The sequence below is a fragment of the Gilliamella sp. B3367 genome, assembly GCF_026536825.1.
Taxonomy (GTDB): domain Bacteria; phylum Pseudomonadota; class Gammaproteobacteria; order Enterobacterales; family Orbaceae; genus Gilliamella; species Gilliamella apicola_E.
Genome location: NZ_JAFNNJ010000004.1, coordinates 57,672 through 173,014, shown reverse-complemented (window position 1 = coordinate 173,014; position 115,343 = coordinate 57,672). Strand labels below are relative to the sequence as shown.

98 protein-coding genes, 1 pseudogene, 1 CRISPR repeat array and 1 riboswitch (2 of these 101 cut by a window edge) are annotated in these 115,343 nt (G+C 35.0%); of the genes and pseudogenes, 56 read left to right on the top strand and 43 right to left on the bottom strand.

Annotation, left to right across the window (positions count from 1 at the left end; genetic code table 11):
• A protein-coding gene (zipA, locus tag J3U23_RS08110) for a cell division protein ZipA (RefSeq protein ID WP_267338978.1) crosses the window boundary here: on the bottom strand, positions 1 to 2 show a 2-nt sliver of it. It extends 907 nt beyond the left edge of the window; only 2 of the gene's 909 nt are visible here; its start codon straddles the left edge of the window (only 2 of its three bases are visible, at positions 1 to 2); its stop codon lies beyond the left edge, outside the window.
• A 379-nt stretch (positions 3 to 381) separates the two neighbouring features.
• Here zipA and J3U23_RS08105 point away from each other — a divergent pair, with 379 nt between their 5' ends.
• Both J3U23_RS08105 and J3U23_RS08100 read left to right on the top strand, forming a co-directional pair.
• A complete protein-coding gene (locus J3U23_RS08105) occupies positions 382 to 1,572 on the top strand; it encodes an efflux RND transporter periplasmic adaptor subunit (protein WP_220225790.1) in 1,191 nt (396 codons plus the stop codon).
• A 13-nt stretch (positions 1,573 to 1,585) separates the two neighbouring features.
• Positions 1,586 to 4,798 (top strand): efflux RND transporter permease subunit, encoded by a 3,213-nt coding sequence (locus J3U23_RS08100; protein ID WP_267330666.1) that lies wholly within the window; start codon positions 1,586 to 1,588, stop codon positions 4,796 to 4,798.
• Between the two features lie 175 nt (positions 4,799 to 4,973).
• Here the strand turns inward: J3U23_RS08100 and ruvC are convergent, their stop codons facing one another.
• On the bottom strand, positions 4,974 to 5,462 hold the full coding sequence (gene ruvC / locus J3U23_RS08095; protein ID WP_065563411.1) for a crossover junction endodeoxyribonuclease RuvC: 489 nt from the start codon (positions 5,460 to 5,462) through the stop codon (positions 4,974 to 4,976).
• Positions 5,462 to 6,205, bottom strand: a complete 744-nt coding sequence (locus J3U23_RS08090; protein ID WP_267338977.1) for a YebC/PmpR family DNA-binding transcriptional regulator — start codon at positions 6,203 to 6,205, stop codon at positions 5,462 to 5,464. Before J3U23_RS08090 ends, ruvC begins: the two co-directional genes overlap by 1 nt.
• Positions 6,206 to 6,545: 340 nt before the next feature.
• On the opposite strand from J3U23_RS08090, the gene rbsD reads away from it, so the two are divergent.
• The 6 genes from rbsD to rbsR are packed head-to-tail and all read left to right on the top strand — an operon-like array spanning position 6,546 to position 12,364.
• Positions 6,546 to 6,965 carry a D-ribose pyranase gene (rbsD, locus tag J3U23_RS08085; RefSeq protein ID WP_267338976.1) on the top strand — a complete coding sequence of 140 codons (420 nt, stop codon included), beginning with the start codon at positions 6,546 to 6,548 and terminating at the stop codon, positions 6,963 to 6,965.
• Positions 6,966 to 6,996: 31 nt separating this feature from the next.
• Positions 6,997 to 8,511 carry a ribose ABC transporter ATP-binding protein RbsA gene (gene rbsA, locus J3U23_RS08080; protein ID WP_267338975.1) on the top strand — a complete coding sequence of 505 codons (1,515 nt, stop codon included), beginning with the start codon at positions 6,997 to 6,999 and terminating at the stop codon, positions 8,509 to 8,511.
• A complete protein-coding gene (gene rbsC / locus J3U23_RS08075; protein ID WP_267338973.1) occupies positions 8,498 to 9,448 on the top strand; it encodes a ribose ABC transporter permease in 951 nt (316 codons plus the stop codon). Before rbsA ends, rbsC begins: the two co-directional genes overlap by 14 nt.
• A 36-nt stretch (positions 9,449 to 9,484) precedes the next feature.
• The gene (gene rbsB, locus J3U23_RS08070; protein ID WP_267338971.1) at positions 9,485 to 10,372 is read left to right on the top strand and encodes a ribose ABC transporter substrate-binding protein RbsB; all 888 of its coding nucleotides are present in this window, start codon (positions 9,485 to 9,487) and stop codon (positions 10,370 to 10,372) included.
• A 54-nt stretch (positions 10,373 to 10,426) separates the two neighbouring features.
• The gene (gene rbsK, locus J3U23_RS08065) at positions 10,427 to 11,368 is read left to right on the top strand and encodes a ribokinase (RefSeq protein ID WP_267338970.1); all 942 of its coding nucleotides are present in this window, start codon (positions 10,427 to 10,429) and stop codon (positions 11,366 to 11,368) included.
• A 3-nt stretch (positions 11,369 to 11,371) separates the two neighbouring features.
• A complete protein-coding gene (gene rbsR / locus J3U23_RS08060; RefSeq protein ID WP_416380514.1) occupies positions 11,372 to 12,364 on the top strand; it encodes a ribose operon transcriptional repressor RbsR in 993 nt (330 codons plus the stop codon).
• Between the two features lie 124 nt (positions 12,365 to 12,488).
• Here rbsR and fis read toward each other — a convergent pair whose 3' ends face one another.
• From fis to J3U23_RS08035, 5 genes are read right to left on the bottom strand one after another with little or no spacing between them, the layout of a single operon-like run.
• A complete protein-coding gene (gene fis / locus J3U23_RS08055; protein WP_034883623.1) occupies positions 12,489 to 12,785 on the bottom strand; it encodes a DNA-binding transcriptional regulator Fis in 297 nt (98 codons plus the stop codon).
• Positions 12,786 to 12,801: 16 nt separating this feature from the next.
• A complete protein-coding gene (gene dusB, locus J3U23_RS08050) occupies positions 12,802 to 13,800 on the bottom strand; it encodes a tRNA dihydrouridine synthase DusB (RefSeq protein ID WP_065563413.1) in 999 nt (332 codons plus the stop codon).
• Between the two features lie 36 nt (positions 13,801 to 13,836).
• Complete coding sequence (gene prmA / locus J3U23_RS08045) at positions 13,837 to 14,703, bottom strand: 50S ribosomal protein L11 methyltransferase (RefSeq protein ID WP_267338968.1); 867 nt, start codon at positions 14,701 to 14,703, stop codon at positions 13,837 to 13,839.
• Complete coding sequence (gene panF, locus J3U23_RS08040; protein ID WP_065563415.1) at positions 14,678 to 16,129, bottom strand: sodium/pantothenate symporter; 1,452 nt, start codon at positions 16,127 to 16,129, stop codon at positions 14,678 to 14,680. The genes prmA and panF overlap by 26 nt, the downstream gene beginning before the upstream one ends.
• A gap of 10 nt (positions 16,130 to 16,139) precedes the next feature.
• Positions 16,140 to 16,367 (bottom strand): YhdT family protein, encoded by a 228-nt coding sequence (locus J3U23_RS08035; protein WP_065563416.1) that lies wholly within the window; start codon positions 16,365 to 16,367, stop codon positions 16,140 to 16,142.
• A gap of 171 nt (positions 16,368 to 16,538) precedes the next feature.
• Between J3U23_RS08035 and ilvC the strand changes: the two genes are divergently transcribed.
• Both ilvC and J3U23_RS08025 read left to right on the top strand, forming a co-directional pair.
• The gene (gene ilvC, locus J3U23_RS08030; RefSeq protein ID WP_267338967.1) at positions 16,539 to 18,017 is read left to right on the top strand and encodes a ketol-acid reductoisomerase; all 1,479 of its coding nucleotides are present in this window, start codon (positions 16,539 to 16,541) and stop codon (positions 18,015 to 18,017) included.
• Between the two features lie 295 nt (positions 18,018 to 18,312).
• Positions 18,313 to 18,894: a cell division protein ZapC gene (locus tag J3U23_RS08025; protein WP_141677448.1), complete on the top strand. Its 582-nt coding sequence runs from the start codon at positions 18,313 to 18,315 to the stop codon at positions 18,892 to 18,894.
• A 56-nt stretch (positions 18,895 to 18,950) separates the two neighbouring features.
• Here the strand turns inward: J3U23_RS08025 and J3U23_RS08020 are convergent, their stop codons facing one another.
• The 5 genes from J3U23_RS08020 to J3U23_RS08000 form a co-directional block, all read right to left on the bottom strand.
• The gene (locus J3U23_RS08020) at positions 18,951 to 19,352 is read right to left on the bottom strand and encodes a tetratricopeptide repeat protein (RefSeq protein ID WP_267338990.1); all 402 of its coding nucleotides are present in this window, start codon (positions 19,350 to 19,352) and stop codon (positions 18,951 to 18,953) included.
• A 33-nt stretch (positions 19,353 to 19,385) separates the two neighbouring features.
• Positions 19,386 to 20,084, bottom strand: a complete 699-nt coding sequence (locus J3U23_RS08015) for a hypothetical protein (RefSeq protein ID WP_267338966.1) — start codon at positions 20,082 to 20,084, stop codon at positions 19,386 to 19,388.
• Positions 20,038 to 20,637 carry a hypothetical protein gene (locus tag J3U23_RS08010; RefSeq protein ID WP_267338965.1) on the bottom strand — a complete coding sequence of 200 codons (600 nt, stop codon included), beginning with the start codon at positions 20,635 to 20,637 and terminating at the stop codon, positions 20,038 to 20,040. Before J3U23_RS08010 ends, J3U23_RS08015 begins: the two co-directional genes overlap by 47 nt.
• A 75-nt stretch (positions 20,638 to 20,712) precedes the next feature.
• Positions 20,713 to 21,804, bottom strand: a complete 1,092-nt coding sequence (locus tag J3U23_RS08005; RefSeq protein ID WP_267338964.1) for a YcbX family protein — start codon at positions 21,802 to 21,804, stop codon at positions 20,713 to 20,715.
• A gap of 92 nt (positions 21,805 to 21,896) precedes the next feature.
• The gene (locus tag J3U23_RS08000; RefSeq protein ID WP_065733796.1) at positions 21,897 to 22,637 is read right to left on the bottom strand and encodes a GntR family transcriptional regulator; all 741 of its coding nucleotides are present in this window, start codon (positions 22,635 to 22,637) and stop codon (positions 21,897 to 21,899) included.
• A 345-nt stretch (positions 22,638 to 22,982) separates the two neighbouring features.
• Here J3U23_RS08000 and J3U23_RS07995 point away from each other — a divergent pair, with 345 nt between their 5' ends.
• From J3U23_RS07995 to J3U23_RS07975, 5 genes are all read left to right on the top strand, one after another.
• Entirely contained in the window at positions 22,983 to 24,440 is a 1,458-nt protein-coding gene (locus tag J3U23_RS07995; RefSeq protein WP_267338963.1) for a PTS mannitol transporter subunit IICB, read from the top strand.
• Between the two features lie 56 nt (positions 24,441 to 24,496).
• Positions 24,497 to 25,522: a zinc-dependent alcohol dehydrogenase gene (locus J3U23_RS07990; RefSeq protein ID WP_267330660.1), complete on the top strand. Its 1,026-nt coding sequence runs from the start codon at positions 24,497 to 24,499 to the stop codon at positions 25,520 to 25,522.
• 33 nt (positions 25,523 to 25,555) lie between these two features.
• Positions 25,556 to 26,353, top strand: a complete 798-nt coding sequence (locus J3U23_RS07985) for a transketolase (RefSeq protein WP_065733799.1) — start codon at positions 25,556 to 25,558, stop codon at positions 26,351 to 26,353.
• Between the two features lie 5 nt (positions 26,354 to 26,358).
• Positions 26,359 to 27,282 carry a transketolase family protein gene (locus J3U23_RS07980; protein WP_416380516.1) on the top strand — a complete coding sequence of 308 codons (924 nt, stop codon included), beginning with the start codon at positions 26,359 to 26,361 and terminating at the stop codon, positions 27,280 to 27,282.
• 88 nt (positions 27,283 to 27,370) lie between these two features.
• Positions 27,371 to 27,811, top strand: a complete 441-nt coding sequence (locus J3U23_RS07975) for a PTS sugar transporter subunit IIA (protein ID WP_065733800.1) — start codon at positions 27,371 to 27,373, stop codon at positions 27,809 to 27,811.
• A 15-nt stretch (positions 27,812 to 27,826) separates the two neighbouring features.
• Here the strand turns inward: J3U23_RS07975 and greB are convergent, their stop codons facing one another.
• The gene (gene greB, locus J3U23_RS07970) at positions 27,827 to 28,309 is read right to left on the bottom strand and encodes a transcription elongation factor GreB (protein ID WP_065733801.1); all 483 of its coding nucleotides are present in this window, start codon (positions 28,307 to 28,309) and stop codon (positions 27,827 to 27,829) included.
• 44 nt (positions 28,310 to 28,353) lie between these two features.
• Between greB and J3U23_RS07965 the strand changes: the two are divergent.
• Positions 28,354 to 30,522: pseudogene (locus J3U23_RS07965) on the top strand (Tex family protein); the annotation flags it as partial.
• 756 nt (positions 30,523 to 31,278) lie between these two features.
• Positions 31,279 to 32,730 (top strand): hypothetical protein, encoded by a 1,452-nt coding sequence (locus J3U23_RS07960; RefSeq protein ID WP_267338959.1) that lies wholly within the window; start codon positions 31,279 to 31,281, stop codon positions 32,728 to 32,730.
• 217 nt (positions 32,731 to 32,947) lie between these two features.
• Here J3U23_RS07960 and J3U23_RS07955 read toward each other — a convergent pair whose 3' ends face one another.
• From J3U23_RS07955 to J3U23_RS07910, 10 genes are all read right to left on the bottom strand, one after another.
• The gene (locus tag J3U23_RS07955; RefSeq protein WP_267330656.1) at positions 32,948 to 33,817 is read right to left on the bottom strand and encodes a YjjW family glycine radical enzyme activase; all 870 of its coding nucleotides are present in this window, start codon (positions 33,815 to 33,817) and stop codon (positions 32,948 to 32,950) included.
• Positions 33,792 to 35,339 (bottom strand): YjjI family glycine radical enzyme, encoded by a 1,548-nt coding sequence (locus tag J3U23_RS07950; RefSeq protein ID WP_416380513.1) that lies wholly within the window; start codon positions 35,337 to 35,339, stop codon positions 33,792 to 33,794. Before J3U23_RS07950 ends, J3U23_RS07955 begins: the two co-directional genes overlap by 26 nt.
• A 112-nt stretch (positions 35,340 to 35,451) precedes the next feature.
• Positions 35,452 to 37,125, bottom strand: a complete 1,674-nt coding sequence (gene ushA, locus J3U23_RS07945) for a bifunctional UDP-sugar hydrolase/5'-nucleotidase UshA (RefSeq protein WP_267337442.1) — start codon at positions 37,123 to 37,125, stop codon at positions 35,452 to 35,454.
• 25 nt (positions 37,126 to 37,150) lie between these two features.
• Positions 37,151 to 38,452 carry a pyrimidine-nucleoside phosphorylase gene (locus tag J3U23_RS07940; RefSeq protein ID WP_220225801.1) on the bottom strand — a complete coding sequence of 434 codons (1,302 nt, stop codon included), beginning with the start codon at positions 38,450 to 38,452 and terminating at the stop codon, positions 37,151 to 37,153.
• Between the two features lie 155 nt (positions 38,453 to 38,607).
• Positions 38,608 to 39,009 carry a cytidine deaminase gene (locus J3U23_RS07935; RefSeq protein ID WP_176713943.1) on the bottom strand — a complete coding sequence of 134 codons (402 nt, stop codon included), beginning with the start codon at positions 39,007 to 39,009 and terminating at the stop codon, positions 38,608 to 38,610.
• A 25-nt stretch (positions 39,010 to 39,034) separates the two neighbouring features.
• Positions 39,035 to 40,996: a bifunctional 2',3'-cyclic-nucleotide 2'-phosphodiesterase/3'-nucleotidase gene (locus J3U23_RS07930; protein WP_267338957.1), complete on the bottom strand. Its 1,962-nt coding sequence runs from the start codon at positions 40,994 to 40,996 to the stop codon at positions 39,035 to 39,037.
• 26 nt (positions 40,997 to 41,022) lie between these two features.
• A complete protein-coding gene (gene add, locus J3U23_RS07925; RefSeq protein WP_267330652.1) occupies positions 41,023 to 42,186 on the bottom strand; it encodes an adenosine deaminase in 1,164 nt (387 codons plus the stop codon).
• A 259-nt stretch (positions 42,187 to 42,445) separates the two neighbouring features.
• A complete protein-coding gene (locus tag J3U23_RS07920) occupies positions 42,446 to 43,684 on the bottom strand; it encodes a nucleoside permease (protein ID WP_267330651.1) in 1,239 nt (412 codons plus the stop codon).
• A gap of 189 nt (positions 43,685 to 43,873) precedes the next feature.
• A complete protein-coding gene (gene deoD / locus J3U23_RS07915; protein ID WP_220225805.1) occupies positions 43,874 to 44,590 on the bottom strand; it encodes a purine-nucleoside phosphorylase in 717 nt (238 codons plus the stop codon).
• Positions 44,591 to 44,633: 43 nt separating this feature from the next.
• On the bottom strand, positions 44,634 to 45,863 hold the full coding sequence (locus J3U23_RS07910; RefSeq protein WP_065563162.1) for a phosphopentomutase: 1,230 nt from the start codon (positions 45,861 to 45,863) through the stop codon (positions 44,634 to 44,636).
• Between the two features lie 482 nt (positions 45,864 to 46,345).
• Between J3U23_RS07910 and murB the strand changes: the two genes are divergently transcribed.
• The 3 genes from murB to birA are packed head-to-tail and all read left to right on the top strand — an operon-like array spanning position 46,346 to position 49,479.
• Positions 46,346 to 47,356: a UDP-N-acetylmuramate dehydrogenase gene (gene murB / locus J3U23_RS07905; RefSeq protein WP_220225806.1), complete on the top strand. Its 1,011-nt coding sequence runs from the start codon at positions 46,346 to 46,348 to the stop codon at positions 47,354 to 47,356.
• 49 nt (positions 47,357 to 47,405) lie between these two features.
• Positions 47,406 to 48,518, top strand: coding sequence for an MFS transporter (locus tag J3U23_RS07900; RefSeq protein ID WP_065563160.1), 1,113 nt, complete (start codon positions 47,406 to 47,408; stop codon positions 48,516 to 48,518).
• 7 nt (positions 48,519 to 48,525) lie between these two features.
• Positions 48,526 to 49,479 carry a bifunctional biotin--[acetyl-CoA-carboxylase] ligase/biotin operon repressor BirA gene (birA, locus tag J3U23_RS07895; protein WP_267338956.1) on the top strand — a complete coding sequence of 318 codons (954 nt, stop codon included), beginning with the start codon at positions 48,526 to 48,528 and terminating at the stop codon, positions 49,477 to 49,479.
• A gap of 252 nt (positions 49,480 to 49,731) precedes the next feature.
• Positions 49,732 to 50,065: a CRISPR direct-repeat array (repeat unit 29 nt; unit sequence GTGTTCCCTATATGTATAGGGATAAACCG).
• A gap of 363 nt (positions 50,066 to 50,428) precedes the next feature.
• On the opposite strand, the gene J3U23_RS07890 is transcribed toward birA, so the two are convergent.
• Entirely contained in the window at positions 50,429 to 50,644 is a 216-nt protein-coding gene (locus tag J3U23_RS07890; RefSeq protein WP_065733814.1) for an EexN family lipoprotein, read from the bottom strand.
• 610 nt (positions 50,645 to 51,254) lie between these two features.
• Between J3U23_RS07890 and J3U23_RS07885 the strand changes: the two genes are divergently transcribed.
• The 4 genes from J3U23_RS07885 (at position 51,255) to J3U23_RS07870 (ending at position 53,019) form a co-directional block, all read left to right on the top strand.
• A complete protein-coding gene (locus J3U23_RS07885) occupies positions 51,255 to 51,680 on the top strand; it encodes a hypothetical protein (protein ID WP_267337437.1) in 426 nt (141 codons plus the stop codon).
• Positions 51,681 to 51,741: 61 nt separating this feature from the next.
• A complete protein-coding gene (locus J3U23_RS07880; RefSeq protein WP_267338955.1) occupies positions 51,742 to 51,924 on the top strand; it encodes a hypothetical protein in 183 nt (60 codons plus the stop codon).
• Positions 51,925 to 52,024: 100 nt separating this feature from the next.
• A complete protein-coding gene (locus tag J3U23_RS07875; RefSeq protein ID WP_267337435.1) occupies positions 52,025 to 52,435 on the top strand; it encodes a J517_1871 family lipoprotein in 411 nt (136 codons plus the stop codon).
• Between the two features lie 113 nt (positions 52,436 to 52,548).
• Positions 52,549 to 53,019 (top strand): hypothetical protein, encoded by a 471-nt coding sequence (locus J3U23_RS07870; protein WP_267338953.1) that lies wholly within the window; start codon positions 52,549 to 52,551, stop codon positions 53,017 to 53,019.
• Between the two features lie 105 nt (positions 53,020 to 53,124).
• On the opposite strand, the gene J3U23_RS07865 is transcribed toward J3U23_RS07870, so the two are convergent.
• Positions 53,125 to 53,457 carry a helix-turn-helix domain-containing protein gene (locus J3U23_RS07865; protein ID WP_267338951.1) on the bottom strand — a complete coding sequence of 111 codons (333 nt, stop codon included), beginning with the start codon at positions 53,455 to 53,457 and terminating at the stop codon, positions 53,125 to 53,127.
• Between the two features lie 757 nt (positions 53,458 to 54,214).
• Complete coding sequence (locus tag J3U23_RS07860; RefSeq protein WP_267338950.1) at positions 54,215 to 56,521, bottom strand: zinc/cadmium/mercury/lead-transporting ATPase; 2,307 nt, start codon at positions 56,519 to 56,521, stop codon at positions 54,215 to 54,217.
• Between the two features lie 873 nt (positions 56,522 to 57,394).
• On the opposite strand from J3U23_RS07860, the gene J3U23_RS07855 reads away from it, so the two are divergent.
• The 4 genes from J3U23_RS07855 to J3U23_RS07840 all read left to right on the top strand — a co-directional run bounded on the left by J3U23_RS07855 (position 57,395) and on the right by J3U23_RS07840 (position 64,262).
• Positions 57,395 to 58,705, top strand: a complete 1,311-nt coding sequence (locus J3U23_RS07855; protein WP_267338948.1) for a hypothetical protein — start codon at positions 57,395 to 57,397, stop codon at positions 58,703 to 58,705.
• A 175-nt stretch (positions 58,706 to 58,880) separates the two neighbouring features.
• Positions 58,881 to 60,596, top strand: a complete 1,716-nt coding sequence (locus J3U23_RS07850) for a hypothetical protein (RefSeq protein WP_267338947.1) — start codon at positions 58,881 to 58,883, stop codon at positions 60,594 to 60,596.
• Positions 60,597 to 61,381: 785 nt separating this feature from the next.
• Positions 61,382 to 62,737 (top strand): hypothetical protein, encoded by a 1,356-nt coding sequence (locus J3U23_RS07845; protein WP_267338946.1) that lies wholly within the window; start codon positions 61,382 to 61,384, stop codon positions 62,735 to 62,737.
• Between the two features lie 343 nt (positions 62,738 to 63,080).
• Entirely contained in the window at positions 63,081 to 64,262 is a 1,182-nt protein-coding gene (locus J3U23_RS07840) for an MFS transporter (protein WP_267337430.1), read from the top strand.
• Between the two features lie 54 nt (positions 64,263 to 64,316).
• On the opposite strand, the gene surE is transcribed toward J3U23_RS07840, so the two are convergent.
• A complete protein-coding gene (gene surE, locus J3U23_RS07835) occupies positions 64,317 to 65,093 on the bottom strand; it encodes a 5'/3'-nucleotidase SurE (RefSeq protein ID WP_267338945.1) in 777 nt (258 codons plus the stop codon).
• A 23-nt stretch (positions 65,094 to 65,116) separates the two neighbouring features.
• Positions 65,117 to 65,968 (bottom strand): neutral zinc metallopeptidase, encoded by an 852-nt coding sequence (locus J3U23_RS07830; protein WP_267338944.1) that lies wholly within the window; start codon positions 65,966 to 65,968, stop codon positions 65,117 to 65,119.
• 272 nt (positions 65,969 to 66,240) lie between these two features.
• Here J3U23_RS07830 and proP point away from each other — a divergent pair, with 272 nt between their 5' ends.
• Together proP and dld are read left to right on the top strand one after the other, a co-directional pair.
• Entirely contained in the window at positions 66,241 to 67,719 is a 1,479-nt protein-coding gene (gene proP / locus J3U23_RS07825; protein ID WP_267330641.1) for a glycine betaine/L-proline transporter ProP, read from the top strand.
• Positions 67,720 to 68,509: 790 nt separating this feature from the next.
• Entirely contained in the window at positions 68,510 to 70,216 is a 1,707-nt protein-coding gene (dld, locus tag J3U23_RS07820; RefSeq protein WP_267330640.1) for a D-lactate dehydrogenase, read from the top strand.
• A gap of 59 nt (positions 70,217 to 70,275) precedes the next feature.
• Here the strand turns inward: dld and mutS are convergent, their stop codons facing one another.
• Positions 70,276 to 72,828 (bottom strand): DNA mismatch repair protein MutS, encoded by a 2,553-nt coding sequence (mutS, locus tag J3U23_RS07815; RefSeq protein ID WP_267338942.1) that lies wholly within the window; start codon positions 72,826 to 72,828, stop codon positions 70,276 to 70,278.
• 567 nt (positions 72,829 to 73,395) lie between these two features.
• On the opposite strand from mutS, the gene gapA reads away from it, so the two are divergent.
• On the top strand, positions 73,396 to 74,394 hold the full coding sequence (gene gapA, locus J3U23_RS07810) for a glyceraldehyde-3-phosphate dehydrogenase (protein ID WP_065563148.1): 999 nt from the start codon (positions 73,396 to 73,398) through the stop codon (positions 74,392 to 74,394).
• A gap of 135 nt (positions 74,395 to 74,529) precedes the next feature.
• Here gapA and J3U23_RS07805 read toward each other — a convergent pair whose 3' ends face one another.
• From J3U23_RS07805 to yjgA, 3 genes are all read right to left on the bottom strand, one after another.
• The gene (locus tag J3U23_RS07805; RefSeq protein WP_025315032.1) at positions 74,530 to 74,739 is read right to left on the bottom strand and encodes a cold shock domain-containing protein; all 210 of its coding nucleotides are present in this window, start codon (positions 74,737 to 74,739) and stop codon (positions 74,530 to 74,532) included.
• Positions 74,740 to 75,130: 391 nt separating this feature from the next.
• Positions 75,131 to 75,655, bottom strand: coding sequence for an inorganic diphosphatase (gene ppa, locus J3U23_RS07800; RefSeq protein WP_065563147.1), 525 nt, complete (start codon positions 75,653 to 75,655; stop codon positions 75,131 to 75,133).
• Positions 75,656 to 75,724: 69 nt separating this feature from the next.
• Positions 75,725 to 76,261, bottom strand: coding sequence for a ribosome biogenesis factor YjgA (gene yjgA / locus J3U23_RS07795; RefSeq protein ID WP_065563146.1), 537 nt, complete (start codon positions 76,259 to 76,261; stop codon positions 75,725 to 75,727).
• A gap of 77 nt (positions 76,262 to 76,338) precedes the next feature.
• Between yjgA and pmbA the strand changes: the two genes are divergently transcribed.
• The 6 genes from pmbA to recG all read left to right on the top strand — a co-directional run bounded on the left by pmbA (position 76,339) and on the right by recG (position 85,375).
• Positions 76,339 to 77,691 (top strand): metalloprotease PmbA, encoded by a 1,353-nt coding sequence (pmbA, locus tag J3U23_RS07790; protein ID WP_267338941.1) that lies wholly within the window; start codon positions 76,339 to 76,341, stop codon positions 77,689 to 77,691.
• A gap of 6 nt (positions 77,692 to 77,697) precedes the next feature.
• Positions 77,698 to 79,434, top strand: a complete 1,737-nt coding sequence (locus tag J3U23_RS07785; RefSeq protein WP_267330638.1) for a SulP family inorganic anion transporter — start codon at positions 77,698 to 77,700, stop codon at positions 79,432 to 79,434.
• A 35-nt stretch (positions 79,435 to 79,469) separates the two neighbouring features.
• A complete protein-coding gene (locus J3U23_RS07780; RefSeq protein WP_267337422.1) occupies positions 79,470 to 80,684 on the top strand; it encodes a CinA family nicotinamide mononucleotide deamidase-related protein in 1,215 nt (404 codons plus the stop codon).
• Positions 80,685 to 80,857: 173 nt separating this feature from the next.
• Entirely contained in the window at positions 80,858 to 81,148 is a 291-nt protein-coding gene (gene rpoZ / locus J3U23_RS07775) for a DNA-directed RNA polymerase subunit omega (protein ID WP_065563143.1), read from the top strand.
• Between the two features lie 19 nt (positions 81,149 to 81,167).
• Positions 81,168 to 83,276 carry a bifunctional GTP diphosphokinase/guanosine-3',5'-bis pyrophosphate 3'-pyrophosphohydrolase gene (spoT, locus tag J3U23_RS07770; RefSeq protein ID WP_220225826.1) on the top strand — a complete coding sequence of 703 codons (2,109 nt, stop codon included), beginning with the start codon at positions 81,168 to 81,170 and terminating at the stop codon, positions 83,274 to 83,276.
• A 5-nt stretch (positions 83,277 to 83,281) separates the two neighbouring features.
• Positions 83,282 to 85,375 (top strand): ATP-dependent DNA helicase RecG, encoded by a 2,094-nt coding sequence (gene recG, locus J3U23_RS07765; RefSeq protein WP_267338940.1) that lies wholly within the window; start codon positions 83,282 to 83,284, stop codon positions 85,373 to 85,375.
• A gap of 127 nt (positions 85,376 to 85,502) precedes the next feature.
• Here the strand turns inward: recG and ulaG are convergent, their stop codons facing one another.
• Together ulaG and ulaR are read right to left on the bottom strand one after the other, a co-directional pair.
• Entirely contained in the window at positions 85,503 to 86,570 is a 1,068-nt protein-coding gene (gene ulaG, locus J3U23_RS07760; protein WP_065733831.1) for an L-ascorbate 6-phosphate lactonase, read from the bottom strand.
• Positions 86,571 to 86,597: 27 nt separating this feature from the next.
• Positions 86,598 to 87,359, bottom strand: coding sequence for an HTH-type transcriptional regulator UlaR (gene ulaR, locus J3U23_RS07755; protein ID WP_065563139.1), 762 nt, complete (start codon positions 87,357 to 87,359; stop codon positions 86,598 to 86,600).
• A gap of 440 nt (positions 87,360 to 87,799) precedes the next feature.
• Here ulaR and J3U23_RS07750 point away from each other — a divergent pair, with 440 nt between their 5' ends.
• From J3U23_RS07750 to uvrD, 12 genes are all read left to right on the top strand, one after another.
• Positions 87,800 to 89,566 carry a PTS ascorbate-specific subunit IIBC gene (locus J3U23_RS07750; protein WP_065733832.1) on the top strand — a complete coding sequence of 589 codons (1,767 nt, stop codon included), beginning with the start codon at positions 87,800 to 87,802 and terminating at the stop codon, positions 89,564 to 89,566.
• A gap of 35 nt (positions 89,567 to 89,601) precedes the next feature.
• Complete coding sequence (locus J3U23_RS07745) at positions 89,602 to 90,075, top strand: PTS sugar transporter subunit IIA (RefSeq protein ID WP_065563137.1); 474 nt, start codon at positions 89,602 to 89,604, stop codon at positions 90,073 to 90,075.
• Positions 90,076 to 90,078: 3 nt separating this feature from the next.
• Positions 90,079 to 90,771 (top strand): L-ribulose-5-phosphate 4-epimerase, encoded by a 693-nt coding sequence (locus J3U23_RS07740; protein ID WP_267338939.1) that lies wholly within the window; start codon positions 90,079 to 90,081, stop codon positions 90,769 to 90,771.
• A 20-nt stretch (positions 90,772 to 90,791) separates the two neighbouring features.
• On the top strand, positions 90,792 to 91,436 hold the full coding sequence (locus J3U23_RS07735) for a 3-keto-L-gulonate-6-phosphate decarboxylase UlaD (protein WP_065563135.1): 645 nt from the start codon (positions 90,792 to 90,794) through the stop codon (positions 91,434 to 91,436).
• Positions 91,437 to 91,501: 65 nt separating this feature from the next.
• Positions 91,502 to 92,392 carry an L-ribulose-5-phosphate 3-epimerase gene (locus tag J3U23_RS07730; protein ID WP_267338937.1) on the top strand — a complete coding sequence of 297 codons (891 nt, stop codon included), beginning with the start codon at positions 91,502 to 91,504 and terminating at the stop codon, positions 92,390 to 92,392.
• Between the two features lie 250 nt (positions 92,393 to 92,642).
• Positions 92,643 to 92,783 (top strand): LPS translocon maturation chaperone LptM, encoded by a 141-nt coding sequence (gene lptM / locus J3U23_RS12090; RefSeq protein WP_267330634.1) that lies wholly within the window; start codon positions 92,643 to 92,645, stop codon positions 92,781 to 92,783.
• A 12-nt stretch (positions 92,784 to 92,795) separates the two neighbouring features.
• The gene (gene lysA / locus J3U23_RS07725) at positions 92,796 to 94,049 is read left to right on the top strand and encodes a diaminopimelate decarboxylase (protein WP_065733836.1); all 1,254 of its coding nucleotides are present in this window, start codon (positions 92,796 to 92,798) and stop codon (positions 94,047 to 94,049) included.
• 106 nt (positions 94,050 to 94,155) lie between these two features.
• On the top strand, positions 94,156 to 94,980 hold the full coding sequence (gene dapF / locus J3U23_RS07720; protein ID WP_065563132.1) for a diaminopimelate epimerase: 825 nt from the start codon (positions 94,156 to 94,158) through the stop codon (positions 94,978 to 94,980).
• A 48-nt stretch (positions 94,981 to 95,028) separates the two neighbouring features.
• Positions 95,029 to 95,763: a DUF484 family protein gene (locus tag J3U23_RS07715; RefSeq protein WP_065733837.1), complete on the top strand. Its 735-nt coding sequence runs from the start codon at positions 95,029 to 95,031 to the stop codon at positions 95,761 to 95,763.
• 9 nt (positions 95,764 to 95,772) lie between these two features.
• Positions 95,773 to 96,696 carry a tyrosine recombinase XerC gene (gene xerC, locus J3U23_RS07710; RefSeq protein ID WP_267338936.1) on the top strand — a complete coding sequence of 308 codons (924 nt, stop codon included), beginning with the start codon at positions 95,773 to 95,775 and terminating at the stop codon, positions 96,694 to 96,696.
• On the top strand, positions 96,696 to 97,409 hold the full coding sequence (gene yigB, locus J3U23_RS07705) for a 5-amino-6-(5-phospho-D-ribitylamino)uracil phosphatase YigB (RefSeq protein WP_267330632.1): 714 nt from the start codon (positions 96,696 to 96,698) through the stop codon (positions 97,407 to 97,409). Before xerC ends, yigB begins: the two co-directional genes overlap by 1 nt.
• A 182-nt stretch (positions 97,410 to 97,591) precedes the next feature.
• Positions 97,592 to 99,820, top strand: a complete 2,229-nt coding sequence (gene uvrD, locus J3U23_RS07700) for a DNA helicase II (protein ID WP_065733840.1) — start codon at positions 97,592 to 97,594, stop codon at positions 99,818 to 99,820.
• Positions 99,821 to 99,883: 63 nt separating this feature from the next.
• Here the strand turns inward: uvrD and cyaY are convergent, their stop codons facing one another.
• The 6 genes from cyaY to J3U23_RS07670 form a co-directional block, all read right to left on the bottom strand.
• A complete protein-coding gene (gene cyaY / locus J3U23_RS07695; protein ID WP_065733841.1) occupies positions 99,884 to 100,192 on the bottom strand; it encodes an iron donor protein CyaY in 309 nt (102 codons plus the stop codon).
• A 91-nt stretch (positions 100,193 to 100,283) separates the two neighbouring features.
• On the bottom strand, positions 100,284 to 100,802 hold the full coding sequence (locus tag J3U23_RS07690; protein ID WP_065733842.1) for a surface-adhesin E family protein: 519 nt from the start codon (positions 100,800 to 100,802) through the stop codon (positions 100,284 to 100,286).
• Entirely contained in the window at positions 100,803 to 101,573 is a 771-nt protein-coding gene (locus tag J3U23_RS07685) for a hypothetical protein (RefSeq protein WP_267337416.1), read from the bottom strand. It lies immediately after the preceding gene.
• Positions 101,574 to 101,652: 79 nt separating this feature from the next.
• Entirely contained in the window at positions 101,653 to 102,267 is a 615-nt protein-coding gene (locus tag J3U23_RS07680) for a thiamine diphosphokinase (protein WP_267338935.1), read from the bottom strand.
• A 21-nt stretch (positions 102,268 to 102,288) separates the two neighbouring features.
• Entirely contained in the window at positions 102,289 to 102,744 is a 456-nt protein-coding gene (gene rimI / locus J3U23_RS07675; protein WP_065733845.1) for a ribosomal protein S18-alanine N-acetyltransferase, read from the bottom strand.
• On the bottom strand, positions 102,719 to 103,120 hold the full coding sequence (locus J3U23_RS07670) for a DNA polymerase III subunit psi (RefSeq protein ID WP_267338934.1): 402 nt from the start codon (positions 103,118 to 103,120) through the stop codon (positions 102,719 to 102,721). Before J3U23_RS07670 ends, rimI begins: the two co-directional genes overlap by 26 nt.
• A 93-nt stretch (positions 103,121 to 103,213) precedes the next feature.
• Here J3U23_RS07670 and rsmC point away from each other — a divergent pair, with 93 nt between their 5' ends.
• A complete protein-coding gene (gene rsmC / locus J3U23_RS07665; RefSeq protein WP_416379886.1) occupies positions 103,214 to 104,248 on the top strand; it encodes a 16S rRNA (guanine(1207)-N(2))-methyltransferase RsmC in 1,035 nt (344 codons plus the stop codon).
• 41 nt (positions 104,249 to 104,289) lie between these two features.
• Here the strand turns inward: rsmC and hemN are convergent, their stop codons facing one another.
• Both hemN and yihI read right to left on the bottom strand, forming a co-directional pair.
• Positions 104,290 to 105,660 carry an oxygen-independent coproporphyrinogen III oxidase gene (hemN, locus tag J3U23_RS07660; protein ID WP_370632605.1) on the bottom strand — a complete coding sequence of 457 codons (1,371 nt, stop codon included), beginning with the start codon at positions 105,658 to 105,660 and terminating at the stop codon, positions 104,290 to 104,292.
• 240 nt (positions 105,661 to 105,900) lie between these two features.
• Positions 105,901 to 106,365: a Der GTPase-activating protein YihI gene (yihI, locus tag J3U23_RS07655; protein ID WP_065733847.1), complete on the bottom strand. Its 465-nt coding sequence runs from the start codon at positions 106,363 to 106,365 to the stop codon at positions 105,901 to 105,903.
• Positions 106,366 to 106,527: 162 nt separating this feature from the next.
• Between yihI and coaA the strand changes: the two genes are divergently transcribed.
• From coaA to J3U23_RS07625, 6 genes are all read left to right on the top strand, one after another.
• A complete protein-coding gene (gene coaA, locus J3U23_RS07650; RefSeq protein WP_267330625.1) occupies positions 106,528 to 107,463 on the top strand; it encodes a type I pantothenate kinase in 936 nt (311 codons plus the stop codon).
• Positions 107,464 to 107,479: 16 nt separating this feature from the next.
• Complete coding sequence (locus J3U23_RS07645) at positions 107,480 to 107,935, top strand: DUF1090 domain-containing protein (protein WP_267338933.1); 456 nt, start codon at positions 107,480 to 107,482, stop codon at positions 107,933 to 107,935.
• Positions 107,936 to 108,081: 146 nt separating this feature from the next.
• Positions 108,082 to 108,126: riboswitch (PreQ1 riboswitch) on the top strand.
• Between the two features lie 4 nt (positions 108,127 to 108,130).
• Entirely contained in the window at positions 108,131 to 108,604 is a 474-nt protein-coding gene (queF, locus tag J3U23_RS07640) for a preQ(1) synthase (protein ID WP_065563118.1), read from the top strand.
• Positions 108,605 to 108,620: 16 nt separating this feature from the next.
• The gene (gene queC, locus J3U23_RS07635; RefSeq protein WP_255305740.1) at positions 108,621 to 109,298 is read left to right on the top strand and encodes a 7-cyano-7-deazaguanine synthase QueC; all 678 of its coding nucleotides are present in this window, start codon (positions 108,621 to 108,623) and stop codon (positions 109,296 to 109,298) included.
• Positions 109,299 to 109,336: 38 nt separating this feature from the next.
• On the top strand, positions 109,337 to 110,008 hold the full coding sequence (locus J3U23_RS07630; protein ID WP_267338932.1) for a 7-cyano-7-deazaguanine/7-aminomethyl-7-deazaguanine transporter: 672 nt from the start codon (positions 109,337 to 109,339) through the stop codon (positions 110,006 to 110,008).
• Positions 110,009 to 110,269: 261 nt separating this feature from the next.
• Positions 110,270 to 115,343 carry the 5' portion of an alpha-2-macroglobulin family protein gene (locus J3U23_RS07625; protein ID WP_267338930.1) on the top strand. It continues 32 nt past the right edge of the window, so only the first 5,074 of its 5,106 coding nucleotides appear in the window; the start codon lies at positions 110,270 to 110,272; the stop codon falls past the right edge of the window.

The following is a 115,343-nucleotide window of genomic DNA, read 5'->3' as shown; positions in this document are numbered from 1 at the left end:
ATAATACCCATCTCAGAATTAAATTAAATATAGATTTAAATTATTCAATAATATAATTGAAAAAAAAGGATTAAAAAATACCACAATTAAATTTTTTTACTTTTTATTCGTAAGCTAAATCCATACTCACTTATTACAGCACTAAAAATCAATTCGCATATATTACTTTATTTCTCCAAATAATCATAATATCAATCATAATTTTTTTATTATTATTGTTTCGTTATGGTTAAATTTAGTAAATTTTTAGAACTCTGTGCTATTAAGGTGTTAAGATACTTACAATCAATGCATATTTTTTGTAAAATCATCGATCACTTTTGAATGATTTCATTGTTTTTTATTAAAAAATAATTATTAAGTTACCGAGGTCTTTTTTATATGAGATTTAATAAGCTATTACTTACGCTGGCATTATCTGGTCTATTGTTATTAACTGGTTGTGATAATAATCAATCCCAATCAGCTAATGGCCAATTACCCAAGGTAACTGTTTTTAAAGTCCAACCTTTAGATTATACCCTTAAAATTAGTTTACCTGGACGAGTTGTTGCATCGCAAATAGCTGAAATTCGCCCACAAGTTAGTGGAATTGTGTTAAATCGTGAATTTGAAGAAAGTTCGAATGTTAAAGCTGGGCAATCACTTTATCAAATCGATCCCGCTATTTATCAAGCTAATTATGATAGTGCGGTGGCAAGTGTAGAAAGTGCAAAAGCTAATGCTAATATTGCGCAACTTACTTTAAAACGTTATGCAGGGCTATTAAATACTAAATCCATCAGCCAACAAGAATATGATAAAGCTGCTGCTGATGCTAAACAAGCTGAAGCAAGTGTTTTAGTTGCTCAAGCAGCAGAACACGCTGCTAAAGTTAATTTAGATTATACTAAAGTTTATTCGCCAATTGATGGTTATATTGGTAAATCAAGTGTGACTGAAGGTGCGCTAGTTTCTGCTGGACAAGCTGCTCCACTTGCACTAGTTCAACAACTTGATCCAATTTATGTTGATATGACTGAAGCGGCGACTCGCTATAATAAATATCTTCAAGATGAAAATATTGTTTATGAACCCGCTAAAGGCAATAACGTTGATCTGTTCTTTAATGATGGTTCTAAATACGCATTATCAGGTAGCATTAAATTTTCAGATATGACAGTTAATGAGACTACAGGTACTGTTACGTTGCGTTCACAATTTTCAAATAGTGAAGGTAAAATTTTACCAGGTATGTTTGTTAAACCACAAATGACATTAGGTACTATTAAAAATGCAGTGTTAGTGCCTCAACAAGGTATTACTAGTAACCAAAAAGGCCAATATACAGCTAAGATTTTAAAATCAGATGGTGCAGTTGAATATCGCCAAGATATTAAAATTTATACCGGTATAGGTGGTTATTGGGTGGTAACTAGTGGAATTAATATCGGTGAAGAAGTTATTACAACAGGCCTACTTAATTTAACTGGGGTTGAAACAGGAACAGCTATGAAAGCGGTTGCAGTTGGTAAGCCTGCTGAACTGACTCAAGAGCAGTTAGATAGTCTCATCAAAAACAGCGTGAAATAAGGTAGATTTAATTATGGCTAAGTTTTTTATTGATAGACCTGTTTTTGCATGGGTAATTGCTATCATGATGATGCTGGGCGGTGCTTTGTGTATTAAGTTACTTGCTGTTGAACAGTATCCTGATATTGCACCACCTGCTGTTACGGTTTCAGCGGTTTATCCAGGTGCTGATGCACAAACAATTGAAAATACAGTTACGCAGTTAATTGAGCAAAACTTAACTGGTTTGGATAATTTGATTTATATGAAATCAACCAGTAGTGCTCAAGGTGTGGTACAAACTACGTTAACTTTTGCACCAGGTACTAGCCCTGATTTTGCTCAGGTACAGGTATTAAACAAAGTAGAAAGTATTAAATCTCGTCTACCAGAAAGTGTTCAAAAAAATGGGGTTTCGGTTGCTAAAAATAACACCAACTTCTTAAAAGTTATCGGCTTCTACTCAACCAATCCTCAAAAAACACAGGCAGATATAGCTGACTTTATTTATTCAACTGTACAAGATCAGATTCGTCGTGTACAAGGGGTAGGTGATACGCAGTTATTTGGTTCTGAATATGCAATGCGTATTTGGTTAGATCCAAATAAACTTAATTATTTTAATCTGTCGATTGAAGAAATTATTAGTGCTATCCAAGCGCAAAATGCACAGGTTACTGCAGGGCAATTAGGTGCTTTACCAGCCACTGAAGGGCAAGAACTTAATGCCACCATTACTGCTCAATCACGTTTAAAAACACCAGAGCAATTTCAAAATATTTTACTTCGTGTTAATACAGATGGTTCAAATGTTTTATTAAAAGATGTAGCTAAAGTTGAAATTGGTGCAGCTGATTATAATTTCCTTTCTCGTTATGATGGTAAACCATCAGCCGGTTTAGGTATTTATTTAGCAACAGGTGCTAACCAACTTGATACATCTGAGAAAGTTGACAAAAAAATTGAAGAGTTGTCTCATATTTTTCCTGAGGATATTAAATTTGCGTATCCTTATGATACAACACCATTTGTTAAATTATCGATCAACAACGTAGTACATACCTTAATCGAAGCAATCATTTTGGTTGTTATCGTTATGTATGTGTTTTTACAAAATCTGCGTTCTACACTTATTCCAACCATCACTGTACCGGTAGTATTGTTAGGTACGTTTGCGGTTCTATATATCTGTGGATTTACCATTAATACGTTATCCATGTTTGCTATGGTACTGGCCATCGGTCTTCTGGTCGATGATGCCATTGTGGTTATTGAGAACGTTGAACGTATTATGCATGATGAAGGGCTTTCGCCTTATGATGCAACCGTTAAATCGATGGAACAAATTACTTCTGCTTTAGTTGGTATTGCTGTGGTACTTTCAGCAGTATTCGTACCAATGGCATTTTATGGTGGTGCAGCAGGGGGGATTTATCGTCAATTTTCAATCACTATTGTAACGTCAATGTCATTATCAGTGGTGATGGCAATTGTGTTAACACCAGCACTTTGTGCTCAAATTTTAAAAGCGCCGTCAAAAAGCAAAATTAAGAAAGCTACGATTGGTGAAAAATTAGGAAGTATGCCTCCATTTAGCTGGTTTTCTATTGGTACTAAATGGTTCTTCAATAAATTTAATAATGTATATAACAAAAGTTTACATGCCTATGAAAAAGGTGTAATTAAATTTATTCGATATCCTCTCGTTTCATTTATTTGCTATGCGTTAATTGTTGTTGCTTTAATATTTGGCTTTAATCGCTTACCAACTGGCTTCTTACCAAATGAAGATCAGGGTGTATTAATTGTCATGGTCGAATTACCACCCGGTTCTACATTAGAACAAACCATGGGTGTGTTGAATAAAACCTCTAATTTCTATATGGAGAAAAAGGCTGACTCAGTGAAGGAAATCTTTACTGTTGCTGGTTTTAGTATGGTTGGTCGTGGTCAAAATATGGGGCTTGGCTTTATTCGATTAAAAGATTGGGATGAGCGTACTCGCCCAGACCAAAAAGTTGATGCCTTAGTTGGTAGTGGTTGGGGGTTTGCTTCAACAATAACTGAAGGTCGTGTCATTATTACCAATGTACCAGCAGTGCCGTCACTTGGTATGGCTAATGGTTTCTCATATATGTTAAAAGATACCTCTGGCCTTGGACATGATGCATTGATGGGGGCATTTTTCCAATTATTGAGACAAGCTTCTCAAAATCCTAAGTTACAACAAGTTCGTCCTGGTAGTATGTTAGATGTTCCACAATATAAAATTAATGTGGATTTCGAAACGGCTCAAGCGCTTGGTGTTGCGGTAAGTAGTGTTAATACCGTGCTTTCAACTGCATTAGGTTCAGCTTATATTGATGACTTTGTTTATAATAACCGTGTTAAAAAGGTTTATTTACAATCTGATGCGGCTTATCGAATGCTTCCTGATGATTTTAGTTTCTGGCATGTGAAAAATCAAAAAGGTGAAATGGTACCTTATGATGCTTTTGCAACCACAACAAAAAGTTATGGTTCACCATCACTTGTTCGTTATGATGGTGTAGCGGCAATGGGTATTAGTGGTTCGGCTGCACCTGGGTTGAGTTCTGGTCAGGCTATGGCGACTATGGAAGAATTATCTAAAAACTTACCTAAAGGCTTCTCGTTTGACTGGACAGATATTTCTTATCAAGAACGTCAAACAGGCTCTCAAACTACAACACTTTATTATATTTCAATCATTGTGGTGTTCTTGTCGTTAGCAGCTTTATATGAAAGCTGGACAGTACCTATTTCGATCCTATTTGTGATCCCACTAGGTATTATCGGTACCGTATATGCGACGATGTTTAGAGGTCTTGATAACGATATTTACTTTATTGTTGGTCTTTTAACTACGATGGGCTTATCGGCTAAGAATGCTATTTTGATTGTGGAATTTGCTAAAGATGCACTTGAAAAAGAAGGTAAATCATTAATCGATGCAACGTTAGAAGCTTGTCGTCTACGTTTACGTCCAATCTTAATGACTTCGTTTGCTTTCATTCTTGGTGTGTATCCATTAGCAACAAGTAGTGGTGCTGGTTCTGTAAGCCAGAATGCGGTAGGTACAGGGGTAATCGGTGGTATGTTGACAGCAACATTCTTGGCGATATTCTATGTTCCGCTATTCTTCTTATTTGTAACTAAAGTATTTACTAAACATAAGAATAAAGTCGTATTGCCAACTAACTTTACAGGCAACACTGAAAATAAATAACCAATAGGTTAGATTTAAAAAGCACCAATAATCTTGGTGCTTTTTTTATGTGCTTTTTGGAATTAATCGTTTTAAACGATAATTGAGTTTGTATTCAGTTAAATTTTGCGTTGAGGAACGGGGTTTTTGAGTAATATAAACCAGATATTGAGGTGATTTTTTTAAAGATTAGACTTTATCGATGTGATTTAACTAAGTGTTGGGTCATATGCGCATGGGTAATCGCGATTGCGAGCGCATCAGCGGCATCTGCTTGAGGGCTTGCAGGTAGTTTAAGTAATAACTTAACCATGTGCTGTACTTGCTTTTTATCCGCTGCTCCTGTTCCAACTACGCTTTGCTTAACTAATCGCGCGGCATATTCAAAAACGGGTAAATCATTATTAACCGCTGCAACAATGGCAGAACCTCGTGCTTGACCTAATTTTAGTGCGGAATCGGCATTATGAGCCATAAACACTTGTTCAATAGCAAACATGTCTGGTTGAAATTGGAGGATGATTTCGCTTACTCCGGCGTAGACACGTTTTAAACGCGTTGGTAAGTCATCAACTGCAGTACGGATACAACCACTGCCAAGATAGGTTAGTTGTCGTCCCGTTTGGCGAATTACACCGTAACCCGTCAAACGAGAACCTGGGTCAATCCCCAGAATGATAGTCATTAGAGCGCTGCTGCAACTTCGTCTGACACTTCTCCGTTATGATAAACTTCTTGAACATCATCACAATCTTCAAGCATGTCAATAAGACGTAGTAGTTTTGGTGCAGACTCTATATCCAAATCAACTTTAGTGGCTGGAATCATTGAAACTTCAGCTGATTCAGCGACTAAGCCTGCTGCATCTAGTGCATCTTTAATTTCACCGAATGATTCAGGTGTAGTAAATACATCAATAGCACCATCGTCATACGTCACAACATCATCAGCACCAGCTTCAAGCGCAGCATCCATGACTTGATCTTCGTCAGTTCCAGTTGGATATGAGATAACGCCTTTTTTGGTGAATAAGTAAGATACAGAACCATCAGTACCTAGGTTTCCACCCGTTTTAGTAAAAGCATGACGAACTTCTGATACCGTGCGGTTACGATTATCACTTAAGCATTCTACCATTACAGCTGTACCTGCTGGTCCATAACCTTCATAGATGATAGTTTCCATATTAGTATCATCTTCACCACCAACACCACGAGCAATTGCTCTGTTCATGGTATCTCGAGTCATGTTGTTAGATAATGCTTTGTCCATAGCAGCTCGTAGACGAGGGTTAGACGCTGGATCGCCACCACCAAGTTTTGCTGCTGTTACAAGTTCGCGAATAATTTTGGTAAAGATTTTACCGCGCTTAGCATCTTGAGCTGCTTTGCGATGTTTGGTATTGGCCCATTTACTATGACCTGCCATAAAATTCTCCAGATTAAATAATTTAAAAATCGAGCTATTTTAACAAACTTTTATTAAAAATTCATTACCTATATATTGATGAGTTTTTTCTCGTGTGTTGAATTTATTATTGCTAAAGTGAAAAAGTCATTCTATGAAGCGCAAAACCACTTATCGTAGAAGTGATCATATTACTCAATTTATAAATATTTAAAAACTAAATTTCAAGCTGAATCATTTCATATTGATCAAGATCACAACTTTGAATTTTATCTATTGCCAGCCTCATTTATTAAGTAGATGATTTGTTATCGAAACGTTTCGATCGTTGTCGTAATTAAACTAATATAAGGATTTTAATATGCATAAGGGGCAATTGTTTAATTCTGAAATTATTAAAATTTTATCTAGAATGGGGCATACCGATCAAATTGCAATTGGTGATGCGGGCTTGCCAATTGCTAACGATATATCGCGCATTGATTTAGCATTAACTTATGGCGTGCCATCGTTTATGCAAGTTTTTCAAACAGTTTCACATGATATGCAAATCGAAAAGGTGATATTAGCTGAGGAAATCATTGCTCATAATCCTCAAATTCATGAACAAATACTAGAACAAATAAAAAAAATAGAGCAAGTTCAACATAACTGTATTGATATTTTATATTTGAGTCATGAACAGTTAAAACAGCAAACTCATCATTGTAAAGCCGTTATTCGAACAGGTGAATGTACACCTTTTGCCAATATCATTTTACAGTCAGGTGTGATTTTTTAACTTAGTTGTAAAACAAAGAAAAGAGTAATTTATGAATGAAAATCTTTTACAGCTTACCAACATCCATAAATCCTTTCCTGGCGTTAAAGCACTTGCTGGCGTTAATTTAAATGTGCGTGCAGGGCAAGTGATGGCATTGATAGGAGAAAACGGTGCAGGTAAATCTACTTTAATGAAGGTGTTAACGGGTATCTATCAAAAAGATGAAGGCGAAATTATTTATTTAGGTAAAAAAGTAAATTTTCATGGACCAAAATCCTCACAAGAAGCGGGTATAGGTATTGTCCACCAAGAATTAAATTTAATTCCACAACTCAGTATTGCTGAAAATATATTTTTAGGTCGTGAATTTACCAATAAATTGGGTTGCATAGATTGGCATAAAACTTATAACGAAGCTGATAAATTATTAGCTGAGCTTCATCTTGGTTATGATAGTCGACGGTTAATAAGTGATCTATCAATTGGTGAACAGCAAATGGTAGAGATTGCTAAAGTACTGAGTTTTAATTCTAAAGTCATCATTATGGATGAACCGACCGATGCCTTGACCGATACTGAAACGACTTCACTTTTTACCGTAATCAGAAAACTTAAACAGCAAAATTGCGGTATTGTTTATATTTCACATCGATTAAAAGAGATTTTTGAAATTTGTGATGAAGTGACCGTTTTACGTGATGGTCAATTTGTTGGCGAAAAAAAAATAGATCAATTAAATGAAGATACACTCATTGAGATGATGGTCGGACGTAAACTTGAAGAGCAATATCCAAGAATTAATGTTGCTAAAGGTAATGTTACGTTGGAAGTGAAAAATTTAACTGGTCCAGGGGTTAATGATGTCAGCTTTTCTCTTCACGAAGGTGAAATACTGGGAATTTCAGGTTTAATGGGAGCTGGGCGAACAGAATTGATGAAAATGATTTATGGAGCAAATCCAGCCAAATCTGGACAGATAATATTGCAAGGAAAATCGGTAAAAATTGCTTCTCCCCGTGAGGGTTTGAATCATGGAATTGTTTATATTTCTGAAGATCGCAAAAAAGATGGTCTAATTTTAGGCATGTCAGTTAAAGATAATATGTCACTTAACGCACTAAGTTATTTTACCAATCAATTTAAAAAATTACGATTAACCGAAGAGCAGCAAGCCGTTGAAGATTTTGTCGGCTTATTTAATATAAAAACCCCTTCCATCAATCAAATCATTGTTTTTTTATCAGGTGGTAATCAACAGAAAGTTGCCATAGCTAAAGGATTAATGACTAGACCAATGATATTAATTTTAGATGAACCAACTCGTGGTGTTGATGTTGGCGCTAAAAAAGAGATTTATCAACTTATCAATCAGTTTAAACAACAGGGTTTAAGTGTAATTTTAGTCTCTTCGGATATGCCAGAAGTACTCGGCATGAGTGATCGTATTTTAGTTATCTATGAAGGGAAAGTGACTGGGGATTTTTCAATTAACCAGGCAACACAAGAAAAACTTATGGCAGCAGCCGTTGGCAAAGCAGAGGAGAGTGCTGATGTTGCAAAATAAAAAACTTAAAAATTTATTAATTGAACAAAAATCCTTAATTACTTTATTAGTTTTAATCATTATTGTTTCTTGTTTAAGCGAAAATTTTTTTACATTAAACAACTTTTTTAACATCCTACAACAAACTTCAATTAATGCAATTATTGCTGTGGGCATGACCTTAGTTATTTTAACTTCAGGTATTGATCTAAGTGTCGGCTCGATCTTTGCTTTAACTGGGGCAATTATTGCGTCTATGATTGGGGCTGATATATCGCCATTTATAGCGATTTTTGCTTCCTTAATTTTGGGAGGGATATTAGGAACTTTTTCAGGTTTTATTATCGCCAAAGGCAAATTACAAGCATTTATTGCAACGTTGGTCATGATGCTTATTTTACGCGGGGTAACGCAAGTTTATACTAAAGGTAGCCCAATTTCGACAGGTACTAATGATAATTCCGAACTATTCGAATGGTTTGCATTTGGTCGAGTACTGGGGATTCCTGTACCTATATTTATTATGGCAGTTGTTTTTGTCTTAGCTTGGTACTTACTAAAATATACGCGCTTGGGGCGTTACATTTATGCATTAGGTGGTAATGAAGCTGCAACTCGGCTATCAGGCATTAACGTTGATCGCGTTAAAATCCTTGTTTATGCCATTAGCGGTTTGCTTTGTGCATTAGCTAGCACAATTGAAGTTGCTCGGTTGTCCTCAGCACAACCTACAGCAGGGACAGGTTATGAAATGGATGCAATCGCGGCTGTGGTACTTGGTGGTACAAGTATGTCAGGTGGTCGAGGCAAAATTTTAGGTACTTTGGTTGGTGCATTAATTTTAGGCTTTTTAAATAATGGATTAAATATGCTAGGCGTCGATGCCTACTATCAAATGATCGTAAAAGGAGTGGTTATTTTATTAGCCGTATTAGTTGATAAAAAAACCAATAAATAAGGGTATTAAATCGGGATTTTATTTTGGGAGAAAGTTATGAAATTTAAAAAAATGATGGCAGCTGTGATTGCTTCTGCACTAAGTGTTTGTTTTGTTTTTCAAGCCTCAGCGAAAGAGCGCATCGCTTTAGTTGTTTCAACGTTGAATAATCCTTTTTTTGTTACCTTAAAAGAAGGGGCAGTAACTAAAGCAAGTGAATTAGGTTATGATTTAGTAGTATTGGATTCACAAAATAATCCAGCTAAAGAACTAGCCAATGTTGAAGACACTATCGTTAAAGGAGCTAAAGTCATATTGATCAATCCAACTGATTCCGAAGCGGTTGGCAATGCAGTACTTGCTGCTAACAAAGCTGGTATTTCGGTTATTACACTTGATCGTGCTTCGATTAAGGGTGATGTGGTCAGTCATGTTGCCTCTGATAATATAGCAGGTGGTAAAATGGCTGGTGACTTCATTGTTGAAAAATTGGGTGCGAATGCAAAAGTGATACAATTGCAAGGTATTGTTGGAACATCAGCTTCTCGTGAACGTGGTGATGGTTTTATAAAATCTATGCAAACAAACCAATTTACTATTTTAACAGCACAGCCAGCAGATTTTGATCGAGCTAAAGGAATGAATGTGATGCAAAATCTTTTAACAGCTTATCCTGCTGTTCAAGCAGTATTTGCGGAAAATGATGAAATGGCATTAGGAGCAGTGCGCGCTATACAAACTGCTGGGCGTAATGACATTATAGTGGTTGGTTTTGACGGTACCGATGATGGTGTTAAATCAGTACAACGAGGAAAAATGGCAGCAACAGTCGCTCAACAACCAGATAAAATCGGTTCAATAGGTATTGAAATTGCTGATAAAGTGATAAAAGGCGAAAAGGTTGAAACAAGAATTCCTGTAGAATTGAAATTGATAACTCAATAAAATTATCAAGGACGCATGGCTGCGTCCACTTATTAGTTGATTAGGAACCAATATATGAACAGTAAAAAATTAATTGTGCTTGGTAGTGTAAATATCGATCATATCTTAAGTGTAGATGAATTTCCAAAACCAGGTGAAACATTAACAGGTACAAATTATAGGATTTCGTATGGTGGCAAAGGTGCAAATCAAGCCGTGGCAGCTGGACGCCTTGGTGCTAACGTGCAATTTATCGCGGCTGTTGGTAACGATGATTTAGGTAAAAAATTTAAACAACAACTACAAAACGATCATATTGATACCCGTTCTGTTTCTATAATCGACCAAGAAAATACTGGTGTTGCTTTTATTTTGGTGAATCAACAAGGTGAAAACCAAATTGCAATTTATGCTGGAGCTAATGCAGCTGTAATACCTAAATATTTAGATCAATTTACCGACGATATCACAAAAGCTGATGCAATCTTAATGCAACTTGAAACACCCTTAGCAACTGTTGAACAAGCAGCCAAGTTAGCTAAACAAAATAATACACAAGTCATTTTAAATCCTGCTCCAGCACAAAAATTATCCGATGAATTACTTGCCCATGTTGATATCATTACTCCAAATGAAACAGAAGCAGAATATTTAACAGGTATCAAAATTATTACCGAACAAGATGCACAGCAATCAGCACAATTATTGCATGATAAAGGGATCCATACAGTGATTATCACTTTAGGAAGTAGAGGAGCTTGGGTTAGTCATGCACAAAACGGAGTAATAGTACCAGGATTTTCTGTCAAAGCTGTTGATACTATTGGTGCCGGTGATACCTTTAATGGAATGTTGGTTACCGCTTTGCTAGAAGGCAAAGATCTTAAAGAAGCGGTTTATTATGCTCATGCAGCAGGGGCATTATCTGTGACTAAATCGGGAGCACAATCATCAGTGCCATCACGTAAAGAAGTAGATGATTTTATTCAATCACAAAATTTATCAAAGAGAAATTAACACTTGGCTACTATGAAAGATATCGCAAATTATGCGAAAGTATCTACTTCAACCGTTTCTCATGTTATTAATAACGATCGCTATGTTAGTCCGGCCATTCGCAGTAAGGTCGAGGCCGCAATAAAACAACTAAACTATACGCCATCGGCTATTGCACGTAGTTTAAAAAGTAACAAAACCTTTACTATTGGTATGTTAGTTACAACAAGTAATAACCCTTTTTACTCAGAAGTAGTACAAGGAGTGGAACGTAGTTGTTATGAACTTGGTTATAATTTAATTTTATGTAATACCGAGGGCGATCATCAACGTATGATTAACAATATTGAACATTTGTTACAAAAACGTGTTGACGGTCTATTAGCCATGTGTACCGAAACATATTCCTTTCCTGAACAGATTTTCGACCGTTATCCTAAATTACCTATGGTAATGATGGATTGGACGCCTTTCAAGGGTGTTTGTGATACGATTCAAGATAATTCATTTTATGGCTCTATGTTAGCTACCCAATTTTTGATTAAGCAGAACTATAAACGTATTGCTTGCATTACCGGACCATTAAATAATACTCAGGCGCAATCTCGACTTCAAGGGTATCGTCAAGCTATGCAGGAAGGGCAATTAACAATTCTAGAAGGTTACGAAGCTCAAGGTGATTTCCGATTTGCTTCGGGTATTGTTGCGATGCAGCATTTATTAGAATTGCTAATACCTCCCCAAGCAGTTTTTTGCTTTAATGATGCCATGGCTATTGGTGCTTATCAGGCTTTATATCGTAATGGATTAGAAGCTGGAAAAGATATCGCTATTATGGGGTATGATGATATTGAAATTGCTCAATATATGTCTCCGCCTTTGACTACAATTCATCAACCAAAAGTAGAATTAGGACAATTAGCTGTCGAAACATTGTTAAATCGGTTACATCATCCTTATGATAAACTGCATACATTAACTTTAACACCGACGTTAGTTAAGCGTTTATCTGCTTAGTTTTAATTTGAATAAATTGTACTAAATAACCTTAAGTCTAATTGAATAATGACTTATAAATAAATGTAAAAAGCGCCTAATTAGGCGCTTTTGGTTTATAAAACGAGATATCAATAAAAGCTGATTAACTCATTCCATATTGTTTTAATTTTTTGCGTAAAGTACCACGGTTGATACCAAGCATATTTGCTGCTCGAGTTTGATTGCCACGAGTATATTGCATAACCATATCAAGGAATGGGTGTTCAACTTCAGCTAACACTAATTCGTATAGATCAGTAGGATCTTCACCATTTAATTGTGATAAATAGTTTTTTAAAGCTTGTTTTACCGAATCTCGTAAAGGCTTTTGTGTTATTTGGTCTTGAGAGTTTACAGTTGTAAATTTAAGTGCTGCAGCTGTAACGCGTTGTTCTGACATAGTATTTTTAACTCTTTTATTTGTTTCTAATTTGACTAAAAAATGCTTTTAGTGTTTTTACTTGCTCACTTGTATTGCTAAGTACACTAAATAAGCGCCTGAATTGATCACTATCAGCATAACTCTTGGTATACCAATTTACATGCTTTCTGGCAATCCTTAATCCTTTGTATTCTCCATAAAATTGATAAAGATCTTCAAGGTGTGTTAACACAATTTGTTCGACTTCATCAATTGTTTTATTTTTTTTTAACTGTCCGTGTGCTAAATAGAATGCAATTTCTTCAAATATCCAAGGTCGCCCCTGTGCCGCTCGGCCGATCATTATACCATCAGCTTGCGTATATTTGAAAACATCTTTTGCTTGTTCTGGTGTACAAATATCACCATTTGCAATTACCGGAATCGTTACCTTTTCTTTCACTGCTTTTATGGAGTCATATTCGACTTCTCCATTGAATAAGCATGCACGACTTCGCCCATGAATAGTAATAGCCTTTATGCCACAATCCTGCGCAATTTGTGCGATTTCAATGCAATTTCTATTATTTTTATCCCATCCAGTCCGAGTTTTTAGTGTTACTGGCACATCAACTGAGCCAACAACTTTTTGCAAAATATTTTTTATTAAATCTGGATGCTGCATTAATGCAGAACCAGCCAATTTTTTATTTACTTTTTTAGCAGGGCATCCCATATTAATATCAATTAATTGAGCACCATGTTTGACATTAAATTCAGCAGCTCTAGCCATTTCATCTGGATCTGAGCCAACAATTTGGACTGCACGTATACCAACATCATCAGTTGAAATCATTCTTAATGCTGACTTGTCAGTATGCCATACATCTGAATTAGCTAAAAACATTTCAGAAATAGTCATTCCTGCACCAAAGCGATGACATAAATTTCTAAATGGTTTATCGCTTATTCCTGCCATAGGGGCCGCAATTAAATTGTTTTTTAATGTGACCTTGCCAATGCTAAGCAAATTAAGGTCGGCTATATTACGCATTTTTCCTCTAAGTTAAAAGGGGGTAATGTCACATTTTTACTTTTTTTTACCAGTAATTCGGCACCACTCTTCTTGTTCAATAATAGGATCAAGTTCAAAATGAGTCTGATATGCTTCATATACACTTTGAGATTGAGTGGCTAAAATACCTGATAATCCTAGTTTTCCATTAGTTTTTACAAGGTTATTGATCTGTGGTTCAAGTTCTTTTAAAGGGCCAGCTAATATGTTTGCGACAACAACATCTGCTTGTAAATTATTTGGAAGATCTTTTGCTAAATATAGTTCAATTTTTTCACTAACATTATTTCGCTCAGCATTGTCACGACTTGCTTGGATCGCTTGAGGATCAATATCTACTCCAATGACTCGCTTAGCGCCTAATTTTAATGCAGCAATGGCTAAAATGCCTGAACCGCAACCATAATCAATCACAATCTTGTTGTTTAGATCTAGACTATCTAACCAAGTTAAACATAATGCTGTTGTCGGGTGGGTCCCCGTTCCAAATGCTAGACCAGGATCTAACATTACGTTGACTGCATTAGGATCAGGAATGTCTCGCCAGCTAGGGCATATCCATAATCTTTTACCAAACTGCATTGGATGAAAGTTGTCCATCCACTCTCTTTCCCAATCTTTATCTTCTAGATGTTCTATTTTATAGGAATATTGGTCTAGATTTAGTATCGCTTTTAATTCATCAATATCTATTTGAGCATCATAAAGTCCAACTACGTCGGTGTTTCCCCAAAGTTTCGTTTCACCAGGTAACGGTTCAAAAACAGGGTTATCATAAGTGTCTTGAAAAGTGACTGATACAGCACCCGATTCTTCTAGTTGCTCGCTGATTTGTTCAGCTAATTCATTAGTAGTGTTAATTCTGAGTTGAATCCAAGGCATAGTTTTTTCCTGTTTGGCCAAATAGGTTGGCAATAATAAATACAACTAATCCGATCAGTAACGATGGTATGATTGGATGGAAAGCATAAATCTTAATGTTATAAACAGCGAGAAGAGTATAGCTTATTGCACCAGCTAACATTGAGCAAAGTGCCCCTGTTGCATTCGCTTTTTTCCAGTATAATCCGAGTACTAATGGCCATAAAAATACTGCTTCAAGCCCACCAAATGCTAGTAAATTAAGCCAGATGATCATTTCGGGTGGTTTCCATGCGGCTAATATCAATAATCCACCAAAGAAATAGGTAATGGTAACTGATAATCGAGTTAGCATTTTATCACTAAATTTGGTATTTGGTCTTATCGTTAGGAATAGATCTTTAATAATAACCGATGATACTTGTAGTAGTTGGGCATTAATTGTGGACATTATAGCTGAAAGTGGTGCAGCCAAAAAGATTCCTGCAGCCAAAGGAGGCATAACTTTTATAATTAATGTGGGTACAATTTGATCCGGAATCGTTAAATCACTCACTATCGCACGACCGAGTGCTCCAGATAAATGCATAGTTAACATGATGATTGTTACAACTATAGTACCAATAATAATACCTTGGTGTACCGCTTTACTATCTTTATAGGCCATGCAACGAACAGCAGTATGTGGTAAACCAACAACACCAAAGCAGACTAAAACCCAAAAAGAAGCCATAAAAGGGAAGTCCATAAAATTATTTGGTCCTTGTGGTGTTAATAAAGCCGGATCGATTGTATATAAACGGTCAATAATATTTGTAATCCCACCACCAGCGTAAATAATTGCGACTAAAAGTAAAATGGCACCGATTATCATAACTAAGCCTTGGAAAGCATCATTTAAAATGCTGGCTCTAAAACCACCAAAAGCCGTATATATTACTGTGCCGAATCCAAAAATAATTAATCCATTGTCATAAGGAATACCGACAGATGATTCTAATAAACGTGCTCCTCCTACAAATTGTACTGTCATCGCACCAACAAAAGCAGTAATTAAAGCGATACTTGCAAACCATACAATCATTTTACTTTTATAATGAGAATAGAGCATATCACTAAGCGTTATTGCATTGTATTTACGGGCTAAAATAGCAAACTTTTTACCTAAAATGCCCAGTGAAAGTAATACAGTAGGGACTTGGATCATTGATAAAAGCACCCAGCCAAGTCCATATTTATAAGCAGCCCCTGGCCCACCGATGAATGAACTAGCACTAATATAAGTTGCAGCCAAGGTCATCGCCAGTAAAAAACCGCCCATGGTGCGATTACCAATAAAATAGTCAGTAAATTGGTTTACTTTCTTTCTTTTTATATAAGCGTAAATTGATAACGCAAATACAAATATAAGGTAAATAATAAGAGGAAGAATAATATCTAATTGCACGCTTAATGGCCTATTCTAATGGAATATTTTTGAATTGTTTTTTTACCACAATATAACATAACAAGATAAAACCGAATGGTACCATTATACATGACAGCTCAAACCATAATGGTAAACCTATGAAACCTTTTTGATCTTTTAAACTATAAGCGCTAATTACCCATGCAGCGAAATAGATAAGAGTAAGTAACAATGAAAGCTTTGCTTCTTTATTAGCCTGCTTGTAACGAGTATCCATATTAAATAAATGGTTAATTAATTTGGGGGGACTTAGAGTAAAAGAAAGTGTTTAACTTGGCAAGTTTATTGCAATTTATGCAATATAATGTTCTAAATATATCAATTTTCGCAATTATGATTTTACGCTATAGTGCTCTGATTAAAAATAATTCAACTCATGGAGAGAATAATGTCTAACTATTTTAATACATTAAATTTACGCGAAAAATTAGAACAACTAGGTCAGTGCCGTTTTATGGCTCGTGATGAATTTGCATCAGAAGCTAATTTTTTAAAAGGCAAAAAGATTGTGATCGTTGGTTGTGGTGCTCAAGGTCTTAACCAAGGGCTAAATATGCGCGATTCTGGTTTAGATATTTCTTACGCTTTACGTAAAGAAGCTATTACAGAAAAAAGAGCATCATGGAAAAAAGCAACAGAAAATGGCTTTAAAGTTGGAACTTATGAGGAATTAATTCCTACCGCTGATTTAGTTATCAACTTAACTCCAGATAAGCAACATTCAGCTGTAGTACAAGCTGTTCAACCATTGATGAAAAAGGGTGCAGCATTAGGTTATTCACACGGTTTTAACATCGTTGAAGTTGGCGAAAAAATTCGTCCAGATATCACAGTAGTGATGGTTGCGCCAAAATGTCCAGGAACAGAAGTTCGTGAAGAGTATAAACGTGGATTTGGTGTACCAACTCTGATCGCTGTCCATCCTGAAAATGATCCTAAAGGCGAAGGTTTAGCAATTGCTAAAGCATGGGCTGCTGCAACAGGTGGTCATAGAGCGGGTGTTTTACAGTCTTCTTTTGTTGCTGAAGTTAAATCTGATCTTATGGGTGAACAAACGATCTTATGTGGTATGTTGCAAACTGGATCATTACTTTGCTTTGACAAACTTGTCGCAGATGGCGTTGATCCTGCATATGCTTGTAAATTATTACAATTTGGTTGGGAAACGATCACTGAAGCATTAAAACAAGGTGGTATTACGTTAATGATGGATCGTTTATCTAATCCTGCTAAATTACGTGCGAATGCATTAGCTAAAGAATTAAAAGTGATCATGACTGATCTTTACCGTAAACATATGGATGATATTATTTCAGGCGAATTCTCATCAACGATGATGAAAGATTGGGCTAACGATGATGTTAACTTATTGAAATGGCGTAAAGAAACGGGTGAAACTGCATTCGAAAAAGCTGCCGAATATCAAGGTAAGATTGACGAACAAGCTTATTTTGATCAAGGTGTTGTTATGGTAGCAATGGTTAAAGCAGGGGTTGAACTTGCATTTGAAACTATGCTTGAATCTGGTATTTTACCTGAATCAGCTTATTATGAATCACTACATGAGTTACCACTTATTGCAAATACAATTGCTCGTAAACGTTTGTATGAAATGAATGTCGTTATTTCTGATACCGCTGAATATGGTAACTATCTATTTGCTAATGCAGCTGTTCCATTATTAAAAGAGAAATTCATGCCAATGTTACAAGCAGGTGACTTAGGTAAAGCTATACCTGAAGGCAGTGTTGATAATGCACAATTACGTGATGTTAATGAAGCTATTCGTCACCATCCAATTGAGATCGTTGGGCGTAAACTTCGTAGCTATATGACAGATATGAAAAGGATCAATGTAGCAAGTTAATTGATCTTAATCAGTTATGAAAAAGGTGCTAATAAGCACCTTTTTTTATGTCTAAAGTATCTTAACATCAAGCTTTAACTGCATTTAATATTTTGTAAAATTACGATTTGATCACAAAGGATCAAGGATCAAAAAAAGGATCCAACTTAGATCATTCGGATCCTTCTAAAATTTTCATAAAACTTTTAAAAATTAAATAATTAAAAATTTTTTATTTTAACTTTTTATTTATTTTTTATATTAGTTATGGTATATTTTGTTCAAATTTAGTTCAATTTGTAAGGATAAAATATCAATGAAAATGGCTTTTCGACCAACTGATAGCTGGCGTTGGTATTTTGATAATGAATACGACAGCTTAATGCTTGAAATTTCATCAGAAATGTTATTTCGTTGTAATTATGCAAGTAAAACACTAATACCTGATGTATTTAGTGAGTTTTCGTTTTCTGTCGATGACGCAACAGCTTATTATCTATTTTATGATAGTTGTCAATCTTTGATTTTGAGTGACGCTCAAAAAATTGAATTATCAATTAATGCAATTGTTGCTTCAAATTTTTTGAAACCACAAATGCCTAAGAGCTGGTATTTTTCTCAGCAACCTATGCTTTATAATCCCAAAGTTGCTGATATTGTGGAAGTAAACCTACAAGAATCCGGTCAAAGGGTATGTTTATTGGTCGTTGAAGCTGGTGAAAACGCATCGCTTTGCATTGTTGCTCAACCGACGTTTGTGGCTATGAACAAAACCTTCTGTTTTTCAGAAGCGATTAAAGTGATGAATGATAGACTAGCATTAGCTAATCAGTTTGTAAAAACTGAAAGCTCTATGACGTTGGTTAATGAGCAGTTGGAATTAAAAGCTATTTCCTAATTATCTTAATTAAAAATGAGTAGTATGATACTACTCATTGATTCTTTTAAAACTTATCAACCCGGCATGTAATATATTATAAAGTAATCCATTTTAGTACGATTACCATGATCCAATAACTTCTCTTTTGCGAATTCATGCCCTTGTTCAGCTGCTTTTTTTATATAATCCAGTCCAGCTTCCCACAATGGTTCTTCATCAAAAAACATTAAACCTACTTTGTATTGAGCATCCATATCATTATTTTTTAACGCAAGTTGTAATTCAGGATCTTTACGTAATTCATATAAAGGTCTACAACCTGGAGTACTATAGCCACCTTGAAAGCAATATTTTTTGAACCAGTAAATTGCTTTAGGAAAATCTTGAGGAACATAGTAACCTTCCATATATAGCTTAGATAAAGAACTGTTAGCTTTCCAATCCCCTGCCTTAGCTGCTTCTTTTAACCAATAAATTTTTTTATCTATCTCTGTAATAAAACTGAACCTCTAAGCAATGTATCCTAAAATGTGAGGATTTTTAACATAATTGGAATATTTAATATAATTTTCCATAATTTTTTTATCTTGGTCATCTTCATGAAGACTAGTTTTAGAATATAAGTCAATTATGTGAAGAAACAACTTAGGATCATTATCCGCAGCATAAGAGTAAAAATAAATAGCGGGTAAATATTTGTAATTTTTTTCACACCATTTAGCTATTTTTATGGCGATTTTAGGATCAGGTTTATCCTTGTCGAATTTTTCCAATAACGGATAGAGTTCTTTATGGTATGAATATTTGAGATTATTCTTATACATTTCACATGCTGGAGAAGAAGACAATGCGCAAGCCTTTTTAAAATACATTAAAGCTTTGTTCATTTTAACTTCATTTAAATAGTAGCCACTCAAATAAAGTAAGGAAGGAATATCCCCTCGAAATGCGTTATCTTGCATACCATCCAAGATACTTTTATCAACCTCTGTGTTTTCATCTTTATAAATTTTTTCATCAAACAGATATTTAGAATTCAATAAAGTATCAATTTGAGCTTCAATTTTAGCAAAAGCAATAAAGTAGGGTAAAGATGGTTCACCAATATCTCTAGCTTCAGAAAATCTCCAAAGTGCTCTACCAGGAGCTCTATCAATAGATTTACCAGTAAGATATGCTTGACCAATTAAAAAAAGATACATAACCATTTACTTTTTGATTATTTTCTTTTTTCATATATTCAATAAAATCATGAAAATAATAGTAATTAGGATTTTTTCTACTATCTTCTAAAGTCATTACTAATTTAATGGTGTTTAAATCACCATTCATTATTGCAATTCGAATTAATGATAATCCTTTATCTATTAATTTAGGTTTTATGAAAACGTTTATTATGTCAATTTCTAGGTTTTTACATCTATAAGACAAGTAATTATTACGATCATCCTCTTCACCATACACACCATAATAGATATCATTAGTCAAAATAAATTGGTTTTTCCAAGTTGATACTAAATCATGAATGTTATGAATGTTATTGCAACTTTTGTTGTGAAGTGTATTAGCCAATTCAATATAACTCATCCCTAGCTGAGTAAGATAAGTTAGATTTGTTGTATTGCCTTCTTCTAATTCTTTAAGGACTTTCTCTTCTTTTTTTTCCTTTATATTGTCGAAAACCATTTTATAATGATCTAAAGAAAATACAGATGTAGAAAGGGAACCGAGAAGCGTAAATAAAAATAATTTTTTTAACATCCACTGTAGCCTAATATTTATTCCATTATTTTAATAAATTAAATTCTTTGTCTTATAATAAAAATTATTATTTTTCTATTCTATAGTGATATCACCTTTTGGAACACAACTACAGGCTAGAATATGTTTATTTTGTTTAATCGCTGATTGAGTTAAAGGTTTTACATCCCCTTTTGTTAATAATACTGAGCAACGACCACATACACCAGCCCGACAAGAGTTAGGAATTGAAATATGATGTTGTTCAAGTTGTTCTATAATTGTTTGCTGATTATTACCTTTAATTTTTTTATCTTGGAAAGTAATTGTACAAGGTTGATAGTCTTTTATTGATTCTGTAGGAAAGTTTTTAATATAGCTTTTAGCTGGTTGGCGTTCAAGTACCTCAATTTTATCACCAATCGATACAGTACCATGATTTCGAGCAATCATATTCATACCAAAATCAATTTTACCATCCAAATTAGTTCTAAAATAACTTAAAGTTTTTAAAGGTTCATTATTAGGTAAAGCTTTGGCTGAATTGACATTGAACGTGGTTAATACACAACGAGTACAAGGTTTGATGATATCAAATATTAACTCACCAATTTTAATGGTTTTCCATCCATCCTCTGCAAAAGGGAGTGCGCCATTAATAATAATATTGCCACGAAATTGGCGAATATCTAATTTTTCAGGGCACTGTTGTTCAAGATAGTTAAATGATGCAAGATTTAACAACAAATAAGGATAACCATCAGCAAAACTAACTGGCACATCTGGATAACGTTTAGTTCTTCGACTCAATTTTTTGCCGATCCAACGCAATTGCACATCTTTTTGAAGAAATTGGCTAAAAAATTGATTAACTTTAATTGGCGCAATATGTGATGTAAAGTGATTTCCCCAAACTTCGGTTGCTTCATTACTTAGTGAAAACTCATCGAAATTAATCACGATTGATTCGTTAGTTGGTAATGACACCTGCACTTGGTTGTCAATTATTACCGTTTTAAGTTTTAACAGCTCTGGATATTGTCTGGCAGTTATAAATGTTCCATCTGGTTCACTTATCATTAAGATACGGTCATATTCAAAGCCACCATCAATACTCTTTGCACGCGTCAATGCAATACCTTGCATTGATTTAATCGGATAGATAAAGAGTTGTTTAACGGCAATCATATCGGCAAATATTTAATTAGTTTGATCAAATTATATATTTAATTATTAGGGATTTATATATTTAAGTGCCATAAATTCATTCCTAAGCTACCTTACAATCGTCGTTCAATGATATTTTGTATAGGATGATATTCTGCTTTTATAAAAGAGGTATTATGTTCGCATGGGGTATCATCTTCAAGATATGTGACTTCCTCAAGTTTTAGTAGGGCGGTATTTTTAGCTATATTTAATGAATTCTCAATTTTTTCATCATCGACATTTACAGCCATAATGTTTTGAATTCGTTTTTTTACTTTTTTTCCTGTGATCTCTTCAATATAACCAAATTTTGATATCTCTAATTGACTAAATTCGAACTGATGAAATAAATTTGCAGGTATTAACGTAAACTCTATTGATACAGGAATATTATCAAAAAACATTAATCTAACAATTTTATAAACAAAGTCATTTCGCTTTAATTTAAGTAAATTGGCCAATTCTTCACTTGGAACAGGAATTATACTTGCAGAAAGAACTTTTCTAGCTCCCCTATAACCTTGTTTTTTAGCCTGATAATCGAAATGAGAGATTACATTAAATTTACCAGTTAGATTAATATTTCGCTCAAATGAACCTACATGTAATCCTGACTTTCTGACACGGTAAATTAGTCCTTCTTCTAATAAATGTCTGGTGGCTTCTCTAACAGTGGTACGAGTTACATCCAAAATCTTTGCAATATTAACTTCAGTATCAATTTTCTCACCAGTAGATAAGTTTTTTTCTTCTATTAGATTAGTAATGTAATTGATAACTTTTAATTGTTTTGTTGTTATGTTACCACTCATTTTGATTCCTCAATTTTTCTATTAGTTATCATTTTCATTCAAATAACCTCAGATAGCAATATTTTGACTATATATTAAATAGGTTCAACGCCATTCAACCTTATTCCTTCTTAAGTTTATTCATACTCAATTTTATTTATATCAGCCTTAAATAAACCTAAATCATAGTAAACAAATTAAAATATGTATATTCATAATAACTTAAAAATTAAAATGTGATTAACTTAACATTTTGAATAAAATTATATATACATTATTTTTCTATAAAATATTATTTGCTTGCTATTTATAATGACTAGTCATATTAAATATGCGTATGTATTTTAAATTTTAAGGAATTTTACTATGGATAAAAAAATATCAATTAGAGCTAAAATTCAAAGTTTTGGTGGATTCCTCACAGCAATGGTCATACCAAATATTGGTGCTTTTATGGCTTGGGGATTTATTACCGCTCTTTTTATTCCAGCAGGATGGTTGCCGAATGAACAACTAGGCAGCCTAGTTAGCCCTATGATTACTTATATGTTACCAATGCTTGTTGGATATACCGGCGGTGACATGATTGGAGGTAAACGCGGAGCAATAATTGGCACAGTCGGTACAATGGGGATTGTAGTTGGTTCAGACATACCTATGTTATTAGGTGCAATGGCTATGGGCCCATTGGGTGGTTATTGTAGTAAACAGCTTGATAAATTATTAGAAAATCGTTTACCTAATGGTTTTGAAAATATTATTCAAAATTTTGCATTAGGTTTCTTAGGAATGGGATTAGCAATTTTAGGCTATTATTTTATTGGCCCATTTATGCTATCCATCACTAATATTATCGCTGCAGCAATAGATGGATTATTACAAACGGGTTATCTAGCTTCTCTCGCCTTATTAATTGAGCCTACTAGGGTACTTTTCCTCAATAATGCTATTGATCAGGCAATATTTTATCAGTTAGGAATGAAAGATGCTTTAGTTAATGGATCATCGGTTTACTTCATGGTATTTGCCAGTCCTGGTCCAGGATTAGGTCTACTATTAGCATTCTGTTTCTTCGGTAAAGGTATGAGTAAAAAATCTGCACCGGCAGCAACTATTATTCATTTCTTTGGCGGTATTCATGAAATGTATTTTCCATATGTTTATATGCGACCACTAATGATTTTTCCTCTCATGTTAGGCTCGGCAGCTGGGATTATTGTCTTTTCACTAATGAATGCCGGATTGGTTGCAGGTGCTACTCCAGGATCAATTTTTGCCTTTTTAGCTCTTACACCTCCTGGAAAACATCTTGCAACAATATGTGGTATAGGCGCCGCTGCGATAGTTTCATTTATTGGTTGTAGTTTTTTACTTAAAATCAGTCCAATTACTGAAAAAGATGAAGATTTCTCTAATTCAAAACAAGAAGTGCTTGATACAAAATTAGAAGGAAGCAATAAAGCTTATTTGAAAGCCAAAGCTGACATTCAGTTATCAAATCAATCTCAACAAAATGAACAAGAAGTTGATCTAAAAAATATTCAATTCATTGCTTTTGCTTGTGACGCTGGAGCTGGTTCAAGTGCACTAGGTGCATCAAGATTCAAAAAACAACTAAAGGAAAACGGTGTTGATAAAGACATTATTGTAAAACATTTTTCCATCGAAAATGTACCGCAAGAAGCTGATCTTGTTGTTATTCAAGAACGATTAGTTGAAAGAGCTAGCCATAAGGTAAAACAGCCAATAGTAAGTATTAAAAACTATATTGGTGATCCTAAATTAGATGAATTAATCAACAAGATAAAAGAAGCCTTATCTTAATATTGTACGGTCTTATTGAAGTAAGAATTTTATAATTTTTTTAACAGAGACAAAATATGAAAGCAGTGAAAATAACTGATATAAAAAAAACAGACATTGTTGAACTTCCTGAACCGTTACTCAAAGAAGGAAATGCTGTTGTTAAAATTGAATATGGTGGTATCTGTGGTTCAGATACCCATTTTTACCTGGGAATGCACCCTTCATTGAAGCCACCAACAAACTTTATTCAAGGCCATGAAGCGGTTGGGGTGATCACTAAAGTAAACTCTAATAATAAAGGATTTTCAATCGGTGATCATGTTGCAATAAATCCACTTGTTGGGTGTGGAGAATGTGTTAATTGTATTAATGGCTATCCCAATATCTGTCGAGTAAATCGTCGTGTAATGGGATTTAGATTAGATGGAACTTTAGCTCAATACATAACTGTAGATCTCGATCATTTGGTTAAGTTAGATAACAACATTGATCTTAAAATAGCTGCCACATTTGAGCCTTTAGCGGTTGGTTATCATGCTGTTAAACTTCTAGAGAATATAAATATAAATAATTATCCGATCATTATTACTGGTGGTGGCACTATAGGCGTTGTGACTGGATTGGTTTTAAAGCATCTTTATAACTTAAAGCCAATTATTATTGAAACAAATCAAACTAGAGTTAAATTACTTAATGAACTTGGATTTACAGTAAATAATAGTATCTGTGAAGTTCATATTTTAGATTCAAAAATCAGACCGATTATTTTTGAATGCTCAGGAGTGCGAAATGTACTTGATGAAATTATTGACTCACAAAGAAAGCCAGAATATTTAGTGCTTATTGCGCAATATGCTAAAGGAAATAGCGTTAATCTTCATGAATTACAATCATCGGAAATAACTGTTATTTCTAGCCATATGTATACACCAGAAGATCTTATTAATACGGCAAAATTGTTAAGTCGAAAGGAAGTTCAAACTGACTTATCAAAAATAATCTATGAAAAAGTCTTTCCATTAGAAGATGCAGATAAAGCCTTTCAACAAGCTATATCAGGAAACCTCGATGGCAAACTCAAAGTGCTTATTAAATGTTGAGTTTAATAAAGGATTAGAATAAGTGAGGAAATAATGAATATTGAACAGTTAAAAAAATCAGCTAAACAAGCAAGACGTGATATTGTCTCAATGATATATCGTTCTGGAGCTGGTCACCCAGGTGGGGCATTATCAATAGCTGATATCATGACCTATATTTATCAAAACGAAATTAATTTTAATCAAAGTCCTAGAGCTCGTCTTGTCATGAGTAAAGGGCATGCGGTTGCAATTCAGTACGCACTACTTAATCAATTAGGTTTTATTAAAGATGAAGAAATGATTACTTTTCGTAATTTAAATTCTCGTTTACAGGGACATCCTAATATTAAAACAGTTCCACAACTTGATGCTAATACAGGGTTATTAGGACAAGGTTTATCAATTGCATTAGGAATGGCCGCGGCCAAAAAACTCAATAATGATCCAAATAAAGTCTATGCAATTATTGGTGATGGTGAAATGCATGAAGGACAAATTTGGGAAGCACTTCAGCAAGCCGCTCATATGAAAATGGATAATTTAGTTGCGGTTATAGATTATAACAAATTGTCTTCTCATGATGAGGTTAATTCAGTATGTAGATTAGAACCATTGGCTGACAAATTACGAGTTTTTGGATGGAACGTAATTGAATTAACCGATGGTAATGATATGGAACAAATAGTGGATGGCTTTGCATTAGCTCGCCATTATAAAGGTAAACCAATTGCTATCTTAGCTCATACCATCAAAGGAAAAGGGGTTAGTTTTATGGAAAATAATGGTGATTGGCATTCTAAAACACCAACTGATGCCGAGTACAAACAAGCTATGGAGGATTTACAATGATAGAAATGAAAGCACCTCGGGATGCAATTGGTAAAGCATTAATTCAATTAGCAGAAAATAACTTCCCGATCACTGTTATTGATTGTGATTTAGCTAGTTCAACTCGTGCTGATCAGTTCGCACAAGCTTACCCACAACGTTTTTTTGAGATGGGCATAGCTGAAGCATCAGCATTAAGCTTTGCAGCTGGACAATCATTTGAAGGATTAATTCCATTTTTTATCGATTTTGCTATTTTTGCAACAGGAACGGTATGGACGCAGCTCAGACAATCTTGTTATGCAAATGCAAACATTAAAATAGTTGGTACTCATCCAGGTGTGGATGGTGGATTTGATGGTGCCTCTCATCATGCGTTAGAAGATATTGCATTAACGAGAGTCTTGCCAAATTTAACCGTTTTATCACCAGCTGATGCAGATGAAGTTTACGAAGCATTTGAACAAGCAGCCAAAATTAAAGGCCCTGTTTATATTAGAGTGGCTCGTGAGCCAATGCCAATCCGTGATAAAACCAAGGTTCCTCGAGTTAATGACATTGATGCTGTGATCAATGAAGGAAATGATTTTGCTATTATTTTCGAAGGAGCAAGTTATGAACAAGCTAATGACGGTTATCAAAAATTAACCTCACTTGGTCATAAAGGAAAGCTTATACATTTAGCTTGTATCAAACCATTCAATCAAGAAAAATTTAAATCTTTATGCCAACATGTCAATGTTCTTATAACCGTTGAAAATCACAGTATCAATGGTGGTATTGGTGGATTAATTGCTGAACAAAGTATGCAAAATGGTATTTTAAAACCACTGATAAGGATAGGTATATCTGATACATTTACTGAATCAGGAAAAAGTGGTCAACTAAAAGATAAATACGGAATTAGTGGTCAAAATATTTGTGACCAATTTTTGAAAGTTGTATCTTAAAATAGATGATGGTTGCAAGTGGTAGCTTGTAACCATATTAATCATCGATATAAAAAAATTAATAATGAGTAATAAAAGAGTAATAAATATGTCCATACATCCTATTTTTGAAAGATATTGGCAGTTTAATGAAGAAAATTTGGATTGGAAAAGTGCGATTCAATTAGTTGGAAATTCATTAATCGAAAATAATATTATCGAACAAAGATATATAACATCTATAATTGATAATGTTAATCAAATTGGTGCGTACTTTATTATAGCAGATGGTTTTGCCTTACCGCATTCTCGCTCAGAAAATGGTGTAATATGTGAAGAAACAAAATTTTCTTTACTGAAATGCACTCATCCTGTTATTTTTCCTGACGGTGAAAAAATATCTTTGCTTATTATGTTAGCTGCGTCAGACAATAATAAGCATATTGATGCGATGTCAGAACTCATAGAATGGTTAGAAGAAGACAATCGGCTCGATAATTTAATCAATGTTGATAATAAAATTGAATTTGAGAACCTATTATTTAGGTAATTATTAAAATAATATCTAAACAAATTCTTGGTAACTGATATCAATAATATAATAAAACGTTTTACCGTTTGGTGTGATGACTGCTATTTCATCATCAATTTTATGGCCAATTAAAGCTCTGGCAACAGGGCTATTAATCGATATCCAATTTCTTTTGGGATCGAATTCATCACTGCCAACAATACGGTAGATATGTAATTTTCCTGAATCATCTTCCAATTTGACCCAAGCCCCAAAAAATACTTTTCCTTCTTGTCTTGGGTCAGGATCGACAATCGTTAATATTTCTAAACGTTTGGTTAAAAAGCGAACACGTCTATCAATCTCTCGAAGACGTCTTTTTCCATAAATATATTCCGCATTTTCACTACGGTCGCCAAGGGCTGCAGCATCAGAAACAGCTTGAGTAACACGAGGCCTTTCTTCTTTCCATAAATATTTCAATTCACGATCGAGTGCCAAGTAGCCCTCTCTTGTTATATAATTAGCTTTTTGCATAATGAATATAAATTCCGTTAATCGACGAGATATACAGAGATATCATGATAAATAATCAAATTAGCCATATTATAGCGGGTGAATTAACCGTAAAACCAGAACAAGTTTTAGCTGCCATTCAGTTATTAGATGATGGTAGTACCGTTCCCTTTATTGCTCGATATCGTAAAGAGGTGACCGGAGGTCTGGATGATACCCAATTACGTACCTTAGATAGCCGTTTAAGTTATTTGCGAGAACTAGAAGATCGTAAACAAACAATTTTAAAATCAATTGAGGAACAGGGTAAATTAACCCCAGAATTAAGCCAAAAAATTACTGATACGCTTAGTAAAACGGAATTAGAAGATCTTTATCTTCCTTATAAACCAAAACGCCGTACCCGCGGTCAAATAGCAATCGAGGCAGGGCTTGAATCTCTCGCTGACGATTTATGGCAAAATCCCGATCTCAATCCAGAAACTGAAGCTGAAAAATATATCAATGCAGATAAAGGCATTGCTGATACTAAATCTGCCTTAGATGGTGCCCGTTATATTTTAATGGAGCGTTTTGCTGAAGATGCCGCTTTACTTGCTAAAGTTCGTCATTATCTTTGGAATAACGCGCATCTTGTATCTCAAGTTATTACTGGTAAAGAGGAAGAAGGTGCTAAATTTAGAGACTACTTTGCACAAAGTGAACTTATTTCAAAAGTGCCTTCTCATCGTGCTTTAGCGATGTTTAGAGGACGAAATGAAGGATTTTTACAACTTTCACTCAATGCCGATCCGCAATTTGAAGAAACGCCAAAAGAGAGCTATTGCGAGCAAATTATTACAGAGCATTTAGGGATTCATTTTAATGATCAACCTGCAGATAAATGGCGTAAAGCAGTTATTAATTGGACATGGCGAATTAAGATTTTAATGCACATGGAAACCGAGCTTATGACCACTTTGCGTGAACGTGCTGAAGAGGAAGCAATTAACGTATTTGCAGCAAATTTACACGATATGTTGATGGCTGCACCTGCAGGTATGAAAGTCACCATGGGAATGGATCCAGGCTTACGAACAGGTGTAAAAATTGCTGTTGTGGATTCTACAGGTAAACTTATTGCGACCGAAACGATTTATCCTCATACAGGACAAGCTGATAAAGCAGCAATGATTGTTGCTGCACTTTGCATTAAACATCAAGTGGAATTAGTTGCAATTGGTAATGGCACGGCATCTCGTGAAACTGAACGTTTTTATCTTGATGTTCAGAAAAAGTATCCGGAAGTAAAAGGGCAAAAAGTTATTGTCAGCGAAGCTGGGGCTTCTGTTTATTCTGCATCAGAGCTTGCTGCTCAAGAGTTCCCTGATCTGGATGTATCAATTCGTGGTGCGGTATCCATTGCTCGTCGTTTACAAGATCCATTAGCTGAGCTAGTAAAAATCGATCCAAAATCCATTGGGGTGGGGCAATATCAGCATGATGTTAGTCAGACCCAATTAGCTAAAAAACTTGATGCGGTGGTTGAAGATGGAGTAAATGCGGTAGGGGTAAATTTAAACACTGCATCAATGATGTTACTTGCCCGTATTGCTGGATTGAATAAAGTTATTGCCCAAAATATTGTAGATTGGCGTAATGAAAATGGTCAATTTACCGATCGCAAACAGTTGTTAAAAGTTAGTCGTTTAGGCCCTAAAGCGTTTGAACAATGTGCTGGTTTTTTACGCATAATGGAGGGTAAAAATCCACTTGATGCATCGGCTGTTCACCCTGAAGCCTATCCGGTTGTCGAACGAATTTTAGAGAAAAATCATAAATCTTTAAAAGAAATTTTAGGTGATACTCATTATCTGAAATCATTAAAAGCGGTTGATTACGTTGATGACCATTTTGGTGTTCCAACTGTCACTGATATTATTAAAGAACTTGATAAACCCGGACGAGATCCAAGGCCCGAATTTAAAACGGCCCAGTTTGCTGATAACATCGAAACAATGGAAGATTTAAAAATAGGCATGATTATGGAAGGTGCGGTAACCAATGTTACCAATTTTGGTGCTTTTGTTGATATTGGTGTACATCAAGATGGTTTAGTTCATATATCAGCATTATCTGATAAATTTGTTGAAGATCCACGAACGGTAGTTAAAGCTGGTGATATTGTTAAAGTTAAAGTGATTGAAGTGGATATTGCCCGCAAACGTATTGCTTTATCGATGCGACTTGATGATCCAACAACGCCAAAAGTAGAAGGGGCCAAAGCTCGAACGAATAAATCAACCGGTACTTCTAAAAGTGGACAGTCAGCGCCTATTACAAATAGTGCAATGGGTAATGCTTTTGCTGCAGCTTTTAAAAAAGGAAAATAAATTCAGTTATATTTTATTTGTAAAGGGAGGTTAATGCCTCCTTTTTTATTTAACGCTAATTTCAAAATATTTTAATAAAATTATTGATGATAAATCCAGTGATTAAAAATCAAATCAGGAGCTCAATCACTTTATTTAGAATTATTATTTTAATAAATATTCATTTGAGAACCATTAAATATCAATAAATTGATATTTAGCTATTCCATATTGTATATATTATTATATACTATGCACAATTGTGTAGATTATTTTTAACATATACAATTAATTATCTTATTTAATCAGCCTGTTAGTAAAGTTAAACTACTTTGCGCTGATCTTTTTAATAGCATTTCTTATTTTGATATTCTTAAATTAGTTTATTAACAACATTTGAATATTACACTTTTTCGATAGCGACATAGTCGTTTTTGCTCTAGATATTAAATAAAAATATACCGTTACATGGATGCAATTTAATAACTTTCTAATGGTTTCTATTGCTTATACGCGTTTTTAAAATTTGAAATAGGTAACAATTTTTATCAATCATTCGATAATTCTGTAGTTTATTAAAACTTTAAATCAATAACTTTATTCTAATTTGCAGGAAAGTTTATGAGTAGAGGAATTAGCATGAATAGTAAAATGTTTGTTTCCCCAAAATTTTATTTGATGCAATTAATATTTAATATTACAGCTATTTCTTTTTTTGGCCTTTTTTGCCATGCATCTCTAGCCGCATTATCATTTGCTGCAACCACTACGCAATATATTCACGGTAATCCGCCTGAAATTCTTGAATCTGCTGATACAAAAATCTTAAATGGAATTCAATTTAAATTAAATATTGATGGTATTGATCCTGTGATTGTTTTGCCTGGTACTGATAATAAGATTTCTGTTGCTTACAACACTTCACCAAGTATTTATTCATTTGGGGTAGATACTTCAAGTTTGAATGATAGTGATATAAATGATGTAGATGGTGACAAAGTGGCTACTACCGGCAGTTTTATCATTCAGTCTATTAATACTGAATGGCGGGACTCAAACAATAACATAATTCCTTCTGATTCTACTTCCCAACTTGGTAGTGATGTGTGTAATTCATCGACGGCCAATGCAAAATCATCAGTAAAAGTAACGATTCAATTTGTTGCTAAAACCCAGTACGGTGCTCCTGATCAGTCAGAACCAAGAGAAGTCTCTAAAACATTTCAAGTCAGTGCTGATGATGGTATCTGTTATATTAGGCCTGGTGTATTGGCTCTGATTATGCACAATGGATGGGATGAAGGGGATAACTATGCTCCTTATGGTGCTGATACGATAGATCTTGATGTTCCTTATAACGTAGACCAATTTACTATGCATAAAGGTTTTAAGGCCTCTGTTAAAGATCAAAACGGCAATTACTTCCCAACATATGGTTTCCCGGATGCACGTTTTAGAATTGTGCCGGTAAATCCAATTTCAGATTATAGTTATACCTTGGTTAAAAATCCGAATAATTCACTAATTAGTGCTCCTCGTGATTCAAGCGCTGATTCTAAAAGTGAATTTAAATTTACCGAAAATGTACCAGCTAAAGATGATAAATTTGTAATATTAGTTACCAATAATCGAACGTTAGCACAGTTTTATTACACTTTCTCTATAAAACATTGGTTATATTTTACAAATAACTTGGCTGGCAATTGGCAAAGCGCAAATACATATTGTCAAAATAATAATGATAGATTACCAATACGAGCTGAGTTATCCAATTCTCCTTTTGCTACCGTTTCAACAAATAATGATTTCTATTATGTAAAAAATAATGGATATAGAAGAGCAATCGGTGAAGGATTATTGCCAGAATGGGGTAAAGTCTACTTTTATTCGCCACTTGATTATATTGGGCGAGATATGATGTCTGGTGCGCCAAATTTAAGAAGTTTAATCAATTATGATTTCTATTTTACCAGTGAACCATCATCGGTAAAAGATGGATTAGGTAATTATCGATATTACAGTGTAGGGATGGTAGAAGGTAATATTATTGTTGAACCAGATATAGCATATACCTTATGTGTTAAATATTAACGTTGATATACAATTAGCTATTTTTTAAAAAATCTTAACAGATATTAATGATTTATATTAATCTTTGATTTTGCTGTTAATCAAATGAGCAGGTTTTCAACCTGCTCATTTTTATTTCAATAATATCATGGGGTAAAAAATTTAAGCCATTATTTTGGAATTTTTATAATAAGACTGTTAATGTTTTTTTAAGCACACACTCATTAAAAAAACGCTATTATGATAAATAAACAGTTGGTAAAACAATATTTTTCAGACCAAATTGCTTTAATTCCATAGCAAAATTTTCGATATGTTGTTTTGAGGCGCTCTGCCATGTTTTGGCTTCACCTCTCACACCATGATTATGAAATGCATTGATTCTAATTTTTATATTTGCATCAAATTGTTTTAAAAAATTAGCTAAATGTTCAGCGTTTTGTTGTAAATCGGTATGCTTAGGAATAATTAGAAATCTGACTTCATATAATTTATTCATTTTTGCAAGATATTCAATTGACTTTTTAACTCTTAAATTTCCCTTGCTGGTTAATGCTTCATGTACTTGATTATCCCATGCTTTAAGATCAATCATTGCCCCATCCATTACGTTGACTATTTTTTGCCAACCCAATTGAGGTAAATATCCATTACTGTCAACAAAACAGCTTAGGTGTTTTAAATCCTGAGCTTGTTTAATCGCACTAAAAAGCTGTTCAATAAACGCCAGTTGCAGTGTTGCCTCTCCACCGCTTAGGGTTATTCCATTTAAAAAAGGGAGATACTTTCGGATAAGTTTTAAAATATCTTCGATACTGTATCGATAAGTCATCGGTGTTGACTGATAGTTACAAGTGTTTATACAAGTATCGCACTGCTGGCAAGTTGAACTTTGCCAAATGACTTTGTTGTTGATAAATGATAATGATTGATGGGGGCAGGTAGCAACACATTCACCACACTCCTTACACCGTGAAATAGTATAAGGATTGTGGCAATTTAAACATTTAAAATTGCAGCCTTGTAAAAAGATGACTAACCGGTTTCCCGGTCCATCAACACAAGAAAAGGGTAAAATTTTATTAACGATTGCCCATGACTTGTTCATGGCTTATTACCCTAGGGGTCCTGCATAAGTAACTATTGTTCACTGTATCTTCGGCTGCTTCACTACCTAAAAATGTGGTATTAATCCGCGAACCTTCTTCTTTATATTTTTTGATATCTGATAATCTCACCATATAACCAGTTACACGTACCAGATCATTACCACTGATATTAGCCGTAAATTCACGGAAACCAAATTTAAATGCTGCTTTACAAATTTGTACTAAGGCTAATGGATTATTTTTAATCGTTTCATCAATAGTTAAAATATCACTAATGCCAGATGTATAATATTTATGGTGTTTAAATAATGCCATTATATGGGTAACAGGATCTGGTTCATGTCCATAAGGGATACGTAAACCAGGTGTTGCACCTCGGTCTGTACTGATACCTGACTGCGCATGTAACATCGCTTTACCTTGCCATGCATGTTTAATTTTATGATTATCAATAAAGTCGGCTAATTGCTTAGAAATTGTGGTAGCTAGTTCATTAGCATCTTCATCAACACCATAGCGACCAGCTAAGTTAGATTTTTCTTGTAGAATATTAACCGCTTCAGCCATAGCATAAATACCAAACATTGGTGCAAATCGAGTTGCGTCAATTAGTCCTTCTTTGACTAAAAAACTATTTTGAAAGAAATTCGATTTTTCATAAAGAAATTCCGATCTCGCTTTGATTAAGTTCAATTGCAATTGGCAATAATAAGGCAGGATATTTTGTAAAAAGTCGGTAATACTGTTACTTTTTAATGCGACTTCTTTTAAATTGATTCTTGATAAAGTGCTACCACCACCCGCAACAGGGAGAGAGTTATAACAACTCACAACACCATAGCCTTGATCATCAAAATCTTTTTTGATCATCATATTATTAGCGATATGTGGTTTTGCTGTTTGGCAGATATTCTCAATTGCTGTATTTAGTAAAGATTCTGGGGTGATATCTTCATCATAAATAAACGTTAAATTAGGCGCAACTTGTTTGAGTTCACGATCAACACGTAAAATTACTCGACAGATCACATTGTCAGTTGGACCAATATTGGCGTGCATAAATGCATCAGGAAGATTGCGATCAAGCATAATCCAAAAACGTTTTAATCGCTGATAAAGCTCTTCTTCTGTTAAATTGCCAACATAAGGTAGTAACACTTTATCCAAACAACCTAAATAAACGGGCATACCAGTGACCGAAGGGACATGATGATAAGCAATTGTCAGCATATTTATGGCATCATCAAAATTTTTTGCAGGCTCAAGCTCTAAATACTCAGATCCTTGTTTAAGGAATTTTGCATAATCAGGTAACACATAACGAGGTTTATACGGTGCATGACCTTCGTACATGTCACAAATTACACGCTCATCTAAGGCTTGTTTAGTTTCATTATCCAAATCAACATAAGGTAAATTATTTTCCGCTGCTAAAGCGAGAAGGTTCGCTTTTTGTTTAGGTGACAGGTTGGGATCGGTCACAATATCGTAACAATTTTTTTGAAATTCTGTCATGTTCATAAATACCTCTATATTACCTATATGTTGAAAGCAAAAAATTAAATTTAATGGCTAATTTATAATACCAATTTTACCCGTGCCATTTATATTCTATATTTCTTTTTTAAAGCCGTTATTTTTCCAAAATGAAATTAACCGGCTCATAATCTGCCGCATTAATTGGTGAGTGCGCTTCAATATATTCTCTTATCACATCCGCGTCTCGGTAACCTGTATCGACATAAGTTGGTGAAGTGTTGGTAACAGGATAACCATCTCCACCAGCCGCTAAATAATCTAACGTGGTAATACGATAAGATTTTTGCAAATCAATTGGCTCATTATTAATTTTAATATCGCTAATCGTATTGCCCGCTAGCGTGATATTTTTTAAGTGAGTATAACCACCAGAACCTTGTTTTTTACTTAATGCAACTTTAAGATATTCCACCAATTCACGGCCGGTTAACTCAAAGTAAACAACTGTATTACCAAAAGGCTCAACTTTCAAAATATCACGATAAGTAATATTTCCTTCAATAAGTGAATCACGAATCATACCGCCAGCCATAATGCCAACATCAGCATTCGTTTTTTCAATAAAGGCACTGAGTAACAGCTGTCCCATATTGCTTTGTTGATATCTTACTACACTACGATCACCTTCTAAACGACCGATTAATTCACCTGTTTTAGTGAGTAATTGCTGTTTACCTTGATCTTGATAAGGTTTAAGTGTTTCTAACAATTTTTTATCTTGTTCGATTTCACTAGTGTAGTATTCAAGACGTTTAGTATCGTTGCCATTGTCGACTTCTTTTTTCAAGTTGATAGGAATTAACTGATAATTTTCCAGTGTTATTTTACCGTTTAAAAAGACAAAGTCGGCACGACCAACATATTTACCCCATTCATGAGCTTGAACAATCCAAGTTCCATTTTGTTGATCGGGTGCACATGGTGTGCCAGGAACATACTCAGTAATACGTTTGTTAGGGCTAGCCATACATACAGGGTTTTGAGAGTGACCACCTACAATCATATTTAAATCACCTGGTTTCAATCCCCGTGCTAACTCAACATCACCCGGTGCCATTGAACCATGTTCACCATTTTCATAATGTCCCATATGAGTAACCGCAATAATCATATCTGGGCGCTCATTATTTTTAATTTGACTTATCACCTTCTCTGCTTCAGGCAAGGTTTTGCGAAACTCAACACCATCAGTATTTTTAGGTGAAGCAAGGAAAATTGTATCATCAGTAGTTAAACCAAATACCGCAACTCTAATGCCATTTAAATCAAACATTTTATAAGCATCGAAAACGCGATTATCAGTATTTTTGAAGTAAGTATTTGCTGATAAAAATGGAAAGTGAGCCCATTTTTGTTGTTCACGAATAACTGCTAAAGGATGATCAAACTCATGGTTACCAACAGCCATTGCATCATAACCAATACTGTTCATACCCATAAAATCGGGTTTAGCTTGTAAAACATCGGATTCAGGAACGCCTGTATTAATGTCACCGCCAGATAGCAGAAGTAATTTCCCACCTTTTTCGGATACTTCTTTTCTAATTTGGTCAACTACAGTTTTTTGAGCAGCTAAACCATATTCACCAATGTCATTTTGCCAAAAATGGCCATGATGGTCATTAGTATGCAAAATAGTAAAAGAATAGGGCTTATCTTTTTCCCAAGTAGGAGCAGTAGATTGCTTGGTTGCAACTGCTGCGAATGAATTAACTGAGAACAGACCTAAAACAATAACTAGTGACAGTTTAAATTTAAAACAATACATGGCATCTCCCAAATCCTTATTAGAGCTATTCCGTAATTACTTTGAAAATCAATTGTGGTTGTTTAGCACTATCACTGATAGTAATATTGTCATACAATTTTTGTTTAATTGCATCAATCTTATCGCTACTTGAATGAATAGTTAATAATGGTTCACCCACTTCAACTTTATCACCCACTTTTTTATGTAAAACAATACCAACTGCTGGATCAATAACGTCTTCTTTAGTTGCTCGTCCAGCACCTAATTGCATTGCCGCAATACCAATTTGGTCGGCAATAATGCGTGATACATAACCTGATTTTTGTGCAGGTAGATCGATTTGGTAAGGGGCGTTGGCTAATTTTTCAGGATGATCAACAACAGAGCTATCACCACCTTGAGCTTCAATTAACGTTTTAAATTTCTCTATCGCTTTACCATTTTTAATGACTTCTTGTAGTTTTTCTCTTGCTTCCTCTAATGTCTTAGCTTTATTGGCTAATACAACCATTTGACTACCAAGCGTTAAAACTAACTCAGTTAAATCAGCAGGACCATGACCATTTAATGTATCAATGGCCTCTTTAACTTCTAAGGCATTACCAATAGCATAACCTAAAGGTTGAGACATATCTGAAATAATCGCCATGGTTCTACGGCCAATTTGATTACCAATATTAACCATTTCATGTGCTAATTTCTCAGAGTCTTCCATCGTTTTCATTAAAGCACCGTCACCGGTTTTGACATCCAACACAATAGCGTCAGCACCCGCAGCCAGTTTTTTACTCATGATTGAACTGGCAATCAGCGGAATAGAGTTAACCGTACCGGTTACATCACGTAATGAATAAAGTTTTTTATCCGCTGGGGTTAAGTTACCTGATTGACCAATAACCGCAACACCTTTTTGGTTAACCTGATCGATAAACTCTTGCTTACCTAATTCGATTTTAAAACCGGGAATAGTTTCAAATTTATCGGTTGTTCCACCAGTATGGCCTAATCCTCGACCTGACATCTTGGCAACAGGAATATCTAAAGCAGCAACTAATGGTGCTAATACTAAAGTGGTTGTATCACCCACACCTCCGGTTGAATGTTTATCTACTTTAATACCTTTAATTGATGATAGATCAACAGTATCACCGGAATACATCATAGCACTAGTTAAATCAGCACATTCTTTCGAAGTCATACCTTGATAATAAATAGCCATAAGTAAAGCACTTACTTGGTAGTCAGGAATCGTACCATTAGTATAATTGGTAATAAAAAATTGAATTTCTTCGGTAGTTAAGGCATGTCCATCACGTTTTTTTTCAATAATATCTACAAATCTCATTACACTTCTCTCTTAATATCAATAAATCAAATTAGGATTATATTTTTTCATCCATTATATGGATTGATGATAATTCTGATCTTAGCTTCATCACTCTCTTTTATTATTTTCTATCAATTTTTTGATAGTTAAAATTTTCTTATTCAGAAATAATACTAATCTAAATCACTAGGTGAAAATGACCAAGGCAACAATTCACCGACAGTGGTTTCTTGGATTTTACCATGCATATTTGTCAAAATAACTGGCATATCTTTGGCGCAAAATTCACTAATGACTTGGCGACAAGCTCCACAAGGTGAAATTGGTCCATCAGTATCGCCAATCACAACTAATTTTTTAAATTTTGTTTTACCTTCTGATACCGCCTTAAAAATCGCAGTTCGTTCAGCACAGTTGGCTAGGCCATATGAGGCATTTTCAATATTGCATCCTAAAATAGCTTCATCATCTTCGGTAATTAATACTGCACCTACTTGAAATTTAGAATAGGGTACATAAGCTTTTGAGCGTGCTGTTTTAGCTAGTTCAATTAGTTTTTCAATCTTCATATTCATAATCCTTGTTATCATCAATAGATTTTTAGTTTTGCGATTTTGTTGGTGCTTGTAAATTAAGTTGATATACACCAAAGCCTAAATTATCTTTTTCAATAAACTTAATTGGGTACAATGAATGTTTTTCAATATAGGCTTTGGCTTCTTCAGTAGGGGAAGATTCAAAGCGAATATCCAAATTAATTTTGCTGGTAATTGGTGCAATTCGCCAGTTATTATCAACCTTCACATTCACTTCACCTTGTTTTTTAGTGTGATTAGTAATATAGGCTGAAAGAATGACCCTTAAATCATCCGGAGAATTAAATTTAACATTTTTACCACCAGTACCAGGGAATGTTCCGGTATAAGCACGATAGTTATTGGTAGCAATTAAAAATGCTTGATTGGAAGCAATAGGTTTTTGTTGATAAGTTAAGTTTACGATACGTTCTGAATCAGGATTAATTAACTGACAATTTCCATCATAACGTGCAGGTTTAGTAATATCAATTTGATAACTCACACCATCAATAGTATCAAAATTATAAGTTCTAAATTTATCCCAATTAATCAAATATTGTGGTTGTGACGAATTGATATCAATTTGATGATAAACACCTGCTGAGCATTCCAACCACTCTTTAACATCTTTACCCGTTATTTTTACTGCAGATAAAATATTAGGATAAAGATAGATATCAGCTGCATTTCTAAAAGTTAAATCACCTTTTTTAACATCAACATAAGCTGAAGGATCGTTTTTACGACCACCAGCTTTAAATGGCGCAATTGCCGATAAAATGGGTAATCCATCCAGATCTGGATCACCTTGAACAAACTGTTTCACATAATCAATTTGCGCATCACTAATAATTTGCAAAGCAGAAGTATCTTCGACTAATGCTAAATAACTATTGATATCGGTTGAAACCTTGCCAATTGGTTTACCAACAAATTCACGGGTACCTTCGTGGTCGTCTCTTAACGCATTCGTAATATTTTTATCTGATTCAACTAATGCTTTTTTATTTTTAATATCAAAGATCGGGCGAGCTTCTGATTTACCAGAAATGACTTTCCAATTAGCTTTATCACCTTCAATAACTAAATCAACTACACCTAAATGACTTCCCCATTGTCCAGGCATTACCGCGGGCACATGATTGATATTTCCGGTACTAATATCAGTATTAGGCAATGATTTAAAATCCTCGCTAGGAAAGACCCCATGAGAATGACCAAACATAATAGCATTAATACCTTCAACTTGGCTTAAATAATAGACTGAATTTTCAGCTAAAGCCTTATATGGTTCGGCAGAAACACCTGAATGCGGAATTGCAACAATGATATTTGCACCTTGCTTTTTCATTTCAGGCACTAATTGTTTCGCGGTTTCAGTGATATCTTTAACAATTACCTTACCTTCCAAATTAAGTTTATCCCACTGCATAATTTGTGGTGGCACAAAACCAATATAACCGATTTTAATAGTGTGTTGTTTACCTTCTCTATCAACGACCGGTTTATCTAAAATAATATATTGCCTAAAGTAAGGTTTATTTGTTTTCGCATCAAAAACATTAGCATTAACATAAGGAAAATTAGCACCAGCTAGACTTTTTTGTAAAAAATCTAAACCAAAATTAAACTCATGATTACCGATGTTACCAACTACATAATCTAGCGTATTAAGTGCTTTATAAACAGGATGAGTCTCACCTTTGTTTAGACCTTTATTCAAAGCATAATCAGCCATTGGACTGCCTTGAATCAAATCGCCGTTATCAACTAAGACACTGTTTTTTACCTCTTTTCGTGCTTGATGAATTAAATTGGCTGTTTTAGCTAAACCAAAAGTATCAATGTACTGATCTTTGAAATAGTCATAATTCATCATATTACCGTGCAAATCGGTAGTTTCGATAATTCTTAAATCTACTGTTGCTGCTTGAAGTGAACCAGATATTAATAGGGTTAGTAGGCTTAATCGGGTTTTATTCATATCAATCTCCTATTTCTCTGATGTTGTTAATCATTAACATATAATAAAACGAGATAATTCTTAAATCGTTCAATAATAGCAGGGTGATACTGCTGATCGTTGATTGCCTGTTGTAGACATTGCTTATCATTAATCGTAAAAAAGGCTAAAACGTCATTAAACAAACGTGATTTTTCGGTTGGTTCAATAAAAGCAGCATCAATTCCACAAAGTGTAATATCAAACAGTTCCAATCGAGAAAAATGAAAAAAATGCTCAGCGAGCTGATATTCTTTCTCTATATCGGTGCCAAATATGCCTGCGTCATCGGTATTAAGCGTTATTCTGACCCCTCTATCATAAAGTTGTCGAATTGGGTGATTAAGAATATCACCATTTAACTTATTGACTAAAATACGATTACTAGTAAGCGCTATTTCTAAAGTGATCTTGTTATCAATTAAATTCTCAATCAACTTATCATCTTCAATGGCGGCGATACCATGTCCAATACGATTCGCGCCATGTTTAAGCGCTTGGATAATACTTTCAGCAGAATCAATTTCACCAGCATGATAAGATTTTTTTAAATTCAATTTAGAAGCAAGTTGATGGGCTTTTTCAAAATCATCAAAATGACCTGCTTTTTCATTACCTGCGATATTAAATCCGGTAATAAATGGGTGGGGGTTATTCTCAATAAATTGCAGTGTATCGTATACCACATCGGCACCCAGATGGCGCACGCCAATCACATGGTATCTTACAGTAATATTATGTTCTTTTTGAACATCAATAATTGCTTTATCCATTTGATTAAGCGTTTGTTTAAATCTTTCTTGATCCCAAACTATTTTACCTTCGCTTTCCATGGCACAAATATGATAGGGAGACAAAAATAGCTCGCAATAGATTAACCCCTGCTTGGCATTTCTGCTTAAAAAATCGTAAGTAATTAGGTAATAATCGTCGGGATGTTTAACAAAATTAGAGACAGTATCATAAGTTTGGATAAATGAAACAAAATCGGATTCATCATAATTATATCGACCATTTTTATAATCGGTTGCATCATATTCACCGGGTCGATAGCACAATGAATCAGGAAAAGTCAGATGATTCTTATCGGCTAGTTTTTTTGCCATAAATGGTGTAATACTACCTTCCACATGCTCATGAAGTATAACTTTTGGGATTATTTGCTTATTCATCTAGTTCTAATCTGTTTAAGTATATGCTTATAGGGCACTTGTAAATTATTCATCAGACTAAAGTGATACAACTTTTACAAGCATTTTATTCTACCTTGATAAGACAATTATTTTCCATACATTTTGTGTGACTTATCAATTTCTTTGAAATCAAGTGGCAACAATAGACAGGCAACAAATTAGATGCCTGTCTATTGATGTGGCCAAATTGGTTAATTTAGTCTATCTATTTAATATTAACCTTGCCTTGAGTTTGGTATTAATTTCTGTTCTCAAGAGTATCATTCTTGAAAATAAAGACAAAAATAATAGCAAGTAATAAAGAATATCCTGCAAAAATTAACCAAATTGTACGCCAGTCAATGACACCATTTACAGTGTAAAGATCCACAACAACACCACTGATAGTTGAACCTAAATAAGCCCCAAAACCATTGGTCATAATCATAAATAAACCTTGTGCACTATTACGGATATCTGGTGAAACTGTTTTATCAACGTACATAGAACCCGAAATATTATAGAAATCAAATGCACAACCATAAACAATCATTGACAGAAGAAGTAACGTGAAACCTACAGGTGATGGATCGCCAAAAGCAAATAATCCAAACCGAGCAACCCATGCCAACATACTGATTAACATGACATATTTGATACCAAATCTTTTCATAAAAAATGGTACAAATAAAATAAATACAACTTCTGACATTTGTGAAATAGATAGCAATACTGACGGATATTGCACAACTAAACTATCAGCATATTCCGGAATACTTTTAAATGAAAGTAAGAACGGATTACCAAAAGTATTGGTAATTTGTAAAATACCACCAAGAAAGACAGCAAAGACAAAAAAGATAGCAATTCTAGGTTGTTTAAATAATACAAATGCGTCTAAACCTAAAGAACTTACAAGCGACTTTCTTTTTGACTCATCTTTAGCAATGACAATTAATGGCAATGTTAATGAATATAGGCTGAGTAAAATCGAACCGCCAGCTGCAATATAGAGCTGTACATTGCTTAATCCAACTTTTAAGAAACTAACAAGCCACATAGCAACAATGAAGCCGATAGTACCAAAAATTCTTATACTAGGGAATTGCGATATAACATCAAGACCTTCTGATTCTAAACAAGAATAAGAAATTGAGTTAGAAATCGCGATAGTTGGCATAAATGCTAAACAATGAATTAAAATTACCACGACCATCATAAATGGTGTTGTGACTGAAGCGGCAATAAAAAGGGTTATTGCGCCAAATAAGTGACAAAGCATGAATAAACGATTAGCAGGAATCCATCTATCTGCCACAACACCAAGCAGACCTGGCATAAATAAGGATGCTATGCCCATAGTACCATAAACTGTACCTACTGTTGTTCCAGTAAAATGCAAGGTCTCCATCATGTAAGAGCCTAAAGTTATAAGCCAGCTACCCCAGATAAAAAATTGCAAGAAAAATATAACTTTAAGTTTGAACTTAATATTCATTTCGTTTCCTTATTAAATGAGTTCTCTTCTAACCTATTAGATAAAATTAATGAATAAATAAAAATTGTTATTACTATCGATGCGTTAGTTATAACGTTAAACACATTTACTGATAAAATTGATTAATGACAGTCAATGTAAAACTTTTATTTCTTAAACAAAAAAAATGGCAGAAATTCTGCCATTAATTTAATCTGAATTGAGTAATACCGACTCTAACGCAACAGTAATCATCTCTTTGAAGCCTAGCTGGCGTTCTTCGGAAGACATCGCTTCGCCTTTTCGAATATGATCTGATACCGTACAAATCGCCAACGCTTTTGCGCCATATTCAGCCGCCACACCATAAATACCAGCAGCTTCCATTTCGACACCTAAAATATTGTATTTTTCCATGATATCGAAAAGATCAGGCTCAACGCTATAAAACAGATCAGCTGAGAAAATATTACCAACCTTCACATTAACATTTAAATCTTTAGCTGCATTAACTGCATTACAAACAAGACCAAAGTCAGCGATGGCAGCAAAATCATGATCTTTAAAACGCAAACGATTCACTTTAGAATCCGTACAAGCGCCCATACCAATAACAACATCACCAAGATTAACATTTGGGCTAATTGCACCGCATGAACCGATACGAATAATGTTTTTGACACCATAAAACTTAATCAATTCGGTTGTATAAATAGAACAAGATGGGATACCCATTCCATGCCCCATAACAGAAACTTGTTTACCTTTATACTGACCAGTAAAACCGAGCATTCCTCTTACATTCGTTACTTCTTTAGCATTATCTAAAAAAGTTTCGGCAATAAATTTAGCTCGTAATGGATCGCCGGGCATTAATACCGTTTGAGCAAAAGCACCATCGGCGGCGTTGATATGAGGGGTAGGCATTTAACTCTCCTGATTTATTACTAAAAAACGTCCTAAACAATTGCTATTTACGAATAAATGACTTGCCATAATCCATTGGTGACAAATCAAAATAATCAGCAACACTTTGACCAATGTCAGCAAATGTTTCACGATGACCTAATGATCCAGCTGGAACACTATCACCATAAACTAAAACGGGAATATGCTCACGAGTATGATCCGTACCAGGCCACGTTGGATCACAACCATGATCGGCACTAATAATTAAAAGATCGCCTGGTTCAATAAGGGCTAACATCTCAGGTAAACGGCGGTCAAAATATTCTAAAGCCGCAGCGTAGCCTGCAACATCACGTCGATGACCATAAGATGAGTCAAAATCAACGAAATTGGTAAACACAATCGTGTTATCTTTCGCTTGTTTGATTTCTTCTAGCGTAGCATTGAATAAAGCCTCAATACCTGTAGCTTTAACTTTCTTAGTGATACCTACTTCGGCATAAATATCGGCAATTTTACCAATTGATACAACAGTACCTTGTTTTTCTTCAACTAGCTTTTTAATCATTGTCGGAGCTGGTGGTTCAACGGCTAAATCATGACGATTACCAGTACGCACAAATTCACCAGGCTTATTACCTAAAAATGGACGAGCAATAACGCGGCCGATATTATAATCGCCTTTATTAAGCTCATCACGAGCTATCTCACAAACCTCATAAAGTTTATCAAGACCGAAAGTCTCTTCATGGCAGGCAATTTGAAAAACAGAATCAGCAGAGGTATAAAAAATAGGTTTACCAGAAGCCATATGCTCAAGCCCAAGCTCATCAAGAATCACTGTACCTGATGAATGACAATCACCAAGATAACCAGGCAAGTTAGCACGTTTAACAATATTATCTAATAATTCTTTAGGAAAACTATTGGTAGTATTGGTAAAATAGCCCCAATCAAACAGAACGGGAACACCCGCGATTTCCCAGTGACCTGAAGGCGTATCTTTACCCGACGAAATCTCACTGGCAAAGCCATAAGCACCAATAACTTCACCTTCGGTAGCCATTCCTTTAGGGTATGAACCAGTTGATTCATAAGCGGCTTCTATCAAACCTAACTTTCCTAAATTAGGTAATTTTAATGGGCCTTGACGACCATGATCTGCATTACCTGAAGCACAAGCTTCGGCAATATGGCCTAAGGTATCAGAACCTTCATCACCATATTTTTTTGCATCTTCAGCACCGCCGATCCCAAAGGAATCGAGGATCATAATAAAAACTCTTTTCATAATTTCCTCTAAATCACAACTACCACTAAATATTGTAACAATCTTAAAACATAAAGTTATATAAAACCGTGATCGATAACTTATTTTTTAAATTTCATTAATAATAACGTCTACCACAAGGTTGAGTAAAATAGATTTTAACTAAATTTATAAAAAAGATCGTTTGGGTAGCTATAATACATGATAAAAAAAAACAAAAAAGCGAAAGTGTCCAATTTGTAGACTATTTGTCTAATCTTTTGACACTTATATCAACCTAAAAATAGTTAAGATCATTAAAAAAAATTTTAATGCATAAAAGATCGTTTTGCGTTGTGATAATATAGCAAATAAATAAACAATCGACACAATAGAATAAATTGCTTTATCAAAATAGATAAAGGCATTGATTTAATACTTTTAAATAATAAAAGGCATAAAAAATGCCGAATAAAACTAATTTAATTGAATTTAAAAGTATTTCTAATAAAAGGTAGTCATTAATGAACCAAAAAATTCCTAACACATTTGCTTTAGATGTCTATGCCAACCAAGTAGAAACAGTCGAAACAGTGGAGCAGCTAATGCAAGTTTGGAAAACTAATACCGATAGTCAACCAATTATGATTATTGGACAAGGTAGTAATACACTATTTACTGAAAATTTTGCTGGTACAATCATTGTTAATCGAATTAAAGGATTAACGATAACCGAAACCCCAACACACTGGCATTTAAAAGTGGGTGCGGGTGAATATTGGCATGATCTGGTTGCTAACACCATTAATCAAAACATTCCCGGCCTTGAAAACTTAGCTCTAATACCAGGATGTGTAGGATCTGCACCAATTCAAAATATTGGCGCTTATGGCATTGAATTTCAAAAAGTGGCCGATTATGTCGAATTACTTGAATTTGCAACGGGTAAAATTATTCGCGTAACTGATGGTCAATATGGCTATCGTGAAAGCATCTTTAAACAAAAATATGCTAATGGTTATGCGGTTGTATATGTTGGCATCACATTACCAAAACAATGGAGCCCGGTGTTAACTTATGGTGAATTAAGGAATTTTGATCCAGAAAGTGTCACCCCAAAAATGATCTTCGACAAAGTGTGCGAAATCCGTCGTAGCAAACTGCCTGATCCTAATGTATTAGGAAATGGTGGAAGCTTTTTTAAAAACCCAGTAGTAGACAAAAAATTTGCTGATAAACTACTTGAAAAATATCCAACAATGCCAATATATCCACAATCAAATGATCAAATAAAATTAGCTGCCGGCTGGTTAATTGATCAGTGTGGTCTAAAAGGCTATCAAATTGGTGGTGCAGCAGTGCATCAACAACAAGCTCTTGTATTAGTCAATAAAGATAATGCGACAGCGCAAGATGTCGTTGCGTTAGCGCGTTATATCATAAATGCAGTATTACAAAAGTTCTCGGTGCACCTCTCGCCTGAAATTCGATTTATGGGCGCAACTGGTGAGATTGACGTGGATAAATTTCTATAACGTAAATAACGTTTATTAGACAATAAAACAGCTTATATACAACAAAATTATGAAACATTCGTATTCATTCCCTATTTTATTAACAAGTTTATTATTTGTAACCATCGCCTTATCGGCACTTAATACCCAAGTGCCACTTTGGCTAGTGCGTGAACATTTTTCACTAGGACAAATAGGTTTAGTCGGCTCAAGCTACTTTACAGGTAACTTAGTGGGAACGATTATGGCAAATTGGTTTATTAGCCGATTTAACGCCAGATTCACTTACACCTATAGTTGTATTATCTTTGCGATTGCAACTATTGGATTAAGCTTTTCAATGGATTTCTATAGTTGGGCGATATGGCGATTTTTTATTGGAATAGCCTGTGCAGTTACTTGGGTGGTCATTGAAAGCTGTATCTTAGTTACGGGTACTGTTCGTACTCGCGGAAAAATGCTGGCGGTTTATCTAACCACCTACTACTTAGGTACTGTTTTAGGGCAAGCATTGCTCCAATACTTTCCGCAAAACGTCCTCTATTTTGGCCTAGTAATAGCAGTGCTAATGGGGTTAGCTATCTTATTTATATTACTAACCCATTACAAATTACCTAAAAAGAAAAAAAGCAGTTTCAACATCATCCCCATGATATTGTATAAACCTTCTCGAGTTGGTTTAATTGGTTGTGCGATTGCTGGTATGTTAATTGGATCGCTATACTCTCTAATGCCAGCATACTACTCACATCTAGGTTATACAGATAACCAAGTCGCAAATTGGATGGTTTTACTAATACTTTCTGGGGTAATCGCGCAAATGCCTGCCAACTGGTGCGCAGATAGGTTTGGTCGTCGTATTGTTTTGTTGGTTGAATCAATCTTAATGATGATAGCTTGTTGTTTACTGATATTTAACCTCTATGGCGTATTAGCCATCATTTTACTTGGTGCGACCATTTACACTATCTACCCAATCTCAATGGCCTGGGCTTGCTCATGTGTTCGCAAACAAGAAATTGTATCAATGAATCAAGCTATGCTATTAACCAATACACTTGGTAGCCTAGTTGCGCCAGCGGTAATTGCCTTTATAATGGACACATTTAACAATACCTATTTATTTATTAGTTTTGCTATAATTTCGCTTTACTTTATTGTTTTATTATCACTCAAAAAGTGAGGGTTTAATGCGCAGTAACCAAAATCCATTGAAATTAATCAATATATTAGCTGATGGGCAGTTTCACTCTGGTGAAGAACTTGCCAACCAATTTGGAATAACGCGAGCTGGCATCAACAAATATATCAAAGTGCTACGGGAATGGGGGATCACCTTATCATCCGTGCAAGGTAAAGGTTACTGCTTAGCATCACCAATAGATCTACTTGATAAAGTTAAAATCGACAACGACTATGGTGCTGATAGTCATGTGGAAGTACTGCCTATTATTGAATCAACCAACCAATATTTATTAGATAATATTGAGAAATTACAAACTGGCGACAGCTGTGTTGCCGAGTTTCAATCAAAAGCACGAGGCAGGCGAGGGCGACAATGGTTTGCACCATTTGGCTGTAATCTCTATTTCTCAATGTATTGGCGACTTGAACAGGGCATCGCAGCAGCCATGGGGCTAAGCTTAGTCGTTGGTGTTGTGATAGCCGATACGTTACGAGAAATCTCGGGGCAAGATATTAAAGTAAAATGGCCAAATGACCTCTATCTTAATGACCAAAAACTTGCAGGCATATTAGTTGAACTTGCAGGCAAAACGGGAGACTGTGCACATGTTGTTATTGGTGTTGGAGTCAACCTAATGATGAATAATCCCGATACAACTATCGTCAACCAAAAGTGGGCTAATTTAGGTAAAGTTGATCGCAATTTATTAGTGGCAAAAGTCGCGAAAAATCTAAAAGTAAAACTTCGAGACTTCGAACAACATGGACTAACACCGTTTCTTAACGATTGGCAACGGCTCGACAATTTTGTAGGGCGTCCTGTTAAATTATTAATTGGTGACGATGTGATCCGTGGCGTAGCCAAAGGTATCAATGAACAGGGTGCGTTACTCTTAGAACAAAATGGCAAAACGAACGCATATATTGGTGGTGAAATCTCATTACGAAGTGATGAGTGAAATATCTACCGGTAATTGATTAACATGAATTACTGAAAAGTATATCTTATGATCGGAAATAAATCGGTACATAGGTAAGCGGCAAAAAATAATGCAGCTCTAAATCCCTTTTTATCTTGACTTAACCATTTAATAAATTTCAAATTATATTGATAATCTTGTCTTAAACCAGCTGTTTAAAAAAGCACCAAAAAAATTGGTGGAATTTTTCATTTTGGTATTTTGATTAATAAACAATAGGTTATAATTAGAGTGTTCCCTATATGTATAGGGATAAACCGATCTGGATTTAAAAGCAGATCGACCATTTGGTGTGTTCCCTATATGTATAGGGATAAACCGGAGGTAGAACTCCGAATGGTAACCAGTTTGGTGTGTTCCCTATATGTATAGGGATAAACCGATAGTGTTTCGGAGCAATTGTTTATTGATTTAGTGTTCCCTATATGTATAGGGATAAACCGCTGGTATCATCCATATCTTGTGGTTTTCTGCCGTGTTCCCTATATGCATAGGGATAAACCGAGGTAAATACGGAATAAGTAGAATAAAAAATAGTGTTCCCTATATGCATAGGGATAAACCAGCGTATTGGTAGGTTACAGATTGCTAAAAAGTTAAGTCGCAGTTTGCAATTAATCTAATATTTACAGTTATTTAAGCTACATTCTCAATTGCAACAGAGAAACAAAGTGATATTGTGAAAGAACCCAATTATCAATTTCAAATAAACGGTAAGCAAACAGCATTTGCTAAATTAATTGATAACAAGGATAGCAAAAAGAGATTTGTTCGAAGTAGATTAATCAATTGTTTAAATTAAAATAAAGCCGAAAAAGAAGTTAAGATTATAAAGCAAGATGATAAGCTTATGATTAATAATAAAATTAATGCTATAAGCTTATCACGGATTGAAATTTAAAGCCAACATGAGTAGCTTATAAAGCTATTAATTCCAGCTTGCGTTACCAACTCTATTTTTTGAGACCACTGCTTTGTGAGAGTTTTGACAATTTAAGCTATCACCATCAATTTCACCGTTCTCACATTTTTTACGATATTTATCTAGTAGTTCTTTATCATTTTTAAAATCTTCTACAGTATAGGTCTTTTCATTACATCCAAATAAAAACAAAGCAGTAATTAATATTAATATCTTTTTCATATAAAATCCTTGCAATAATTGGTTAATATTAGATTAATTTTTTATAGTAGTTTTACTAAAAATTCATTTACAGCTAAACGAAGTAAATCAGATATTATTTTTAAATGCAACTTTGCTCGTTTATTTTTTTCAATATATTCTAATTCTTCATATTTATTTTCATCATTCGCTTTTTGATTATCTGTAATATCTATGAAAATGAGCGAGTTTTTAATGATCTGCAAATCATGGAAGGGGAAGCGCTGAAATTAATGAATAAATCAAAAAGACACCTAAGGGTGGTTTTTTTATGCTCATCAATCAGTTTTACAATACTTGCTTGTTGAGTTTCATTATCCTTTATATGTTCTCTAACTTCATAAACGATTTCTCTTATTTTTTTCTAATTGGTTTGGATATTATTTCACCATAAACTTGTTCTCTAGCAATATAGTAATCTGGCGTGTTTTTAATTATAAGTTCGTTGTTTTCTTTATTCACTTTTGAGCGCTCGAATGAATATATTTTCTTATGTACTTTGATTATAGAATAAACAAATTGAATTTAAAATTGGCAAAATTGATTTTATAGATAATATTTCATACCATACTTAAAAATTAAGGAGAATGGTATGAAAAAGTTATTAATTTTAATGTTTATTGGTTTTTCGATTTCAGGGTGCTCAACAACTCCAATTTCATTAAATGAAGTAAAGGACGTCCCGAAAGAGAGAGTGTTTAAATTTCAGAACGAAGTTAGTAATTATGCTAATTTAATATTGATAAGAGATAAAGGCTTGGTTGGTAGTGGTTGTTACATAAACGTATTTATTAATGGGGAAGAGGCAGCAAGGCTAGAAACTAAAGAACGTGTTTCACTGTATGCACCAAGTGGTAATATAATAATTGGTTCATCGATTCAAGGAAAGGGATTGTGTGGATTTAACCCTCCAAGACGTGAACGTGAATTTGCGTTTAAGAATGGCGAAAGAAAAGTATTTAGATTATTTATAGATCAGAATGGAAATACAGATATAATCCCAACAACTTTATATTAAAGTTGTTCAGTTCACCAATGCATAAATGGTTTAGAAAATTCAACTGGTTTTGGGATAAAACATGATTAACAATAATCTACAGATGATGCATGATTTAATTCAGAAACAACCCTGGGATGCTGATATTTTGGAAAAAATCCAAAAGTTGATTGATGCAGAACCCAATGTAGCAATTAAACGAATGATGGGGATGAGTCTGAGTGCTGTTATTAATAAAATGAATAATAGCAATAACAAAGTTTAACTAAATAAATTATTAAAAATTAACAATCTGCTCTGGCGGGTTTTTTATTGCCCAAACCCTTTAAATAACATACCATTACCTAAAATTTAAGGAGAATGGTATGAAAAAAATTGTATTGAGTTTATTTTTAATTTGTTTTGCTTTAGCTGGATGTAAAACGTTAGGGGATGTGAACGCTGATGATTATTTACGTTCAAGCCCACAAAATGTCGATAATAAAATGGTTGGGGTATGGGTTGCAGGAATGGGACCATACTTAACCACGATTAAAATAAATCCAGACGGGACAGGCTTGTTTTGTTATTCATGGAATGGGAAAGATGTTTTATATAAGTTGATTTATGATGGAAAATCATTGATTGTTCAAAGCGGTGAAAAGCTTGATGTTGATAAATTTAATTCTAGTGAAATCAACGTTACCGCTAATTACTACATGGGTAAAAAATATACGTTTTACCGCGACGATAATTATATAAAATCATCATCGTACTGTACTGCAAACGTAAAATAATTTACTCAATAAAATAATAAATTTTATAAATAAGACCGCTTTTATAGCGGTTTTTTATTGTGCAAATTTCATGAATTTCGTACTATTGACCTAAATTATTTACAGGAGAATGTATGAAAAGATTATTTATCACCATTTTATTGCTTTTTTCATTTAGTGTTTTTGCCAATGAAATTACTTACAAAGATTGGCGAGTTAATATCGATATTGATCCAATTACAGATAAAAAAGATGTTTTTATACTCGCCATTGATATGACAAAAACTAAAGATATTGAAAGTGCCGGACTTATGTTTACTTGTGAGGGGGTAGCTCTTGTACCTCTATCAAAAAACTGGAAAGACAACCAAGATGGAGCAATGAAAGTTATTTTTAGAGTAGATAAAGAAAAACCAATTGAAATGGAATGGGTTATGCATAAAGGCAATGTCAGTGCCAAAAAAGAAGACTTTATGAATGGAGCACTCCAAAATGGTAAAAAACTAATCGTAAGGGCAGGCTCAAAATCAACAAGAGACTTTACCTTTTCATTATTAGGCTATAAAAAAGCTTACGAAAGATTAGAAAAAGAATGCTCAAATTAAAAAATAATTAACTTGTATTTATTACACAACCCGCCTAGAGCGGGTTTTTGTTCTCTGTTAACCAATTTTGTCATATTATCAAGTCATTAGCGAAGAGTTAAAAATCTAAAAGTTCAGGCTTAACATGTAGCGCTTCAGCAATTTTAATCCGCGTTGTTTTTTTAACTTTTGGCTTTTTTCATATTGAGAATATGCTGGCTGGCTAATACCGATTCTATTTGCCACTTCAACTTGAGATAAATTCAAATATTCACGCCACGCCTGAGCTGGCGAATAGTTATTATCAAAAACCATGTTCACAACCTCGCTTGGTACACCAGATTCAATATCAATTGTCTTGGATTTAGATAACTCTAAATATTGATTGTATGGTAAAACCACAAATTGCGGTTGCCCTTGTTCGTTATTAATAAATTGTATATTAGTAAGTTCGGTCATCTCGTTTTTTCACCTCTTCAATAGAAACAATATAAATCTAGCCATTAAAATTAAAAACACTCGATAATTACCAACTCTTAACCTGTATTGATATTCATGGCCAGTCAATGCTTTTACATTAATACAATTTGGTATATCAGCTAAATCATTAATCTTATTATGAATTAGATTGTTGTTAGGCATTTTCCGTAACTGCTTCAATGCCTTGATTTGAAAAGCAATTTTATTCATTTTGCTTTTCTAATCAATTTTAATATAAGTATAATATAAGACTTATAAGTATTTTTAATTAAAATATAAGATTTATTTTTTCATTTCTCTCATTCAAGAAAATTTGATATCTTGAGAAATTATGGCGGAAGAAATTACATCGCTAAAACTAAAAATTGAGGTGCAATGCATCGATCGAGCAAGCAAAAAACTAGACGAGTATTCTCTATAAGTAGCGATAAACGTTTTGCATATAAACAAAAAAGGATGAGGATAGAAGGAAATTGAGATAGAAAAATAAAAAGCGGGTGAGTTAGCTTTTTTACTATTTTGGTAATCGTGAAAATCTACCAATACATTGATAAACGGTTTGTATATGAATCGCAGTGGTTAACTTCAAAGCGTTCCATTTAAATAAGGATTTACCAGAAGGGATTGCGTACAGCATCCCTTCTTTAATAGGTTTAAGAATAAAAGTTAGATTACGCGATTATAAAAAGTTCGATAACTTATCCTTTAAAAAACAGTTAAAATTAGCTGTTCCCCCTTATTTTTTAACCTTAAGCAATCTTAAAGCATTGGCTGTAACAATCGCTGTGGTACCCGAATCGGCTAATACCGCAAGCCAAAGCCCAGTAATACCAAATAAACTAGTAATTAAAAATACCAACTTAATTCCTAAGGCAATTGTAATATTTTGTTTGATATTACGATTAGCGAAGCGAGTTAAACGTATTAATTTAGGTAAACTTAATAAACTATTTTTGGTTAAAGCGGCATCGGCTGTTTCAAGTGCAACATCCGTACCACTACCCATAGCAATACCGACAGTTGCAGCCTTCATAGCAGGGGAATCATTAATTCCATCACCAATCATCGCAATAGACGTATGTTGACCTATTTTTTCGATTTCTGCTAACTTATCTGCTGGCAACAACTCAGCACGATAATCTATGCCTAATTGTCCTGCAATTGCTTTTGCTGCACGTTGATTGTCGCCGGTTAACATTAATGTTTGCAAACCAAGTTGCTTAAGCTCAGTTATAGCAGCTAAAGCATCACTTCGTAGCACATCTTGCAAAGCAATAATCCCCAACAACTGCTGGTGGGTTGTAACCACCACAACGGTCTTACCACCATTTTCGAGTTGAGTGATAGTTTCAGCATCTTTAGCACTTATAGCCGTTGATACGGTTTCAATCTTATTAGGAGATACAATAAAATAAATTTGCTGATCTAATTCACCTTGAATCCCAACGCCAGCAATCGCCTTACGATTTAGGGCTTCCTCAAAATGGATCTGTTTTTGCTTAACATAATCAACTAAAGCCTTAGCTAAAGGATGGTGTGATCCACTTTCAATCGAGGCAACAATCGCTAACAACTCCTCGCTAGAACAATGAAGATTAATGACATCAGTTACCTGTGGCTTACCTTCAGTTAATGTGCCTGTCTTATCAAACGCCACCATCTTCATTGAACCAATATGTTCAAGTGCCGCTCCGCCCTTAATCAACACACCATGTTTGGCTGCGGTTGACAAAGCCGACGTAATAACAGCGGGGGTAGATATCACTAATGCACAAGGACAACCAATTAACAACAACGTCAATCCTCGATAAATCCAAGTATACCAATCGGCACCCGTCAACAATGGTGGAATTACCACCACCAAAAACGCAAATAGCGTAATTGCAGGCGTATAATAACGACTAAACTTATCGATAAAACGCTCAATAGGCGCTTTACGATCTTCGGCATCTTCAATCAATTGCAAAATCCGATCAACGGCATTTTGTCCTGATTCCGAAATTACCTTGAGTTGAATAGTATTATCCACCACTAATGACCCAGCTAAAATTTTATCACCACTTAAATAATTAACTGGAATCGACTCACCTGTTAATGCGCTCTCATCAATGCTGGCTTGTTCGCTAACCAAAATAACGTCAGCAGGTAATCGTCCACCAGATGAAATTTCAATAATATCATTAGGTTTTAACGTATGGCTGGCAACTGTTTTTCTTTTACCATCAATAATAATCACCGTTTCATCAGGCATCAATTCTACTAGTGACGAAATTCCTTTTTTCGCCTTACTCGTTGCAAAGCCCTCGAGCATCTCACCGATCATAAATAAAAAGATCACCATGGTAGCTTCTTCCGCCGCTCCAATAAACAGCGCACCAAGAGCGGATATACTCATTAACGACTCAATTGCAAATGGAGTGCCACTACGGGTTAAAACAATCGCCTCCTTCAAAATGGGGATAATTCCAACAATAGCAGTCACAATAAAGGCATATTCGCCAGCTGTATGATTCACCAACAAAATAAGATAACTTACTACAATTAAAGTACCTAAAACGGCTAACGGAATAAATGCTTTTTTATCAAAATTATGTGAATGTTCGTGGTGATGGGATTGGTTAGCTGATGCCTCAAAAATCGGGGTATAACCCAATTCTACGACTTTATCTTCAATCATCTTTATTACCGCATCATCATGCTTTGGAACAAAAACGATTAACTTTTCGGTTGAAAAAATAATTTTGGTTTGATTAATATTGGGCAGTGTCTTAACACCGTTTTCGATTTTACTTGCGCAATGTGCGCAATCCATACCTTGAATTTTCCAAGTTAATTTAACACCTTGGCAACTCCGCTCAGGCTCTTCGGGAGGATCTTCAATCTCATGTCCATGATTATGCCCATGATTATGTCCATCACAAGATACTGTTGGATTTTCGTTATGAGAATCATGCGTATGATTATGTGCAATATTATGACAATCTCCATGACAATGGTCGTGATTATCGTGATGGGATTGCGTAGATTTGTTATTATATAACATAACGTTACCTCTATTTGTGGATGATTTTTATTGTACGCTCAAAAAAACAAAAAGAAATATTTTTAACCCACTTTTCTAAAAAAAGTTGAGGAGCGGGGTTTTTGGGGTTCAAAATTCTGCTTTGCAATGTTGTCTCAAATAAATAATTCTGCTTTAAACTGAGGCGTTTTTTAGTAGCTGTTTTTTTGCATCAAAAAAAGTTGAGGAGCGGGGTTTTTGGGGTTCAAAATTGTGCTTTGCAATTTTTTCTCAAATAAATAATTCTGCTTTAAACTGTGGCGTTTTTTAGTAGCTGTTTTTTGCATCAAAAAAAAGTTGAGGAGTGGGGTTTTTGAGGTTATAAATTACATTTAAACTTTATTAAATGATCCAAATCGCTAATTTTAAAAACCAGAATAAATTAATAGAATCATTAATTACATTTTTAAAGATTTGTAATTCCAATATATTTAATTAAAACAATATGTAATAATTTATTATTTAGATCCTTTTTAGATCATCTTTACGTAAGTTAACATAATTGAGTGAAAAAAAGTGTTGCATCGTGTTTTTCCAATCACTATACTTTTTTAATAATTTTAGCAAAGAAGCTAAAATTTGATAAAAAAAAGCATGAAATTGCAAATAAATCAAAAAATTACTTGACAGGATTGTCGCATATGTTTTATAATTTTCAACAGGCAACAGGCAACTTGGCCAACCTCTAATTTAAATTCGTCTAAGTCCAGCTCCCAACTTAAATTTTTCACTGAAACTTTTTTTTCCACGCGATCAAGTGAAATTCTGCGAATTTTCGCGCGATCCTTTTCTCGATGGTTTTTTAGATCCTTATATCTTCTACAATTATCCCGACGGATCCATTTAGATCTATTCGTGGTGTTTTTTCTTTCTTTTTCCTGTCATGCATTGACTTCACAGACGACAAAAAATCATATTGAGGGTAGTGCGCCGTATTTGACTTTCGACGGTGGTCGTACTCGTGTGGTTAATACTAACGATCTGCTTGGGATTACTTTATCTAATGGCTCAAGATACACACCTTCAAACAATACTTCATCTTCTTCAAGACCAATTGAGTTGTCTACTGCCGGTGAGAGTTTTGCTGATATTGGTATGCTGGTTCCCACTGATACTAATTCAGTCGCTTTAAGTTCTCTTATCGGTCCTCCTTATAATTATTGGGGGGATGATGATGGTGATTCTGGTGTTACAGCTACAGGTTCTTTAAGTTTATCTATCGTTGATAAATACAATCAAGCTGTATCACGTAGTAGTGTGCTAACAGTTTGTAACGCACCTTATCGTGTTACATTATCCAGTACTGACGGCACATTATCTACTCGTTACGGAGTTCCTAATCGTAGTAATTTCAGTGCCAGTATTGTGACTTATTACATTAATCCTAAGGTTACACCTGTAGTTTGTTTTGCCAGACCTAATACGGTGTTCGCTTCAGGTCCTTATGCTGGGCCGGCCTCGATGTGGGACCCTTATGATGGTTTTATTCCTCAGTCAACTGGTCCATCCTCTTACGGTAGAAACTTTCCTACTACTGGTGCTAACAATCTGTACTTTGATTTACTCATTGGTGGTGTTAATCAACCTTTGTATTGGTCTCTTGTTTCTCGTGGTGGTATCACTGCTACCATGACTAATTCTACTGCTACAAGCGTACGCGTTACTTTAATTGGTCCTTACGCTACTACATCCCAGCATAGTTCATCTAGTCCTGACAGTGTTTCTACTCCTTCTCTGCCTCAGACATTCGAGTTGGTTGGTCGTGACAATAATGGTAATCCAGTTATTAAATATGGTTTTACTTTGAAGCAGTGGTTTGTTCATCGTGGTGCGAAGAGGGACAATTATTCTAATATTTTATCTTGGTGTGATAGTATTGGTTATCGTCTTGTTAAGGTAAAGGATTTAACCAACGCTTCTCTTTCATCTAGTGTAGTTATCCCTGGCGCCACTCCTTCCTCACCTGGTAATCATATTATGCGTCATATAGGTTCTGGCTTTTTTACGGAGTGGGGCACTATGCCCCAGTATTCTGGTGCTGGCTTCCTCGATGGTTATTACTTGACTAGCGACCAGTATAATAGTGGTCACCAGTTTAGCGTGCGTACAATCTACGGTGATGCGAGGTCGAGCAACAACGACTACGGGCTTTGTGCCTATCCTTAGTATTTATTTCTTCGACCTTAATTCTTAGGGTAGGGTGGGGAAAGATAATATTAAGTTACTAAAAGTAAGCTGACTCTCAATGTTGCTGAGCTATAAAAAATCGATTTTGTGGCTTAGCATTACGGAGCACCGAGTGCGATGGTTCAAGATTTTAATTTTAAAGGCGTAATATAAAATGAGTATTGAAGACAAAATAGCGTTAAGTAAAACCTCGGTTCAGTTTATTGCTGAAGGTAATTTTTTAAAGCGTTATCATCAATCATTATCTATGATTGAGCAATTATTGGGTTTAAACTTAAAGGCAAGGTATATAAAAAAAATAGACCAAATTATCATTAGCGGACGATTTCCTACCAGTGCTACTACTAAACTCTATTCCAATGCCAGCCCTAATTTAAAGGAGGATGAGCTAATAGGTGATTATAATTTAAATTCGTCGAAGTCCGGCTCCCAGCGTATATTTTTCACTATCGCTTATTCTTTTATGCAATTAAGTGGAATTCTGCAAATTTTTGCGCGATCGTTTTTTCGATTCTCTTCTTCTTGCCATTTATTTCGGTGGATTCATTTAGGTTTAGTTGTTTCGTTTCCTTTTTCCAGTCATGCATTGACTTCACAGACTACAACAAATCATATTGAGGGTAGTGCGCCGTATTTAACCTTAGACGCAGGATACACACGTATAATAAGCACAACAAACGGTTTGCTTGGGATTACTTTATCTAATGGCTCAAAATACACACCTTCAAACAACCCTTCATCTTCTTCAAGACCAATTGAGTTGCCTACTGCCGGTGAGAGTTTTGCTGATATTGGTATGCTGGTTCCCACTGATACTAATTCAGTTGAGCTTAGTACACTGATTGGGTCACCTTATAATTATTGGGGTGATGATGATGGTGATTCTGACGTTACTGCTACAGGTTTTATAAGTTTATCTATCGTCGATAAATACAATCAAACTGTATCACGTAGTACTGTTCCAACACTTTGTAAGGCACCTTATAAGGTTACGTTATCAAGTACTAACAGCACATTATCTACTCGTTACGGTGTTCCTAATCGTAGTGATTTTAGTGCTAGTAATGTGAATTATTATGTTAATCCTAAGGCTTCGCCTGTGGTTTGTTTTGCCAGACCTAATTTGGAGTATGGTAGAGATAATTTGGCTGGTCCGTCTTGGATGTGGGACCCTGCTAATGGTTTTCTCACTCAAAAAACAGACCCATCCTCTTACGGTCAAAACTTTCCTACTACTGGCGCTAATGGACTGTACTTTGATTTACTCATTACTGGTAGTAGTCAACCTTTATCTTGGTCTTCGTTATCTCAGGGAGGTATTACAGTTACAATGTCCAATTCTACTGCTACAAGCGTACGGGTTACTTTAATGGGTCCTTACGCTACCACATCCCAGCATAGTTCATCTAGTCCTGGTCGTGTTTACACGCCTTCTCTGCCTCAGACCTTCGAGTTGGTCGGTCGTGACAATAATGATAATCCAGTTATTAAATATGGTTTTACTTTGAAGCAGTGGTTCGTCCACCGTGGTAATGTGGCTGAGACCAATTATTCTCGTGTTTTATCTTGGTGTAATAGTCTTGGTTATCAAATGCCTCGCGTAAAGGATTTATCCAACGCTGTTCGTGCATCTGATGGAATTATCTCTGGCGCCACACCTCCCGCACCCCATAATGCTTACATGCGTCATATAGGTTCTGGTTTTTTCACTGAGTGGGGAAAAATGGTGGATTATTCAGGCGTTGGCTTCAACGACAGTTGGTTCTGGACTAGTGACTCGAATGGTAGTTCCCAGTTTTTCGTGGACGCGATGACCGGTAATCTAGATTGGCACTTCTACTACGGCTACGGACTTTGCTCCTATCCTTAGTTTTTATTTCTTCGTCCTTAATCCTTAGTGCCGGGAGGGAAAGATAATATTAAGTTATTAAAAGTAAGCTGACTTTCAATGTTGCTGAGCTATAAAAAATCGATTTTGTGACTTAGCGAGACTTCAATTACCCGCCTCGGCGGGTTTATTTTTGAGGCAATTTTATCGCAAAAAAAGTTGAGGAGCGGGTTTTTGAGGTTTTAAATGTCACTTAAAAATTATTAAATGATCCTAATCACTAAATTTCTAATTCAAAGCCTTAAAATAAAATTTTTGAGGATCAACTACTCTAATTTTAAAGATTTGTAATTGCGATATATTTAATTAAAACAAAAGTTAATCGGTTATAACTTAGATCCTTTTTAGATCTTATTTACAAAAGTTAACGTAAATGAGCGAAAAAAAGTGTTGCATCGTGTTTTTCCAATCACTATACTTTTTACACGGTTTTAGCTAATAGGCTAAAATTTGACATAAAAGCATAAAATTGTAAATTAATCAAAAAATTACTTGACAGGATAGTCTAAAATGCAATATAATTTTCAACAGCCAACAGCCAACAGCCAACCTGCCAAACCTATCTTTTAAATTCGTCTAAGTCCAGATACCATCTTAAATTTTTCACTGAAACTTATTTTTCCACTCAATCAAGTGAAATTCTGCGAATTTTCGCGCGATCGCTTCCGCGATCCTCTTCTCGATCTTTTTTCCGATCGTTTTTCGGATCCTGTTTCAGATCAGGTTTTCGATCCTTTTCCCAATTATCCCGGCAGGTTGTTTTTTTTGTGGCATTTTTTCTTGCTTTTTCGTGTCACGCATTGACATCAAAGACAACTAGGAATGCGATACAAGGTAGTGCACCTTATCTGACTTTCGACGGTGGTCGTACTCGTGCAGTTGATGCTAACGGTCTGCTTGGGATTACTTTATCTAACGGGACTAAATACACGCCTTCAACCAATACTTCATCTTATTCAAGACCTATCGTCTTGCCTGTTACAGGTCAGAGTTTTGCAGATATAGGCATGTTGGTTCCTACTGATACTAATTCAGTCGCTTTAAGTTCTCTTATCGGTCCTCCTAATAATTATTGGGGAGATGATGATGGTGATTCTGGTGTTACTGCTACAGGTAGTTTAAGTTTATCTATCGTTGATAATAACAATCAACCAGTGTCACGTGATACAGTGTTAACGACATGTAATGATTCTGCACCTTGTCGTGTTACATTATCCAGTACTAACGGCACATTAACTACTCGTTACGGGGTTCCTAATAGTAGTAATTTCAGTGCAAGCCATGTGACTTATTACGTTAATCCTAAGCCTGGTACTTCAGTTTGTGCTAGAGTTAAATTTGCCAGACCTAATTTGACTTACGGTACAGGTCTACATGCTGGCCCGGCTTCAATGTGGGACCCGGATAATGGTTTTATCCCTCAGTCAACTTCCCCATCACGTTATGGTTCGAACTTTCCTACTACCGGTCTTCATAGATTGTACTTTGATTTACTCATTTCTGATAATAATCAGCCATTGTTTTGGTCTCCGGTATCTCGCGGTGGTATTACAGCTACAATGTCTAATTCTACCGCTACAAGCGTACGTGTTACTTTAACTGGCCCTTACGCTGATTACAACCAACGGGATTCATCCTATCCTAGTCGTGTTTCCACTCCTTCTTTGCCTCAGACCTTCGAGTTGGTCGGTCGGGATAGTCGAGGTAATATTGTTGTTAAATATGGTTTTACTTTAAAGAAGTGGTTCGTACACCGTGGTTCTAGGCAGGACAATTATTCTCCAGCCTTATCTTGGTGTAATAATATTGGTTATCGTCTTGTTAAGGTAAAGGATTTGACTAATACATCTTGTCCGACAAGCAGCGTAAACTATGAAGACTGTAGCGGTTCAGTCGGCGCTACTCCTTCTTCACCTGGTCGTTATTACATGCGTCATATAGGTGCGGGCTTTTTCACGGAGTGGGGTCGTATCGATCAGTATTCAGGCGTTAACTTTCATAGCTATTGGTACTGGACTAGTGACCTAAAATATAGTAGCCATTTCACTATTTTGTCGGACTCCGGTGGTATAAATTGGAGCCCCTACAACAGCTACAACGACGTGGTTTGCGTCTATCCTTAGCATATCATATATTCTACGTCCTTAATCCTTAGGGTCGCAAGGGGAAAGATAATATTAAGTTACTAACAGTAAGCTACGAGTCAACGTTGCTAAGTGATAGAAAGCGATTTTGTGACTTAGCGACGTTTGAATTACACCCGCCTAGGCGGGTTTATTTTTAAGTTTTTTTTCGAAAAAAAGTTGAGGAGCGGGGTTTTTTAAGCCTTAAATCTACCATTTATTATTACATTTTTAGTATTAATGTTGGTGGATTGTTTAAAAAGCCTTTATTTAAATACGCCTATATTCCCACTAATTTTAGGGGTATAATTGATGCACTTAATTTCATGGTAAATCGGCTTTTATGACTTCTTCATTCCTTCGAAAATCGGGTGTTGTTTTTGGTGCTTTTTTAGTAGCAACCTTTATTATTGGGGTGGCGGGTGCTTTGCAATCACCTACTTTAAGTCGTTTTTTATCGTTTGAAGTTGGCGCTGATCCTCGCTTAGTGGGGGCGTTTTATTCGATTAATGCGTTAGCGAGTATTATTGGTAGTTATCTGTTAGCTAAGTATTCAGACAATAAGGGTGATAGGCGTAAGATTGTTATTTTTTGTTGTTTGATGGGGCTGGCAAATAGTCTGACTTTTGCCTTTTCACGCAACTATTATGTCTTAATTACGTTAGGCGTATTTTTTGCTGCTTTAGCGTCTGCCGCGATGCCACAGATTTTTGCTATGGCGCGTGAGTATGCAGAAAAGAGTGGACGTAATGCGGTTGCCTTTAATTCCCTGATTCGTGCACAGTTGTCATTAGCGTGGGTGATTGGCCCTCCATTATCTTTTGCTTTGGCGATCAAGTACGGTTTTACCATCATGTATTTGTGTGCAATGTCGATGTTTATTATTTCGATGATTGTGGTAGCAATCTATTTACCACCCATTGAAAAAAAGGTTATCAGTTCGTTTACTGCTAATGAGTTGGCGGTGGCAAACCAATCAATTTTTACTAATCGTAATGTCATGTGCTTGCTAATTTCTACCATTTTTATGTGGACCGCTAATATGATGTATATCATCGATATGCCGATTTATGTAGAAACGGTTCTGCACTTATCTGATTCATTACCTGGTGGGTTGATGGGGTTAGCGGCAGGGATTGAAATTCCTATTATGATTATTGCGGGTTATTTGGTCCCCGTGTTAGGTAAGCGAAATCTATTTTTTATCGCTATAATTTGCGGAATTTTATTTTATATTGGGATGATTCTGTTTAAAGATTCAACCATGTTATATGTGTTGCAACTTTTTAACGGGCTGTTTATTGGGATTGTTGCTAACATTGGTATTATCTATTTCCAAGATTTGCTACCAACTCGTATGGGCGTGGCTTCAACGCTATTTAATAATGGTATTATTTGCAGTGTCATTTTAGCTGGTATCATTCAAGGTTTTGTTTCACAAGCTTACGGGCATGAAGTGATTTATTGGATTGGTTTAGTGATGGTGACGATTTCGTTTTTATTCTGTGCTTTAGTGAAGAAATAATTTATTTACGTCTTCCTGAGTGATTTAGGAAGACGTATAGACAATATCTAAGTTTTATACTTTGAACGTTGCTTTTATTTGTTGATATAACGCGTAATTCGTACGTTCATAATTTAACGGTGTAATAGCAATATAACCATCATTAGCTGCATCAAGCTCTTTGTCGATATCAACCTTTACACTTTGGTTACGTTTAGCTCTAAACCAAAAGTAGTCATGACCTTCTGGATCTTGAGTTTCTGCAATAACAAATTGGCTTACATCCGGCTCGCCCTGTTTTGTGATTTTTATCCCTTTTATTTGATCGGCTTGGCAATTAGGGAAGTTGATATTGAAGCAAGTCTTATTTGAAAGGGGGTAGAGTTGTCTGATTATCGATTCAGCAAGATGAGTTGAACAGTGCCAATTGGTTGGTGTGTTATCTTCACTGCTGACTTGACTTAGCGCCATGGCTGGCACGCCTAGCGTCATTGCCATCATTGCTGCCCCCACTGTGCCCGATAATATTGTTTCAAATCCCAAATTAGATCCATTATTAATTCCTGACAGCACGAGATCGGGTAATTGATTAGCCATTAGTGATTTTATGGCAAATAGTGAGCAGTCAGCAGGGGTGCCGTAGACTGCGTATTCTGTATTGCTACGTTTTTGAACGCGAAATGGCGACTTTAAACTAACTGAACAAGAAACGCCACTTTGATCAACAACAGGTGCGACAATCCAAACTTCGTTTGCTATGTTTTCAGCCACACTTTTTAAAATCTGAATTCCAGGCGCATCAATGCCATCATCATTGACTAAAAGTACTCGGTTGACTAATTTTTTTGACATATTGGTTCCTTTTTTATATTTCCTTATTGAATAAATGTATTGCACTGATCCATCGACCCACTGTCATAACCACGTTTAAACCATGTATAGCGTTGTTTTGATGTACCATGAGTAAAACTATCAGGAACAATATAACCATTATTTTCTTGTTGTAGGCGATCATCGCCAATTGCTTGCACAGTATTTAGGGCTTGCTCAATATCGCCCGTGTCTAAAATATTTTTTACGCCATTGCCCCATAATCCCGCATAACAGTCAGCTTGTAATTCAAGTTTGACCGATAGTTGGTTACGGATTAGTGCAGATTGATTTTGCGATAATTGTTCAACTTTATTAAATGTGCCAAGTAAATTTTGTACATGGTGCCCAACTTCGTGTGCAATCACATAACCTTGTGCAAAGTCACCTCCGCCACCTAGGCGTCTTTTCATCTCTTGATAAAATGATAAGTCAAGATAAACCGTTTTATCGAGATTGCAATAGAATGGTCCCATCATGGCTTGCCCGGTACCGCACATGGTTCGGGTTGCTCCGTTATAGAGTACGAGTTTAGGGGGAATATAGGTTTTGCCTAATTTTTGGAATTGTTCGCGCCAGAAATCTTCGGTACTTGCTAATATTACTGAAGTAAATTTATCTGCGTCGTTAGGTTGGGTGTTGTCAATCTGGCTTGTTGATGTGGAATCATCCAAATCAATCACATTGCTGTCGAGCAAACCGGTTAAGTCAACGCCATAGTAGCCTGCCACTAATACAACAACAAATAAAACAATTTTACCTTTACCACCAATTGGGATGCGTGTCCCAATATCACTTCCTGATTGTGAGCGGCGATCTTCAATGTTATCACTCTCTCTTTGGTCTCTCCATCTCATAGGGAATACCTCATCAGTTTTGGTAACATCATTCTAAAGGATAATAGATGAGGTTACTAGCACTACTCATCATAAAAAGAGGATGTGATAAATGGGTTATTTTTGCTTTTTTTAGGTATATAATTCTTACCTATATCGCATCAATTGAATAAGTAAAATTGGTGTGATTGAATTTAAAACCTCATCTGACTCGCATAATTTGATTTAGTTTATCTTTGGCATGGTAGCCGGTTATTTATTTTTATATTAATGAATTTTAAAGGCGGTACTTCATGGCGCAATCGAATAATAAACCTTTGGATATTGATGATATCCCTATCATTAATGATAATCAGCTAAAAAAAGCCACTTGGGCATCGGCGTTTAGTAATGCTATTGAGTGGTATGATTTTGGGGTATACAGTTTTGTGGCGTATATTATTGGGCAGGTGTTTTTTCCTCATGTTTCACCTAGCGTGCAGATTATTGCTGCGTTATCGACTTTTTCTATTCCTTTTTTTGTTCGCCCTTTAGGGGGGATTATTTTTGGTTTAATTGGTGACAATATTGGTCGCCAAAAAGTGCTATCTATCACTTTAGTGATAATGTCGTTAAGCACATTTTGTATTGGGTTGATTCCAACTTATGAGACGATTGGTATCACTTCGCCTGTGTTGCTGTTGATTGTTAAATTAGCCCAAGGGTTTTCAATCGGTGGGGAATACTCTGGCTCAGCAACGGTAGTTGCCGAATATTCGCCCGATCGTAAACGTGGTTTTATTGGTGGTTGGCTTGATTTTGGTTCAATGGTGGGTTTTATAATTGGTGCAGGGCTAGTGGTGTTTTTATCAATGTTACTCAGTCAATCGGCGCTATTTAGTTGGGGCTGGCGAATTCCGTTTTTAATAGCCTTACCGCTTGGGATCATTAGCTTTATCCTACATCATATTTCAGAAGAGACACCAACTTTCCAACAACACCTTGAAGCCAGAGAGTCGCAAGATAAGGCTGAATTAACACTAAAAAAAGTTGTCGGTAAATATTGGCAGCATATTTTAATTTGTGCGGGATTGGTTATTGTAACAAATGTCTCGTTTTATCTATTGCTAACGTATATGCCAAGCTATTTAGCGCATAATTTGAATTATGATACTGAACAAGGTTTGCTTATTATTATTGCGATTATGGTCGGGATGTTAATTATTCAACCTATTATCGGGTTATTAAGTGACAAGGTGGGTCGTAGACCTTTCATTTTGATCGGAAGTATAGGTTTATTGCTATTATCTTATCCTGCATTTATGTTAATTAATAGCCAGCAAATACCTTTGGTTTTTTTAGGCGTATTTATTTTGGCCCTGTTTATTAACTGCTTTACTGGAATCATTACCTCAATATTACCCGCAATGTTTCCAACTAATATTCGCTATAGTGCTATTGCAAGCATTTTCAATGTTGCCATTATTATTGCCGGGGTAACGCCAACATTTGTGGCATGGCTTGTTGAATCAACTGGTAATTTATATATGCCCGCTTACAATTTAATGTTAGCAGGATTCATTGGTGTGATTACTGGGCTTGCTATGCATGAAACTGCAAATAAACCTTTACACGGCACTAATCCAACCGCCGCCAGTCGAGACGAAGCGCAATCACTTCTATCTGAACACTTTGATTCCATTGAAGAGGAAGTTGAAGATATCGATGAGCAGATCGAGGAACTACAAAATAAGCGACAAGAACTTGTCGATCAACATCCTAAATTGGATTAGTTAACTTTTTCCATTGCTTAGAATTAGTTTATAAAAGTTGAGGAAAGGAGGCTAAAGCTATTAAGCGCCAAACGTTTTACTCACTATTGGCTTAAATTGTTTAATATAAAATTATATTTTATACTGGATCGGATTTTTGACTTAGCAACGGAAAAGGAATGGGTAAAGTCACTTTTGAGCAATTTATTTATTTAAGCATTGTGGAATCGTATTGTTTTTCATAATGATTTATATGCTCAATGAATTTGATGCTTATTTAAAAGAAAGAGAAAGTCAAAGTCAAAAGCGAAAGAAGCCGAAGAAAATATTCAAAACAGATGTTCCATTAATTAAGTCGGTACAAGAATTTAAAAAATTAAAAAAGAGTAAACGCCGTAAATTTAGTTTTATGTGGAAGTGTTTTTATCGAATAAAGGATTTTTTTAGAAAAAAAAGTTGAGGAGTGGGGTTTTTGCAATTTTAAAATCGCTCACTTTTATATCTTTTCTAATATCAAACCGTAGTCATTTTATATAACTTTTTTTATTCTAAACAAGTCTATTTTTAACTGGCTGTTCATCATTTTTTTATAAGCATTTTATTCAAAATTTATTCTAAAAATGTTAACTTTTTCGTCTGCAAAATAGGTTAACTACTTTTCCCTTTTTTTTGATTATTTTTAGCTTTTTGTGTCAGTTTTGATATTTAGCGCTATAAAGTTTACTCCCCTCTTTTCAATAGATTATATTGGTTATAATATATCCAAAATTGGTTGAATTTACTTATAATAATTCAAAGAAGGGAAGATAAAATGGTTGCAAATAGTACATCAGATCTGATAACAAAATTAAAAAATATTGTTGGTGATAAATATACCTTAACTGATCCAAATCGGACTTTACCTTATCGTCAAGGTGCGCGTTTTGGTGTAGGTGATGCATTAGCTGTTGTTATTCCAGGCACGCTTTTAGAACAGTGGGAAGTTTTAAAGGCTTGTGTTGAGGCGGATGTGATTGTCATTACACAGTCTGCCAATACGGGGTTAACTGGTGGTTCTACTCCTGATGGTAATGATTATGACCGGCCAATTGTTATTGTTAGTACTCGTCGATTAGATGGTATTCAAGTGATTGAAAATGGTGATCAGGTGGTCTGTTTACCGGGTAGTACGTTATTCCATTTAGAAAAAGAGTTAAAAAAATATCACCGTGGTCCTCATTCTGTAATTGGTTCGTCTTGTATAGGTGCTTCGGTTTTAGGTGGCGTTTGCAACAATTCCGGCGGTGCTTTGATTCAACGTGGTCCTGCTTATACGCAAATGGCGGTATTTGCCCAGTTGGATGAGCAAGGTCAGCTACATTTAGTCAACCATTTAGGGATTGAATTAGGTGATACGCCAGAAGCAATTTTAGAAAATTTACAAAAACGTGCTTATACCGATAACGATGTTAACCCTAATGCAGGTTTAGGCCATGATCACCATTATTGTGATCATGTTCGACAAATCGATGCTGATACACCCGCTCGATATAATGCCGATCCAAGTCGTCATTACGAAGCGTCAGGTAGTGCTGGTCGATTGATGGTTTTTGCGGTGCGGTTAGATACTTTTCCTTTAGAAGAAAAGACCGCGGTATTTTATATTGGAACTAATGATACCAACGAGCTGGATGATATTCGTCGTCATATTTTAGGAACTTTTAAGCATCTGCCAATTTCAGGTGAATATATTCATCGTGACGCGTTTGATATTGCAGCGGTATATGGCAAACATCTATTTTTAGCTATTCAGAAATTGGGTACCGATACGATCCCTCGTTTGTATGCATTTAAGAATGTTGTCGATCGTATTGTGAGAAAAATTCCTTTCTTCCCTAACAGTTTTTCTGATTGGTTTGCGGTGAATGTGTGTAAGTTGTTACCTAAGCATTTGCCAAAATCGATGCGTGATTATCGTGATCGCTATGAGCATCATCTCATTTTGAAAATGTCTGATGACGGCATTGCCGAAGCTGAGGCATTTTTGAAGGAGTATTTTGCAGATAGTGAGAAACGTAGTGGTAGTTATTTCCGTTGTGATGATAAGGAAGCTGAGGCCGCTATGTTACACCGCTTTGCAACAGCCGGTGCTGCTACGGTTTATCGTAATGTTCATACTAAGACTGTTGAGGATTTGGTCGCTCTAGATATTGCTTTGCGTCGTAATGATAAGGAGTGGTTCGAAACGTTACCAGAAAGTATTAGTCAGCATTTTATTCATAAACTTTATTATGGACACTTTTTCTGTTCAGTGTTCCATCAAGACTATTTGGCTAAAAAAGGGACTGACTGTACTAAGATGAAAGAGGAGATGTTGGCGATACTCGATCAGCGTGGAGCACAATATCCGGCCGAACATAATGTTGGTCATTTGTATCATGCTAATTCTGATTTGAAAAATTTCTATCACGAGTTAGATCCAACTAATAGCTTTAATCCGGGTATTGGTAAAACATCTAAAAAGAAATTTTGGAAATGATTTAGAAACTAAACTGAACATTAAAACCGCCATTATTGAATTAATGGCGGTTTTTTTATTTAGAGTAATTTTTTTAGTTGATAGATTGCTTCTAACGCTTGTTTTGGCGTTAATGCATCTGGATCGAGCTGTTGTAGAGCTAGCTCGACTTCTGATGGTTCAGTATCACTGATCAAGGTCAGTTGTGAGCTTTCAATATGGCTGTCAGCTGTTGAGAGAACTTCTAGCTCTTTTAGCTTCTGTTTGGCTCGTTTTAATATCGTTTTAGGCACACCGGCTAATCCTGCCACAGCTATACCAAAACTTTTGCTCGCTGCACCTTCGGATACTTCATGAATGAAAGCGACAGTATTGTCGTGTTCAATCGCGTCAAAATGGATGTTGTAGACACCTTGTATCTGTTGAGGTAGTTGCGTTAGTTCAAAATAGTGGGTTGCAAATAGCGTCATCGCTTTGATTTCGTTAGCCAAATTTTCAGCACACGCCCAAGCTAATGAGAGACCATCATAGGTTGATGTTCCCCGGCCAATTTCGTCCATTAAAACTAAGCTATTTGGTGTAGCGTTATGCATAATGTTGGCAGTTTCGGTCATTTCAACCATAAATGTCGAACGCCCAGATGCTAAATCGTCAGATGCGCCAATACGGGTAAAGATACGATCAACAGGGCCTATTATTGCTTTCGAAGCTGGGACAAAGCTACCAATGTAAGCAAGTAAGACGATCAACGCTGCTTGGCGCATGTAGGTGCTTTTTCCGCCCATATTAGGGCCAGTGATAATTAGCATTCTTCTATCTGATGATAGTGAGAGTGAGTTGGCGATAAATGGCTTTTGTAATACTTGCTCGATCACAACGTGCCGCCCATCTTTGATTTCAATACCCGGTTTGTTGGTTAATGTTGGGCATCGGTAGTTGAGCGTTAGGGATCGTTCAGCAAGATTAGTCAGTACATCAAGCTCGGCAATCGCATCAGCGCTGGTTTGCATGTTAGCTAATTCTGGCATAAGTAGGTCGAACAGCTGTTCATAAAGCTGTTTCTCTAGTGCTAATGCACGACCTTTAGACGTTAAGACTTTATCTTCGTACTCTTTTAACTCAGGAATGATGTAGCGTTCAACATTTTTAAGTGTTTGTCTTCGTGTGTAGTGTATTGGCGCTAGGTGGCTTTGACCTCGGCTAATTTGGATGTAGTAACCATGTACCGCATTAAAGCCTACTTTTAAGGTGTCAATTCCTAAGGTTTCACGTTCTCGAATTTCAAGTTGTTCTAAGTAGTTAGTTGCACCATCTGCTAAATTGCGTAGTTCATCTAATTCTTGATGATAACCAGCAGCAATTACGCCTCCGTCTCGAATAATAACGGGTGGGGCTTCGACTATTGCACGATTTAAGATATCAGCAATTTGGTCAAATTGGTTAATTTTGGCGCGTAATGCAATTAGTGATGGTGCGTTGAATTCGGATAGCTGTTGTTGAAGCGTTGGCAATAGGTTATAGGCATCGCGTAGGCGAGCGAAATCACGCGGTCGAGCACTTCTCAATGCTAATCTTGCTAAAATTCGTTCAAGATCACCAATCTGTTTTAATAGCGGTTGTAGGTCGATGATATGGTTTTGCAGTTCTTGAATTGCTAGCTGTCGGTTTTGTAATATTGCTAGATTACGGATTGGCGAATGCAGCCACCGTTTAAGCATTCGGCTACCCATTGCAGTTTGGGTTTTATCTAAGATATCAGCTACAGTATTTTCTGTTCCACCTGATAGGTTTTCGGTAATTTCTAAGTTTCTGCGAGTGGATGCATCGAGTACGACAAAATCAACTGGCGATTCTTTAACTATTGAGCGAATATGTGGCATGGCTGTGCGTTGGGTATCTTTTACGTATTGTAATAAACAGCCTGCTGCACATAATGCATAATGGCACTCTTCTACCCCATATCCAATTAAATCATTAGTTCCAAATTGTAAATTGAGTTGTTGTTTGGCGGTTTCGAGATCGAAGTCCCAAATTGGTCGCCGCCTTAATCCGTGACGATTTTCAATTAGGTTCATTGATTGAAAATCTTCTGGGTAGAGTAACTCAACTGGGTTAGTTCGCTGTAATTCTGCTTGGATAGCTTCTGGATTATCGCATTCAAATACAAAAAAACGGCCTGAACTTATGTCTAAAGTGGCGTAACCAAAGTGCTCTTTTTGTTGCCATATGCACGCGAGTAAGTTGTCTTTGCGATCTTCTAATAGTGATTCATCACTCACTGTGCCTGGTGTAACAATTCGAACAATTTTACGTTCAACGGGGCCTTTGCTGGTTGCAGGATCACCTATTTGCTCACAAATTGCTACTGATTCGCCAAGCGATATAAGTTTAGCTAAGTAGCTTTCAACTGCATGATAAGGCACGCCAGCCATAGGAATTGGCTGTCCATTTGATGAGCCTCGTTTAGTCAGCGATATATCTAAGAGTTGCGAACCACGTTTGGCATCATCATAAAACATTTCATAAAAATCACCCATTCGATAAAACAGTAAAATATCCGGATTTTCTGCTTTCAATTTTAGGTATTGTCGCATCATTGGTGTGTGGTCGGTGAGGTTGTCGTATTCGGTCATATTATTAATTCTTTTTTATCTAAAACTCTGGCGATTATTATCTCTAACCTTGCTTGTATTTTGTACAATCTTCGATTTTGCTCTTTAAGTAACCCTGTTTTTAAAATGCTAAAAATTGGTTCAACTTATTATCTTATTCGATATTGTATATTTTTGGGTGATTGTATCATTTTATATGGTGTAATGAAAATGAACTGATTGTTTGTAAATAATAAAAACAATGAATAATGTAGAGTTTAAAGCGATGATTATATTTCATCTATCAACTTTTTAAGTTAATCGATATTATCGCTTTTGAGGTTGAAGTGAGTTTAAGTCATTATCAATAAAATGAGTGTTAGTGCATTATCATTCTTGATTTAAAATAAGTTTATATTGAAAATAAAATTAGCTTTTTGATTTATAATATGCCTATTTAGGCTGGCTATCATCGGATGATAATTAAGATGGTTTTCTGTTAAATTTATTCTTACCAATTATTTTAATTCAGCTTGAATAAACCTCAAAAATTTGGTAGTTTATTGCCAATTATTTTATCATTTAACACAAATAAAGAAGGTAATTGTTATGACAATCAAAGTAGGTATTAATGGTTTTGGCCGTATCGGTCGTATTGTTTTCCGTGCTGCACAAAAACGTTCTGACATCGAAATTGTTGCAATCAACGATTTATTAGACGTTGATTATATGGCTTATATGCTTAAATATGATTCAACTCACGGTCGTTTTGACGGTACTGTTGAAGTTAAAGACGGTAAATTAATCGTTAATGGTAAAACAATCCGCGTTACTGCTGAAAGAGATCCTGCGAACTTAAAATGGAATGAAGTAGGTGTTGATGTTGTAGCTGAAGCAACTGGTTTATTCTTAACTGATGAAACTGCTCGTAAACATATCCAAGCTGGTGCTAAAAAAGTTGTTTTAACTGGTCCTTCAAAAGATAGCACACCAATGTTTGTAATGGGTGTTAATGATAAAGATTATGCAGGTCAAGATATCGTTTCTAACGCATCTTGTACTACTAACTGTTTAGCGCCTTTAGCTAAAGTAGTTAATGATAACTTCGGTATCGTTGAAGCGTTAATGACTACAGTTCACGCAACTACAGCAACTCAAAAAACTGTTGATGGTCCTTCTCATAAAGACTGGCGTGGTGGTCGTGGTGCTGCTCAAAACATCATCCCTTCATCAACTGGTGCTGCTAAAGCTGTAGGTAAAGTTATCCCTGAATTAAATGGTAAATTAACTGGTATGGCTTTCCGCGTTCCAACTCCAGACGTTTCTGTTGTTGACTTAACTGCACGTTTAGCTAAACCAGCTAAATACGAAGATATCTGTAAAGTTATCAAAGCAGCAGCTGAAGGTCCTATGAAAGGCGTTCTTGGTTATACTGAAGATGACGTTGTGTCTACAGATTTCTTAGGTGAAGTTTGTACTTCTGTATTTGATGCTAAAGCAGGTATCCAATTAAGCGATAACTTTGTTAAATTAGTATCTTGGTACGATAATGAAGTTGGTTATTCAAACAAAGTATTAGACTTAATCGCAGTTGTTTCTAAAAAATAAGAAGCATTGTCATTGATAAAAAAAGCGACCTTGAGTCGCTTTTTTTATTTCTGCTAAGAATGATTATTCGTAAGCATAAAAAACGCCTATTTTTTCAAATAGGCGTTTTACTTTTATTATTTAATTAAAATTTAATTAGATAACAACAACTTCAGCCGCTGCTGGTCCACGTGGGCTATCTTGGATCGCAAATTCGACTTGTTGTCCTTCAGCTAAGGTTTTAAAGCCGTCGCCTGAGATTGCAGAGAAGTGAACAAATACATCTTTGCTTCCATCGGCTGGGGTAATAAAACCAAAACCTTTACTTTCATTGAACCATTTTACTTGGCCTGTTTTTTTATTCATTTACTAGACATCCTAACAATAATTAATAATTTGCCTTATCGGCTGTTTAGGCTTAACAAAACATTGTTTACATCAACTCAAAAACTAATCTAACCAGTTTACCACTAAATTAAAAAGTTAATCGTTTCCATAAAAATGCTTATTTTGTTCACCCACGACTATTACCTCATAAATCATAATCGAAAGCAAGAGTTTCATGACATTTTTTTCATCTTAGGATGAAGTTTTTTATATGATTTTTTGGTAATTGATCGTTTTTTGATCTATAGCAAATTACTGATATTATAACTACTTGAAGTTATTTCGAAAGTCAAAAAAAGTCTAAAAATGCGAGTCATAAAAATTTTTCTTTATGACTCGGTAAAGCGATTACTTTTTTGTAAAGAAGGGGTTATTTTGCACGTTCAAATGATTCGATAATTTCTTTGCGAGCTGCTTCTGCGTTATCCCAACCTTCAACTTTTACCCATTTACCTTTTTCAAGGGCTTTGTATTGTTCAAAGAAGTGTTTGATTTGAGATTTTAATAATTCAGGTAAGTCATCTACATCTTTAATATGATCGTATTCTTTTGATAGTTTAGTGTGTGGTACTGCAACTAATTTAGCATCAGAACCCGCCTCATCAGTCATTTTTAATACACCAACTGGACGGCAACGAATTACTGAACCTGGTTGTAATGGGTATGGTGTTGGGACTAATACGTCAACAGGATCGCCATCTAGTGATAAAGTGTGGTTGATATAACCATAGTTACATGGATAGAACATTGCTGTTGCCATAAAACGATCGACAAATACTGCACCAGTGTCTTTATCAACTTCATATTTAATTGGGTCAGCATTCGCTGGGATTTCGATTACAACATAGATGTCGTCTGGTAATTCTTTACCTGCTGGTACATTTAATAGTCCCATTTTTGTGTCCTCTATCTTTTATTTGTTAATTGTGTTTAATGATAAATATAAAGCGAACATTATAAAAATTTACTCTGTTTCGCTCAAATCTTTTAGATATTGAAAAATTTGTCTGGCTGTTTTTGGGGTTTTGTTTGCAGAGAGTTCTTTTTTGGCTAAACGCGCTAGTGTGCGTAGTTGCTGTCTATCTGCGGAAGGGAAAAGCCCCATTATTGATTCTGCATCACCCGTTTCTATAAGTTCGTCACGCAATTTTTCTAATCGATGAAATAGGGCGACTTGTTGGTTATGGCGATTTTTAAGTTTATCCAAAGCTAATGTTATAGGTTCAATATCACGACTTCGAAGTAGTTTACCAATGTATTGGATTTGCCTACGATAGCCTTCTTTTTTTATTTTTTGCGCTAATTCAATCGCATAAAGTAGATCTTCATCAAGGGGAATTTTAGCAATTTCATTTTTGCTTAAGTTGACAAGTTCGACACCTAACTTTTTAAGTGCTTCAGCATCACGTTTGATTTCACTTTTACTGACGTAAATAATGTCATCGTCTTGAGGATCAATGTTGAAGTCAGGTTCTAAATTTGGCTCTTGATTGTTATTCATGCTATTTCTTTTGTTAACTAAAATTGAATTCTGGCATATTATAACGTATCACTAGCAGAATTGTAGAAAATAATAAAATGAGTATTGAACAAATTAAAAAAGACGCGTTAAGCCAAAAGCAACATTTGTCAGCAATTGTTGCCGATGCTATTAGCCAGGCAAAAGCTCGAGTTGATGCGGTTGAGGTATCGATTAATCAATCAACAGGTATTAGTGTTAGTACACGAGATGGTGAGGCTGAGAATGTTGAGTTTAATAGTGATGGTGCGTTAGGTATTACTGTTTATCAAAATCAGCGTAAGGGTAGTGCGTCAACCAGTGATTTGTCGCCACAGGCAATCAGTCAAACTGTGGATATGGCTATTAATATTATGCAATATACGTCAGCAGATCCTTGTTCTGGTCTTGGCGATCCCGATTTAATGGCTTTTGATGCGCCAGATTTAGATCTGTTTTATCCAAGTGATTTGAATGTTGATAATGCAATTGAACAGGCAAAACAGGCTGAACTAAGTGCGTTGGCAAGGTCTTCTTTAATAAGCTGTGACGGTGGTTATTTTAATAGTCGTTATGGTGTTTATGTTTATGGTAATAGTTTAGGGATGTTACAAGGTTACTGTGCAAGTTCGCATTCACTTTCTTGCTCTGTTATTGCTGAACAAAATGGGCAAATGGAGCGTAATTATGAATATACGTCATCCCGTGTTGCTAACCAATTAAAATCACCTGATTGGGTTGGTAATCATGCTGCTGAAAAGGCGGTTGCTCATTTAGGTGCTAAACAAATAAAGACTATGCAAGTTCCAGTTCTTTTTTGTGCAGAAGTTGCTGTTGGGTTGATTCGCCATTTAGTTGGAGCCATTAGTGGTGGTGCTATTTACCGAAAATCCTCTTTTTTATTAGATAGTGTGGGTAATGCGATTTTTCCTGATTGGCTGACAATTTTAGAAGATCCTTATATTTTAAAAGGAGTTGGGTCATCACCTTTTGATAGTGAAGGAACCAAAACAGTTAAGCGCAATATTATTGAAGACGGTATTTTACAAACTTATTTGTTAAGTAACTATTCAGCCAGAAAATTAGGGCTAAAATCGACAGGACATGCTGGTGGTATACATAATTGGTTAGTTTCACCAAGTCAAACTGATGCTGATTTTGATACAATGTTAAGAAAATTAGATAAAGGTGTTGTTATTACGTCATTAATGGGACAAGGTGTTAATAATGTTACGGGTGATTATTCGCGTGGCGCCTCTGGTTTTTGGGTGGAAAATGGTAAAATACAGTATCCAATCAATGAAATTACCGTCGCGGGTAACCTTAAGGATATTTACCAAAATATTGTGGCAATAGGCAGTGATATTGAGACAAGAAGTAATATTCAAACTGGATCAATATTAGTAGAAAATATGAGTGTAGCAGGGAAATAATCAAACATGGGAAAGTTTACCAGTAGCGCATTATTCCAAAAAATTATTTTTTGGATGCCAGGCCTGATGAGTTTATTGCGATATAAGCGCGAATATCTTAGTTTTGATATTAAAGCGGGATTATCAGTGGCAGCAGTTTCTTTGCCTGTTTCTATCGCTTATGCAGAGCTTACAGGCGTCGGTGCGATTGCGGGATTATATTCAACTATCTTGCCGCTTATTGTCTATGCGCTTTTTGGTTCATCCAGGCAATTGATTGTCGGTCCCGATACAGCTACCTGTGCTGTGGTTGCTGCTGTGGTATTTCCTTTAGCAGCTAATGATCCTGTTTTACGTTGGCAATTGGTGGTGCTGTTGACCATTATGATCGGTATTTGGTGCTTGATTGCCGGTAAACTCCATTTAGGTGCTTTGGCGGATTTATTAAGTCAGCCAATTTTGATTGGCCTACTTAATGGGATTTCAATTACTATTATGGTCGATCAGTTAGCTAAGATGTTTGGCTTTAAGTATGATTATTCTTATTTGATTGAACGCATTGCTTATCTACCTTTTAAAATATCTGAAATTCATGTGTTAACGGCATTTATATCTTTTTGTACACTTGCGATTTTGGTTGTATTGAAAAAATTCAAGCCACGTTATCCTGCCCCTTTGTTTGCTGTAATTATTATGACGTTTCTCTCTTGGCTGTTTAATTTTGAACATTATAATGTTCGAATCATTGGTGGAGTAACGAGTGATTTTATTCCTGCTGAGTCATGGATTGATTTTGATAAGGGCTTGATGCGTAATTTAGTCGTTCCTTCGCTCAATATCGCCGTTATTTGTTTTGTAAGTATGATGATTACGGTACGAAGCTTTGCCTCTAAAAATAATTATGAGACTAATGCCGATGTTGAATTTAAAGCATTAGGTATGGCTAACATTGTTGCAGGTTTATCGCAAGGCTTTGTAGTCAGCGGTACCTCATCACGTACCGCGGTTAATGATGCCAATGGTGGTAAAACGCAATTAGTATCAATTATTGCGGCTGTTTTGATTGGCTTTGTCGTATTGTTCTTTTTGTCACCACTACAATATATTCCAACTTGTGTGTTGGCGGTGATTTTAATATATTCTTCTTTATCTCTTATCAATTTCCAAACTATTATCCGATTTTTTAAATTCGATCGTGATGCGTTTTATTTAAGCTTAACTACGTTAATTTCGGTGTTAGTTATTGGTATTATTCCCGGTATGGCGTTGGCCGTTTTATTAGGGCTGTTTTTATTTTTACGTCGTGTGTTTAGGCCGAATGATCAATTATTAGGTGTTGATGAAAGTGGACGAATTCATTCAATTGGTTCGGATGTTAGTCCATTAAGTAACACTATGATTTATCGCTTTAATTCTCCATTAACTTATTTCAATATTGCATACTTTAAACGTAGGATTATTAATTATATAGATGAATCTCCTGAGACAATTAATTATGTGATTGTTGATGCTATTCCTTGCTTTACCTATAAAGATGTTAGTGTTTTGACCGGTATTGACGAGTTGGTTAAATCATTGAAGGTTAGAAATGTGGTACTAATTTTATCTGGCCGACGTAAAACATTGAAGAATTGGTTTAAGCAGATGAATATTAAATTAGATACTGATTATATTGAGTTTGCTTATGATCTTTATTTTGCTGTAAGGTCAGTTCAGAGTAAAGAACATATGGAAAGCAAAAACGACGAGGATATAAATAATTAAATTTTTAATCATTTTTTAATTAGCTAGGGATAATTATGAATCAGATAAAAGATCCACTCAAAATTGAGATGCTTAGTACTGGAGATGAGGTTTTATATGGTCAAATTGTTGATACTAATGCAGCTTGGTTATCTGATTTTTTATTTGAAGAAGGCATTTCTATCACTTCGCGCCATACAGTAGGGGATGATTTGTTGACATTGGTTGATACTCTGCAAGAGCGTAGCTTGCACAATGATATTTTAATTGTGAATGGAGGGTTAGGACCAACAAGTGATGATCTAAGTGCACAAGCAGCTGCACAGGCTAATAATGAGTCTTTGGTTTTACACGATGAGTGGCTTAAAGTGCTTGAACGCTACTTCCTGAATCGAGGTAGAAAAATGCCATCAAGCAATATCAAACAAGCAATGTTACCTCAAAGTGCAACGTTAATTGATAATCCAATCGGAACGGCATGTGGCTTTAAGATGGTGATAAATAATTGTCTATTATTCTTTACGCCAGGCGTTCCTTCTGAATTTAAAGAAATGATTAGAACTTCAATTTTGCCTGACATTAAGATGATCTATCCTATAACCGAACGTAAACTCTGTTATCGATTAACCACCATGGGGCGAACAGAAAGTGATTTAGGAATGGAGATCGAGACTTCATTAGATATTCCTGATTTTATTACAGTTGGTTATCGTGCAGCAATGCCTATTATTGAATTGAAATTAACTGGGCCAGAAAGTAAAAAAAGTGAAATGGATAGCGCATGGCACAAAATAAAGTCTATTGTTGCAGATAATTTACTTTGTGAAGGTGTTAATCAAGGTGTATCAGGTTTAGCTCAGGTTGTATCAAGATTGTTAAATGAAACGAATCAATCTATTGTGGTCATTGAACAACAATCAGCTGGAGTAATTGGTTATCACCTATTAGAAGCCAATGCCCCCGTGGTGAAATCAGAAGTGGTACCTTTTGTGATGGAAGAACCACTTAATTACTTTTCACAAGTATTGCAAAATCAAAAAGCCGATATTGCGCTAGGGGTAGTCAATTTTCAAGAAAAGAATACGGAATTTACTTTAGTTATTGTCACTAAAAATCAAGAATTGCATTTTAAATTGAAGTATACTGGTAGAGTTCAAAATAATAAGATCCAACAACAAATTTTATCTGCGATTGCTTTAGATGGTTTGCGTCGTTATCTTTTAAATCTGCCTATCATTGGGCCTAACGTTTGGTTAGAGTTATTGGTATAGTTTTATCGTATAGTTTTAACAAATAGTTTTATAATATTGCTTCCGCTTTTAGAACGATTTTACAGGGGTTTTTCATTTGTTAGTAATATTAGTTATGGACAATTCCCTACAAAATTAAGTAGAATAGCGGATCTTTCAATTGAAGCATATAAGTTAATATATTAGAGGTAAAAATGGCTCGTGTAACTGTCCAAGATGCAGTAGAAAAAATTGGTAATCGCTTTGATCTCGTTTTAGTTGCAGCAAGACGTGCTCGTCAATTACAAGTTGAAAACAAAACGCCACTAATTCCAGAAGAAAACGATAAAGAAACTGTAGTTGCTTTACGCGAAATTGAAGATGGGCTTGTAAATAAACAAATTCTTGATACTGCTGAATTCCAAGCTCGTCAAGATGAAGAATCAGAAGTGCGTAATGCTCTTCATGAAACGGTACTTTTAGAAAATACTCCCTCATACGAATAAACATTGCTGAGAATTGTCCATGCAATATTTTGAAAGCTTAAAAGAGGTTGTTGCATTTTATCTTCCAGCTAAACAAGTTGAATTAATTCAAAATGCCTACTTTTTTGCGAAACAAGCGCATGAAGGACAATTCCGTTGTAGCGGTGAACCCTATATTACTCATCCGGTTGCTGTAGCAACCATTTTAGCCGATATGCGGCTGGATTATGAGACCATCATCGCTGCACTTTTGCATGACACCATCGAAGATACCCAAGTCACCTTTCAAGATATAACACAAAAATTTGGCAAACATGTTGCCGTGTTAGTTGAAGGTGTTTCGAAACTTGATAAGTTAAAATTTAGAAACCGACAAGAAGCTCAAGCTGAAAATTTTCGCAAAATGGTTTTAGCCATGACCGAAGATGTCCGAGTGATTCTAATTAAGTTAGCTGATAGAACGCATAATATGCGTACTCTTGGGGCATTAAGACCGGATAAACGTCGACGTATTGCTAAAGAAACATTAGAGATTTATGCTCCTTTGGCTCATCGTTTAGGTATTCATCATATTAAAACTGAGCTTGAAATACTTGGTTTTACGGCGATGCATCCTAATCGCGCTAAAGTTCTTGAAAAAGTCGTTAAGATTGCTCGTGGCACCAGAAAAGAGCTTATTCAGCAAATTCTATCAGAAATTAAAGGGCGTTTAGCTGAAGCGAATATCAATGCCCAAGTGGAAGCGCTTGAAAAGAACATTTATGCTATTTATCAAAAGATGCAACTTCGTGAACAGCATTTCCATTCAATTATGGATATTTATGTTTTCCGAATTGTAGTTGATGATGTTGATACTTGTTATCGTGCACTTGGTTTAGTCCATAACTTATATAAACCTCGACTTAATCGTTTTAAAGATTATATTGCTATTCCTAAAGCGAATGGTTATCAATCATTGCATTCATCATTGATTGGCCCACATGGTACGCCTGTGGAAGTGCAAATTCGAACCGAAGATATGGATCAAATGGCAGAAATGGGTGTTGCTGCACATTGGATTTATAATGAAAATGATGAGTTAAATAACACTACTACTCAGATTAAAGCCCAGCGTTGGATGCAGAGCTTGTTGGAACTTCAACAAAGTGTTGGTAATTCATTTGAGTTTATTGAAAATGTTAAATCTGACCTTTTTCCAAAAGAAATTTATGTTTTTACACCCAAAGGTCGAATTGTTCAATTACCTGAAGGTTCAACAGCAGTTGATTTAGCATATGCTGTGCATTCTGATATCGGTTTCCAGTGTATTGGGGCTTTAGTTGATCGTAAACCTTACCCGCTTTCTCAACCTTTAAGCAATGGTCAAACTGTTGAAATTATTACGTCTCCAGAAAGTCGTCCTAATGCAAGCTGGCTTAATTTTGTCGTTAGTGCTAAAGCAAGATCTCGCATTCGACAAGCATTGAAAACCTTGAAGCGCGAAGATGCTATTTTATTAGGTCGTAAATTGCTTAATTTAGCGCTTATTAAATCGGGTGGAATCGACTCGCTAACTGATAAGCAGAAAGATCGTATTGTTAGTTTGACTAAGTTGACTTCGTTTGAGGATGTATTAGCTGAAATAGGGCTAGGCAATATTATGAGCCATTTTATTGTCAAAGGCCTTGAACATAAAGCGCTTTTATTTAATCAATCTGAAGAAAATAAAACATTAGTTATAACAGGAAGTGAAGGGGTATTAGTTACTTTTTCAAAATGTTGTCATCCTATTCCTAATGATCCTATTGTCGGTCATGTTAGCCCTGAAAAAGGTTTAACTGTGCATCATGAATCTTGTCGCAATGTTAGTGGTTATCAGAATAATCCCGATAAATATATTTCGCTTAAATGGGCACCAGATATTGAGCAGTTTTTTGTAGCTGAAATTTGGGTAGATATTATTAATAATCAGGGTTCTTTAGGTCATGTTCTTTCTATCATTAATGATGAGAAAGCACATATTCAATGGTTAAACACGGAAGAAAAAGATAGGCAAATCTATACAATTATTTTGCAAATTGAAGTTAAGAATACTCAACAACTTAATGATTTAATTCGAAAATTATCACTACAACAAGATGTAGTGAGTGTGACACGTAATATTAATTAGTTATTATGGTTGATCGTTTGCTAAACCGAATACCGCTTGCAAAATTAGCTGGTATTGGGCCTAGTTTAGAAAAAAAATTCTTTGCACTTGGTATTAAATCTGTTCAAGATCTCTTATTACATTTCCCTTTACGTTATGAAGATCGTTCGACATCTTCAGCAATTAGTGATGTTGCTATTGGTGAAACGACCACAATTTTAGGTCAAATTATCAAAAGTGAAATAATTACAACTAAACGTAAAATGTTGCTCTGCTATATTCAGGATGATTCTGGTATCGCTATTTTACGTTTTCTCAATTTCAACATGGGTATGAAGACAGCCATGGCATCCGGTAAATGGGTGAGGGCTTACGGAGAAATAAAGAGGGGGAGCCATTATCCAGAAATGATTCACCCACAATTTAATATTCAATCAAAAAAAGAGGAGTCACCTAGTTTTTCTGAACCAAACGAAGAGCGATTTACGCCGATTTATTCAACTACCTATGGGTTAACTCAGAATGTCATCCGTAAAGCAATACAATCGGCATTAATATTGTTAAAACGAAACCCACCAGCTGAAATCTTACCGGTTTCAATAAGCAATGGTTATTTATCTGTTGTTGAATCATTAGATATTATTCATAATCCATCATTAACAACGAATGTAGATCAGCTTATTGATGGAGAACATCCAGCAATAAAGCGTTTTGTTTTTGAAGAGTTGCTTGCTTATCATTTAAGTATGTTGTTTATTAAGGTTGATAATCAAAAACAACATTCTTATCCAATGCATAGTAATAAGCGTTATTCTCAGCCTTTCCTTGCTTCCTTGCCATTTGAACCGACAAATGCGCAAAAAAGAGTCGTACAGGATATTTATCAAGATATGGCTAAGTCAGTTCCAATGATGCGATTAGTTCAGGGAGATGTGGGCTCAGGTAAAACGTTAGTGGCAGCTTTAGCCGCTCTAAATGCTATTGAAAATAATAAGCAAGTTGTTTTAATGGCGCCGACCGAAATATTAGCCGAACAACATTTTCATAATTTTTGTCGATGGTTTGAGCCACTAGGAATAAAGGTTGAGTTGTTAACTGGGCGATTGACCGCAAAAAATAAAAAACGACGATATGATGATATTGAATTAGGCGAAATTTCAATGTTAATTGGTACTCATGCCGTATTTGTTGAGAAAGTTAAGTTTTTCCAATTAGGATTGGTGATTATTGATGAACAACATCGCTTTGGTGTAAACCAGCGATTAAGTCTTTGGGAAAAAGGTATTAAAGATGAGTGTCATCCTCATCAATTAATAATGACAGCAACGCCAATTCCAAGAACCCTGGCGATGACAGTTTATGCAGATTTAGATGTATCAATCATAGATGAATTACCTCCAGGACGAACGCCAATATCGACGATAGTGATACCAAATTCTCGTCGTGATGAAATTATTGAACGTGTCAATCAAGCTTGTATTGATAATCGCCAAGTCTATTGGGTTTGTACTTTAGTTGAAGAATCTGAAACGCTTGATGCTCAAGCTGCAGAAATGTTAGTTGCAGAATTACAAGAACGCTTACCGCATCTTATTATTGCTTTAGTGCATGGCAAAATGAAATCAGATCAAAAACAATCTGTCATGCAGTCTTTTAAAGACGGTAAAATTCAATTATTAGTTGCCACAACGGTTATTGAAGTCGGTGTTGATGTGCCTAATGCCAGCTTGATGATTATTGAAAATGCTGAACGTTTAGGCTTAGCACAACTGCACCAATTACGTGGGCGAGTGGGGAGAGGTACTGCAATATCTCATTGTGTTCTTATGTATCAAGCACCTTTAAGTAAAATAGCTCAAGCACGTATGAAGGTGATGCGAGAAAGTAATGACGGTTTTGTTATTGCCCAAAAAGATTTAGAGATTCGTGGTAGTGGCGAAATTCTAGGTACAAGGCAAATAGGGGTAGCTAACTTCAAAGTAGTTGATTTAATCCGTGATCAACATCTAATTAATGAAGTGCAAAAAGCCTCTTATTATTTACAGAAGAATTATCCCGAAAGTGCTAATCAGCTAATTGAATGTTGGCTACCTGATCGAGAAAAGTACATTAATGCTTAAATTATAATAGTAGTTGAGAACTGCAATAGCTTTTTTTCATATAATATTCAATAAAAGCAGATGGTTATTCATAAAAAAGGACTTATAGCGATATCTATAAGTCCATAAATATTAGTGTTAATTTTATTTATAAGAATGAACGGTATGGTAATTCCGGCTCATCGGTAAAGATATCTCTGAATCCTCGATAGTGCTGATAATGCATTTTATTTTTATCAGTAGGATATGTATATTTACCACCAACTTGCCAGAAAAATGGTCTAAATTGATATTCTAGGCGGTCTTTTTTCATATCCCATAATACTTCTATTTCACGAGGATCACTTTGGAAATTAGACCAAATATCATGGTGGAATGGAATGACCACTTTAGTGTTGAGAGATTCTGCTGCGCGTAAAATATCTGACGAAGTCATTTTATCGGTTACACCACGTGGATTTTCGCCATAAGATAAAAGAGCAACATCAATTTTATAATCATTACCGTGTTTTGCGTAATAGTTTGAATAGTGAGAATCCCCTGAATGGTAGAGTGAACCACCGGTTGTTTCGAATAAATAATTGACTGCACGATCATTCATCCCATCTAAAATGGATTTATCTGTTGATGAAACACCTTTAGGTAAAGTTACAAGTGATGTTCTATCAAATGAATCTAAAACATGAATCGTAATATCACCCACATGTAAGGTTTCACCTACTTTTGCAACAATACAGCGTTCTTCCGGTACACCCCAACTTTTCCATAATTCGACACAAGCTTTAGGACCAATAAATTTTACTTCTGGTGAGCAATTTTGAATAACTGCAGCTGCAACATTGACATCAATATGGTCCGCATGATCATGTGTCGCCATGACGGCATCAATTTGTTTAATAGCAAATGGATCTAAAACAAATGGGCTGGTTCTTAAATTAGGTTGTAATTCACGTACACCTCCCATGCGCATCATCTGGTGTTGTTTGTTCATTAAAGGATTGGCGTGGGTTTTTTTACCTGTACCACACCAGAAATCGACAGAAATATTGGTGTTACCAGCTGATTTCAACCAAATTCCCGTACAAGCAAGCCACCACATGGTAAACGTATTAGGTTTAACTTCCGTATTTTCTATCTCTTCATTAAGCCAAGTTCCCCACTCAGGAAAAGTGTTTAAAATCCAAGAGTCACGGGTAATTTCATTCACTTTACTCATACTATGTTCCTTTTCTTCATTTAATAGTTAAACTAATATTACTTCTACGCCTTGCTCTTTTATGCAATCGATTACTTCTTTATTCGCTTGTTTACCTGTAATTAAAATATCGATTTTATTTACAGGACAAAAAAGCATGCCGGAGTTGGCTTTAGTATCGATTTTGGAGCTATCTACCACCACAACTAATTTTTCAGCTTTTTCTAAAATTTGTTGTTCTGCAACTGCACCTAAGATCTCATTTTTATAAAGACCAGTTGGTGTTAATGTTTTGCCACTAGTAAACATCCATTTTGCTGCATAAGAATCTGTAAAGCTGGCAATAGGGTTGAGTATGATATTTTGTGTTTTGTTATATAACCCTCCCATAATGATGACGTTTTCATGATCGTGTTCAATTAAATAACAGGCTAATGGAAAGTAATTGGTAATAATTGAGACATTTTTACCACACAATTCGCGCCCTAATAAAAATGCTGTTGAACCGCAATTAATCACAACGTTTTCATCACTTTCGCATAGTTTAGCTGCACGTATCGCGATGCGTGCTTTTTCATGATAGTGATCGGTATTATTGATATCTATTGGTGCCCATATAGGTTTTTGTTCTTCTAACCGTAAAATACCATTACGTACTTTTCGCACTCGCCCATCTAAAGCAAGTTTAGTTATATCTCTTCTAGCTGTAGCCGGAGAAATGGAGAAAATTTCAATTAATTCGGTGACTTTTAACTCACCTTTTTCATTGACTAAAGCAACAATTTCGTTGTGTCGCACAATTTCATTCATTGATAACCTCTTATAACATCATGAGCTAATTTGATTATTTGTGATAATAATTATCATTGGATTTATTGTCAATCGCTGATCATGTCTCATTAAAGATGAAATAATTTAATGCATTGATTAATATAGCTATAATTTGATTTGCATGGTGTTTTTTTTAGCGATAATGTGATATCCATCACAGTTTTACAGTTGATTGTTATAGAAAAGTGATCTACGTCAAAATAATCATAAATAATCATTGAATGATTAATTGTGATTATGGAAGATGAATATCAGTTAATGAATCACGATTGATTAACTGAGTAAAGTTTTAAGAAAAAAACTAACCTCACACTAAACAACCATATAAGTGGCATCTGGATTGCGTTAATTATCCTGCATTGAAAAGTTAATAAGGATTTGTAATGCAAACAGTGTCCAATAACCAATGAGAGGGGCATATGGAAGTAATCTATAACATTTTCTACATTTTTTATAGTCAAGTCATGACGAAAGCACCTTTGTTATTAGGCTTGGTGACAATGCTTGGTTATTGTCTTTTACGCAAAGACATAACCACAATTTTAAAAGGAACAATTAAAACCATTGTTGGGTTTATGTTGTTACAAGTGGGTTCAAATGTGTTGGTTTCGACCTTTAAGCCGGTTATTGCCAAATTAGCTGAATATCATGGTATTAAAGGATCTATCATTGACACTTATGCATCAATGGTTGCTGTTGAAAACGGTATGGGTGATCAGTATTCGTGGGTAGGATATGCGGTTTTATTAGCTCTAGCAATTAATATTGTTTTAGTCATTTTTCGTCGTATTACCGGTATTCGTACCATAATGTTAACAGGCCATATCATGTTCCAACAAGTAGGGTTGATTACTTTATTCTATTTCCTTTTCGGTTATGGCATGTGGGAAACAATAATCTATTCAGCAATCATTACAGCGTTATATTGGGGAATATTTTCCAATATGATGTTTAAGCCTACCGAAGCGGTGACTGGTGGTGCTGGTTTTTCAATTGGACACCAGCAACAACTTGGTTCTTGGATTGCTGTTAAATTGGCACCAAAATTAGGCGATAAAGCCAATTCTGTTGATAACCTTAAATTACCTAAATGGTTACATATCTTTCATGACAGTATCGCTGCTACAGCAATTGTTATGACATTCTTTTTTGGCATTATTTTGCTCTCATTTGGTTTGGATAATTTGCAAACTATGGCTGGCTCTACTCATTGGACTATTTATATTCTTGAAACAGGATTGAAATTTGCTGTTGCCATACAAGTTATCGTTGGTGGGGTAAGAATGTTTGTAGCTGAATTATCTGAGGCATTTAAAGGTATTTCGGAAAAATTGATCCCTAATGCAGTATTAGCAATAGATTGTGCTGCGATTTATGCATTCTCACCTAATGCTATGGTATTTGGTTTTATTTGGGGGGCATTAGGACAATTTTTAGCGATTGCTTTATTACTTATTTTCAAATCACCGATTATGATTATTCCTGGTTTTATTCCAATGTTCTTCTCTAATGCGACAATTGGTGTTTTTGCAAACCATTTTGGTGGTTGGAAAGCGGTGATGAAACTCTGTTTTGTTATGGGCATGATTGAAGTATTTGGTTCAGCTTGGGTAATTCACATTTTTGCTCAAAATGGTACTCCTATTGACGCTTGGATGGGTATGGCTGATTGGGCAATTTTATTCCCACCAATTTTACAAGGCTTATCATTCTCTCATTTATTCATCTATTTATTAATTGCATTAGCTTTAGTTTATATGTTTTTTGCTGCAAAACAGCTTAAACAAGAAGAAGCAATGCAAAAAGATCATCCAGAATTTAACGATAATCAACAAGATGTTAATGAAGCTGTGGTAGATAAAATGGATGAAGTAGCCGTGGCTGAAGGTCGTCCGATACGTATCCTTGCGGTATGTGGAAGTGGGCAAGGTTCTTCAATGATGATGAAAATGAAAATAGCTAATTATCTAGATAAGAAAGGTATTGCAAATGTGATGGATTCATGCGCGGTAACTGATTACAAATCACGTTTACCCAATGTTGACATTATTGTGGCTTCAAAACACTTGATTCACGAAATCGAAGTTAATGAAGGACAACATGCTTTAGGTGTACAAAATATGCTTAATCCAAACACATTCGGTGATGAGCTTATTGAGATTATTAAAAAAGTACTTGCTCAATAATCGATTAAATATAAAGAGAAGAAAGGAGTACAACGATGGCTTTGAAAGAATCATTAATTGAAAATAATTCAATATTATTAAAAGCAAATGCTGCTAATTGGCAAGAAGCTGTCAAATTAGGTACCGATATGTTAGTCGCTTCAAATGCAATTAAACCTTCTTATTATGACGCAATTATTCACTGCGTTAAAACAATGGGGCCTTATATTATTATTGCACCTAATTTTGCCATGCCTCATGCCAGACCAGAAGATGGAGTCAATCGTACTGCTTTTGCTTTAGTAACCCTTAATCAACCAGTTTATTTCGATGGCGAAGAAGAACCTGTTGATGTGCTTGTTACTTTAGCAGGAAGTACATCAGATCAACACATGGAAGGATTAATGGAGGTTACCCAAGTGTTAGATGATGAAACCAGTGAAACCGGAGTCAATCTTGATAAGTTAAGAGCTTGCAAAAACAAAGAAGATGTTTATGCGGTCATCGATAAGGCATTAAATGGAGGCTAATTTATGTATCAAGCATTAAAAGAAAGAGTATTAGCAGCTAATTTAACATTGCCTCAATATCATTTGGTGACATTTACATGGGGCAATGTGTCCGAGATTGATCGTGATAAAGGTGTTATTGCTATTAAGCCATCAGGTGTCGAGTATCACAATATGAAAGTTGATGATATTGTAGTGGTTGCACTAAATGGTGACATTATCGAAGGTCATCTCAATCCATCAAGTGATACCGCTACTCATCTTGAGCTTTATAAAGCATTTAAAGATATTGGTGGTATTGTTCATACGCATTCTCGTTATGCGACTATTTGGGCGCAAGCAGAACTCGATGTACCTGCCTTAGGAACAACCCATGCTGACTATTTTTATGGTGATGTGCCATGTACGCGTCGATTAACCGATAGCGAAATAGCAAATGATTATGAAAAAAATACTGGACTGGTGATTATTGAAGAGTTTAAACGACGCGGGCTCGATCCTAAAGCGATGCCGGGCGCAGTTATTTCTGGTCATGCTCCATTTTGCTGGGGTAAAAATGCTTTAGATGCTGTGCATAATGCCGTCGTATTGGAAGAAGTCGCAATGATGGCTATTTCTACACGTCAACTTAATCAAACAATAAAAATTCAACAAGCTTTATCGGACAAGCACTATATTCGTAAACATGGTGCGAATGCTTATTATGGTCAAAAATAGAATGCAAGAGGGCAAATAAAATGACAAAACCTAAACTACAAATCGCATTAGATCAAACAGAATTACAACCAGCTTTAGAAGTTGCAAAAAATGTTGCTGGTTTTGTGGATATTATCGAAGTGGGAACAATTCTTGCTTTTGGAGCAGGTATTGGTGGCGTTAAAACGTTAAGAGAAAAATACCCTAACCATATCTTGGTTTGTGATTTAAAAACTACCGACGGTGGCGCGATTTTAGCCAAAATGGCTTTTTCAGCAGGTGCTAATTGGTTAACTGTTTCAGCGGCTGCACATATTGCAACTATTGAAGCCTGCAAAAAAGTTGCTGATGAATTTAATGGAGAAATTCAAATAGAATTATATGGTCATTGGACTCTAGATGATGCCAAAGCCTGGCGAAAGTTAGGTATAAAGCAAGCTATTTATCATCGTTCTCGTGATGCAGAATTAGCTGGATTTGGATGGGGTGAAGAAGACTTAGTTAAAATGCGTCAACTTTCCGACTTAGGCCTTGAGCTCTCTATCACGGGCGGTATTGTACCTGAAGATATTCATCTTTTTGCAGGAATCAAAACGAAAGCCTTTATTGCTGGTCGTGCTCTTGCTAACCAAAATGGTCAACAAACTGCACAAGCTTTAAGAGAGCAGATAGCTAAATATTGGTAATTGGTATATTGCAGTTGTCAATTCAACTGCAATGCATATTGTTCCATTTTTATTAGGTTTAGATTATGACAAAAAGAGCAATAAATATCAAAAAAACCACGCCTCGTATTGGTATTTATGAAAAAGCATTACCAAATGATTTAACGTGGCAACAAAAATTTAATGAAGCAAAAGCATTAGGATTCGATTTTATTGAATTATCCATTGATGAGTCAGACGAACGTCGAGCAAGGCTGGATTGGTCTGATGATGAAATTTATTCATTACGTCATTTGTCAGAACAAATGGGCATAGCTTTGCACTCTATTTGTTTAAGTGCTCATCGGAAATATCCATTCGGTTCCAATGATGAACATATTCGTGCACAAGCAAAAAAAATAATGAACAAGGCAATAGTACTTGCTTATAAATTAGGTGTCAGAGTCATTCAGCTTGCAGGATATGATGTCTATTATGAACCAGCAAGTAATCAAACCCATCAACGCTTTATTGAAGGTATGCAGTGGAGTGCCAAACAAGCAGAAAAAGCAGGTATTATGCTAGCGGTAGAAATAATGGATACTGACTATCTTAATTCACTAAGTAAATTTGAGATTCTGAAAAGGGAAATACCGTCTTCATACTTTATGGCTTATCCGGATGTTGGTAATATTTCTGGTTGGAATTACGATGTGTGCACCGAACTATTATTAAGTCGTGATCATATTGTGCAAATTCATCTTAAAGATACCAAAAAAGTTAAATCTAATTATTCTGGGCAATTTCGAGATTTAGTTATTGGTGAAGGCGAAGTTGATTTTCCGGCCATTTTTAATACATTAAAATTAATGGATTATTGTGCTCCTTTTGTGATTGAAATGTGGGCTAAAGATGATAATTGGAAGCAAAATATTATTACTGCTCAACAAAGCCTAAATGCTATGGCATCCCAAGCAGGATATGCACTATTCTCCTAATTTATCTGTAATAAAAATATGATATAAAGCTCAATTAATGTCTTATTTGGGCTTTATCTATTCAGTCGAATTAAAAAATAGTCATCAGAACGCATCAGAATGACATGTTATTTTTAACCTTAAGATCATTATTAAACTCTTTTATAGCAACATATTAATATTAAGAGATTTTTATTTATTCTTTCCACCAATTGGCCTATCGTGTAATATAATGACCATTATAACAAAATGAAAGAATTGCGAATATTATATGAAATCAATGATCAAATTATTCTCCATATTATTAGCCATCTTGACATTAGTTGGTTGTGGTTTAAAAGGCCCACTATATTATCCCAATGAGCAGTCAAGGACATTTGTTCAATCTAATGATGTGAGTAACATAGCTTAAAGGAATAATTCAATGAAATTTTTACATTATTGTAATGGTCAGTTATTGGCAGATGACGTCGCTATCTCTGATCTAGCAAAGCAATATGGAACTCCGTTATATGTCTATTCTGCTGCTCATATGACAAAACAATTTCTTGCTTATCAGCAAATTCTTCAAGATAAGAAACATCTAATTTGTTATGCAGTTAAGGCTAACAGTAATTTATCGGTTTTAAATTTGTTGGCTAAACTTGGTGCCGGTTTTGATATTGTCTCGCAGGGTGAATTGGAAAGGGTGCTAAAAGCAGGTGCCGAACCTAGAAAGATAGTTTTTTCTGGTGTCGCAAAATCTATTGAAGAAATCAAACGTGCGCTTGAAGTTGGTATTAAATGTTTCAACGTTGAGTCGGAGGCGGAATTATATCGTATCAACGAAATTGCTCAACAATTAGGTAAAATTGCAACAATTTCATTAAGAATTAATCCTGATGTGGATGCCAAAACCCATCCCTATATCTCAACAGGATTGCGTGAAAATAAATTCGGCATAAGTTATCAATTAGCCCTTGATGTATACCGCAAAGCGGCTAGTTTAAATCATATTAAGATAGTTGGTATTGATTGCCATATTGGTTCTCAATTAACAGAATTATCGCCATTTTTAGATGCTGCTGATAGGATTTTAATATTGGTTGACAAACTCAAAGCAGAAAATATTCACCTTGAACATATTGATTTAGGTGGTGGATTAGGGGTCTGTTATGAAAATGAAACACCTATTTCTGCATCCACACTTGCTTCAGAGTTACTTGCGAAATTAACCAATTATGCTGATCTTGAAATTATTTTTGAACCAGGCCGCTCAATTGTGGCTAATGCTGGTTTATTAATTACTAAAGTTGAATACACTAAACATCAAGATGGTAACCATTTTGCTATTGTTGATGCGGGAATGAATGATTTAATTCGACCAGCTCTTTATAAAGCTTGGATGCGAGTTTTACCAGTCAGAGAACCCAAAAGTTCTGATAAAAAAGAATGTTACAATATCGTTGGACCAATCTGCGAATCTAGCGATGTGTTAGCTTATCAACGAGAGTTGTCCGTTGAACAAAGTGATCTATTGGTTATTTGTAGTGCTGGTGCCTATGGTTTTAGTATGGCGTCAAATTATAATAGTCACCCACGTCCAGCTGAAGTTTTGCTTGAAGGAGGAAAACAACATAAGTTAATTCGAAAACGTGAGACGTTTGATGATTTATGGCGTGGTGAATTAGTATTATAATCTTTTAAGAGTGTGTGATGCGATGGACTCATTCGCTTGGCAAATAAAGCGCTTTATTAATTAAACTTAATTAGAGTAATAGGTAATTAAAAAAAGGTAAGCAAAGATGAACTTTTCTAAAATGCATGGATTAGGTAATGATTTTATGGTTATTGATGCACTAACGCAAAATGTTCATCTTTCGAGCGAATTGATTAAACGCATGTCAGATCGCTATACCGGTATTGGCTTTGATCAGTTACTTGTTGTTGAACCACCTTATTCGCCAGAAAGCGATTTCCACTATCGCATATTTAATGCAGATGGTTCAGAAGTGGAACAATGTGGTAATGGTGCACGTTGTTTTGCTCGTTTTGTTCGTTTGAAAGGGTTGACGAAAAAACGTGTTTTAAAAGTAAGTACTATGAAAGGTAATATTGTATTGACGGTTAATGATGATGAAACCGTACGTGTTAATATGGGAACCCCTATTTTTGAGCCGAGTAAAATTCCTTTCAAAGCCATTAAAGAAGAAAAAACTTATATTATTCGTGCACAAGAACAAACAGTTCTGTGTGGCGTTGCTTCAATGGGTAATCCGCATTGTGTTATTCAGGTTGATGATATATTAACAGCTCAAGTATCAACGCTTGGTCCACTGTTAGAACAACATGAACGTTTTCCTGAGAAAGCAAATATTGGTTTTATGCATATTATCGATCGAAATAATATTAATTTGCGCGTATTTGAACGAGGTGTTGGTGAAACACAAGCTTGTGGTACTGGTGCTTGTGCGGCTGTCGCAGTTGGTATTAATCAAGGACTCTTAAATCCACGAGTAAATGTTAATTTACCTGGTGGCAAATTAATTATCGAATGGAAAGGCAATCAGCAACCCCTTTATATGACTGGACCAGCAACACATGTATATGATGGTTATATTTCAATTTAATAACTGATGTAATTTAGGATTTGATACTGAGTACGATAGAAATAAATTATGGTCATTAAAAAAACACAGACAGTTAAATATAAGCCTCATCGTCGACAAAAAAACTTTGTCAAATTGAATGATGAAATGGTCAGTCAGTATATCATTGATAATCCTGATTTCTTCATTCGTAATGCTGCTCAGATTGAACGAATGCGTGTACCACATCCAGTTCGCGGAATTATTTCGTTACCTGAATGGCACATGGCTAGACAGCGTAATAAAATTAATCAGTTAGAGTCTGAAATTACCATGCTAATGGAGCATGCTAGTGCTAATGAGCTGCTTTTTAATCAGTTAATGAAATTGCAATTCGACTTAATTAAAGCAAAAGATATTGATGAATTAATTGTATCTTTAAAAAATTGGGCTAAAGATTTAGGGCTCAATGGTGCTTATTTATATCTTTTCGATGATAAATGGTTACTTAGTGCGCCATCTAGCTATCATCATTTAGCCTTAAATTCATTACAATTTGATTTTATTCGTGTTCGTCATCTACAGTATAGTCAATTTTATTTAGGTCAATTAAACACAACTGAATTAGATTTTTTATTACCGCAGCATGGTTATGTCGGATCAGTTGCATTATCATTATTTGGTCAATTTGGGGACCTCGGTCTTTTGATGTTTACTAGCCCAGATCCACAACATTATCAAGTTGGGCAAGGAACTTTGTTATTAGAGAAAGTTAGTGAGATATTACCTATTTTGATTGAAAAATGGATTATGCGAAGAAAGTAAGGAACGATGATGGCTAAAACTAATCCAAATTATTCCACTTTATTAGCTGAGCCGGTTGAGCATTTCTTAAACTATCTAAAATCAGAAAAACAACTTAGCCTAAACACACAAGTTAATTATCGCCGTCAACTTTATGCCATTATCGATTTAACCAAAGATCTGGATATTGAAAAATGGCAAGCTATTGATTCGTCAGTTGTACGATTATTAATTAGCAGAAGTCGGCAAACCGGTTTACAAGCAAGAAGTCTCTCCTTACGATTGTCTGCACTGCGAAGTTTTTTCGATTGGATGGTGAAGAATGAAATGATTTCCGTCAATCCTGCTCGAGGTGTAGTTAACCCTAAATTAGGCCAGCATCTTCCTAAAAATATCGATATTGATGAGGTTAATCAATTACTAGATATTGAATATAACGATCCATTATCTGTGCGCGATAGAGCTATGCTCGAAGTTATGTATGGTTCTGGATTACGTCTTTCTGAATTAGTTAACATTAATTGTCGAGAGCTAAATTTAAGGGAAGGGGAAGTCCGGGTAATGGGAAAAGGTAATAAAGAACGGAAATTACCTTTAGGGCGAGAATCTGTAAAATGGATTGAATATTGGTTAACCATGCGAAATGAATTAAAACCGCAGGATGATGCACTATTTATTTCTAAATTGGGGAAACGAATTTCTCCTCGTAATGTGGAGAAACGATTTGCTCAATGGGGTATCAAACAAGGATTAAGTTCACATGTTCACCCACATAAACTACGCCATTCATTTGCAACGCATATGCTTGAATCGAGTGGTGATTTGCGAGCAGTACAAGAATTACTAGGTCATGCTGATTTATCCACTACACAAGTTTATACTCATCTGGATTTTTCACATTTATCGGAAGTTTATGATTCTGCTCATCCACGAGCTAAAAGAGGGAAAAAGTAATGCATTTTTATCGTTCAATTGACTGCATTAAAGCGATCACTTTCGATCTAGATGATACTCTATATGATAATAGTATGATTGTAGATAAAGCTGAAGAGGAAATGATAAAAAATTTACAGAAATATGAACAGTTTCAAAATTTAACATTAGATTTATATTTCCAAGAAAAAAGTTTGGTGCTCTCAATCAATCCGGAAGTTTATCATGATGTGATAGTTTGGCGGATAGATACTATAAAATCTTTATTGAATAGAACCAATATACCCGTATCTCAACATTCTCAGATAATTGATGGTGCGGTAGATTGTTTCAATGTTTGGCGCCATAAGATGGTTGTTCCTCAATCAACACATACTTTATTAACTAAACTAGCAAAAAAATATCCATTAGCTGTAATTACTAATGGTAATGTCGATGTAAATAAAATCGGATTGGGAGACTATTTCCAATTTTCTTTACGCGGTGGACCGGATGGACGTTCAAAACCATTTCCAGAAATTTTTGATTTGGCTGCAAAAAAATTATCCATACCCAATAAATATATATTACATGTCGGCGATAATTTAGAGACTGATGTTAATGGCGCCATTAATAACGGTTATTTATCGTGTTGGATAAATATCTTTGAGCAAGATATTTATCATCTTACTGATGCAAGGTGCCTACCTCATATTGAGATAAGCCGATTGCTAGAATTAGATAATCTGTTATAATTATCACATATGTGTATAAAAAGACAGTACAGTTAGATGTAAATAAGATTTGCATTTACTACCTGTCTTTATTTTTTTAATAGACTCACCAATAAATATTATAAAGAAAATGGCAATTTTAAAAAGATTCAATATATCAATAATTAATAGTGGTTTATGTAATCGGGATGGGTTAACACATAATGGACATTAAGCAATCATTATTAAAAGACCTTAACACAGAACAACAAACCGCAGTAGTTACAGATAATCAATATACTATTGTACTTGCAGGTGCCGGAAGTGGTAAGACACGTGTACTTGTTCATCGAATAGCTTGGCTTTGTGTTGAGAAAAATTATTCATCGGGTTCAATTTTTGCGGTGACTTTTACCAATAAAGCTGCTGCTGAAATGCAGGAAAGAATTGAATCGTTAGTTGGTGAAAGATATTTAAATGGAATGTGGGTTGGTACCTTCCACGGTTTGACTCATCGCTTATTACGCATGTTTCCTCAACAAGCTAACCTTCCAGATAATTTTCAGCTTATTGATACAGAAGATCAGATTCGACTTATCAAGCGAATTTTCCGAGAACTTCAAGTAGATGAAAAGCAATGGTCAGCAAAAGAGTGTGCTAATTATATTTCTGCACAAAAAGAGAAAGGATTACGCGCTAAAGACTTGCTGCCAGAAGATCCAAAACAAGTAATGTGGCAAGTGATCTATCGTGATTATCAAGCAATTTGCGATAAAGTTGGCTACGTTGATTTTTCTGAGTTAATTCTGAGAGCTTATGAATTACTTTGTAGAGATGAGAATGTTTTAGATTATTGCCGTAATCGCTTCTCAAATATTCTCATTGATGAGTTTCAAGATACTAATAAAATTCAATATCGATTCGTACAAAAATTAGCGGGTAATACAGCTAATATCATGATTGTTGGTGATGATGATCAGTCAATTTATAGTTGGCGTGGTGCTAATGCCGATAATCTTCAATTATTTATCAATGATTACCCCGATACTGAAATTGTTCGCTTAGAGCAAAATTATCGATCCACAGGGTTTATTTTAGATTCTGCAAATAAATTGATTGCTAACAATAAAAATCGGTTAGGTAAAAATTTATGGACCGATAGTGGCGATGGTGAAAAAATCTTGCTTTACAGAAGTTTTAATGATGCTGATGAGGCAAGATTTGTTGTTGGTCAAATAAAAAAATTGCATGAGCAAGGTCAAAATTACTCTAGTTGCGCGATTTTGTATCGTAATAATATTCAATCTCGGATTTTTGAAGATACATTAATGCAAAATGGCATACCTTTCCAAATTTATGGCTCGATTAGATTCTATGAAAGGCAAGAGGTTAAATTGTCTCTTGCTTATTTACGTCTATTACATGACCATAACAATGATATGGCATTTGAAGCCACTATAAATACGCCAACTCGTGGTATAGGCCAAGTTACTTTAGATAAAATTAGACATTTTGCTAAGCATAAAGATATGTCGTTATGGGATGCTTGCTTAACGTTAATTGAAAAGAAGGGGCTTTCTGATAGACAACTTACAGACATAAATCGATTTATCCATTTAATGCAATCGATTCACGCTGAAGTTAATGACTTACCTTTTTATAAACAATTAGAGAAGATTATTACATTATCAGGTGTCTTGCGAATGTATGAACAAGAGCCGGGTATTAAAGGTCAGGCAAGGTTAGAAAACCTTGAAGAGCTTGTTTCTGCAGCTGAGCAATTTTACCGTGTCAATCAAAATACCGTGATTGAGGATGCTGAAACAGGTAAACCTTTAACAATTTTAGAATCATTCTTATCGGTTACATCGCTTGAAAGTCGTGATGTGGGTACTGACCAAGATTCTGTTCAACTGATGACGCTACATTCAGCAAAAGGATTGGAATTTGACAATGTCTTTATTGTAGGCTGGGAAGAGGGTATCTTCCCTACCCAACGTTCTATTCAAGAAGTCGATAAAATGGAAGAAGAAAGACGTTTAGCTTATGTTGGTATAACGCGAGCAAGAAAAAACTTAACGCTTTCATTGACAGAACAAAGACGACTCTATGGTCGAGAAGAACGAAATTTACCTTCTCGTTTTTTAGATGAGTTGCCAGTTGAAAACTTAAATGAAACTTATTACCAAGGTAGTTTTTCTTCATTTGGGGGACGATCTGGTTACCAAAATAAAGATGATGAGTTTTATCAAGAACGTAAAAAATCTTATTCTAAGAAGAAAAAGGAAGATGATGGTTATACGTTAGGTAGAAAGGTTAAACATAACCGTTTTGGTGAGGGATCAATTATCAATCTTGATGGTGAAGGTGAGCATAGGCGAGTTCAAATCGCTTTCGTTGATGTTGGTATTAAATGGTTAGTAATAAAATTAGCAAATCTGACATTATTATAAATGCCATCTACCTAAATAAAATAGGCGCTAAATATTAATTTACCGCCTATTTTTTTATGAAAATTATTCAGCTTGTTCTTCTACGGCTTGGGTAAAAATATCTTCAAATGTTTGATCTGATCGATTACAAATCCATTTGTTGTTAATAAAGTCAAAATGATAACCTTGTTTTCTTGTTGCTAACCAAACTTGAAATAAGGGTTCTTGTGTATTAATGATAATTTTACTGTTATTTGGAAAGCTGATATTAATAACATTACCATTAGTTTCGTAATCTAAATCGATATCATGCTCATCAGCATAATCATCAAGGTATGATTCAATTTGATTAAAAAGTTGATCAGTTAGAGTATGAAATTGAGTGACGTTCATATTGGTGTGATTATATTGAGCAATTAATATAGGAATAGTAGCATAAATAGAAAGACTCCGCCACAGCTAGGTGGCGAGAGCAAATTAAGTGTTACTGGTTGAGAGGTAATGAACAAGCCATTATTAATAATTTATAATTATCGTCATTTTTTTCGGCTCGCATCCAACGGCTTGGAATATTAATATTATTAATTAATTTACCCTCTGCGAAGTTTTTTTCAACAAGATCAAGTTGTCCTTTAGCAATTTCTTTTTTGTCACAATTAGCGTAATAGTTAATGACTATAGTGCGATAGGGTGTTTTCACATTATCTATGTTTTGTACTAATGCAGGAGTATAATTGATCACTTCTTTAAAGACACGAATTCGAGGATTATATGGGTGTGACTTTATCGATTTTTTATCAAGGAATGAATACCCAACCTTATTATCTTCGTCAGTTTTAGAAATAGGTGCAAATTGCTCACCGATTCTAGGATTGCTCAACATTTCCTCAACTTCTTTTGCTTGAGTGGCTTTCTCTTCTTCAGTAAGTTGTGGCTTTTCATCTGTTGCATGGCTTATAGTTGCAAAAGAAAAAAGAATTAGGACTAAGCATAATTTTTTCATTTAAATGTTATCTCCCTCTTTTGAGCTCTTGCCTTCACTTGATTCTTGAGTTGCATTATTTTTCTCTTGTTCTTTTTTTAATTTAGAAGCTTCGATCTTTTCTTGCTGCTCTTTTCTTATTTGATCATCAAATAGCTTTATATCTGGACGATCTTTATAAAGAATATCTTTCTTTAAATCGCCTTGAATAGAACAAAGAACTCGATTTTGGTTGTTGTCTAGGTTTTCTAAATATAGTGATTTCTCAATTGTCCCAAGTTTTGGCACTACACCATCAATTGAATAGAGATTATCTGTCCACTCAGGGGATTTAGCATTACGATCATAAATTTTAGCATTAGCAATATAAACATTTTCATTATAACTTGACCATTTTATATTTTTTAATGCATTAATAATTTCTTCTTGGCTATTATCAAAAATAAAGCCCCAATAATAATATTTTCCAGATAAATTTGTTGGAATATATATGTCTTGGTATCCCGTAATAGTTAACCCACGATATTTAAGTGGTTTTTTAAAAATAACTTTATTTTTATCTTGTTGATAAATGGATTCTACAGGAATGAATGTCACATTATCTTTTGTGGTTAAATCAACGTATTCGCTAAATGTTTTTTTATTTTCAGCTAGATTTTGGAAAAATTGATTATCACATGCAAGAAAAGTATCAACTATCTTATCTGTTACACTTGCTTTATTGTCTTGAGCAAAAGCTATGCAAGAAACGAGCGAAGAACAAGCAATCACAGTAAGTTTTTTGAAAAGCATGGGTTGTTCCTTTAAAAAAGCGATAATAGAATGTAACCATATTGTAAAGCAATGTAAGTTGATGTCAATCTAAACAGTTTTAATTTTGAACAAAAATCAGTAAATCACCAGCACTAAAAGAGATTTCGACAGTGTCATTAATCGCTTTATTACGTAAACTAGTAAAACTACCTAAAGATAGAGTTTGATTATGTAATGGGTATTCAAAACCGGTTATAGTCAACCCTGTAACTTTGGATAGAGGCATTAATGAAATAATATGGTATTTAACATGATGGATAATTTGATGGTTAGTTGCGAAGAAAAAGTGACAATAATCATCATAAAACAGCATTTTAAATTGTTGATGATATTGCATAGCAACCGATAAATTACCTAGAAAGTGGTCACTGGATCGTCCTGATGCACCATATATGGTAAATGATGTGACTCCTTTACTATTTAAAAACAACAACGCTTTTTCAAAGTCAGTTTTAGATTGATCTGGCGTATGAATGATTTGGGTTTTATCGGGAATTGTCATTGTGGAGTTAATGCTATCTAAATCACCGATTATAAAATCTGGTTTAATTGAAGATTTAGATAGATAACTATGATATGCACCGTCAGTACATGCGATATAATTATAATTACCTAAATCGGTAGGTAGATTTTTAGGTGGTTCGCCATTTACAAATAACAGTGCTGTGAACATTATTACTCCCATTAAAACATTTTATAACGCTAAAGTATAAGCCATAATAATTGCATCTTCTTTATTACCATCGGTGGTTGGGTAATAATTTTTTCTAATCGTTATTTGATTGAACCCTATTGAGTGATATAACTCAAGTGCTGGTGCATTTGATTTTCTTACTTCTAACCATATTGTCGAAATTTTATTTGGCATTGCCATTAAATCATCAATCAACTGGTTTAATAATGTTTTTGCTAACCCTTGATTCCGGTATTTAGGATGTATGGCAATATTAAATAAACTTGCCTCATCAGCTACCTGTTGGCAAATACAAAAGCCTACAATTTTATTATCAACGGTTATTTTAAGGTTTAAATAACGTTCTCCTTGATTTGAAAAGAAAGTCTCTTTAGACCAAGGAATAGGGTAGCATAATCGCTCTAACTCATAGGCTTCTGCTAGATCTTTTTCATTTAGGATGGAAATCGTTTTCATATTCACATAATTGTAGCCAAAGCTGTCGCTTTTGTTGTGGATCTTTAGCTAGCGAAACTAAATCGCTGGTTTTAATCGTTAATTTATTTTGCCATTTTTCATGGCTTTTTATGTCAATAAACCAAGTTACAACTTTTACTTCATCTGCCGGTATTATTAATTGCGAAGGCGTAAGAAATAAAACTTGCTCTTCAGTTAACTCAATGGCTTTTAAAATATCATAATAAATTTTTTGAGTTGGTTGCTTTTTAGCAATGACGATTAAACGAATTTTATCGTCGATATGTGTAGCAACTTCACCTTGAAAAACGGCAGAATTGCGTAAAACATATTGGGTAATATCACATTGCTTTAGATACCAATCAGTTGCTGTCATTGTCGGATTACTGTTTTTATTAGGGATTAAAGAAAGTTAATTGTATAATCTTCGCTTCAATTTATAAAGGTTTTTCATTGAGGCATTATGGCAATATCCGCATTTACTCCTGCTAGCCAAGTACTTGAACGTCATCAATCCTTTTTTGATGATAAAAATATTCTTATTGCAGGTGATATCCAAGATAATTACCCAGCTGTTATATCAGCTAATTTGGTTAAGATTCACTGCTCGCAGTATCACACATTTTTAAATTTTAAACACTCGAAACGAGCTGAAAGCACCAATTTTTCGCTCTATCCTGACGAGTCTTTTTATAACAATGTTAACACACTCATATATTATTGGCCTAAAACTAAGAGTGAAGCGCAATTTCAGTTATCATTTTTATTAAATAATATGCCTAAAGAGAGTGATATTTTTATTATTGGTGAAAATCGGACTGGTGTAAAAAGTGTTGAAGGATTATTAGCTGATTTTGGCTCTATACAAAAAATAGATAGTGCAAGGCGATGTGGTCTGTATCATTTTCGTGCTGATAGCCGTTTAGCTTTTGAACTAAAAGAGTGGTGGCTAAGTTATCATTTAACCATTGAAAACCAAGATATCGAAATTAAAAGCTTACCCGGTGTATTTAGCCAAAAAGGATTAGATGCGGGTAGTGAGCTTCTGTTAAATGCATTGATGGAACAGAGTGATATTATTAAAGGTAATATCCTAGATGTAGGCTGTGGCTCAGGCATATTATCAACAGTTTTAGGTAAGTTATATCAAGATATAAGTTTAACATTAACCGATGTCAGCAGTATGGCGTTAGAATCAAGCAAAGCTACGTTAGCTTGTAATAATCTTTCTGCAAATGTTATTGCTAGTGATGTATTTTCAGATATCAACGATAAATTTCACTTAATCATCTCTAATCCACCTTTTCATGATGGTAAAGAGACAAGTTATACTGCAGTAAACAAACTGATTAAAGAGGCTAAAAAACACTTAAAATTAAATGGTTATCTTTGTATTGTGGCAAATTCATTTTTGCCTTATCAATCGATTTTGGATGAAACCTTTAAAAGTGTTGAAATTATTGCCCAAACAACAAAATTTAAAGTCTATTTAGCCAGTCATTAATAAGTAATGATAATCAAATATTCATGCGTGAGTAGAGTGAACTAGATCACGCGTGAAAATTGATGTTGTCGAACCAATCGTCGCATATAAATATCAAAACACATACAAATATTTCGAATAAGCAAATGCCCTTTAGGTTGGACAACGATGCTATCTTTACCAATTAAGACTAAACCATCTTGTTCCAATGGTGCTAATAGTTTTAAATCTTCAGTAAAATAGTCATCAAATTTAATCGCATAAAGTTGTTCAATTTGTTTTTTATCAAGGTAAAAATGGCAAATAAGTTGCTTAATGATGTCTCTTCTTATTTTGTCATCTTGATTTAAGGTAAATCCTTTCCATAAACCATTACCTTGTTGTTTAACTAAAGTTTGATAATTTTTTAGATCTTTATGGTTCTGTGCATAACTATCACCCAACATACTAATAGCTGACACACCAAGACCCAATAAATCTGAATCTCCTTTAGTTGTGTATCCTTGAAAGTTACGATGCAATTTATTTTCCTGTTGAGCAATAGCCAACTCATCGGTTGGTTTGGCAAAATGATCCATACCGATAAATTGATAACCGGCTTGAGTTAATTTTTCTATACTAGTTTGTAAGATCTTTAATTTTTGATTAGCGTTAGGTAAATCATAATCTTTGATTTTACGTTGCGCAGCAAAACGACTAGGTAAATGGGCATAATTAAAAACGCTTAATCTATCGGGTGAAATATCAATAACTTTATTTAAAGTTTCGGTAAAACTTTCAACGGTCTGTTTAGGTAATCCATAAATTAAATCGAGGCTAATTGATCGAAAATTATTTTTTCGTGCTTGAGCAATCAACGAGCGGATTAAATTTTCATCTTGTTCTCGGTTAATTAGATTCTGAATTTCATGATTGAAATCTTGAATTCCCATACTTAACCGATTAAAGCCTAGTTCAGAAAGATGATCGATTGTTTGTGTACTGATTTCTCTGGGGTCTATTTCAATTGATAATTCAGCATCTTGAGTAAAGTTAAAGTGTTGCCTGATTGATGTGATTAATCGTGTCATTTCATCATCAGTCAAAAAAGTAGGCGTGCCTCCGCCCCAATGCATTTGGCTTACAATACGATTTTTGAATAATTCTGACCGTTTAGCAATTTCAATATCTAGTATATCGAGATACTGGGTAACTTTATGGGTTTGCCGGGTAATAAGTTTATTACAACCGCAAAAGTAACAAAGTTTATGGCAAAACGGAATGTGGACATATAGTGATAATGAACGTTCAGGATAACGTGTGGCAGCTGAAAGAAAGTTTTGTTCAGTGAACTGCTCATTAAATTCAAGCGCAGTTGGATATGAAGTATATCTTGGGCCGGAATAGTTATACTTTTCTATCAACGCTTGGTCCCATAGCTGAGATTGAATCATATTGTGTTTATTTAATCCTGCTTTTGACATTGTTGTTTCCATCACATTTTGCTTTACTACGCTTTTTAATTTGCGCTTTAATTTTAATACGATTGATTTTTTTCAAATACAATAATGTGCAGATAAATAATCCCAAATATAAACCGAGCATAATAAATATTGGCATGGTTAATGACTCTTTATTGACATTATTTGGAAAATGAAATTATAAATTTCTAGTTCATATTAAATAAATCTAACTTAATTACGTTTAAGTAAGCTGACAATATCTTCTTTAGGCTCTTCTAACTCGTCATCAAAATCATTATCTTCATAACCTAATTGTTTCATCAGTTGATCAATGCGATCTAGTTTATTATCAAGATAAGATTGTTGTTCATTAGTCAATGTTTTGCCTTGCTCAACTAAATCAAGTAAATGGTCAAGTTTAGTATCATTTTCAAGCTGGTCTAATTCTTGTTCTGGTGTTAATTTGACCTTTTTAGGTTGATTAACTTTTATAATTGGATCATCCGTTTGCACTAATGAAATTGGTTTTTTACTACCAATTCGCGGATCTTTAATGATATTTGACGTTTTTTTATTGTTTTGTTTGCCGTTAAAACGAGAACCACTAGGTAAACCTTTATGTTTACGTTTGCGCTTAAGTTCTCGAGACTCTTCATTAATCTCTTGACGGGTTTTTTTCGATTTATTTTTTAACATACAATCTCAATTTAATATCTGGTTATAAATTTACTTAAACATATTTTACCAGCAAGTCATTAATATAGCTATGAGCAGAAGTTAATGCGAATTTATGATTGTAAAAAAATAGATTTAGTATAATCTGAGCCAAATAATTTTTAAATATTGAGCAAATAAAACATGAAAAATCATTTGAGCCCTTATATGCAATTTACCCGACAAGAGTGGGCTGGCTTGCGTAATGCGGTACCGATGACTTTAACTGCTGAAGAATTAACCTCGTTACAAGGAATTAATGAAGATTTGTCTATGGATGAAGTAAGTGAAATTTACTTGCCTTTATCTCGATTACTCAATTATTATATAAGCAATAGTTTTAGCCGTCAGGCAGTCTTATCAAAGTTTCTAGGTAAAAGTCAGAAAATACCTTATGTTATCGGTATTGCTGGTAGTGTTGCTGTTGGTAAAAGCACCACAGCTCGTGTCTTACAAGCATTATTAACTCGTTGGCCGGAACATCGTAAAGTTGCGTTAGTAACGACCGATGGCTTTTTATATCCCAATCGTTATCTTGAAGAACGTGGTATCATGAATAAGAAAGGATTTCCTCAATCTTATGATATCAGAAAGTTAATTAATTTTGTTGCTGATGTAAAGTCAGGTCAGTCAGAAGTTAAAGCACCCGTTTATTCTCATTTGGTTTACGATATTGTTGAAGACGAACAGATTACTATCGACAGTCCAGATATTTTAATTCTTGAAGGATTAAATGTTTTACAAGGCACCATAAATTATACACAGGCTAACAATCGGGTGTTTGTTTCCGATTATGTAGACTTTTCAATATATGTCGATGCACAATTACCCTTATTACACGATTGGTATGTGAATCGATTTTTAAAATTTAGAGCTGGGGCATTTAGTGATCCTAACTCTTACTTTAACCACTATTCTAAGCTTCCCGAGGAAGAGGCTGTGAATATTGCTAACCGCCTTTGGCGAGAAATTAATGAATTGAATTTGATCGAAAATATCCTGCCAACACGGGAACGAGCAAGTTTGATTTTAACCAAAGGTAAAGATCATAAAGTAGATTGTGTTCAATTAAGAAAATAAACTTAGGGGAATCAATATGAAATCAGCAATTAGGTTATTAAGTAAGTTAAGCATTATCACTTTCGTTACTGCATTTTCTGTAAACAGTTATGCAACAAATAATGATGAATACCAAGGGTTAAATTGTGACGGAAAAAAACAAGCAATCCAAACTAAAATAGATCAAGCTAAGAATGCTAATAATGCTAATGAAGTTGCAGGTCTTGAAAAAGCACTTCAAGAAGTTAATACCAATTGTAAAGATGAAACATTAGAAGAAAAATATAAAAGATTAGTGGTTGAAAAAACTAAAGATGTTACTGATAAAACTAAAGAATTAGCAGAAAAGACTAAAGAATATGCAAAAGACAAACTCAATGCAAATCAAGATAAAATTGATGCATTAAAAGCTAAATTAAATGATGCTGAAAAAGAGTTATCTGATGCTAAAGATAAACTTGCTGATTATTACAAACAAATGACTAGCAAATAGAGTAAAGTTAAATGCAAAAAAGTGCCTTCCTCAACTTTTTTGTTAGATAAGCACCATTAATCGAGCGTTAATGGTGCTTTTTTATTGATAAAAGATAATGTGCTTAAACTAGACTTTTCTGCCTAAAAAGAGTAAGGTGTGCGCCTTATTACGTGGTTCGTGAACCTCCCACGCTAAAAAACTAAGGAAAATTTAATGAGCAACATTACACTACTTGGCGACCAATCTGTTCGCTATCCAACTGACTATTGTCCAAATATTTTAGAAACCTTTGATAATAAACACCCCGGTAATGATTATTTTGTTAAATTTAATTGCCCGGAATTTACCAGCCTTTGTCCTATCACTGGTCAACCTGATTTTGCGACGATTTATATTTCGTATGTCCCCAATATAAAGATGGTGGAAAGTAAATCGCTCAAACTCTATTTATTTAGCTTTCGTAATCATGGTGATTATCATGAAGATTGCATTAATATCATTATGAAAGATCTGATTAAATTAATGGATCCTAAATATATTGAGGTTTGGGGGAAATTTACACCACGTGGTGGTATCTCTATCGACCCTTATGCTAATTACGGTAAACCTGGTACTAACTGGGAACAAATTGCGCTTAATCGTTTAGCTAATCACGATCTTTATCCTGAAAAAGTCGATAATCGTTAATTTTTTTCGTACACAAATTAAATCGGAACCGTTAAAAATGCAAAATCGTAAAGCACTAGTGATATTTTCTGGTGGGCAAGATTCTACTACCTGTTTACTGCAAGCCATTGCTGATTATGGGCGTGAAAACGTTGAAACAATCAGCTTTCAATATGGTCAACGACATGCCATTGAGCTTGAAAAAGCCAAATGGATTGCTGACGATCTTGGTGTAAAGCAAACCGTCATTGACACTTCAGTGATTAAACAAACGACTAATAATGCCTTGATTGATGACTCGCAAGAGATTAAATCAGCCCAAGAAGGGGATTATCCCAATACCTTTGTTGACGGGCGTAATATGCTATTTTTATTGTTAGCTGGGTGCTATGCCAAACAGCACGGTATTAAAGATATCATTATTGGGGTATGTGAAACCGATTTCAGTGGTTATCCGGATTGTCGAGATATCTTTATTAAATCCATGAATGTTTCGATGAATTTAGCCTTGGATTACACGTTTAACATCATCACCCCATTAATGTATCTGACTAAAGCGCAAACATGGGAAATGGCTGATAAACTCGGTTATCTTGATTATATCCGGCAACACACTCACACTTGTTATTATGGGGTAGAGGGGGGATGTGGTAAATGTCCAAGCTGTATCCTTCGAGATAAAGGTTTAACTCAATACCTTAATCAATCAAATTAACACTGGGTTCACTCACCCCATTAAAAAAGGAAAAACTTATGTATCTGAACACTAATTCAGAACAAACGAGCAAATTTACTCATACTCAACAAATGAAGGCTCTTGGCTGGCTTTCGTTTTTTCATATCTTAGTTATTGCTTCGAGCAATTATCTGGTACAAATCCCATTTGATATCTTCGGTTTTCATACCACATGGGGAGCATTTACCTTTCCATTTATCTTTTTAACCACCGATTTAACCATTCGGGTATTTGGTGCTAGTCTTGCCAGAAAGATTATCTTTGTAGTGATGATACCAGCATTACTGTTCTCTTATTCCATTTCGGTTGTGTTTTTTGAAGGGCATTGGATGGGATTTTCAGCTTTATCTGATTTTAACAGTTTTGTTTTCCGTATTGCTTTAGCCAGTTTTGCCGCTTATTTAGTCGGGCAATTGATGGATATCACCGTGTTTAATTATTTACGTAAGAATAAAGCATGGTGGGTTGCGCCTTCGGCGTCAGCGGTGTTAGGTAATGGTATAGATACTATTGTCTTTTTTGCCATTGCCTTTTATCAAAGTAGTGACGAATTTATGGCCAATCATTGGATCGAGATTGCCGCAATTGACTATAGTTTTAAAATTTTGATTTGTGGATTATTCTTCTTACCGCTTTATGGCATTATTTTGAATTTCATTTTAAAAAAACTGCTTATAAAATCACTATAACAACCTGATTAATTACTTAATTATTCGGAATAATTGTTAATATTTAGAGCTTATCAGCGTTATGATAAGTTCTAAATGCTAAAACCCCTCTCAAAAACCCCGTTCCTCAACTTTTTTTACCAATTTAAAACATTTAATTATCTCAAAAAAAATTAAAAATATTGATAAAGATTCTTTGCTAAAGTTTTTGTGAAAGTGCATAATATAAACAAAAAAATAAGTAGTATTTTTATCAGGAATAGAAAGGATTTAGGTGAAACAATGAGATTGATAAAACACTTAGCTGTGTTGGGTTTGTTTTTGACGTTATGCGCTTGTGATAATCAAAAAGATAAATCGACAGATTCAGTAAGTAATAATAAAACTGAATTAACTACAAATAATACCAGTAATACCAGTAATACCAGTAATACCAGTAATACAACGCATGATTCGAGTACAAATTCGCAATCTCATAACCCATTTAATCCAACACCTGAACTAATCGAAAAATATAAAGGTAAAAATCTAAAAGTTCTCGATAGTTCAGAATTAATCATTGATGGTTCAAGCACATTAGTCGTGACGTTTTCCGTTCCTCTCAATCCGAAATTGAATTTTTCAAATTTATTAAGATTGGTTGACAAAGAGAGTGGTGTGGTTGATGGCGCTTGGGAGTTGTCTGATAATGGCCTTGAATTAAAACTTCGCTACCTTCAGCCAAATCGTAAATTGGTTTTAACTATCGATAAGATGTTATCAGCGATTAATGATAGCCATTTGTCATCTGTTTATGAAGCTCAAATAACCACCCAAGATCGCCAACCTATGGTTGGTTTTGCTAGTACTGGATTTTTATTACCAAGTAAATCCATGAGTGGATTGCCGATTAATACGCTCAATGTTGATAAAGTTGATATAAACTTTTTCAAAATTAAGCCAGAAAAATTACCTATTTTGCTTGATAATTATGGTTTTATTGATATGTTGTCAATTTGGCGTTCGCAAAGTATGAGTGAATATACTGATTTAGTTTATTCTTCAAGATTTGATCTTAATCCTAGACCGAATGCTCAAGAAACCATTATCGTTAACCTTTCTACAGTTTCTGAACTTAATCAAGAAGGTGTTTATATTGCGGTAATGAATGAAGCGGGTACTTATAATGAATCAAATCCTGCAACAATATTTTCAATAAGCAATATCGGGGTTTCATATCATCGTTATGATAATGGTAAATTATCAGTAACGACTCATGCGTTAGATAACGGTAAGCCACTAGCTAATATTAATTTAACATTATTATGCGAATCTAATAATAAGCAGTGTAAGAATATTAAGGCAACGACAGATAAAGATGGCTATGTTGAAATCGATGGCAACAACAAGGCATATAGCGTATTGACTGCAACCGATGGCGAGCAAACTTCATTTTTGATGGTTAATCGTGCTGCGCTTAATTTAACTGATTTCAATTTATCGGGCAAACCTTTCTACCAAAAACAATTATTTGTTTTTGGCCCTCGTGACCTTTATCGTCCGAACGAAACCGTCTATTTTAATGCACTATTACGTGATGCAGATGGACAGCCATTACCTGATCAACCAATCGTCGCTGAAGTGTTTTCTTCTAATGGTCGAGTTGTCAAAACTTATCAACTAAAAAGCAGTGTGAATACCAATGGTTTATATCAACAACAATTTGTTATCCCCGCTGATGCAGCAACAGGTAATTGGTTAATTCGTTTCAATTTAGGTGATGATAACTATCGTCAGTGGAATTTCAAAGTTGAAGAATTTTTGCCAGAACGTATGGCGATGGAAATACACAGTTCATCTGATGGTCCAATTCTAAAGAGTGAAGATGTTTCTTTTGATATAAAAGGTTGGTATTTATATGGTGCGCCAGCATCCGGTAATCGCTTAGATGCTAATCTTTATTTAAAGAAAGTTGATACCATTGCGGGATTAGATGACTTCAAAATTGGATCAGCTACTGAAGAAAATCCATATCGCGAACTTGATTCTTTAGAGTTAAAGTTAGATAGCGATGGTTTAACTGAAATTAATATTGAGAATAATTATTGGTCAGGAAGCTCATCACCTCTAAAAGTCGTTTTACAAGCTAGTTTGCTAGATTCTGGTGGTAGACCAGTTACGCGTTACGCAACACAAACTATTTGGCCTGCACCTAAATTGCCGGCAATCCGAGCATTATTTGAAAACTCAGAATATTATGATTGGAATAGCGATAATTATTTTGAGCGCCCAACTGTAGACATAAATAGTAATGCTGAATTCGAAATCGCTTATGTTGATTTGGATGGGGAAAAATTAGGTACAAAATCATTAAAAGCTAGACTAGTTCGTGAGCGTAATGATTACTATTGGGTTTGGTCAGAGGAAGACGGTTGGCGTCAAAGTTCCAACTCGAAGGAATTTGTGGTTTCTGAAGATCAGTTATCTATTGAGGCAGGCAGTACCACAAAAATAGCCTATCAACCTACTGATTATGGTGCTTACCGAATTGAAGTGGTAGATACAAACAGTAAAGTCGTATCAAGTCTCAGATTCTGGGCTGGTTATGATTGGGAAGATAATACTCATGGTACTAAATCTGTACGCCCAGACCAAGTTAAGTTAAGTATTGATAAACCATCTTATAATCCTGGCGATGTCGCTAAAGTTAATGTTCAAGCACCTGTAGCTGGTTCTGGTTATATTTCTCTCGAAACCAATGATGGAACCATTTGGAAAAAAGCCATTACGGTGGGTGAAGAAGGTTTAGATGTCGAAATTCCTATTGAAAAATGGGGGCGACATGATATCTATATTAGTGCTATGATTATTCGCCCTTCGACTGATGCTTCCGTGCAAACAGTTAAACGAGCAATTGGTTTACTCCATTTACCAATTGATACGTCTAATCGTCAATTAAATGTGACAATTGATACACCGGTACAAGTAGAACCTGAAACTGTTGTGCCAATTAAAATTAAAATGGATAAACCATCTGTCCAAAAAGATAAAAAAGTGACTGTATTGGTTTCAGCTGTTGATTCAGGTGTTTTAAATATTACTGATTATGTCACACCCGATCCTTATGCTTGGTTTTTAGGACGTAAACGTTTTAATGTAGATTTTAACGATGTCTATGGCAGCTTAATTGAAGCTACTGGTCGTAATGTAAATATGAGCTTTGGTGGTGATGCGATGGGCGCTGGCGGTAAAAAACCGTCAAATGAAGTTCAAATTGTTGCGCAACAACTCAAAACCATTCAATTAGATGATAATGGGGAAGGTGTGATTAATTTACCTTTACCTAATTTTAATGGTGAGCTACGTATAATGGCTCAAGCATGGGATGATAATCGTTTTGGTAAAGCTGATAAAAAAATGAAGGTTTCAGCTCCGGTTATAGTTGAATTATCAACTCCTCGATTCTTATCTGGTGGTGATCGCGCTGTATTAGCGTTAGATCTTCATAATTTGACAGATAAAACACAAAATATGAAAGTTGAAGTATCGACTAATGGTTTGATTCATCAAAATGAAGCCAAAACGATATCAGTCAAACTTGATAGTAAACAAAAAGATATCATTCAAATCCCTGTTATTGCAGATTATGGTTATGGTACTGGTTCGGTAACGATAGCGGTCAAAGGTATTTTACTTGAAGATAATTCTGACACTAAAATTGAAAGATCATGGTCAATTGGAGTAAGGCCTGCATATGCCGGAACAACGAGATCTTATGTGTTAGCACTAGATGCCAATGAGAATTGGGAATTACCAAACGATGCATTAACAGGATTAATTGATAACACTGTTGAAGGGCAATTGGTCATTTCTAATCAGCCGCCGTTAAATATTGCTCAATATATCAAAGATTTATTTGCATATCCTTACGGTTGTTTGGAACAAACAACGAGTGGTTTATTCCCATCATTATATGCTAATAGTAAACAACTCGCAGAACTAGGTATTAAAACTGATTCAGATGAGAAGCGTCGTGAAAAAGTGCAATTAGGTATTTCACGTATCTTATCAATGCAACGAAGTAATGGTAGCTTTGGGCTATGGAATAGTCATAGTGAAGAAGAGCATTGGTTGACAGTTTATGCAACAGATTTCTTGTTGCAAGCTAAAGAACGAGGTTATCAAGTTAGTGATAAAGCGCTTGATTCAGCAATGACACGTCTAGGTCAATATATCTATGATACGTCTGCATATAATAATTTTGGTTATTATGGAGATTCACGTAGTTTTGAGTTTTCTAAGTTGTCAATTAAAGCCTATGCATTAATGGTTTTAACTAAACAAAATAAAGTTACCTCAGCAATGCGTAACGAGATAAATTATTTATCAGACAAGATAAGTAATGATAAGTCATTTATCTATTCGCCATTACCTATAGCTCAACTAGCGGTTGCTGCTAAATTAAATGGTAATCAAAATGTTTATGAAAAATTATTACCTTTAGTTTTTAGCACTTCGTATCAATACAATAATCACTGGTTTGGTAATTACGGTAGTGAAATACGTGATGAAGCATTAATTCTATCTTTATTAATAGAAAACAAAATAGCTCAGAATAAACAAGGTACTTATCTGTATAATTTATCAGATTTATTAAACAGTAAACGATATTTCTCAACTCAAGAATTAAATTCATTGTTTATTGCTGGTTGGTCATTAGAACAGCATAGAAGTGGTAATAAATTTAAAGTATCAGTGAATGGAAAAGTTAATGAAGTTGATTCAGTATTTTCTCATTCATATGATTTTGATAAATTAACCCAAGGATTATCGATTGATAATTCAGAATCAGATGAGCCACTATATGTTAAGTTCTCTGTAACAGGTTATTCTAAAACACCTCCAGCGCCAACCTCAGCTGATGGTTTCTTTAACATCAGTCGTACGTATTATGATTTGCAGGGTAATAAAATATCACCAGCAGATTTAGATGTAGGTTCTATGATGGTTGTGGTTTTAGATGTAATAGCTAAAGAACAAGTTCATGATGCGTTGGTTGTTGATTTCTTACCAGCTGGTCTAGAGCTTGAAAATCAAAACCTTTCTAATAGTAGTGTGAATTTATCATCAATTCCTGGTATAGCTAAATTAATGGGAGATGATGATGCTAGTAATATTAAATATCAAGAATATAGAGATGATAGATATGTTGCCGCTGTTAACATTAATAATTATGTGGGGCGCAATAAATATCGAAAACGTTTAGTGTATTTAGTTAGAGCAGTAACTACTGGCGATTACATGATTCCTTATCCTTATGTAGAATCTATGTATCGTCCAGACCGTTTTGCTATAGGACAATCACCTGATTTCATGA

Excerpts from the sequence above, each read along its gene's own strand:
- J3U23_RS08105 (WP_220225790.1), top strand. The coding sequence starts at position 382 with ATGAGATTTAATAAGCTATTACTTACGCTGGCATTATCTGGTCTATTG.
- J3U23_RS08100 (WP_267330666.1), top strand. The coding sequence starts at position 1,586 with ATGGCTAAGTTTTTTATTGATAGACCTGTTTTTGCATGGGTAATTGCT.
- ruvC (WP_065563411.1), bottom strand. The coding sequence starts at position 5,462 with ATGACTATCATTCTGGGGATTGACCCAGGTTCTCGTTTGACGGGTTAC.
- J3U23_RS08090 (WP_267338977.1), bottom strand. The coding sequence starts at position 6,205 with ATGGCAGGTCATAGTAAATGGGCCAATACCAAACATCGCAAAGCAGCT.
- rbsD (WP_267338976.1), top strand. The coding sequence starts at position 6,546 with ATGCATAAGGGGCAATTGTTTAATTCTGAAATTATTAAAATTTTATCT.
- rbsA (WP_267338975.1), top strand. The coding sequence starts at position 6,997 with ATGAATGAAAATCTTTTACAGCTTACCAACATCCATAAATCCTTTCCT.
- rbsC (WP_267338973.1), top strand. The coding sequence starts at position 8,498 with ATGTTGCAAAATAAAAAACTTAAAAATTTATTAATTGAACAAAAATCC.
- rbsB (WP_267338971.1), top strand. The coding sequence starts at position 9,485 with ATGAAATTTAAAAAAATGATGGCAGCTGTGATTGCTTCTGCACTAAGT.
- rbsK (WP_267338970.1), top strand. The coding sequence starts at position 10,427 with ATGAACAGTAAAAAATTAATTGTGCTTGGTAGTGTAAATATCGATCAT.
- fis (WP_034883623.1), bottom strand. The coding sequence starts at position 12,785 with ATGTCAGAACAACGCGTTACAGCTGCAGCACTTAAATTTACAACTGTA.
- dusB (WP_065563413.1), bottom strand. The coding sequence starts at position 13,800 with ATGCGTAATATAGCCGACCTTAATTTGCTTAGCATTGGCAAGGTCACA.
- prmA (WP_267338968.1), bottom strand. The coding sequence starts at position 14,703 with ATGCCTTGGATTCAACTCAGAATTAACACTACTAATGAATTAGCTGAA.
- J3U23_RS08035 (WP_065563416.1), bottom strand. The coding sequence starts at position 16,367 with ATGGATACTCGTTACAAGCAGGCTAATAAAGAAGCAAAGCTTTCATTG.
- ilvC (WP_267338967.1), top strand. The coding sequence starts at position 16,539 with ATGTCTAACTATTTTAATACATTAAATTTACGCGAAAAATTAGAACAA.
- J3U23_RS08025 (WP_141677448.1), top strand. The coding sequence starts at position 18,313 with ATGAAAATGGCTTTTCGACCAACTGATAGCTGGCGTTGGTATTTTGAT.
- J3U23_RS08015 (WP_267338966.1), bottom strand. The coding sequence starts at position 20,084 with ATGGTTATGTATCTTTTTTTAATTGGTCAAGCATATCTTACTGGTAAA.
- J3U23_RS08010 (WP_267338965.1), bottom strand. The coding sequence starts at position 20,637 with ATGTTAAAAAAATTATTTTTATTTACGCTTCTCGGTTCCCTTTCTACA.
- J3U23_RS08005 (WP_267338964.1), bottom strand. The coding sequence starts at position 21,804 with ATGATTGCCGTTAAACAACTCTTTATCTATCCGATTAAATCAATGCAA.
- J3U23_RS08000 (WP_065733796.1), bottom strand. The coding sequence starts at position 22,637 with ATGAGTGGTAACATAACAACAAAACAATTAAAAGTTATCAATTACATT.
- J3U23_RS07995 (WP_267338963.1), top strand. The coding sequence starts at position 22,983 with ATGGATAAAAAAATATCAATTAGAGCTAAAATTCAAAGTTTTGGTGGA.
- J3U23_RS07990 (WP_267330660.1), top strand. The coding sequence starts at position 24,497 with ATGAAAGCAGTGAAAATAACTGATATAAAAAAAACAGACATTGTTGAA.
- J3U23_RS07985 (WP_065733799.1), top strand. The coding sequence starts at position 25,556 with ATGAATATTGAACAGTTAAAAAAATCAGCTAAACAAGCAAGACGTGAT.
- J3U23_RS07980 (WP_416380516.1), top strand. The coding sequence starts at position 26,359 with ATGAAAGCACCTCGGGATGCAATTGGTAAAGCATTAATTCAATTAGCA.
- J3U23_RS07975 (WP_065733800.1), top strand. The coding sequence starts at position 27,371 with ATGTCCATACATCCTATTTTTGAAAGATATTGGCAGTTTAATGAAGAA.
- greB (WP_065733801.1), bottom strand. The coding sequence starts at position 28,309 with ATGCAAAAAGCTAATTATATAACAAGAGAGGGCTACTTGGCACTCGAT.
- J3U23_RS07960 (WP_267338959.1), top strand. The coding sequence starts at position 31,279 with ATGAATAGTAAAATGTTTGTTTCCCCAAAATTTTATTTGATGCAATTA.
- J3U23_RS07955 (WP_267330656.1), bottom strand. The coding sequence starts at position 33,817 with ATGAACAAGTCATGGGCAATCGTTAATAAAATTTTACCCTTTTCTTGT.
- J3U23_RS07950 (WP_416380513.1), bottom strand. The coding sequence starts at position 35,339 with ATGAACATGACAGAATTTCAAAAAAATTGTTACGATATTGTGACCGAT.
- ushA (WP_267337442.1), bottom strand. The coding sequence starts at position 37,125 with ATGTATTGTTTTAAATTTAAACTGTCACTAGTTATTGTTTTAGGTCTG.
- J3U23_RS07940 (WP_220225801.1), bottom strand. The coding sequence starts at position 38,452 with ATGAGATTTGTAGATATTATTGAAAAAAAACGTGATGGACATGCCTTA.
- J3U23_RS07935 (WP_176713943.1), bottom strand. The coding sequence starts at position 39,009 with ATGAATATGAAGATTGAAAAACTAATTGAACTAGCTAAAACAGCACGC.
- J3U23_RS07930 (WP_267338957.1), bottom strand. The coding sequence starts at position 40,996 with ATGAATAAAACCCGATTAAGCCTACTAACCCTATTAATATCTGGTTCA.
- add (WP_267330652.1), bottom strand. The coding sequence starts at position 42,186 with ATGAATAAGCAAATAATCCCAAAAGTTATACTTCATGAGCATGTGGAA.
- J3U23_RS07920 (WP_267330651.1), bottom strand. The coding sequence starts at position 43,684 with ATGAATATTAAGTTCAAACTTAAAGTTATATTTTTCTTGCAATTTTTT.
- deoD (WP_220225805.1), bottom strand. The coding sequence starts at position 44,590 with ATGCCTACCCCTCATATCAACGCCGCCGATGGTGCTTTTGCTCAAACG.
- J3U23_RS07910 (WP_065563162.1), bottom strand. The coding sequence starts at position 45,863 with ATGAAAAGAGTTTTTATTATGATCCTCGATTCCTTTGGGATCGGCGGT.
- murB (WP_220225806.1), top strand. The coding sequence starts at position 46,346 with ATGAACCAAAAAATTCCTAACACATTTGCTTTAGATGTCTATGCCAAC.
- J3U23_RS07900 (WP_065563160.1), top strand. The coding sequence starts at position 47,406 with ATGAAACATTCGTATTCATTCCCTATTTTATTAACAAGTTTATTATTT.
- birA (WP_267338956.1), top strand. The coding sequence starts at position 48,526 with ATGCGCAGTAACCAAAATCCATTGAAATTAATCAATATATTAGCTGAT.
- J3U23_RS07890 (WP_065733814.1), bottom strand. The coding sequence starts at position 50,644 with ATGAAAAAGATATTAATATTAATTACTGCTTTGTTTTTATTTGGATGT.
- J3U23_RS07885 (WP_267337437.1), top strand. The coding sequence starts at position 51,255 with ATGAAAAAGTTATTAATTTTAATGTTTATTGGTTTTTCGATTTCAGGG.
- J3U23_RS07880 (WP_267338955.1), top strand. The coding sequence starts at position 51,742 with ATGATTAACAATAATCTACAGATGATGCATGATTTAATTCAGAAACAA.
- J3U23_RS07875 (WP_267337435.1), top strand. The coding sequence starts at position 52,025 with ATGAAAAAAATTGTATTGAGTTTATTTTTAATTTGTTTTGCTTTAGCT.
- J3U23_RS07870 (WP_267338953.1), top strand. The coding sequence starts at position 52,549 with ATGAAAAGATTATTTATCACCATTTTATTGCTTTTTTCATTTAGTGTT.
- J3U23_RS07865 (WP_267338951.1), bottom strand. The coding sequence starts at position 53,457 with ATGACCGAACTTACTAATATACAATTTATTAATAACGAACAAGGGCAA.
- J3U23_RS07860 (WP_267338950.1), bottom strand. The coding sequence starts at position 56,521 with ATGTTATATAATAACAAATCTACGCAATCCCATCACGATAATCACGAC.
- J3U23_RS07850 (WP_267338947.1), top strand. The coding sequence starts at position 58,881 with ATGAGTATTGAAGACAAAATAGCGTTAAGTAAAACCTCGGTTCAGTTT.
- J3U23_RS07840 (WP_267337430.1), top strand. The coding sequence starts at position 63,081 with ATGACTTCTTCATTCCTTCGAAAATCGGGTGTTGTTTTTGGTGCTTTT.
- surE (WP_267338945.1), bottom strand. The coding sequence starts at position 65,093 with ATGTCAAAAAAATTAGTCAACCGAGTACTTTTAGTCAATGATGATGGC.
- J3U23_RS07830 (WP_267338944.1), bottom strand. The coding sequence starts at position 65,968 with ATGAGATGGAGAGACCAAAGAGAGAGTGATAACATTGAAGATCGCCGC.
- proP (WP_267330641.1), top strand. The coding sequence starts at position 66,241 with ATGGCGCAATCGAATAATAAACCTTTGGATATTGATGATATCCCTATC.
- dld (WP_267330640.1), top strand. The coding sequence starts at position 68,510 with ATGGTTGCAAATAGTACATCAGATCTGATAACAAAATTAAAAAATATT.
- mutS (WP_267338942.1), bottom strand. The coding sequence starts at position 72,828 with ATGACCGAATACGACAACCTCACCGACCACACACCAATGATGCGACAA.
- gapA (WP_065563148.1), top strand. The coding sequence starts at position 73,396 with ATGACAATCAAAGTAGGTATTAATGGTTTTGGCCGTATCGGTCGTATT.
- J3U23_RS07805 (WP_025315032.1), bottom strand. The coding sequence starts at position 74,739 with ATGAATAAAAAAACAGGCCAAGTAAAATGGTTCAATGAAAGTAAAGGT.
- ppa (WP_065563147.1), bottom strand. The coding sequence starts at position 75,655 with ATGGGACTATTAAATGTACCAGCAGGTAAAGAATTACCAGACGACATC.
- yjgA (WP_065563146.1), bottom strand. The coding sequence starts at position 76,261 with ATGAATAACAATCAAGAGCCAAATTTAGAACCTGACTTCAACATTGAT.
- pmbA (WP_267338941.1), top strand. The coding sequence starts at position 76,339 with ATGAGTATTGAACAAATTAAAAAAGACGCGTTAAGCCAAAAGCAACAT.
- J3U23_RS07785 (WP_267330638.1), top strand. The coding sequence starts at position 77,698 with ATGGGAAAGTTTACCAGTAGCGCATTATTCCAAAAAATTATTTTTTGG.
- J3U23_RS07780 (WP_267337422.1), top strand. The coding sequence starts at position 79,470 with ATGAATCAGATAAAAGATCCACTCAAAATTGAGATGCTTAGTACTGGA.
- rpoZ (WP_065563143.1), top strand. The coding sequence starts at position 80,858 with ATGGCTCGTGTAACTGTCCAAGATGCAGTAGAAAAAATTGGTAATCGC.
- spoT (WP_220225826.1), top strand. The coding sequence starts at position 81,168 with ATGCAATATTTTGAAAGCTTAAAAGAGGTTGTTGCATTTTATCTTCCA.
- recG (WP_267338940.1), top strand. The coding sequence starts at position 83,282 with ATGGTTGATCGTTTGCTAAACCGAATACCGCTTGCAAAATTAGCTGGT.
- ulaG (WP_065733831.1), bottom strand. The coding sequence starts at position 86,570 with ATGAGTAAAGTGAATGAAATTACCCGTGACTCTTGGATTTTAAACACT.
- ulaR (WP_065563139.1), bottom strand. The coding sequence starts at position 87,359 with ATGAATGAAATTGTGCGACACAACGAAATTGTTGCTTTAGTCAATGAA.
- J3U23_RS07750 (WP_065733832.1), top strand. The coding sequence starts at position 87,800 with ATGGAAGTAATCTATAACATTTTCTACATTTTTTATAGTCAAGTCATG.
- J3U23_RS07745 (WP_065563137.1), top strand. The coding sequence starts at position 89,602 with ATGGCTTTGAAAGAATCATTAATTGAAAATAATTCAATATTATTAAAA.
- J3U23_RS07740 (WP_267338939.1), top strand. The coding sequence starts at position 90,079 with ATGTATCAAGCATTAAAAGAAAGAGTATTAGCAGCTAATTTAACATTG.
- J3U23_RS07735 (WP_065563135.1), top strand. The coding sequence starts at position 90,792 with ATGACAAAACCTAAACTACAAATCGCATTAGATCAAACAGAATTACAA.
- J3U23_RS07730 (WP_267338937.1), top strand. The coding sequence starts at position 91,502 with ATGACAAAAAGAGCAATAAATATCAAAAAAACCACGCCTCGTATTGGT.
- lptM (WP_267330634.1), top strand. The coding sequence starts at position 92,643 with ATGAAATCAATGATCAAATTATTCTCCATATTATTAGCCATCTTGACA.
- lysA (WP_065733836.1), top strand. The coding sequence starts at position 92,796 with ATGAAATTTTTACATTATTGTAATGGTCAGTTATTGGCAGATGACGTC.
- dapF (WP_065563132.1), top strand. The coding sequence starts at position 94,156 with ATGAACTTTTCTAAAATGCATGGATTAGGTAATGATTTTATGGTTATT.
- J3U23_RS07715 (WP_065733837.1), top strand. The coding sequence starts at position 95,029 with ATGGTCATTAAAAAAACACAGACAGTTAAATATAAGCCTCATCGTCGA.
- xerC (WP_267338936.1), top strand. The coding sequence starts at position 95,773 with ATGGCTAAAACTAATCCAAATTATTCCACTTTATTAGCTGAGCCGGTT.
- yigB (WP_267330632.1), top strand. The coding sequence starts at position 96,696 with ATGCATTTTTATCGTTCAATTGACTGCATTAAAGCGATCACTTTCGAT.
- uvrD (WP_065733840.1), top strand. The coding sequence starts at position 97,592 with ATGGACATTAAGCAATCATTATTAAAAGACCTTAACACAGAACAACAA.
- cyaY (WP_065733841.1), bottom strand. The coding sequence starts at position 100,192 with ATGAACGTCACTCAATTTCATACTCTAACTGATCAACTTTTTAATCAA.
- J3U23_RS07690 (WP_065733842.1), bottom strand. The coding sequence starts at position 100,802 with ATGAAAAAATTATGCTTAGTCCTAATTCTTTTTTCTTTTGCAACTATA.
- J3U23_RS07685 (WP_267337416.1), bottom strand. The coding sequence starts at position 101,573 with ATGCTTTTCAAAAAACTTACTGTGATTGCTTGTTCTTCGCTCGTTTCT.
- J3U23_RS07680 (WP_267338935.1), bottom strand. The coding sequence starts at position 102,267 with ATGTTCACAGCACTGTTATTTGTAAATGGCGAACCACCTAAAAATCTA.
- rimI (WP_065733845.1), bottom strand. The coding sequence starts at position 102,744 with ATGAAAACGATTTCCATCCTAAATGAAAAAGATCTAGCAGAAGCCTAT.
- J3U23_RS07670 (WP_267338934.1), bottom strand. The coding sequence starts at position 103,120 with ATGACAGCAACTGATTGGTATCTAAAGCAATGTGATATTACCCAATAT.
- hemN (WP_370632605.1), bottom strand. The coding sequence starts at position 105,660 with ATGATTCAATCTCAGCTATGGGACCAAGCGTTGATAGAAAAGTATAAC.
- yihI (WP_065733847.1), bottom strand. The coding sequence starts at position 106,365 with ATGTTAAAAAATAAATCGAAAAAAACCCGTCAAGAGATTAATGAAGAG.
- coaA (WP_267330625.1), top strand. The coding sequence starts at position 106,528 with ATGAAAAATCATTTGAGCCCTTATATGCAATTTACCCGACAAGAGTGG.
- J3U23_RS07645 (WP_267338933.1), top strand. The coding sequence starts at position 107,480 with ATGAAATCAGCAATTAGGTTATTAAGTAAGTTAAGCATTATCACTTTC.
- queF (WP_065563118.1), top strand. The coding sequence starts at position 108,131 with ATGAGCAACATTACACTACTTGGCGACCAATCTGTTCGCTATCCAACT.
- J3U23_RS07630 (WP_267338932.1), top strand. The coding sequence starts at position 109,337 with ATGTATCTGAACACTAATTCAGAACAAACGAGCAAATTTACTCATACT.